This window comes from Enterococcus sp. AZ067 (assembly GCF_051715005.1).
GTDB classification, from domain to species: domain Bacteria; phylum Bacillota; class Bacilli; order Lactobacillales; family Enterococcaceae; genus Enterococcus_D; species Enterococcus_D casseliflavus.
In genome coordinates this window covers 57,672-173,014 of record NZ_JBIOSY010000001.1, presented here as the reverse complement: position 1 = coordinate 173,014, position 115,343 = coordinate 57,672, and the positions used below count along the sequence as shown (strand labels likewise).

109 protein-coding genes (2 of these 109 cut by a window edge) are annotated in these 115,343 nt (G+C 45.6%); 16 read left to right on the top strand and 93 right to left on the bottom strand.

Features of this window, described 5'->3' with window-relative positions:
- The 5 genes in view from IGI82_RS00805 to ulaG are tightly spaced (at most 56 nt apart) and all read right to left on the bottom strand, a layout consistent with a single transcriptional unit that may run on beyond the window.
- A protein-coding gene (locus IGI82_RS00805; RefSeq protein ID WP_010748564.1) for a 3-keto-L-gulonate-6-phosphate decarboxylase UlaD crosses the window boundary here: on the bottom strand, positions 1–598 show its 5' portion. Its footprint begins 41 nt before the window's first position; 598 of the gene's 639 nt are visible here — the first part of the coding sequence; its start codon is at positions 596–598; its stop codon lies beyond the left edge, outside the window.
- A 56-nt stretch (positions 599–654) separates the two neighbouring features.
- The gene (locus IGI82_RS00800) at positions 655–948 is read right to left on the bottom strand and encodes a PTS sugar transporter subunit IIB (RefSeq protein ID WP_008376531.1); all 294 of its coding nucleotides are present in this window, start codon (positions 946–948) and stop codon (positions 655–657) included.
- A gap of 23 nt (positions 949–971) precedes the next feature.
- Positions 972–2,438, bottom strand: a complete 1,467-nt coding sequence (locus tag IGI82_RS00795; protein WP_016609056.1) for a PTS ascorbate transporter subunit IIC — start codon at positions 2,436–2,438, stop codon at positions 972–974.
- Positions 2,439–2,912 carry a PTS sugar transporter subunit IIA gene (locus IGI82_RS00790; protein ID WP_438841694.1) on the bottom strand — a complete coding sequence of 158 codons (474 nt, stop codon included), beginning with the start codon at positions 2,910–2,912 and terminating at the stop codon, positions 2,439–2,441. It abuts the gene before it with no gap.
- Between the two features lie 47 nt (positions 2,913–2,959).
- Positions 2,960–4,024 (bottom strand): L-ascorbate 6-phosphate lactonase, encoded by a 1,065-nt coding sequence (ulaG, locus tag IGI82_RS00785; protein WP_016609054.1) that lies wholly within the window; start codon positions 4,022–4,024, stop codon positions 2,960–2,962.
- A 329-nt stretch (positions 4,025–4,353) separates the two neighbouring features.
- On the opposite strand from ulaG, the gene IGI82_RS00780 reads away from it, so the two are divergent.
- Complete coding sequence (locus IGI82_RS00780; protein ID WP_010748560.1) at positions 4,354–5,121, top strand: DeoR/GlpR family DNA-binding transcription regulator; 768 nt, start codon at positions 4,354–4,356, stop codon at positions 5,119–5,121.
- Positions 5,122–5,286: 165 nt separating this feature from the next.
- Here the strand turns inward: IGI82_RS00780 and IGI82_RS00775 are convergent, their stop codons facing one another.
- Positions 5,287–6,309, bottom strand: coding sequence for a YeiH family protein (locus IGI82_RS00775; protein WP_060791641.1), 1,023 nt, complete (start codon positions 6,307–6,309; stop codon positions 5,287–5,289).
- A 65-nt stretch (positions 6,310–6,374) separates the two neighbouring features.
- Between IGI82_RS00775 and IGI82_RS00770 the strand changes: the two genes are divergently transcribed.
- Both IGI82_RS00770 and uvrC read left to right on the top strand, forming a co-directional pair.
- Positions 6,375–7,226: a LysR family transcriptional regulator gene (locus IGI82_RS00770; protein ID WP_034870186.1), complete on the top strand. Its 852-nt coding sequence runs from the start codon at positions 6,375–6,377 to the stop codon at positions 7,224–7,226.
- A gap of 232 nt (positions 7,227–7,458) precedes the next feature.
- The gene (gene uvrC / locus IGI82_RS00765) at positions 7,459–9,249 is read left to right on the top strand and encodes an excinuclease ABC subunit UvrC (RefSeq protein WP_015508751.1); all 1,791 of its coding nucleotides are present in this window, start codon (positions 7,459–7,461) and stop codon (positions 9,247–9,249) included.
- 74 nt (positions 9,250–9,323) lie between these two features.
- On the opposite strand, the gene IGI82_RS00760 is transcribed toward uvrC, so the two are convergent.
- The 3 genes from IGI82_RS00760 to IGI82_RS00750 all read right to left on the bottom strand — a co-directional run bounded on the left by IGI82_RS00760 (position 9,324) and on the right by IGI82_RS00750 (position 13,172).
- Positions 9,324–10,064, bottom strand: coding sequence for a GntR family transcriptional regulator (locus IGI82_RS00760; RefSeq protein WP_008376546.1), 741 nt, complete (start codon positions 10,062–10,064; stop codon positions 9,324–9,326).
- A 191-nt stretch (positions 10,065–10,255) separates the two neighbouring features.
- On the bottom strand, positions 10,256–11,536 hold the full coding sequence (locus IGI82_RS00755) for a PTS sugar transporter subunit IIC (RefSeq protein ID WP_005232725.1): 1,281 nt from the start codon (positions 11,534–11,536) through the stop codon (positions 10,256–10,258).
- Positions 11,537–11,783: 247 nt separating this feature from the next.
- A complete protein-coding gene (locus IGI82_RS00750) occupies positions 11,784–13,172 on the bottom strand; it encodes a glycoside hydrolase family 1 protein (RefSeq protein WP_010748556.1) in 1,389 nt (462 codons plus the stop codon).
- A gap of 159 nt (positions 13,173–13,331) precedes the next feature.
- Here IGI82_RS00750 and celB point away from each other — a divergent pair, with 159 nt between their 5' ends.
- Together celB and IGI82_RS00740 are read left to right on the top strand one after the other, a co-directional pair.
- The gene (celB, locus tag IGI82_RS00745; RefSeq protein ID WP_005226670.1) at positions 13,332–14,603 is read left to right on the top strand and encodes a PTS cellobiose transporter subunit IIC; all 1,272 of its coding nucleotides are present in this window, start codon (positions 13,332–13,334) and stop codon (positions 14,601–14,603) included.
- A gap of 108 nt (positions 14,604–14,711) precedes the next feature.
- Positions 14,712–15,428 (top strand): GntR family transcriptional regulator, encoded by a 717-nt coding sequence (locus IGI82_RS00740; protein ID WP_005226669.1) that lies wholly within the window; start codon positions 14,712–14,714, stop codon positions 15,426–15,428.
- Positions 15,429–15,501: 73 nt separating this feature from the next.
- Here IGI82_RS00740 and IGI82_RS00735 read toward each other — a convergent pair whose 3' ends face one another.
- The 50 genes from IGI82_RS00735 to flgB all read right to left on the bottom strand — a co-directional run bounded on the left by IGI82_RS00735 (position 15,502) and on the right by flgB (position 61,372).
- Positions 15,502–17,964: a heavy metal translocating P-type ATPase gene (locus tag IGI82_RS00735; RefSeq protein WP_438841693.1), complete on the bottom strand. Its 2,463-nt coding sequence runs from the start codon at positions 17,962–17,964 to the stop codon at positions 15,502–15,504.
- A 262-nt stretch (positions 17,965–18,226) separates the two neighbouring features.
- Positions 18,227–19,663: a glycoside hydrolase family 1 protein gene (locus tag IGI82_RS00730; protein ID WP_005226667.1), complete on the bottom strand. Its 1,437-nt coding sequence runs from the start codon at positions 19,661–19,663 to the stop codon at positions 18,227–18,229.
- A 167-nt stretch (positions 19,664–19,830) separates the two neighbouring features.
- On the bottom strand, positions 19,831–21,597 hold the full coding sequence (locus IGI82_RS00725; protein WP_074934300.1) for an ABC transporter ATP-binding protein: 1,767 nt from the start codon (positions 21,595–21,597) through the stop codon (positions 19,831–19,833).
- Positions 21,563–23,305 (bottom strand): ABC transporter ATP-binding protein, encoded by a 1,743-nt coding sequence (locus tag IGI82_RS00720; protein ID WP_005226665.1) that lies wholly within the window; start codon positions 23,303–23,305, stop codon positions 21,563–21,565. The genes IGI82_RS00725 and IGI82_RS00720 overlap by 35 nt, the downstream gene beginning before the upstream one ends.
- Positions 23,302–23,742 carry a MarR family winged helix-turn-helix transcriptional regulator gene (locus tag IGI82_RS00715; RefSeq protein ID WP_087626720.1) on the bottom strand — a complete coding sequence of 147 codons (441 nt, stop codon included), beginning with the start codon at positions 23,740–23,742 and terminating at the stop codon, positions 23,302–23,304. Before IGI82_RS00715 ends, IGI82_RS00720 begins: the two co-directional genes overlap by 4 nt.
- Positions 23,743–23,908: 166 nt before the next feature.
- Complete coding sequence (locus IGI82_RS00710) at positions 23,909–25,660, bottom strand: hypothetical protein (RefSeq protein ID WP_208770076.1); 1,752 nt, start codon at positions 25,658–25,660, stop codon at positions 23,909–23,911.
- 165 nt (positions 25,661–25,825) lie between these two features.
- A complete protein-coding gene (gene fliS / locus IGI82_RS00705; protein WP_008376567.1) occupies positions 25,826–26,194 on the bottom strand; it encodes a flagellar export chaperone FliS in 369 nt (122 codons plus the stop codon).
- A 13-nt stretch (positions 26,195–26,207) separates the two neighbouring features.
- Positions 26,208–26,537, bottom strand: coding sequence for a hypothetical protein (locus tag IGI82_RS00700; protein ID WP_413132146.1), 330 nt, complete (start codon positions 26,535–26,537; stop codon positions 26,208–26,210).
- A gap of 74 nt (positions 26,538–26,611) precedes the next feature.
- Complete coding sequence (gene fliD / locus IGI82_RS00695; protein ID WP_438842592.1) at positions 26,612–28,033, bottom strand: flagellar filament capping protein FliD; 1,422 nt, start codon at positions 28,031–28,033, stop codon at positions 26,612–26,614.
- A gap of 4 nt (positions 28,034–28,037) precedes the next feature.
- Complete coding sequence (locus IGI82_RS00690) at positions 28,038–28,451, bottom strand: flagellar protein FlaG (protein WP_128488771.1); 414 nt, start codon at positions 28,449–28,451, stop codon at positions 28,038–28,040.
- A 102-nt stretch (positions 28,452–28,553) separates the two neighbouring features.
- Entirely contained in the window at positions 28,554–29,636 is a 1,083-nt protein-coding gene (locus IGI82_RS00685; protein ID WP_375819240.1) for a flagellin N-terminal helical domain-containing protein, read from the bottom strand.
- Between the two features lie 136 nt (positions 29,637–29,772).
- Entirely contained in the window at positions 29,773–30,693 is a 921-nt protein-coding gene (flgL, locus tag IGI82_RS00680) for a flagellar hook-associated protein FlgL (RefSeq protein ID WP_005226641.1), read from the bottom strand.
- Between the two features lie 3 nt (positions 30,694–30,696).
- On the bottom strand, positions 30,697–32,220 hold the full coding sequence (gene flgK / locus IGI82_RS00675; protein ID WP_438841692.1) for a flagellar hook-associated protein FlgK: 1,524 nt from the start codon (positions 32,218–32,220) through the stop codon (positions 30,697–30,699).
- An 11-nt stretch (positions 32,221–32,231) separates the two neighbouring features.
- A complete protein-coding gene (locus IGI82_RS00670; RefSeq protein ID WP_074535616.1) occupies positions 32,232–32,588 on the bottom strand; it encodes a hypothetical protein in 357 nt (118 codons plus the stop codon).
- The gene (gene flgM / locus IGI82_RS00665) at positions 32,589–32,864 is read right to left on the bottom strand and encodes a flagellar biosynthesis anti-sigma factor FlgM (RefSeq protein WP_005226638.1); all 276 of its coding nucleotides are present in this window, start codon (positions 32,862–32,864) and stop codon (positions 32,589–32,591) included.
- 95 nt (positions 32,865–32,959) lie between these two features.
- Positions 32,960–34,018, bottom strand: a complete 1,059-nt coding sequence (gene fliY, locus IGI82_RS00660; protein WP_005226637.1) for a flagellar motor switch phosphatase FliY — start codon at positions 34,016–34,018, stop codon at positions 32,960–32,962.
- On the bottom strand, positions 34,015–35,025 hold the full coding sequence (gene fliM, locus IGI82_RS00655; protein ID WP_438841691.1) for a flagellar motor switch protein FliM: 1,011 nt from the start codon (positions 35,023–35,025) through the stop codon (positions 34,015–34,017). Before fliM ends, fliY begins: the two co-directional genes overlap by 4 nt.
- Before the next feature lie 17 nt (positions 35,026–35,042).
- Positions 35,043–35,432: a chemotaxis protein CheW gene (locus tag IGI82_RS00650; RefSeq protein ID WP_005226635.1), complete on the bottom strand. Its 390-nt coding sequence runs from the start codon at positions 35,430–35,432 to the stop codon at positions 35,043–35,045.
- 19 nt (positions 35,433–35,451) lie between these two features.
- Positions 35,452–35,814: a response regulator gene (locus tag IGI82_RS00645; RefSeq protein WP_003129084.1), complete on the bottom strand. Its 363-nt coding sequence runs from the start codon at positions 35,812–35,814 to the stop codon at positions 35,452–35,454.
- Between the two features lie 14 nt (positions 35,815–35,828).
- Complete coding sequence (locus IGI82_RS00640; protein ID WP_005226634.1) at positions 35,829–36,416, bottom strand: chemotaxis protein CheC; 588 nt, start codon at positions 36,414–36,416, stop codon at positions 35,829–35,831.
- Complete coding sequence (locus tag IGI82_RS00635; protein WP_010748546.1) at positions 36,413–38,464, bottom strand: chemotaxis protein CheA; 2,052 nt, start codon at positions 38,462–38,464, stop codon at positions 36,413–36,415. The genes IGI82_RS00640 and IGI82_RS00635 overlap by 4 nt, the downstream gene beginning before the upstream one ends.
- 21 nt (positions 38,465–38,485) lie before the next feature.
- The gene (locus tag IGI82_RS00630; RefSeq protein ID WP_128488763.1) at positions 38,486–39,259 is read right to left on the bottom strand and encodes a CheR family methyltransferase; all 774 of its coding nucleotides are present in this window, start codon (positions 39,257–39,259) and stop codon (positions 38,486–38,488) included.
- 5 nt (positions 39,260–39,264) lie between these two features.
- A complete protein-coding gene (locus IGI82_RS00625; RefSeq protein ID WP_016609024.1) occupies positions 39,265–40,275 on the bottom strand; it encodes a protein-glutamate methylesterase/protein-glutamine glutaminase in 1,011 nt (336 codons plus the stop codon).
- A gap of 15 nt (positions 40,276–40,290) precedes the next feature.
- On the bottom strand, positions 40,291–40,800 hold the full coding sequence (locus tag IGI82_RS00620; protein ID WP_005226629.1) for a chemotaxis protein CheD: 510 nt from the start codon (positions 40,798–40,800) through the stop codon (positions 40,291–40,293).
- The gene (locus IGI82_RS00615; RefSeq protein ID WP_010748543.1) at positions 40,772–41,275 is read right to left on the bottom strand and encodes a chemotaxis protein CheW; all 504 of its coding nucleotides are present in this window, start codon (positions 41,273–41,275) and stop codon (positions 40,772–40,774) included. Before IGI82_RS00615 ends, IGI82_RS00620 begins: the two co-directional genes overlap by 29 nt.
- 18 nt (positions 41,276–41,293) lie before the next feature.
- Positions 41,294–42,589, bottom strand: a complete 1,296-nt coding sequence (locus IGI82_RS00610) for a methyl-accepting chemotaxis protein (protein ID WP_005226627.1) — start codon at positions 42,587–42,589, stop codon at positions 41,294–41,296.
- A 154-nt stretch (positions 42,590–42,743) separates the two neighbouring features.
- A complete protein-coding gene (locus IGI82_RS00605) occupies positions 42,744–43,454 on the bottom strand; it encodes a cell division ATP-binding protein FtsE (RefSeq protein WP_005226626.1) in 711 nt (236 codons plus the stop codon).
- Between the two features lie 12 nt (positions 43,455–43,466).
- Positions 43,467–44,249, bottom strand: a complete 783-nt coding sequence (locus IGI82_RS00600; RefSeq protein ID WP_005226625.1) for a flagellar hook-basal body protein — start codon at positions 44,247–44,249, stop codon at positions 43,467–43,469.
- A gap of 10 nt (positions 44,250–44,259) precedes the next feature.
- Positions 44,260–44,961 carry a flagellar hook-basal body protein gene (locus tag IGI82_RS00595; RefSeq protein WP_115231525.1) on the bottom strand — a complete coding sequence of 234 codons (702 nt, stop codon included), beginning with the start codon at positions 44,959–44,961 and terminating at the stop codon, positions 44,260–44,262.
- Positions 44,958–45,665 carry a sigma-70 family RNA polymerase sigma factor gene (locus IGI82_RS00590; RefSeq protein WP_005226623.1) on the bottom strand — a complete coding sequence of 236 codons (708 nt, stop codon included), beginning with the start codon at positions 45,663–45,665 and terminating at the stop codon, positions 44,958–44,960. The genes IGI82_RS00595 and IGI82_RS00590 overlap by 4 nt, the downstream gene beginning before the upstream one ends.
- Before the next feature lie 30 nt (positions 45,666–45,695).
- The gene (gene flhA / locus IGI82_RS00585; protein ID WP_159161154.1) at positions 45,696–47,771 is read right to left on the bottom strand and encodes a flagellar biosynthesis protein FlhA; all 2,076 of its coding nucleotides are present in this window, start codon (positions 47,769–47,771) and stop codon (positions 45,696–45,698) included.
- A gap of 19 nt (positions 47,772–47,790) precedes the next feature.
- Entirely contained in the window at positions 47,791–48,858 is a 1,068-nt protein-coding gene (locus IGI82_RS00580; protein ID WP_010748538.1) for an EscU/YscU/HrcU family type III secretion system export apparatus switch protein, read from the bottom strand.
- A gap of 30 nt (positions 48,859–48,888) precedes the next feature.
- Positions 48,889–49,638, bottom strand: coding sequence for a flagellar biosynthetic protein FliR (gene fliR / locus IGI82_RS00575; protein WP_005232781.1), 750 nt, complete (start codon positions 49,636–49,638; stop codon positions 48,889–48,891).
- 12 nt (positions 49,639–49,650) lie between these two features.
- Positions 49,651–49,914 carry a flagellar biosynthesis protein FliQ gene (gene fliQ / locus IGI82_RS00570; protein ID WP_005226613.1) on the bottom strand — a complete coding sequence of 88 codons (264 nt, stop codon included), beginning with the start codon at positions 49,912–49,914 and terminating at the stop codon, positions 49,651–49,653.
- 25 nt (positions 49,915–49,939) lie between these two features.
- A complete protein-coding gene (fliP, locus tag IGI82_RS00565) occupies positions 49,940–50,704 on the bottom strand; it encodes a flagellar type III secretion system pore protein FliP (protein ID WP_005232783.1) in 765 nt (254 codons plus the stop codon).
- Positions 50,701–51,066 (bottom strand): flagellar biosynthetic protein FliO, encoded by a 366-nt coding sequence (locus IGI82_RS00560; protein WP_015508734.1) that lies wholly within the window; start codon positions 51,064–51,066, stop codon positions 50,701–50,703. Before IGI82_RS00560 ends, fliP begins: the two co-directional genes overlap by 4 nt.
- 14 nt (positions 51,067–51,080) lie before the next feature.
- A complete protein-coding gene (locus IGI82_RS00555) occupies positions 51,081–51,584 on the bottom strand; it encodes a flagellar basal body-associated FliL family protein (RefSeq protein ID WP_438841690.1) in 504 nt (167 codons plus the stop codon).
- A gap of 11 nt (positions 51,585–51,595) precedes the next feature.
- Entirely contained in the window at positions 51,596–51,793 is a 198-nt protein-coding gene (locus IGI82_RS00550; RefSeq protein ID WP_005226609.1) for a flagellar FlbD family protein, read from the bottom strand.
- 35 nt (positions 51,794–51,828) lie between these two features.
- Positions 51,829–52,725 (bottom strand): flagellar hook-basal body complex protein, encoded by an 897-nt coding sequence (locus tag IGI82_RS00545; protein ID WP_010748537.1) that lies wholly within the window; start codon positions 52,723–52,725, stop codon positions 51,829–51,831.
- A 78-nt stretch (positions 52,726–52,803) separates the two neighbouring features.
- Complete coding sequence (locus IGI82_RS00540) at positions 52,804–53,166, bottom strand: flagellar protein (protein WP_438841689.1); 363 nt, start codon at positions 53,164–53,166, stop codon at positions 52,804–52,806.
- Positions 53,163–53,594, bottom strand: a complete 432-nt coding sequence (locus IGI82_RS00535; RefSeq protein WP_003129052.1) for a flagellar hook capping FlgD N-terminal domain-containing protein — start codon at positions 53,592–53,594, stop codon at positions 53,163–53,165. Before IGI82_RS00535 ends, IGI82_RS00540 begins: the two co-directional genes overlap by 4 nt.
- A 12-nt stretch (positions 53,595–53,606) precedes the next feature.
- Positions 53,607–54,980, bottom strand: a complete 1,374-nt coding sequence (locus IGI82_RS00530) for a flagellar hook-length control protein FliK (RefSeq protein ID WP_438841688.1) — start codon at positions 54,978–54,980, stop codon at positions 53,607–53,609.
- Positions 54,981–55,045: 65 nt separating this feature from the next.
- Positions 55,046–55,465 (bottom strand): flagellar export protein FliJ, encoded by a 420-nt coding sequence (gene fliJ, locus IGI82_RS00525; RefSeq protein ID WP_005226592.1) that lies wholly within the window; start codon positions 55,463–55,465, stop codon positions 55,046–55,048.
- A 22-nt stretch (positions 55,466–55,487) separates the two neighbouring features.
- Complete coding sequence (fliI, locus tag IGI82_RS00520) at positions 55,488–56,840, bottom strand: flagellar protein export ATPase FliI (protein WP_005226590.1); 1,353 nt, start codon at positions 56,838–56,840, stop codon at positions 55,488–55,490.
- The gene (locus IGI82_RS00515; RefSeq protein ID WP_438841687.1) at positions 56,837–57,595 is read right to left on the bottom strand and encodes a hypothetical protein; all 759 of its coding nucleotides are present in this window, start codon (positions 57,593–57,595) and stop codon (positions 56,837–56,839) included. The genes fliI and IGI82_RS00515 overlap by 4 nt, the downstream gene beginning before the upstream one ends.
- Complete coding sequence (gene fliG, locus IGI82_RS00510; RefSeq protein WP_005226586.1) at positions 57,579–58,583, bottom strand: flagellar motor switch protein FliG; 1,005 nt, start codon at positions 58,581–58,583, stop codon at positions 57,579–57,581. The genes IGI82_RS00515 and fliG overlap by 17 nt, the downstream gene beginning before the upstream one ends.
- Positions 58,584–58,593: 10 nt before the next feature.
- Positions 58,594–60,216 carry a flagellar basal-body MS-ring/collar protein FliF gene (gene fliF, locus IGI82_RS00505; protein ID WP_438841686.1) on the bottom strand — a complete coding sequence of 541 codons (1,623 nt, stop codon included), beginning with the start codon at positions 60,214–60,216 and terminating at the stop codon, positions 58,594–58,596.
- Positions 60,217–60,243: 27 nt separating this feature from the next.
- Positions 60,244–60,567 carry a flagellar hook-basal body complex protein FliE gene (gene fliE / locus IGI82_RS00500; RefSeq protein ID WP_271771576.1) on the bottom strand — a complete coding sequence of 108 codons (324 nt, stop codon included), beginning with the start codon at positions 60,565–60,567 and terminating at the stop codon, positions 60,244–60,246.
- Positions 60,568–60,574: 7 nt separating this feature from the next.
- The gene (gene flgC / locus IGI82_RS00495; RefSeq protein WP_003129038.1) at positions 60,575–60,991 is read right to left on the bottom strand and encodes a flagellar basal body rod protein FlgC; all 417 of its coding nucleotides are present in this window, start codon (positions 60,989–60,991) and stop codon (positions 60,575–60,577) included.
- Between the two features lie 21 nt (positions 60,992–61,012).
- Positions 61,013–61,372: a flagellar basal body rod protein FlgB gene (flgB, locus tag IGI82_RS00490; protein ID WP_017144455.1), complete on the bottom strand. Its 360-nt coding sequence runs from the start codon at positions 61,370–61,372 to the stop codon at positions 61,013–61,015.
- Positions 61,373–61,992: 620 nt separating this feature from the next.
- Between flgB and motA the strand changes: the two genes are divergently transcribed.
- A complete protein-coding gene (gene motA / locus IGI82_RS00485; protein ID WP_005232810.1) occupies positions 61,993–62,757 on the top strand; it encodes a flagellar motor stator protein MotA in 765 nt (254 codons plus the stop codon).
- A gap of 13 nt (positions 62,758–62,770) precedes the next feature.
- A complete protein-coding gene (locus IGI82_RS00480; protein ID WP_115231520.1) occupies positions 62,771–63,541 on the top strand; it encodes an OmpA/MotB family protein in 771 nt (256 codons plus the stop codon).
- Positions 63,542–63,574: 33 nt separating this feature from the next.
- Here the strand turns inward: IGI82_RS00480 and IGI82_RS00475 are convergent, their stop codons facing one another.
- The 3 genes from IGI82_RS00475 to IGI82_RS00465 all read right to left on the bottom strand — a co-directional run bounded on the left by IGI82_RS00475 (position 63,575) and on the right by IGI82_RS00465 (position 67,197).
- Positions 63,575–63,784 carry a hypothetical protein gene (locus IGI82_RS00475; RefSeq protein WP_005226572.1) on the bottom strand — a complete coding sequence of 70 codons (210 nt, stop codon included), beginning with the start codon at positions 63,782–63,784 and terminating at the stop codon, positions 63,575–63,577.
- A 272-nt stretch (positions 63,785–64,056) separates the two neighbouring features.
- Complete coding sequence (locus tag IGI82_RS00470) at positions 64,057–66,102, bottom strand: methyl-accepting chemotaxis protein (protein WP_115231519.1); 2,046 nt, start codon at positions 66,100–66,102, stop codon at positions 64,057–64,059.
- 285 nt (positions 66,103–66,387) lie between these two features.
- Positions 66,388–67,197 carry an aldo/keto reductase family protein gene (locus IGI82_RS00465; RefSeq protein WP_438841685.1) on the bottom strand — a complete coding sequence of 270 codons (810 nt, stop codon included), beginning with the start codon at positions 67,195–67,197 and terminating at the stop codon, positions 66,388–66,390.
- A gap of 172 nt (positions 67,198–67,369) precedes the next feature.
- Here IGI82_RS00465 and IGI82_RS00460 point away from each other — a divergent pair, with 172 nt between their 5' ends.
- Positions 67,370–67,762 (top strand): YbaN family protein, encoded by a 393-nt coding sequence (locus tag IGI82_RS00460; protein ID WP_438841684.1) that lies wholly within the window; start codon positions 67,370–67,372, stop codon positions 67,760–67,762.
- An 81-nt stretch (positions 67,763–67,843) separates the two neighbouring features.
- On the opposite strand, the gene ppdK is transcribed toward IGI82_RS00460, so the two are convergent.
- Positions 67,844–70,477: a pyruvate, phosphate dikinase gene (gene ppdK, locus IGI82_RS00455; protein ID WP_115231518.1), complete on the bottom strand. Its 2,634-nt coding sequence runs from the start codon at positions 70,475–70,477 to the stop codon at positions 67,844–67,846.
- A 190-nt stretch (positions 70,478–70,667) separates the two neighbouring features.
- On the opposite strand from ppdK, the gene IGI82_RS00450 reads away from it, so the two are divergent.
- The 3 genes from IGI82_RS00450 to IGI82_RS00440 are packed head-to-tail and all read left to right on the top strand — an operon-like array spanning position 70,668 to position 73,995.
- A complete protein-coding gene (locus IGI82_RS00450) occupies positions 70,668–71,303 on the top strand; it encodes a helix-turn-helix transcriptional regulator (RefSeq protein ID WP_005232817.1) in 636 nt (211 codons plus the stop codon).
- Positions 71,304–71,315: 12 nt separating this feature from the next.
- Entirely contained in the window at positions 71,316–72,134 is an 819-nt protein-coding gene (locus tag IGI82_RS00445; protein WP_005226564.1) for a pyruvate, water dikinase regulatory protein, read from the top strand.
- On the top strand, positions 72,124–73,995 hold the full coding sequence (locus IGI82_RS00440; protein WP_438841683.1) for a fructose-1,6-bisphosphatase: 1,872 nt from the start codon (positions 72,124–72,126) through the stop codon (positions 73,993–73,995). The genes IGI82_RS00445 and IGI82_RS00440 overlap by 11 nt, the downstream gene beginning before the upstream one ends.
- A gap of 33 nt (positions 73,996–74,028) precedes the next feature.
- Here IGI82_RS00440 and IGI82_RS00435 read toward each other — a convergent pair whose 3' ends face one another.
- From IGI82_RS00435 to IGI82_RS00405, 7 genes are all read right to left on the bottom strand, one after another.
- Entirely contained in the window at positions 74,029–74,442 is a 414-nt protein-coding gene (locus tag IGI82_RS00435; RefSeq protein ID WP_010748527.1) for a phosphate-starvation-inducible PsiE family protein, read from the bottom strand.
- Positions 74,443–74,732: 290 nt separating this feature from the next.
- The gene (locus IGI82_RS00430) at positions 74,733–75,299 is read right to left on the bottom strand and encodes a hypothetical protein (protein WP_438841682.1); all 567 of its coding nucleotides are present in this window, start codon (positions 75,297–75,299) and stop codon (positions 74,733–74,735) included.
- 268 nt (positions 75,300–75,567) lie between these two features.
- On the bottom strand, positions 75,568–76,071 hold the full coding sequence (locus tag IGI82_RS00425; protein WP_010748525.1) for a general stress protein: 504 nt from the start codon (positions 76,069–76,071) through the stop codon (positions 75,568–75,570).
- Positions 76,072–76,312: 241 nt separating this feature from the next.
- Entirely contained in the window at positions 76,313–78,415 is a 2,103-nt protein-coding gene (locus tag IGI82_RS00420) for an SH3 domain-containing protein (protein ID WP_271771587.1), read from the bottom strand.
- 221 nt (positions 78,416–78,636) lie between these two features.
- A complete protein-coding gene (locus IGI82_RS00415; RefSeq protein WP_005226552.1) occupies positions 78,637–79,866 on the bottom strand; it encodes an L-lactate MFS transporter in 1,230 nt (409 codons plus the stop codon).
- A gap of 90 nt (positions 79,867–79,956) precedes the next feature.
- The gene (locus IGI82_RS00410) at positions 79,957–82,383 is read right to left on the bottom strand and encodes a flavocytochrome c (protein ID WP_438841681.1); all 2,427 of its coding nucleotides are present in this window, start codon (positions 82,381–82,383) and stop codon (positions 79,957–79,959) included.
- Positions 82,384–82,401: 18 nt separating this feature from the next.
- Positions 82,402–83,007, bottom strand: coding sequence for an NADPH-dependent FMN reductase (locus tag IGI82_RS00405; RefSeq protein WP_438841680.1), 606 nt, complete (start codon positions 83,005–83,007; stop codon positions 82,402–82,404).
- 263 nt (positions 83,008–83,270) lie between these two features.
- Between IGI82_RS00405 and IGI82_RS00400 the strand changes: the two genes are divergently transcribed.
- Positions 83,271–84,185: a LysR family transcriptional regulator gene (locus tag IGI82_RS00400; RefSeq protein WP_010748521.1), complete on the top strand. Its 915-nt coding sequence runs from the start codon at positions 83,271–83,273 to the stop codon at positions 84,183–84,185.
- A 62-nt stretch (positions 84,186–84,247) separates the two neighbouring features.
- On the opposite strand, the gene IGI82_RS00395 is transcribed toward IGI82_RS00400, so the two are convergent.
- From IGI82_RS00395 to IGI82_RS00385, 3 genes are all read right to left on the bottom strand, one after another.
- On the bottom strand, positions 84,248–85,189 hold the full coding sequence (locus IGI82_RS00395; protein ID WP_438841679.1) for an FAD:protein FMN transferase: 942 nt from the start codon (positions 85,187–85,189) through the stop codon (positions 84,248–84,250).
- A 135-nt stretch (positions 85,190–85,324) separates the two neighbouring features.
- Positions 85,325–86,533 carry an NAD(P)/FAD-dependent oxidoreductase gene (locus IGI82_RS00390; RefSeq protein ID WP_438841678.1) on the bottom strand — a complete coding sequence of 403 codons (1,209 nt, stop codon included), beginning with the start codon at positions 86,531–86,533 and terminating at the stop codon, positions 85,325–85,327.
- 31 nt (positions 86,534–86,564) lie between these two features.
- Positions 86,565–87,467, bottom strand: coding sequence for a prenyltransferase (locus tag IGI82_RS00385; protein WP_005226546.1), 903 nt, complete (start codon positions 87,465–87,467; stop codon positions 86,565–86,567).
- A 93-nt stretch (positions 87,468–87,560) separates the two neighbouring features.
- Between IGI82_RS00385 and IGI82_RS00380 the strand changes: the two genes are divergently transcribed.
- The gene (locus tag IGI82_RS00380; protein WP_005226544.1) at positions 87,561–88,541 is read left to right on the top strand and encodes a polyprenyl synthetase family protein; all 981 of its coding nucleotides are present in this window, start codon (positions 87,561–87,563) and stop codon (positions 88,539–88,541) included.
- A gap of 54 nt (positions 88,542–88,595) precedes the next feature.
- Here the strand turns inward: IGI82_RS00380 and cydC are convergent, their stop codons facing one another.
- The 5 genes from cydC to IGI82_RS00355 form a co-directional block, all read right to left on the bottom strand.
- Complete coding sequence (cydC, locus tag IGI82_RS00375) at positions 88,596–90,353, bottom strand: thiol reductant ABC exporter subunit CydC (protein WP_438841677.1); 1,758 nt, start codon at positions 90,351–90,353, stop codon at positions 88,596–88,598.
- Positions 90,346–92,067 (bottom strand): thiol reductant ABC exporter subunit CydD, encoded by a 1,722-nt coding sequence (gene cydD, locus IGI82_RS00370; protein ID WP_005226535.1) that lies wholly within the window; start codon positions 92,065–92,067, stop codon positions 90,346–90,348. The genes cydC and cydD overlap by 8 nt, the downstream gene beginning before the upstream one ends.
- Positions 92,064–93,083, bottom strand: coding sequence for a cytochrome d ubiquinol oxidase subunit II (gene cydB, locus IGI82_RS00365; RefSeq protein WP_271771603.1), 1,020 nt, complete (start codon positions 93,081–93,083; stop codon positions 92,064–92,066). The genes cydD and cydB overlap by 4 nt, the downstream gene beginning before the upstream one ends.
- The gene (locus tag IGI82_RS00360; RefSeq protein WP_005226527.1) at positions 93,080–94,510 is read right to left on the bottom strand and encodes a cytochrome ubiquinol oxidase subunit I; all 1,431 of its coding nucleotides are present in this window, start codon (positions 94,508–94,510) and stop codon (positions 93,080–93,082) included. Before IGI82_RS00360 ends, cydB begins: the two co-directional genes overlap by 4 nt.
- Positions 94,511–94,698: 188 nt before the next feature.
- Entirely contained in the window at positions 94,699–95,658 is a 960-nt protein-coding gene (locus IGI82_RS00355) for a helix-turn-helix domain-containing protein (protein WP_438841676.1), read from the bottom strand.
- Positions 95,659–95,753: 95 nt separating this feature from the next.
- Between IGI82_RS00355 and IGI82_RS00350 the strand changes: the two genes are divergently transcribed.
- Genes IGI82_RS00350 through IGI82_RS00340 form a run of 3 tightly spaced genes read left to right on the top strand, consistent with a single transcriptional unit; the run spans position 95,754 to position 97,861 of the window.
- Positions 95,754–96,695, top strand: coding sequence for an ABC transporter ATP-binding protein (locus IGI82_RS00350; protein WP_015508713.1), 942 nt, complete (start codon positions 95,754–95,756; stop codon positions 96,693–96,695).
- Entirely contained in the window at positions 96,692–97,444 is a 753-nt protein-coding gene (locus IGI82_RS00345; RefSeq protein ID WP_115231506.1) for an ABC transporter permease, read from the top strand. Before IGI82_RS00350 ends, IGI82_RS00345 begins: the two co-directional genes overlap by 4 nt.
- Positions 97,445–97,504: 60 nt before the next feature.
- Complete coding sequence (locus IGI82_RS00340) at positions 97,505–97,861, top strand: MmcQ/YjbR family DNA-binding protein (RefSeq protein WP_115231505.1); 357 nt, start codon at positions 97,505–97,507, stop codon at positions 97,859–97,861.
- A gap of 108 nt (positions 97,862–97,969) precedes the next feature.
- Here the strand turns inward: IGI82_RS00340 and IGI82_RS00335 are convergent, their stop codons facing one another.
- From IGI82_RS00335 to IGI82_RS00265, 15 genes are all read right to left on the bottom strand, one after another.
- The gene (locus tag IGI82_RS00335; protein ID WP_005226517.1) at positions 97,970–99,412 is read right to left on the bottom strand and encodes a glycoside hydrolase family 1 protein; all 1,443 of its coding nucleotides are present in this window, start codon (positions 99,410–99,412) and stop codon (positions 97,970–97,972) included.
- A gap of 427 nt (positions 99,413–99,839) precedes the next feature.
- Positions 99,840–100,745 carry an ROK family protein gene (locus IGI82_RS00330; protein ID WP_438841675.1) on the bottom strand — a complete coding sequence of 302 codons (906 nt, stop codon included), beginning with the start codon at positions 100,743–100,745 and terminating at the stop codon, positions 99,840–99,842.
- 36 nt (positions 100,746–100,781) lie between these two features.
- A complete protein-coding gene (locus IGI82_RS00325; protein ID WP_081116689.1) occupies positions 100,782–101,972 on the bottom strand; it encodes an MFS transporter in 1,191 nt (396 codons plus the stop codon).
- Positions 101,973–101,990: 18 nt separating this feature from the next.
- Entirely contained in the window at positions 101,991–103,451 is a 1,461-nt protein-coding gene (locus tag IGI82_RS00320) for a DUF1593 domain-containing protein (protein ID WP_325844859.1), read from the bottom strand.
- A gap of 110 nt (positions 103,452–103,561) precedes the next feature.
- Complete coding sequence (locus tag IGI82_RS00315) at positions 103,562–105,010, bottom strand: FGGY-family carbohydrate kinase (RefSeq protein WP_375819284.1); 1,449 nt, start codon at positions 105,008–105,010, stop codon at positions 103,562–103,564.
- Position 105,011: 1 nt separating this feature from the next.
- Positions 105,012–105,953, bottom strand: a complete 942-nt coding sequence (locus tag IGI82_RS00310) for a transketolase family protein (protein ID WP_061053530.1) — start codon at positions 105,951–105,953, stop codon at positions 105,012–105,014.
- Positions 105,940–106,776 carry a transketolase gene (locus tag IGI82_RS00305; protein ID WP_159161171.1) on the bottom strand — a complete coding sequence of 279 codons (837 nt, stop codon included), beginning with the start codon at positions 106,774–106,776 and terminating at the stop codon, positions 105,940–105,942. The genes IGI82_RS00310 and IGI82_RS00305 overlap by 14 nt, the downstream gene beginning before the upstream one ends.
- A complete protein-coding gene (locus IGI82_RS00300) occupies positions 106,767–108,185 on the bottom strand; it encodes an L-fucose/L-arabinose isomerase family protein (RefSeq protein ID WP_060791682.1) in 1,419 nt (472 codons plus the stop codon). Before IGI82_RS00300 ends, IGI82_RS00305 begins: the two co-directional genes overlap by 10 nt.
- A gap of 31 nt (positions 108,186–108,216) precedes the next feature.
- Positions 108,217–108,504: a PTS Lactose/Cellobiose specific IIB subunit gene (locus IGI82_RS00295; protein WP_016608966.1), complete on the bottom strand. Its 288-nt coding sequence runs from the start codon at positions 108,502–108,504 to the stop codon at positions 108,217–108,219.
- A gap of 169 nt (positions 108,505–108,673) precedes the next feature.
- A complete protein-coding gene (locus IGI82_RS00290) occupies positions 108,674–109,681 on the bottom strand; it encodes a LacI family DNA-binding transcriptional regulator (protein ID WP_010748501.1) in 1,008 nt (335 codons plus the stop codon).
- A 117-nt stretch (positions 109,682–109,798) separates the two neighbouring features.
- On the bottom strand, positions 109,799–111,820 hold the full coding sequence (gene pulA, locus IGI82_RS00285; protein WP_438841674.1) for a type I pullulanase: 2,022 nt from the start codon (positions 111,818–111,820) through the stop codon (positions 109,799–109,801).
- A gap of 40 nt (positions 111,821–111,860) precedes the next feature.
- The gene (locus IGI82_RS00280) at positions 111,861–112,499 is read right to left on the bottom strand and encodes a DUF624 domain-containing protein (protein ID WP_271771640.1); all 639 of its coding nucleotides are present in this window, start codon (positions 112,497–112,499) and stop codon (positions 111,861–111,863) included.
- A 6-nt stretch (positions 112,500–112,505) separates the two neighbouring features.
- Positions 112,506–113,393 (bottom strand): carbohydrate ABC transporter permease, encoded by an 888-nt coding sequence (locus tag IGI82_RS00275; RefSeq protein ID WP_005232877.1) that lies wholly within the window; start codon positions 113,391–113,393, stop codon positions 112,506–112,508.
- A gap of 16 nt (positions 113,394–113,409) precedes the next feature.
- On the bottom strand, positions 113,410–114,342 hold the full coding sequence (locus tag IGI82_RS00270) for an ABC transporter permease (RefSeq protein ID WP_008376715.1): 933 nt from the start codon (positions 114,340–114,342) through the stop codon (positions 113,410–113,412).
- A gap of 148 nt (positions 114,343–114,490) precedes the next feature.
- Positions 114,491–115,343: the 3' portion of an extracellular solute-binding protein gene (locus IGI82_RS00265; protein ID WP_271771642.1), read on the bottom strand. Its footprint extends 818 nt past the window's final position; 853 of the gene's 1,671 nt are visible here — the last part of the coding sequence; the start codon falls outside the window, past its right edge — the gene reads right to left on this strand; its stop codon occupies positions 114,491–114,493.

The following is a 115,343-nucleotide window of genomic DNA, read 5'->3' as shown; positions in this document are numbered from 1 at the left end:
CTGCTTGTTGCGGATCGTCAGCTGCAGTGATGCCTCGTCCTGTGATAAAGGTATACACATCAATGCCAGCAAACAGAGCCAACGTCTCGACGCTCAATCCTCCCGTGACTGACACTCGAAACCCCATATCGATCAATTTACGGACTTTCGTTAAATCTTTTTCTCCCCATGTTTCACCAGCTAACAGTGCGTCACGACTTTGATGATAGATAGCTTGTGAGATGCCGGCATCTAGCCACTGCTGTGCTTGCTGGTAGGTCCAGTCACCATATAATTCTACTTGGATCTCAGCAATTTCTTTTGCCGCTGCCTTCATTGTTGGGATCGTTGCTGCACAAATCACGGTCATATAATCCGCGCCAGCTTGCTGGCAGTTTTTGGCGACCGTCCCACCGGCATCGGCACATTTTGTGTCTGCTACGATCAACTTTTCCGGATACATCGCTCGGAAGCAGCGTAGGACCTGTGCTCCTTCTTGCAACAGTAAAATAGTTCCTGCTTCAATGATATCCACCACATCGCCAACTTTTTTGATATCAGCCAGTGCACCAGCTAAATCGGAGTGATCGCAAGCGATCTGCAGTTTTGGTATACTCATGAAATTCCCCTCTCTTTTGTTCGATCATCTTTTTGTTCTTGTCACGTCCTGATGCACTACTCCTTCGAAAGACCCGCTTCTCTGACCCGCTCAATAATTTCTTTGGGGGACATCACATTTCTGACCCCGATCACTGTTACGCCCTTTTCTTTGGCTTTATCGAACATATTGACAAAGTTCATTGGCGTAAAGACCACATCGTAATTCTTGGCGGTGCTTTTGCCTTCAGAAATCGCGCAATGATGAATAGAGGTGATCGTGATCCCTTCTGACTTCAAAGCTTTTTCGACACTCCGCATCATCATCAAACTTGTTCCTGATCCATTTGCACAAGATACCAATACTCTCATCTTCTTTTCCTCCTAAGAATTCATTATTTTTGTTTTTCTACATACGCATCATAATCATCTACGATCAAGAAATACCCTTCTGGATCTCTGCGGTACTGCAACTGTGGAATCACTAATAAGATCACCACTACAAGAACCACACCAATGATGCCTAAGAATTTCATCAATACTGTAAAGAATGGCCAGACGGTCGCCCAGTCGAACATTCCAAGATAGCCGCCATATTGAGACAATCCTACCCAAGTAGCGATCAATGCCGAACCACCGATCTGAATAATGCCGGATAAGAATGGGAAGAGACAAGCCGCTTTGATGCCTCCGCGGTTGTTGGCAAAAACGGCGATCGCTGCGTTATCAAAGAACAGTGGGATAAACCCAGCAATGACGATCGTTGGTGAACGGAACAAAATCAGTAAAGCAATCATTAAGAATTGTCCTAATGCACCGAATAAAAAGCCCACCGTCACGGCATTTGGCGACCCAAAGGCAAAGGTTGCGGCGATATCGATCCCTGGAACAGCACCTGGTAAAATCGTATTCGAGATTCCTTGGAATGACTCGGTCAATTCAGAAACGAAGGTGCGGACACCTAATTGAAGGATTGCTAAATAGACGGCAAACATTAGTGAAGTTTGTAAAATATAAAATAAGAAACTTTGTCCTTCTGCCATAAATCCTGCTGTTATTAAATAATCTTGTCCAAGCGTTACTAAAATGATACCGAAGAAAAAGAGCATCAAAATCGAAGTCGATACCATATTTTCATTGAAGACTGATAAAAAACCCGGCAGTTCGACATCTTCTAATTTGCGGTTGGATTTGTTCTTTTTGAAGCGTTCCGCAAGTCGTGCAAAGAAGTAAACACCAAACATCTGTTGATGGGCAATCGCAAAACCAGCACCTTCCGTCAAATCTTGACAGATGCCAACGGTCAAATTGGACCCCACCGCCCAATAGCAGCCTAAGATCAAGCCCATGACAAGTAAGACTTCGATTCGACCCAGGTCTGGGAAACAGAATAGCAGCAGCCAAAAGGCCGTTGCGGCTTGCTGTACTTGCACATTTCCAGTAGTGAAGACGGCCCGCAGCTTCGTATATTTTTTGAAGCGAACGAGTAAGATATTAAAAACAAAGGCAATCAATAATAAGAGCATCGTGTCACCAAAGGTGCGTCCAAATCGTTCTTCAATGCCGGCGGTGATCGCATTTTGACCAAAATACGGGTCAGTGACCATCGCATCTAATTCAAAACGCTCCTTAAGCCCCACCAGGATCGGACGGAAATTATTGACCAATCCACCAGAGCCAATCGTCAAAATCAAGTAACCAACGGTGGCCTTTAAGAAACCTGCAACACATTCAACAAACGGCCGTTTCAATAGTAAGTAACCAATCAGTACAATAAAACCGATCAAAAAAGCTGGCTGCATCAAAATATTCTGAGCAAAGTAATCCCAGCATCTCAATAAGAAATCTCCTACCATTTCCATCTAATCCCTGCTTTCTTTTTGGTCATATTTCTCCATCACCGCTTCAAAATCTGCCATTGTTTTTACACCTAGTAAATCTTCCACCAGCCCTTCTTCCATCAGCATTTCGGATAAACTAGCGATATTGTTCATATGTGCTTCAGCGTTTTTGGCAGCGAGCATAAAGAACAACTGCGCCTCTTTGTCGGGGTCATCATCTTGAAATGAAACGGGGGCTGGAAAAATCGTCAATCCGATCCCCGTTCCTAAGACACCTTTGCTTTCTGCTGAAGAATGGGGCATGGCTACTTTGGGAATGATCACAATATAAGGACCGTATTGATGAACATCCCGAATGACATCTTCAATATACTGATCCGTGATCAACGCCTTTTGCTTTAATCCTTCGCCACTCGCCCAGATAGCGGCTTCCCAATCTTTGGGCTGTTCATGATTGATCGCAACCAACTCATTTTCATAAAAATAACGCAGCATTACCTTTGCTCCTTTCAAATTTGGCTTTTGCAGCATCCCCCCTTCTTTTATAAAAAAGAAGGGAATGGCGTATCATTATCGACCGAAAACACATCTTTGAAGCCGCGATAGAAATTAAATTCAAGATCATCTTTATTCGTTGGGTAGGTAAATTTGCCGCCAACTTGCCAAATATACGGTTTAAACTCATAGTTCAAACGATCTTTTTTAAACTTCCAAATCTCAGTGATCTCCTTTGGATCAGCCATAAAATTGGACCAGATATCATAGTGTACAGGTATCACTACTTTGGCATTGAGGGATTCTGCCATCCGCAACATATCGACTGAAGTAACCTTGTCGGTGATGCCCCGCGGGTTTTCGCCATATGCACCTAAGCAAACATCGATCTTGTACTGATTCCCATGTTTAGCAAATACATTCGAATAATGAGAATCTCCAGCGTGATAAATCGCCCCACCGGAAGTCTCAAACAAGTAATTGACTGCGATACGATCCATGTCCTGTGGTATTTTTCCTTTCAAGCTGGTATCCGGATCTTCACAAGTAATTAGAGCGGTTCGATCGAATGCTTCTAAAGCGACGATTTTCACCTGCCCAATGGTCACTTCATCCCCTGGTTTGACCACGATGGTTTTTTCTTCTGGTATTCCCCATTTCAACCAAGTTGCAACGACTTCATGGGGACCGACGAATTTTGCTTCTGGACAATTTTGATGGACTGCAGCTGCGGTATTGATGTCTAAATGATCGGAATGAATATGGGTCACCACTAACGCATCCACTCCTTTGATTTCAAATGGATCGATCACAAAGGGCTGCGTCCGTAAGTTAGGCTGCATTTCCTGTACACCACTCATCCGCATCATTTGATGGCCTTTTTTCATTTGGCCATTCCCATGACTGCGTTTGCCAGTGCCGCACCAAAGGTCGCATAAAATGTTGGTTCCTTCCGCACTCTTTAACCAAATACCCGTACAGCCTAGCCACCACATGGAAACTGTGCCTTCTTTCACAAGTTCACTTTCGATCTCCTCGTTTAAATAGGTTCCCCATTCTGGAAACGTATTTAACAGCCAACTCTCTTTCGAAACATCATTTACGTGTACCATCTTTGTTCCTCCCTTGCTTATTTACACCTTGATTCTAACATATAGAAAAACGCTTTCAATCAAGTTTTATGTTAATTTATCTTATTTTATGTTAATTTACCGAGAAATAAATGTGATTATTTAATATATATGGTAATGTTTCTGTGATATGTTAAAATGAGTTCGAAAGAAGAAACGATAAAAAAATGGCAGTTTCTAAACGACGGCTGTGCGATTATCCCGCGAATTCGTGAGAAAGAGACACGTGATTTTGCTGCACAGGATAATTGCAAGCTGGACAAATGATAGAAGACAATAATAGAAAAAAGTGCATGTGAGGAGGAAGTATCGTGAAACGTTCCAATGAAGAAGTGAGGCAAAGAAGAAAACAATTGATCGATTTGATAAAAGCATCTGGTCTTTCTGATGTGAGGACCCTCAGTCATCAGTTGGGAGTATCAGAGATGACGATCCGCAGAGACTGTACTGTCCTCAGTGAGATGGGTCAGATCAAACAAACCCACGGAAAAATCGAATACTGTGAAGCTTATGAAGATGAAGCACATCCCACCGACTCGATCGAGTACATCAAAGATCGACTGGCCAAAGAAGCGGCTCGCCAAGTAAAAGATGGCGATACCCTTTTCGTCAATACGAGTACCAGTGCAGCTCAAACGTTGCGCCATCTCACAGACAAACGAATCAGTTTGCTGACAAACAACACGAGTGTGATCCAAATGGAACACCATCCAAAATCAACGATTGTTTTAAGTGGTGGCGAAATACGTTACCCTAAAGCGGCATTGTCAGGAGACATCGCCGTGGAGTCATTTTCTCACGTTCGTTCTGATGTTACGATCATTGGCTGTAGTGGGTTAGATTTACAGACCGGCATTTCCACTTCAGTAATCCACGAAGCCAAAGTCAATGCGAAAATCATCGAAAATTCTGGCAAGTTGATCGTTATCGCGGATTATCGCAAAATCGGTAAGCAATCCAATTTTACGATTGGCGCAATTGCGGATATCGATCTGCTGATCACCGATCATTACTCTGATCCCAAAGTCATCGATTTGATTGAGCAACAAGGTGTTCAAGTCATCCAAGTACCCGTCTAACCTTCTTTACCGCTAAAAAAAGCCCGACAGTTGATCTGAAATGCCACGCCTTGCTGCCTCTTCCAACAGAAACAGCAAAGCGTGCCCTTCGATCAACCGTCGTGGCTTTTTTCGTTAAACAATCGTGCGCTTCAAACGTGCTTTATGGGTCGTGCCTCTTGTGAATTAGAGCCGCAGCAACCAAATCAATGCAACAGCACCCACGGTTTGGACAGCACCAACGGAAAGACCATAGAATAAAAAGCGCGGGCCTTCTTTTAAAAACTTGCGGAAATCCAAGCGCAAACCAATGGCTGCCAACGCCGTCGTTTCAAACCACGTACTGATAAAATGAGCGCCCTCATTCAACCAGCTAGGCAGCGGCAAGAAGCTGTTCAAGATACAGATGGTCAAGAAGCCCAACACATACCAAGGGATCGGCAGCCGCAGCTTGCCTTTGGCTTTGGTTTTGGTGGGGGTCTTTGTCGTCATTCGTTCAAAAACAATGACGACGACTGCCAACATGATGATGCGCGCGATTTTAAAGAGCATCGCGTATTTGACGGTGTCGGCATCAATCAAACTAGCCCCCGCCACGACTTGTCCGACGGATTGCAGCGTGCCACCAAGTAAGGCGCTTTTTTGCAACAGATCATCGCCGTATAAGGCCAAGCCTAAAAACGGCAGCGTCAGCATCATCACTGTTCCTAAAAGATTGACCAAGGTGATGATCTGCCCTTTTTCTTCATCATCGGCATCAATGGCTGGTGCGATCGCCGCAATCGCAGAGGACCCGCAGACAGCGTTGCCGCCTGCCATCATCAGGCTCATCTTTTGATTAAAGCCCATTTTTTTCCCTATCAAATAAGCAGCGGTAATGACCAAACTCATCATCAGCAATATAAAGAGAAAGCCCCGAAGGCCCATTTCACTGATGGTCTGGAAAGTGACGGTAAAGCCCAGCAAAACCACCGAATATTCCAAGAGCCGACTTTCCGCAACCTTCGTTCCGACTTGATAGCGTTCTTGCTTGAACAGTGTATTTCCTAAAATGATTCCTAATAAAATAGCAAGGGTTGCTCCCCCTAATTTTGGTACAGCCAAAGCCATGATTCGGGCGATGACGGCTACCGAAAAGGATAGGAACAAACCGGGAAGTATCAAAGCTGTTTGTCGTTGCTTCATTGCTTTCATCCTTTCATATAACATCCATTATACACAGATTGACCGATCAGTAGGATTTATTGGTATAATAGTTATGATTGAATTTTCTAATGGAAGGGATTGCAATGTTAAAATTACTGGAGACCTTCAAGATGGTCTATGAAACGAAAAATTTTTCGAAAGCTGCCGAATTGCTGTTTATTTCGCAGCCCACGGTTTCTGCTCAGATCAAGCAGTTGGAACAAGACCTGGATACACCGCTTTTTTTACGCAATGGTCGCAAAAACGTGATCGCCACGCCCCAAGCAGAGTACCTTTACGAAAAGGCACTGAATTTATTGGATGAGTGGTCGACGATCGCCAGCGAGATCCATACCAACACGCAGCATCAAAGCCACTGTGCCCTAGGCATCTCTCATACCTATGCGATGGCCTTGATGCCTGACTTGATGATTGCTTTATACAACGCCTTTCCCACGGTGCGTTTTCGGGTATCGATGATGAACTCCGCTGAAGTCTTAACAGCGCTTGAGCAACATCAACTAGATTTAGGGATCATTGAAAAACCCTTATCTGCACCAAGTATTTTGCGTTTCCCGATTTTGAAAGATCAGCTCGTCTTAGCTGGTGATCCCCAAGTTGGTCCTTGGCTTGTTCGAGAAGCGAGTTCTGGTGTCTACTATTACACTAAGCGCTATCTAGAGGAACAAAATATTCAAGGACCGATCATTGAGATCGCCAGCAATGAATTGATCGTCGCTTTACTGAAACAAGGCTTCGGCTGTTCGATCCTTTCCAAGCGAGCCGCCCACGGCATTGGCTATCAACTGCTGGATAAAAATTTTGAGCGGCAATTTTACCTCATCCAGCGCAAAGCCGTCACAGAACCAGCCATCGAGGGATTGCGGACCTTCATTCAGGAGTGGTCGCAAGAGGATTCCTCACAAGCAGAAAGCAAATAAATTCACTTGTTTTTAAGGGAGGAAACCACCGCCTCGTGGGATTTCTTAACCTTTTCTTACGATTACGCTTCCTCGCTGCCGATCTGGCCCGTTTGATTGTTTCTTAAGAAATTTGTGCTAAAATGAAGAGTACTGGCTATGGGCTCTAATGTTCCCCTTTTTGAGGAGAGCTTAGACCGCCTTTTGACTACTTTTGCAGTTCGTGAGCAAACCAGTAAGAAAGGATCTTGAAATGAACGAACAAATCAAGAACAAATTAGCACTGCTTCCTGACCAACCTGGTTGTTATTTAATGAAAGATAAAAATAACAAAATCATCTATGTTGGGAAAGCCAAAATTTTAAAAAATCGTGTCCGTTCGTACTTTACCGGCAGTCACGATACGAAAACCGAACGGCTCGTTCAAGAAATCAATGATTTTGAGTACGTCGTTACCGAATCAAATACGGAAGCCTTATTGCTGGAAATCAATTTGATTCAAAAAAATAAACCGAAATACAATATCATGCTAAAGGACGACAAGTCGTATCCTTTTATTAAAGTGACCAAAGAGCGCTATCCGCGTCTGATCATCACTCGTAAAGTTTTAAAAGACGGGGCTTTATATTTTGGCCCTTATCCTGATGCACGAGCAGCCAATGAAACCAAACGGGTGCTGGATCGCCTCTTTCCTTTGCGAAAATGCGGTCCTTCTCAAAAGCGGCCTTGTCTTTATTATCATTTGGGTCAATGTGTCTGTCCTTATGTCAACAATGTAGACCCCAAGGATTATCAGAAGATCGTGGATCAAGTCAAACACTTTTTCCACGGCGGTCACGTCGATATTTTGAAAGACCTGAAAGAGAAGATGGGCGAAGCCATTGAAACGTTAGAGTTTGAACGAGCGGCTGAGCTGCGGGACCAGATCCAAGCAATCGATACCGTCATGACGCGACAAAAAATGACTCTGACAGATCTGATGGACCGTGATGTCTTTGGCTACAGTGTCGACAAAGGCTGGATGTGTGTCCAAGTCTTCTTTATCCGTCAAGGAAAGCTGATCGAACGAGAAGTCTCTTTGTTTCCTTTCTACAATGAAGCGGATGAGGATTTCTTGACCTTCGTCGGCCAGTTTTACCAAAAGAATGAACACTTCATTCCCAAAGAAGTCTTTGTTCCGCAAAATGTCGATGCCGCACCGTTAGAAGCGCTGCTGGAAACCAAAGTCCTGCAGCCCCAACGAGGCGACAAAAAGAAATTGGTCGATTTGGCCAATAAAAATGCCCGCATTGCCTTGGCGCAAAAATTTGCGTTGATCGAGCGTACTGAAGAACGGACGATCGGTGCTGTGGATCGTCTAGGCGAAGCCATGGGGATCGCGACACCTTATCGGATCGAAGCCTTCGATAACTCCCACATCATGGGGACCGATCCGGTTTCTGCAATGGTGGTTTTTGTCGACGGGAAGCCGTTTAAAGATGATTATCGGAAATATAAGATTCGTACCGCACAAGGCGGCGACGATTATGGCTCTATGCAAGAAGTCATCTATCGCCGATACTCTCGTGTCCTAAAAGAAAACCTGCCTTTTCCTGATCTGATCATCATCGATGGTGGGAAAGCCCAAGTCGGTGCCGCCCAAGAAGTGCTGCATAACCAGCTAGGTTTAGATATTCCCGTTGCCGGTTTAGTGAAGAATAACAAACACAAAACCAGCGAGTTGATTTTCGGGGAATTTTTAGATCCGATCCAGCTGGAACGCAATTCTGTGGAATTCTTTTTGCTGCAACGGATCCAAGATGAGGTCCATCGGTTTGCGATCACCTTCCATCGCCAACTGCGCAGTAAAAACAGCTTTTCTTCCAAACTGGATGAAATTCCTGGCTTAGGACCAAAACGCAAGCAACAGCTGATGAAAACCTTCAAGTCGTTAAAAAACATCCAAGCAGCTTCCGTGGAAGAGATCCAGCAAGCTGGCATCCCCAAAGCCGTTGCGGAAACTATCTTAGCCAAACTAGGCGATCAAAATCAACCCACTTCTTAAGTCAAAACAAAAACGCTCCATGGCCAACAGTAGCTATGAAGCGTTTTTTCATTGAAGAAGCATTTTGTAAGCCGTTACTTTTTGCGGTGCTGTAACAGATCAGGCTTCATGTCTAACATGGAATAGCCACGAACATCATACCGATTGCGGCTGCAGGAATAGTCCACTGGACGTCCCGATTCTAAATAGATGATCTGTTCTAATTCCAATACTGGGTCATCTGCTTGGCACGCTAAATAGGTTTGATCGTATTCATCGCTTTTGGCAGCCTGAAAGGTCCGATAAGCACCAGCAAATTTGTAGCCTAAATCTTGCAGTAGATAGTCATAGACGGATTCTTCCAAAATCTCTTTCGTCAAACCGCTGACCAGATCCAACGGCATATAGGAATGCTCGAGTATGTATGGATTGCCTTCTAAGATCCGCAAACGGATCACATGATAGATTGGTTGTTCGGCAGTGATCTGAAGCATCTCTTGAATTCTTGTTGTAGGAAAACAGACTTCAAAGGTGATGACTTGGCTAGTCAATGTCCGTTTTTCTTGTTTCATCTGATAGCTCAGGCCTTTGTATTCTGTCACCGATGAGGTATCTTTGCCCCAAAAGGAATGATTCAAAACTTTGGTCCCTAAGCCGCGCTTTGTCAGCAGCAAGCCTTCCATAATCAGGATATTCACCGCATTTTTAATCGTCATTCGGCTGACGCCAAACTCTTCCACTAACTCTGTTTGATAAGGTAAAAGACTGTCTTTCGGATAAGTTCCGTCCTTGATTCTTTTACGCAGAACATCTGCGATCTCCATATATTTGGGCATTTTGCCACCTCCAAAACGTGGGTTGTATTGTATTGATTGAAAAACGATAAAAGAACCGGCCAAACGAAAAGAGTGTCATCACACCACTGCACCTTCCAATGAAGCAGTGTGATAAGGGGTATTGCACTCTGATCGCGGCCGGATAAGGTCTATTACGTTTGGCGCTTGTTTCTAATCGACTCGATCAGACATTACGCATTTTTTAAACGGCGTGTTTCTTGAATTTGCGCCATTTTCACGAACGGCAAGTAGATAACGATCGACAAGATCAAGTTAACAGCTGCCAAGATTCCGCCAGCAATACTTTGTGTCGACAAAATACCGCCGATGATTGGTGGCGTCGTCCATGGTGCGATGACGGTACTTGCAGGAACTAAGCCAGTTGCGGTTGCAAAATAAGCAGTCGTTACTAAAACAAGTGGGGTCAACACATATGGGATGAACAAGATTGGGTTCAAGACAACTGGTAACCCAAACATCACTGGTTCATTGATCATGAACACACCTGGTGCAACGGATAGTTTTGCGACAGTCATATACGCTTTATGATGACGAGCAACTAAAAAGATCGCAATCAAAAGACCTAGTGTCGCACCTGTTCCGCCGATGTTCACGAAAGAATCAAAGAATGGTTTGTTCACGATATAAGGCAAATCTGTTCCTGCTTCTAATGCTCGTGCGTTTGCTTCGATCGCTGGCACATTGATCGTTTGCATGAACGGGTCGATGATGTTGGCACCATGTAAACCAAAGAACCATAAGAATGCAGAGATAAAACCTAATAGCAAAGCAGCTGGGTAAGAGTTTGCCAAGCCCATGAATGGTTGTTGCACCAATTCATAGAAGGACAATACGATACTTGTCACACCAAATGCTTGGAAAATTGCTGTAAACAAAGCAAAGATCGATACGGTGATCATTGCTGGGAATAATGCAGCAAATGAACGTGAAACTGCTGGTGGTACTCCATCAGGCATGTTGATGACTAAGCGTGGGTTGCCAGCTAGACGACGGAAGATCTCAGTAGAAATGATCGATACGATTAATGCTAAAAATAATCCTTGAGAACCAAGTCCGGCAGCTGTTAACAAACCATCTGGGCCTGTCGCCATTGCACCTAATGCGAAGAAACTTGCAACTGAGATCGCCCCAGCACCTAATGCGTCTTGATTGTAGCTTTTAGCTAAATTATACGCTACTGTGAAAGCGATTAACAGACCAAGTATTGAAAAAGTACCTGCTGACAAGTTGTTCCCAAAGGCTTGCCATGTTCCTTCACCAAAAATGCCATTCATAAAATCAATATAGGCAGGGATTGGTAAGTTGTTGATCAATACCCCAAAAGAGCCTAAGATCATCAACGGCATCGTTACGATAAATCCGTCACGAATGGCCACTAGATGTCTTTGAGAGCCTATTTTAGAAGCGATCGGAATAAAGTGCTTCTCCATAAATCCAATAAATTTATCCATTGTTTTTTCTCCTTTCAAACCCTAAACAAAATAATGAAACCGATTTCTACTAAAGAATACCACGAGAACGTTTCCATGTCTAGTCTTTTCTTTATCAAAACTGTGCTTTTATTTAACCCAGCTTATCATTTGCAAAAACAGGTGGTTTTTTAATAGAATCCCCCCTTTGAAATCAGCCAGAAAAAATCCGCGATTTTACATAAAAAAAGCAATGCTGATTCCTACAGCATTGCTTTTTTCATTGTTATTAAAAGCCGTTATTATCTGAAACTTCTTTAAACCAACGACCTGATTTTTTCACCGTTCGTTTAGCATCATTTGCTAAGTCAACGGAGATAAATCCGTAACGGTTCTTGTAAGCATTGGTCCATGACCAGTTGTCCATGCAGGTCCACATATGGTAGCCAACACAATTGGTTCCTTCTTGGATCGCTTGGTGGACGTACTTCAAGTGGTCAGAGACAAATTCGATGCGGTAATCATCTTCGATCACGCCATCAGCATTGACGAAACGTTCTTCTCCTTCGACACCCATGCCATTTTCAGAAATGTAGCACTTGATATTGCCATAGTTTTCTCGCGTGTTCGTCAAAATATCATAGATCCCTTTTTCATAGATTTCCCATCCACGATACGGGTTCATTTTCTTGTTCGGCATATCATAGTTATCAAAGTAATCATCAGGCATTGGACTTTTCGCTTCATCGATCGGTGATTCTTTCTTCATGATACGACGAGGTTGATAATAATTGATCCCCAACAAGTCGATCGTATTTTCGCGAATCGTTTGTAGATCATCGGCTTCCATCGCTGGTACCATATCCAATTCCTTGACGATAGTCACTAATTCTTCTGGGAACGTGCCTTTGACCGCAGGGTCTAAGAAAGAACGATTAAAGAAGGCATCCGCGATTTGCGCTGCTTTGACATCCTCTGGATCGTTCTCATCTCTTGGATAGCTTGGCGTCAAGTTCAAGATGATGCCGATCTCCCCATCAAGGTTCATCTCATGATAGACTTTGATGGCTTTAGCACTCGCCAACGTTTCGTGGAACCCAACTTGGACTGCATGTTTCATGTTGATCTCATTCGGATAATGGAATTGGTAAAGATAGCCGCCTTCAACAGGGACGATCGGTTCATTATGAGTGAACCATTTCTTGACACGATCACCAAATAATGTAAAGCAGGTTTGCGCAAATGCGACATAGGCATCCACGGTCTCTCGGTTCAACCAGCCGCCTTTTTCTTGCAGCGCCATCGGCATATCGAAGTGGTAAAGGTTCATGAAAGGTTCGATCCCATTGGCGATCAGCTCATCAATGTAGGCGTTGTAAAAATCAACGGCTTTTTGATTGACTTCTCCTTTGCCTTGCGGGAAGAGACGACTCCATTGGATCGACGTCCGAAACGTCGTATGGCCGGTTTCTTTCATTAATTGAATATCTTCTTGATAGCGTGTATAGACTTGCGAGGTTTTTTCAGGACCTACCCCATTGAAAAATTTCTCTGGTTCTTGCTGATACCAGTAATCCCAGATGCTTGCCCCTTTGCCATCGCCTTCAAATACACCTTCTGTTTGCGGGCCACTAGCGGCTGACCCCCACCAAAAGCCTGCTGGAAATTGATAATCCATCTTCATTCACTCCTCATTTTTTCTTTGCTGCCCTAATCATAAAGGAAGCAGTTACAAAAATCAATCTTTTTTAAAATAAATGTATAGACATTTAAAATAAAACATGATACATTATCAATGTAATCGATTGCAAAAAGAAATTTAAGGAGTGAAATAATAATGAATGGTTTTATGGACAAGTTATCTGAAAAGATTTTGCCCTTGGCGAATGCCTTAGGACAAAATCGCTACCTGACCGTCTTGCGGGACGCGTTTATGCTTTCGTTCCCAATCACTATGTTTGGATCGATCGTGGTCGTTTTAAACAACCTGCCCTTCTTCAGTGATGCCACTAAAGGAACATTAGGAACACTGTTTGGCAATGGGCAAAATGCAACAATGAGTATCATGACTGTTTTCGTTACTTTCGGTATTGGCTATTATTTATCAAAATCATATGATGTGGAAGGGATTTTTGGTGGTGCCGTTTCGTTTGCCAGCTTTTTGATCTTGACTCCTTTCTTTATGACTACTGAATCTGGCGAAACGATCTCCGGTGTGCTGTCTCTTGATCGTCTTGGCGCAAAAGGGATGTTTATCGGGATGATCGCAGCATTTTTGGCAGCTGAAATCTATTGCCGCATCACAAAACGCGGCTGGCAGATCAAAATGCCTGATGGGGTACCACCAGCAGTTTCTAAATCTTTTGCCGCTTTGATTCCAGCAATTATCACCTTAACGGTATTCTTAGTGATCAATGCCATCATGACGGGTGTCTTCAATGCCAACTTGCATGACCTGGTTTATGAATTGATCCAAAAACCATTGACTGGACTAGGCAGCAGCTTGCCAGCAACTCTATTGGCTTTGTTCTTTGTTCAATTCCTTTGGTTCTTCGGTCTACATGGTCAAATCATCGTCAACTCTGTGATGGACCCGATTTGGAATACATTGATGTTAGACAACTTAGAAGCGTATCAAAATGGGGATGCACTGCCGCATATCGTCACAAAACCATTTATGGAAACCTTTACTGTTGGATTAGGCGGTTCTGGTATGACGTTAGCCGTTGTTATCTTGATGGCTTTCGTATTGAAGAAAAAACAATACCGCGATGTGGGTCGTTTGGCTTTAGCACCAGGGATCTTTAACGTTAACGAACCAGCCATCTTCGGTATGCCGATCGTCTTGAATGCGACGATCCTGATTCCTTGGGTCGTGGCACCTCTTGTGGTAACGACCTTCAACTACTTAGTGATGGCGGCTGGACTTGTTCCTGCACCAACTGGTGTTTCTGTTCCTTGGACCGTTCCAGTGGTCTTCAGTGGTGTCTTAGCAACCAACTCTTGGTTAGGTGGTTTGCTGCAAGTCATTGACGTGGTGATCGTCGGCTTGATCTGGTATCCATTCTTACGTGTTTTAGATCGTCAAGCAGAACCATCGATCGATTAAGCGCAACGGCTGGCTGAATTTTTTCAGTCAGCCGTTCTTTTTATAAAAAAACCAAGGTTTGATTGTCGAAACCGCTTTTTTCAGCTATACTTCTTGCGAGGTGATCAGATGCCAAAATACCAAGAAATTGCCAATATTTTACGCACACGTATCAAAAACAAAACGTATCCGCCTGACAGCTTACTGCCGAACCAAACTGATTTAGTCGAGGAATTCGGAGTCAGCCGGATGACCGTCAAAAAAGCCATCGGTATTTTAGCCATGGAAGGACTGGTTTATTCTCAGCGGGGCGCTGGAACAAAAATATTGAACCATCCATTCTTAAAAAAAGACACCACTGCTTTAACGGTCTATGAAGGCTTGTCAACGGAAATGGGCAAAGCTGGCCGCAAGCTAGTCAGTCAGGTCATCGATTTTCAAGTCGAATTTCCTGACCAAACGATCCAAGAAAAGTTGATGTTAACGGAAGAACAACCGATCTATAGTATTGTCCGCTTGCGGATTCTTGAAGACCAACCGTTTATTTTAGAATATACCTATATGCCCGTCCATTTGGTGCCCAATTTAACTCGTGGCCATTTAGAAAGTTCTATCTACCGTTATGTCAAAGAGGAACTAGGGGTCCAGTTTGCTGGCGCCTACCGCACCATCGCCGCTGATAAAAGTACCGCGTACGATCAACAGTATTTGGACTGTAAAGCCGATGATCCGGTCTTAGAGATCGAACAGATCGTCTATCAGAAAAATGGCTCACCCATCGAATTTTCCCGTAGTCGCAACCGTTATGACGTGCGGGCCTACTCTTATTTAGATGTCCAGCACTAAAAAGACCTGCCCACGGTTTCTTATGGAAGAAAACCGTAGGCAGGTCTTTTTGTTGGTGCATTCGTTGCTTCGTTTATTTTTTCGCTGAGGGTTGGAATCGTTTCAGCCGCAAGGCATTTAATAAAACGGATACCGAACTGAAGCTCATGGCCGCCCCAGCGATCATTGGATTGAGCAAGGGGCCACCGAAAAGATGCAGCACACCCATTGCGACAGGGATGCCTAAGACGTTATAAGCAAAAGCCCAGAAAAGATTTTCTTTGATGTTTTTGATGGTTGCCCGACTTAACTCGATCGCTGATGGGACGTCCATCAGATCGCTGCGCATCAGTACGATGTCTGCCGATTCGATGGCGACATCGGTACCAGAGCCGATCGCGATCCCTACATCGGCTTGGGCTAACGCGGGCGCATCATTGATCCCGTCACCTACCATCGCAACCTTTTGGCCTTTGGCTTGCAGGCCGGCTACTTTGGCGGCTTTATCTTCTGGCAAGACGTCACTGATTACTTCATCGATACCGACTTGTTTGGCGATGGCTTGGGCTGTCCGAGCATTGTCGCCAGTGATCATTGCTACGTACAAGCCCATTTGATGCAACCGTTCAATGGCTTTTCGACTGCTTTCTTTGATAGTATCTGCCACAGCGATGATCCCGATCGCTTCGCCGTCTTTGGCAACATACATCGGTGTTTTCCCTTCGTGAGCCAATTGTTGGGCTTGCTCGATCAGGCCATCGATGGCAACGTTTTGTTTTTCCAACCATTTCTGGTTGCCTAATAGGACTGGACTGCCAGCGATCGTTCCTTGAATCCCATGCCCTGGGATCGCTTCAAACCCGTCAACTTCTTGTAGGGCGAGAGCTTGCGTGCGGGCTTCGATCACAATCGCTTCGCCTAATGGATGTTCTGAGCCTTTTTCAACAGAAGCCGCCAGCTGCAGCAATTCCGTCGGCGTGTGATTGCCTGCAGGTAGGAGATCGGTTACGACTGGTTTGCCTTCTGTGATCGTGCCGGTTTTATCAAAGACGATCGTCGTCACGTTTCTAGCTGTTTCTAACGCATCGCCGCTTTTGATCAAGACGCCATTTTCTGCCCCTTTGCCCGCACCCACCATGATGGCGGTCGGTGTCGCTAATCCTAAGGCACACGGACAGGCAATCACTAATACAGAGATCGTAATGGTCAATGAGAAGATCCAGGTTTCTTGTCCTAAGAAAAACCAGGCAAGTCCTGCAAAAACCGCCAAGACCATGACGATCGGGACAAACACACCCGAAACTTTGTCAGCCATGCGGGCAATCGGCGCTTTGGATCCTTGGGCATTTTCTACTAACTGAATGATTTGCGCTAACGTTGAATCTTCTCCCACATTGGTGGCTTCATATTGAAAGGAGCCGTTTTTGTTGATACTGGCGCCGATCACCCGATCACCGACTTGTTTTTCGATAGGTAAGCTTTCTCCAGTGATCATTGATTCATCGATGGCAGAGCGCCCTTGGGTAACGATCCCATCCACAGGAATCTTCTCACCAGGTCGTACGACTAAGATATCGCCAGCTGCGACTTCTTCAATACCCACTTCGACTTCTTCGGCTTGATTCCCGCTGCCGCGAAGCACGCGGGCTTTTTTCGGTGCGAGATCCAACAACTTCTTGATGGCTTCGGAGGTTTTGCCCTTTGAGACCGACTCAAGGTATTTTCCTAAGGTCACTAATGCCAAAATAACGGCGGCCGTTTCATAGTACAAGTGCATCGCATAGTGGGTCGTGCCCAGGTAGACCATCACGGTCCCATAAATACTATAAAAGAAGGCAGCACTGGTTCCCAATGCGACGAGGGAATCCATGTTAGGATGGCCTTTCCAAAGCGCTTTGAAACCAGCAATGTAAAAGGCGCGACCGAGGACCATCACCGGTAAGACTAAAATCAATTGAGTGGTAACGAAATTGACTGGATAGGCCATTGGATCTAAAAAGCCAGGGATCGGCAAACCGATCATTTCCCCCATCGTCAAATAGAACAAGGGGATCGTAAAGAGCGCTGAAAGCCAAAACCGTTGCCATAGAGCAAGAATCTCTGCCTGTTTTGAATCCGCCTTGTCGGCAGAAGCGGTCGGCAGCTGTGCATCATAGCCCGCCTCTTTCACGGCAGCTGCGATCTTCGCAGCGGTCACTTGATCTTGTTGATAGCTGACCGTCAGTTTTTCTGTTGCCAGATTGACGGAGGCTTGCTCCACACCCGCTAATTTTTGGACAGCTTTTTCTACTGTTTGGGCACAAGACGCACAGGTCATGCCCGAGATGGCAAAGGTCTCTTGTCTTTGGGAGCCGATCAGTTGATAGCCCGCTGCTTTTATGGCCGCAGCGAGTGTTTCTTCGGTGAGCTGCTGCTCATCATAACGAATATGTAATTTTTCAGTAGCCAAATTGACAGCTGCTTGGTCGACCCCCGCCAGCTTGCTGACTGTTTTTTCGACGGTCTGGGAACAAGACGCACAGGTCATCCCTTTTACCCCATAATTCTTTTCGATCATTATTTCCTTCCTCCTTGCTTGCTATGCAAACCCATTAACCTTTTATGTTTACAGTTGTAATCTTCTTCTACTTTACAATTATCGTTTACACTTGTCAACGATAATACTCAAAAAAAGGACGTTCTCCTTTGAAGCGGCCCAAAACGCGAGACTTTTGGTCTACCTTTGGGCGATCGCTACAGGTGGAACGTACTTTTTTCTAAGAAACGATCACTGCCGTTGCAGGGGTCGTTTCGCTTATTCAGGTATTGGTTTTAGGAGGCTAGCACTCTTGCCCGTTGGTTTTGATCAGCTCTTGGTACCAGTAGAAGCTGTCTTTCTTGTAGCGTGCCAAAGATCCTTCTTGCGTTTCATCTTGGTCGACATAGACAAAGCCATAGCGTTTTTGGTAGCCGTTCAACCAGCTTAGCAAATCAGTGAAGGACCAGGTGCAATAGCCAAGAACTTCCGCGCCGTCGCTGATCGCTTCTTTGATGGCATGGACATGCCCTGCTAAATAATCGATGCGGTATTGGTCATGGATTTGATGATCGTCGGTTAGTTTGTCGTATTCACCAAGTCCGTTTTCCGTAATGATCACAGGCACCCGATAACGGCTAGTGATTCGTCGTAAAGCGATCCGCAGCCCTTGAGGATCGATCTCCCAATCCCAATTCGTCCGTTCCACAAATGGATTTTCGGCTTTTTTGAACATTCCTGGTGTACCGGTTTCTTCGGAGCTGCCTTTTTTCCCAGTGGTGTTCATTTTCCCCGCACCGACACCATCTAATGGATTGTAGGCATTTGTTGCTGTTTGGTAATAGTTGATCCCTAAGAAATCTGGTTTTGCTGAACGCAGCAAGTCCATATCTCCTGGTTCAATCGTTGGTGCGATCCCTTGCTCTTTCAAGTAATTCATTGCCGCAATCGGGTATTCGCCCCATAGATAGACGTCTAACCAATAATGCGCCATCAAGTCTTCCGCGTTTTCAGCTGCCAAAATATTTTTCGGGTCGCTGTTGATTGGGTAGTTTGGTGAGTAGGCGAAACTTGGTCCGATTTTCCCTGGGATTTTCATCTCATGGAACTTGTTGATCACCGAGGCATTCGCCAAGTTAGCGATATGATTGACTTCATACATCCGTTTAGGATCGGTCACTCCTGGTGGATGGGCAGCTAAAAGATAGCCTAACGAAGTAAAGATATTTTGTTCATTCAAGCTGACCCAATAGTGGACTTTGCCGCGAAAGGCTTCAAACAATACAGCTGCATAGTTGGTGAAATCTTCAATGATTTTGCGAGATTCCCAGCCACCGTATTCTTCTTGCAAAGCTCGTGGCAGATCCCAATGGTACAAGGTCACCATCGGTTCGATCCCTGCTTTTATCAGTTCATCGATCAATGCTAAATAAAAGTCTAACCCTGCTTGATTGACTTCTCCTCGTCCTTCTGGAAAAATCCGTGTCCAAGCAATGGAAAAACGATAGGTTTTCAATCCTTGTTCTTTCATCAAGGCAACATCTTCTTTGAAGCGGTGGTAATGGTCGACCGCGACATCTCCGTTAGTTGCTTTAAAGGTTTTTCCGGGAATGCGGACAAAATCGTCCCAAACCGAAGCGCCTTTGCCGTCTTCTTGCCATGCGCCTTCTACTTGATAGGCTGCTGATGCTGAACCCCATAAAAAATCATTGGGGAATTCTTTTAGTTGTTTATGATCCAATTGTTTCCCTTCTTTCTGTTTGATGATACCCCTTTCTTAAGTATACCGATAATTGCCTGATTTGTCATAAGAAGATTTTGTACCTATGCCAAGAAAGTCGATGGCACGCAAAAAACATCCTTGCAAGCAGTGGCGTTCTCCTTGCAAGGATGTGGACTAGCTATGGATCATGCATCAAATTGTGCCTGATAGAGTGCGGCGTAACGCCCCTCTTTGGCTAATAACTCTTCGTGGGTCCCTTGCTCTACGATATTCCCCTGTTCCACCACGAGGATCGTATCAGCATGTCGAATCGTGGACAAGCGATGGGCGATCACAAAGGAGGTTTTGCCTTTCATCAATTTGGTCATCGCTGCTTGGATCAGCAGCTCTGTTTGCGTGTCGACATTCGATGTGGCTTCATCAAGAATCAACAGATCGGCATCCAACAGCATTGCTCGTGCAATCGTCAACAGCTGTTTTTGCCCTTGTGAGATACCGGTTCCGTCTTCAGAGATCAAAGTATCATAGCCTTTTGGCAGGCTCATAATAAAGTCATGGATATGGGCGGCTTGTGCAGCAGCTTGGACTTCTGCCAACGTCGCATTCGCCTTGCCGTAGGCCAAATTGTCGAAAACCGTTCCCGTGAACAACCAGGTATCTTGCAGCACCATCGCATAGCTTTGCCGTAAGCTGCGGCGTGTCGCTTGGCGGATATTTTTACCGTCTAACCGAATCGCTCCTTGGTCAGGGTCATAAAACCGCATCAAGAGGTTCACGATGGTGGTTTTCCCGGCTCCGGTCGGTCCGACGATCGCGACCAAGCTGCCAGCTGGTACTTGTAGCGAAAGGTCTTTGATGATGGGCTGCTGTGCTTGATAGCCGAAGGTCACATGGTCAAAGGCGACATCACCAGACACCTCGTGGTATTCGTAGGCTCCAGGAACATCAGAAACTTCAGGTTCTTCATCCAGCAAACGGAAGATCCGTTCTGCCGCCGCCAATGCTGATTGCAAATCGCTGAAGATGTTGGCTAACTCATTGATTGGTCCTGAGAATTTTCTGGAGTAAAGAACAAAGGAAGAAACATTCCCTAATGTCAGATGACCGAACAAAAACAGCAAGGCGCCAAACATACTGATCAAGGACAACGACAGATTGTTGATAAAGTTGATGGAAGGACCAGTCATACTGCCGTAGTACTCGGCATTGTAATAGGCATCCACCGCTTCTTGGTTTTTTTCGTCAAAACGGCTGATGATCGCTTCTTCTTGGTTATACAGCTTGATCGTTTGCTGGCCAGAAATAATCTCTTCCACAAAGCCGTTCAGTTCGCCTAATTTGCGAGAACGACGGCGAAACAATGGTTGAAATTTGCTCATCAAAAAGCGGGTCAAAAAGATCGAAGCGGGAACCGTTACGACAAAAATCAGCACCAGCAGCGGCGAAATCAAAACCATCATCACAAACGAACCAATGATCGTCACAAGACTGCTGAGGACTTGAATGGCATCGCTGGCCAATGACGTATTGATGGTATCGACATCATAACTGATGCGGCTGATGATATCCCCAGTGGCGACTCGGTCAAAATACCCAACCGGCAGTTCGGTGATTTTATCAAAAATCGCCTTGCGCATCGCTGCCACCACCCGCTGACTCAAGCGGATCATCATGAGCGAAATCAGATAACTAAGAAGGGAAGACGCAAGATAAAACAGCAGCATCAGCCCACAATAAAAGAAGACTCGGTCAAAAATGACCTTGCCGGGACCCGGTTGAATGGCATCAATGGCGTACCCTGAAAGCAACGGGCCCACCAAGGCGAAAATGTTGCTGGCCATCATCAATACAGCGGCTGCCAGCAGGAGACCTTTGTACTCGTAGAGATAGCCCCACAAACGCCGTAGTGTTTTCTTACTATCCTGCGGTTTTTCCGTTTTTTTCTTCGGCATCGTCGGCACCTCCTGTCTGACCTTGATAAATGGCTTGGTAGATCGCATTTTCTGCTAGTAACTCTTGGTGACTGCCAAAGCCGTTCATTTGCCCGTTTTCCAGTACCAAAATTTTGTCGGCATGCTGGATCGAGCTGATCCGCTGCGCGATCAAGACCGTCGTCGTCTGTTGAAACTGCTGTCTCAGGACCTTGCGCAACTGAGCGTCGGTCCGATAATCCAGCGCACTGGCAGAATCATCCAAAATCAAAATCTCTGGATCCCCCGCCAAGGCCCGCGATAACAAGACCCGCTGCTTTTGACCCCCGCTTAAATTGCTGCCTTTAGCATGCAGTGGATGAGCTAAGCGCTTGGGTAGTTGATTGATAAACTCCTTGGCTTGGGCGCGAGCCGCCGCTTCTTCGATCTGCTCTTTGGAAAACCGCCGGCCAAAGGCGATATTTTCTTCGATCGTTTCCGCAAAAAGCACGTCTTTTTGTAAGACGACACCGAATAACTGATGCAGCTCCGTCGGATCGATGGAGCGAATGTCGCGACCAGCGATGCGAATCATGCCCTTCGTTGGGTCATAGAGCCGCAGCAGTAGTTTGACGATCGTTGATTTTCCACTACCAGTCGCACCGATGATCCCTAAGGTTTCTCCCGGCTGCAAGGAAAAATCGATGTCTTTCAGCACCTGGGTACCGTTAGGATAGGTGAAGGAAACTTTTTCAAAAACGATATGCGCCGACTCTTCTTTGACAGGCGCCTCAATGACTTGCATATTTTGCGGCAGGCGCAAGACGGATTGGATCCGATCGGCAGAAGCCAGCCCCTTCGACACGATCACAAAGATGCGCGTGATACTGAGCATGGCATTCAAAATGATCGTAAAATAAGTCAAAAAGGCGATGATGACGCCTGGTTGGGTCAATCCTTGATTGACGCGAAAGGCACTGACGACGATCACTAGCGTCAGTCCGATATTCAAAAATAGGTCCATCAGGGGCGGTGTTGCAGCCATCGTTCGATTAGCGGTGGTTTCCGCAGCTACTACGTCTTGATTGACGTGGTCAAAGCGCTTTTTCTCGTAATCTGCTTTGGACAAGGCCTTGATCACCCGAGCCCCAGTCACATTTTCACGGACAGTTCGCACCAACACATCCACTTGCTTTTGTAATGAAGCAAACAAGGGGATTCCCCGTTTCGAGATCGTGACTGCCGCCACTAAAGTGAAGGGCAAGACGCCTACTAAGACCAGCGTCAACACGGGATCTAATGTGGCAGTGATCATGATCCCCCCTAATAACAGAATCGGGGCACGAATCCCCATCCGCTGGATCATCCCTACCGTTTGATGGATGTTGTAAGTGTCTGTCGTCAAGCGAGACACCAAGGAAGGGATCCCGACTTCTTCGACTTGCGGAATCGATAGATAGGAAACTTTTTCAAATAAATCATGGCGTATACTGCCGGTGGTATCGCGAGCAACACTGGAGGCCATCCGATTGGCGATGATATTGGTGACGACTGCGATGATGGAGCAGACCACCATCGCCCCACCCCAAGCAAAAATCGCAGATACCTGCTTCGTGGGAATCACAGAATCGATGATGTACGCCAAAATCCAAGGCAATAGCAAGTCCATCAGGGAGCCGAAGAATTTGATACTGACGCCAAGGGAGATGCGGCCGATATAGGGTTTTAAATATTGAGTCAAAAGATTCATTCCATCGCCTCATCTTTCGCTAAAAGCCGCTGGGAATTTTCTTTGACGATTTCCAGATCGGCGATCAACTGCTGCTGTTGGGCAGCAGAAAAACCTGCTACGACTTGTTCATTCCAGCTTTGAAGCAGCTGCTGGATCGCTGGTTGGACGCCGAGTGCTTTTTCGGTTGGATAAACCAGTAATTGTCGTTTGTCGGTGGGACTGCTGGTTCTAGTGACAAATCCTCGTTCTTCTAGGATTGCTAGTTGACGGGCAACATTGCTTTTATTCACAAAAATCTTCTTGGCTAAGGCTTCTTGACTGATCCCCGGTTGGCGGCAAATGTTTAAGATATAGGTATGATGCATCCCACCTAAACCAAATTTTTTCAATTCTTTTTCCCGATAAAGGGTGGCGAGACGGGCAATATGATTGATTGAGCGGATAATGGCTTCCATGAGCACTCCTGCCTTTCTTAGTTCTTCAAAGTGTCTAATCTATTATAAGGAATAATCGTTGCGTGCGCAACGATTATTGTTTCTGACGAAAAGCAACAGGTCCACTGTTGTTGATCAGCAAAAAAAGAACTTCAGCCCTCTCGCTGAAGTTCTTTTCTGATTCATTTTATTCAGATTCTTTCAATAAAGCTTGTACGACCTTACGACGACGGTACAGCTGTCTTGTTTTCCAGCTGATAAAGCCGATGAGTAAAGCGAGCCAAGAAATGATCGTCAGCCATAAAGCTCCGTCGAAAAACCAAGGCGCGTCGTAATCAACGACTAAGACATTCTCCCCTGCTTGCTGTTGGACAGAAACGGCACCAATGGCACTCAAAGAGACATCTTTTTCAGTTAGTGGCTGCTGATTGAGGGTCAATTCAGTATATCGGTAATTGATGATCGGTAACGCCTTCCACGTCTCTTGATCACCTTGCCAACGTAAAGTAAGCTTCCCGTTTTCTACGGTTTTTGCCACGGTATCATTCTTTTCAATGATTTCTTCCCCGTACAAATTGTACTTGTTCTTCTTGGTTTCTTGATAGAGGGGCAGATAATCTGGCGTAGAACGTTGATACAGCGCTAATGCTAAGGACTTGTCGTTACTAAAATAGGCTTCCTTCAATTGCGCTTCAGATTCCGCCGACAGATAGGTGTGGTTTCGCAGTGAAACCGCAGCTTCATCGGAGTGCCAGTCCTGCATTTTGACCGTGTTTTGGATCAGGATTTGACCAACACTCAAGACTAAAACGAGGACAAACCAACGCGGATTTGCCAATGGCTTGCCCCGATAATAAGGAACTAGCAGGCACAAACCGACTAAGATCAAAATCGTGGCAGGAACAAAGAACCGAAAAGGAAATTGCAGTAAATTGATTACACCATTGTCCAGACTGCCTAGCCATTGCCAAGGAACAGCGTTCGATGATAAAACGAAAAAGACTGCTGCAGCTGCCGTCATTAATTTGAAGCCGCCAGATAGACGTGGCCACACACGGATCGCACCACAAAAGAACAAAGCACATAAGATGGGCAGCAGGTACGGAGTCGTCCACCAATAGCTGCTGGTTCCAGTAATGGTATTGTTCTGCATGTTGCGATTCACAAAAGGCGCGATCAAGGTGTTACTCGTATAAAGATCCAACATCCCTAACCAAATATTGGCGGTCAGTAGCAAGAAGATCCCGATCGCTCCTGCTAAGCGCAGCACCAATTGTCGTTTTTCTTCGCCAGAAGTCCCAACAAAAAAGGCGCGTAAGAAAAAGGGCACGTATAAGAACACTAACAAGATGCTTGAAAACACATGGATTTGAAATAAGACCGCCACGGAAACCCCTACCGCAAAAGGCCGTAACCGTTTATGTTCCCCTAGTGCGATCAGTGGAATCAGGCACAGCGGCAGCACAGCCGCCCCCCAAGCAGAAAAGCCCTGTCGCTCAATCCAATACTGGACAGAATAGGTCGCCATAAACAGGACGCTCATCCCCACTGACAGCCAACCATTGACTCGTAATTTCTTTAATAAGCCAAACATCGAAAACCCTGCTAACAAATAGAGCAGCCCGTTGGCGAGCAGCTGGTAGGAAAACCACGAAGGACTCAGCAAGACCAGCAGTCCTTGGAAATAGGCAAAAAAGGGCCCGTATAATGCATTGACGATACGAGCAGATTGCTGAAACCCGTAGATAGAAAGAAAATATTGAAAATTGCCCTCTTTGATCTGCTGGCTGGTCTCATAAAAGCGATTGAAGTGAAAGACCACATCAGAGCCCAAAATCATGCCTTGGCCTAAAATCTGCGGCAATAAAAAAACACCACTCATTGCAATCAGAATCACCACTTGCCAGAAAAGCGGCTTTTGTACTATTTTTTGTTTCAAAAAAAAACCTCCTTGCACCTTTTCGGTACGCTCATAAAAAGAGTACCAGATAGGGACGAGGAGGGGAAAAAGAAAGCTTAGTGAAAAGGGATACATGGTAAAAATTTAACCAATTACTAAACTTTTCTAGGTTTTAGGTGGTCATTTCTTTGCTTTTTCTCAAATTTATTGGGTGATCGTTTGCCAACTTTCCAGTAGTTCGCTTAAAAGTGGGACGACCGTTTCTGCAGGGGCTGCCTCTTTTTGGACATTGGCACTGACTAGCTGATCGTACATATAGCCATACAGCTGATCGAGATCTTCAGCAATAGCGCCGCCTTGCTCACGGTCTAAAGAGACCCGTAATTCCAATAAAATATTCTGCGCCTTGACAAATTGCTGATGAGCTTGGCTCAACTCTTCTTTTTCCAATGCGATCACTGCTAATTTGATATTTTTGATCGCTGCTTGCAACAGCATTTCAATCAGTTTGTTGGGGGAGGCACTCATTACTTGGTTCTGCAAATAGTTGTTTTGCATTTTTTGATAATTCATCTTTTTTTCCTCACTATAAATCAAATTCGACGAAGGCGGCACTGTCTTCTTGCTGCAAATACGTTTTGACAAGATTGTTTTTGCGGTTCAAACGCCCCAATTCTTGTTTAATCTCTTGCTGCTGGGCTTTGACTTGGTCTAAGAACGCTTGATACGCTTGGATCACTTGTTGCGCCAATACACTGGTTTGTGGACTATGGCTCTGTGCTTCTGCTTGCATGGCTGCTATGACCGCTGCATTGGCTGCCATCAAACGACCGGCTTCTTCGCTGTCGCCGCGCCATTGGGCAAAACCAGTTAAGATCTGATTCAAACGTTCATCTAATGATACGTGTGGCTCCATAGGTTGTTTCCTTTCATGTTGACGAGGGTTTCTTATGCGAATGAAAAAATGACTGCTTTAATCGGCTATCTAGCCTAGTTTGACGTATTGGCAAACTGATTACTTAGGTAGCTCAGCTGATTTTCAGCCTCCATCATCACGGAGTCTAACTTGGTAAACATTGTGATGTAACGCTCTTTTTTCATTGCCAAAATATCATCAAACCGTGTGATCTGCTTGTTTAAATCCTTGATGGTACTGTCATAGGTCGCAGATTTGGTGGCAATGATCCCTTTATTGGCTGAAGTATTGACGACATAGCTGTTGGCTAATTCTTTTAGGGCTAGTGTATAGCCAGTCTCTTTCGTGCTCGCAGTGCCATCGGCTTCTTTAGTTTTCGTACTTGCATAAAAGAAGGACTTCACAGCAGCGGGATCTTCCGCTAAGGCTTCTTTTAACTTTGTCGTATCCAGTCCCAATGTACCATCATTATCAACGGTGGAGATGCCTAGCTTATTGGCGGTCAGCTTTGAGCCGCTGACGGCTGGAATGGTGATCAAATTTCGCAATTGGGTCTGTAGACGAGTCAACGCACTGTCTCCCACCAAGGTCCCCGTCTTGTTGTTTTCACTACTAGGATCTCCCACGGTCAAATTGTCGCCGATAAAACTCATCAAGCTATTGTATTGATCCACTAATCCTTGCACTGCATCAACGACTTTCGAGGTATCATTGGCTAAAGAAAGCGTCACATGCTCCTCGCTTTTTTTCGCTAACGTCAGCGTGACACCATCGATAACATCCGTCACACTGTTGCTGTCGCGAATGATCTTCATGCCATCTAGCTCAAAAATAGCCGGTTGGCCTTGCGTCGTTGTCGCAGTTGAACCGATCCCTAACCCTTCGGCGGCATTGCCGTCGATCAAGAAATTTTTGTCGCCCATTTTGGTATTCGTTAAAATCAAACGGTTATCCACGATGCTCGCCGCGACGAAGGTCGTCTTGCTTTGGCTATTGATCTTGGCTGCCACATCTTTTAAGCTATCTTCGGCCGTGATCTCGATCGAAGCGGTGATCGGTTTGCCATCTTCATCGACTTCCGAACTGGTCAATGACAGCTGACCACTGACATTTAGGGCCGTTTTGCTGCTTTGAGCTAATTGACTCCCCGTCACCTTCGTGGCTGTTGCTAGTTGGTTGACTTTTAGATCATAGGTGCCTTCTGGAGCTTCCGTTGTTCCTGCAATTGAAGCGATGCTGCTATTGGTGGTCGTCGCTTTTTTCGTTTGATAAGCATCATCTTTTTGTAATGCATCGACTTTTGACAAAAAGTTAGTCAAGCGAGTGCTGATATCACTCCACGCCGTTTTTTGTGCTTTAAGCGACGTGATTTTATTCTCAGCGCGGGTCTTGTTGATCGCATCTGCCGCCAATAATTTTTCAATATCTTCTGAAGTCACGCCAGAATAACTCCCTAGCGTTGTACTGATTCCTGAACTGCTGGTTACACTTGCCATGTTTTCATCCCTTTCGATCGACCGCGATGCCCATGTCATCCCATATTTTCCCAATCACGTCTAGCATGTTGGCGGGCGGGATCTCTTTGATCACTTCGTTGGTCTGCATATCCACTAAACGCACCATCGTACGCCCTGTGCGCTCATGTACTTCATAAGCCAATTTCATATCTTTGCCAAGTAGTCGCTGATTCACTTCCTCCACGGAGGATGCGATCTTGTGCTGATCGGCTACTGAAAAATAGTGGATCGGCGGTTCAGTGGCCACTGTCTGTTCCTTTTTCTCCGCCAGTTTCCCCTCTTGGTGTTGCGGCTGAAGGTTGGCGTTCTCTTGATCTAGGGATTCGATCGGACGTGCTTTAGCGACCGACGCAACGGCTTCGATCGGGTGTATTCCTGACATTGGCTGAATATCCATCAGAGCTTCCTCATTTCTAAGCGTTTTTGTGCTGCTATGTAAAACACAAGAACTGCGCTTCCCCTAGGCAGTCCTTGTGTCAGTGGTTCACTTGATCAAAAATTATCCTTGTAACAAGCTCAATACGCTGTTAGGCATTGAGTTTGCTTGTGCCAACATTGAAGTTGCTGCTTGAGAAAGGATGTTGCTCTTCGTAAAGCTCATCATTTCTTGCGCCATATCAACGTCACGGATACGTGAGTTTGCTTCAGATAGGTTTTCTTGCGTTGTACCTAAGTTGTTGATTGTGTGTTCTAGACGGTTTTGCGCCGCACCAAGATCCGCACGTTGTGCAGAAACTGCTTTGATCGCTTCATCGATTTTTGTGATTGGGTTGTTTTCAACGCTGACAGTTGCCGCTGCTGCTTTGCCTTCATCAGAAGCGGTAAATGTTGCTAAAGCATCATCGTATGTTTTTTGAGCTGTTGCTTTTGCTGTATCATCAGCTGCAGATTCGATGGCTGTTTTTAATTCAGCAACTGTTTTACCAGCAGCCGCATCAACTGTGCCGTCCGCTGCATATTTTGTTGTAGCATCTGCTTTGAAGGCAGTCGCTACTGCTTTATCTTTTGCTGCAGCAACAGCTTTAGCATCGCTTGTATCAATGGCTTGTGTTAAATCTAAGCCTTTTACTTTCAATGCAGATGAGCTCATGTTGTTGATTGAAACGCTCATTGTTTGGTTTGCGTTGGCACCGATTTGGAAAGTGAATGATTTCGCATCATCGCCTTCACCAGTTAACAAGCTTTTTGTATTGAATTCAGTGGTATTGCTGATACGGTCGATTTCATCAGACAATGCGGTGTATTCTTTGTTGATCGCACTGCGGTCGTCATCACTTAACGTACCGTTTGAACTTTGAACCGCAAGATCACGCATACGGCCTAAGATGCTGTGGGTTTCATTTAATGCACCTTCTGCTGTTTGGATCAATGAAATACCATCTTGTGCGTTGCTTTTTGCTTGTGACAAACCGCCGATTTGGCCTTTCATTTTTTCAGAAATTGCTAAGCCAGCTGCGTCGTCCCCAGCTTTGTTGATGCGTAAGCCTGAAGATAATTTAGACAAAGAATTGCTTTTAGAAGCATTTGCTGCCGTTAGGCGTGAGTAAGTATTCAATGCTGAAACGTTTGTATTGATTCTCATGTGTAGTTCCTCCTAATTTTTATTCGCTAAGGTTTCCCTCTGCTACTATTTATCGGAAGAAACCGTTCAGGGTTAAGCCTTTTTTCTAAAAAAAATAAAAAACTTTTGCTCTCAGCAAAGAACAAAAGTTTTTGGGTTAATTTAAATAATCTAGAATGGACATCTGCATGATCTTTGTTCCCATCGCTAATGTTGAACGGTAGGCAGTCATTTGATTTTGATATTCCATATACTTTTCCGCAATATCGACGTCTTGTTTGTTGGACAGTGTTTCGGTCAAGTTCAGCTTTTCCGTCTCATTTCGATCAGCTGCCGCCTCCAAGCGATTGTAGAGGGTGCCGATCTGCGCCCGTACATTCACCACATTAGTGGCATGCTGGTCATGAGCGGTTAAAAGCTCGCCCCCTAAGGCATCTTTATCATCACTGCGCAATGCAGACAACAAATCATTGAAATAGGTGCTTAAATTTTGGGGATCCGCAGCGGTGCCCGTCTCGTTCATCAGACGATCACCGCTGGCTAACAGATCCACTGAGACCCCATTTGCGATTTCTCGCGGCAAGTCTTCGCTGGTGCCATTGTATTTGATACCGACGATGGCGTCATTTTCTTTGACGATCTCAAAAGGCGCCGTCGTCGTATTCGTTCCGCTAAATAGATAGCGGCCATCAAAGTTGGTGTTTAATGATTCAACGATGCCTTCGATCTCTTGCTCGATCTCTGAACGATTTGCCCCTAATTCCTCACTGCCAGCTGTCGCATTGGCAGAAGATTGAACCAACGAGCGAATCCGCAGCATCGAAGTACTGACGCTTTCTAAAGCAGAATCTTGGGCTTTTGTCCAAGAAATACTGTCTTTGATCGTATTGTTGTAAGTTTTGTTTTGATTTAACGACACATTGAGATCCATGATTTTTGAAACCAGCAGCGGATTATCCGAGGACTTGCTGACTTCTTTCAAGCTCGATAGCTGATTCAACGTGGATTGGACTTTGGAGGCGTTGGTTCCTAGATTTCGTAAAAAATCATTGTAGGTGATTGAATTGGAAATACGCATGGTCTACACTCCTGTTCGATTGATCAATGTGTCTAACATTTCAGAAACGACCGATAATATGCGGGCATTGGCCTGAAATCCTTGTTGGAAACGAATCACATCTGACATTTCTTCATTTAATGAAACCCCAGACACCGATTGATTTTTGTATTCTAGTTGATTCAGCAGCGACAATTGGGCACTGACCGTACTGTCGGCTTGCTGTTTTGAGATCCCGTTTTTGGTGACGATGCTGTTAAAATAACTGCTGACACTCATGCCCGATGCTGCATTAGCAAACGTCAATGTCTCAGAATCAAAAGAAGCGATCGTCTTTTCTGACAACGGGAAATCCAATTTGGCACTGCTGAGTTTCGCCATTGCAGCAGCTCTTGAACCATCTCCTGCTGCATTGCTCGTTCCGCCGGTCACCAGACTTGGGTTATCTAACAGTGCTTGGCTGACCCGAATCGTCGTCGCTGTACCAGTATCATCTTGGCCGATCTCAAATAGACCGCTAGTAGGAGAAGCGCCGCCGGTAAAGACCATGTTCATGGCTTGCGCGATTGTCGTCGTAAAGTTGTTCAATTCCGTCAGGCGACTGCCGATCTCCCCAGATGATGCTTGCAGGCCTCCGATCGCGCCTTCTTTGATTGGCAATTCTGTATAGGCGGTTTCGCCATTGTCGGTGGTTTTCGTCAACAAGACGGTTCCAGCTGGATAAGACCCTGTAATGGTTTCGGCAGGATTCAAGGCGTTGCCGTCTTTGGAAACCAAGGCGCCTGTGTCGCTTTGTCCCACCACCACACTAAGGGTATTGCGTTCCTCCGCACTTAAAATCGTCTGTCCGCTCATGGATACAAACCCACGGCCATACTGATCGGTCTTGGTTTCGATCCCTGCTAGACCCGAGAGATCTTTCAACAGACTGTCTCGACGATCTAAAAGATCATTGGGTGTCTCACCACTCGTCGTCAACCCATAGATCTGTTCATTCAAGGATTGCAGCTGTTTGACCTTCTCATTGAAGTCCAGCGCGGATTTTTCGATGGTATCCAGCGTGTCGCTTTGCAGCTGCGTCATTTGTTTGCCCATTTGGTTGATGGTATCGGCAAACGTACTGCTGTTTTCCAGCACAAGGGTCTTAGACGTATCCAGTTCAGGATTGTTGGCTAATGCGGTCCAAGAATCAAACATCGTTGCCAGCTGTTTGGACAGTCCATTGTCAGAAGGCTCATTCATTAAACTTTCCAGCTGTCCTAATATGTCTGCTTTTTGTTCATAATATGTATAGGTAGAATTGGCATTGCGTACTTGTCCAATGACAAAATCATCGACGATCCGTTCGACACTGCCGACTTTCACACCCATACCGATGCTGCCGACACCCGCTAAATGATAAGACGCTTCGGCTTGCAAGTTGACTCGTTGTCTTGAGTAGCCGTCTGTATTGGTATTTGCAATGTTATGGCTGCTGGTTTGCAACGCTGCTTGATTGGCGGTCATGCCCCGGGTTGCGGTGCCTAATGAACCAAATAGTCCTGTCATAGAAGTACTCCTTACATTTTTTGATCGATGATCGCTGTTGAAACAGCTTGTTTTTCTTGGTATTTCGAATACGTATTTGCCGGTGTCTTGATATTTTCTTTGACTGCATCCATCAAAACAGTTTGGAAACTAATGGCTTGCTCCGTCAGCAGGAGATTCTCGGCTTGCTGCACTTGGATCTGGCGGATGAGTTCTTTGATCGCCACTGAAAGAGTTCCTTCATACGTGGAAAAAATGGGTACGAAGGCGGTTTTTTTCTCGACGAGTTCTGGTAATTTTTCTGCTTGATTTTTGATCAAGCAGGTCTTTTCTTTTTGCAGCAACCGCAAGAACTGCTGAAGCTGACGCTCAAATTCCCGTTCTGTCATCTAGTCGACCTGCTTTTCATCTTGTTGCAGCATTTTATCTGCGATCGTTTCGGCAGATACTTGGTAGGTGCCTTCTTTGATCGCTCGTTTCAATTCTGCCACTCGCTCACTGCGACTGGCTGTTTGATTGGCACTCTTTTGAATGGCTTGAGCTGTTTCGGACAATTGAACATCGACGGTTTTTTCTGTCTGAGCAGCAGATGGCTTTTCTTGTTTGACCGCTTCACGTTTGATGGCCTTGTCGCTGTATTCTGCGTAACCTCTTTCGATTTTCATAGGTTCTCCTCCGTTCTCATTCTTCTACCCTCTACTATCGGTCAAATCACAAAAAAGTTAAACCCATATGTTTAACTTTTTGCGATTTCTTCAAATTAATGCAAATTGTGGATGCGTTGTTTTTGCGAAAGAATGTTGGTGATCCGCACACCGAAGTTTTCATTGATGACTACGACTTCCCCAGTGGCGATCAGCTTGCCGTTCAACAAAATCTCTAGCGGTTCATCCGTCAGTTTTTCCAGCTCGATGACGGACCCCGTATTGAAAGATAAAATGTCCTTAATAGTTTTTTTGCTGCGGCCTAACACGACACTTAGATCCAATGGCACATCAAGAATCAAGTCCAAATTATCCCCATCGCTCACACCGCTGGAGGCCAATGTTTGAAACGCAGGTTTGCTGACTTCCACGGGCTTTGATGCAGCCGCTGGTTCTGGCGTAGGCGCAGCAACGGGTGCCGTTGGCTGCGGTGTTGGTGTTTCCCGAGTAACGACAGTCGCTTCGTCTGAGAGCATCGCACTGGCGATATCGTTGACCACAGGATCCGTAAAGATCTGCATGATTTTGCTTTCGATCAGACCTTCGACGCGCAAAGAAAATGAGATACAATAAATCTCTTCCTCTGCCTCGATCCCGCTATACTCAATGTTTTCTGGTGTCTCCCATAGTTTGACGATCGGCGGCAAGATATCCACTTTGCGGCTGATCATCGTTGCCATCGAAGTCGAGGCAGTCCCAATCATTTGGTTCATAGCTTCTGCCACAGCACTTAGCTCTAATTCCGTAAATTGAGTGTTGCTGGTTTCACCAGTTCCACCCATCATCAAATCGGCGATCACGATGGCATCTTTGACTTCTAATAGCATCAAATTACTGCCTAAAAGGCCTTCTTTAAATTCAACTGTCGTCGCTACTTTTGGTGCAACGAGGTCGTTTAAGATCTCACCAAATTTGATTTTAGACACCCGGGGAGTCGTGATGCTGACCCGACGATCAAGAATGGAAGACAACGTCGTCGCTGCTTGCGACATGGAGATATTGCCAACTTCGCCGATAATGTCGACTTTGACTTGCTCTTCTAATCCTTGTGGCTGGGCTGGGGCACTTTGATTCAACAATGCATCGATTTCTGCTTGGGATAAACGTTCACTCATAGTTCTTGCTCCTCTTCTAACTTGTCTAATAATTCAATGGCTAAACGGTCCTCTTGCTTCCCAGGTTTTGCTCGGAAGTAAGGTTTTCCATCGATGAAAGTCTCCAATGGTTCAGTAATTTTTTTGTCTAGTTTGATGACATCGCCTTCTTCTAAGTGGAGAAACTCAGAAAGACTCATTTGAGCATGGCCCAGCAGAACTTCTAAATTCAAACCGACGCTATTCAAACTTTTTTGCAACTCGCGGCTATCGTCTTGGTTGACTGGCTGATTGCTATCAAACCAATTGCGGAAACTTAATTTATCAATGATCCCTTCAAAGAAGACATAAGGGATACATAGATTGATAAAATGTTTCACTTCAAAAATTTTGATAGTAAAGGTCACTAACACGACGGGTTCGTTGGGCGACATGTTTTGCATCAATTGCGGATTCGTATCGATTCCATCCAAAACCGAATCCAAGGCAACGATGTCCTTCCAAACATTTTGGTAGACCCGGACAAATTGTGCCACCACTTCTTCCAAGATTGCTGTTTCAATATCAGTAAAACTTTTTTTCTCGCTAAAATCCATCTCGATCGGCTTGTTTTGATAGACATCCAAGCCGCCGCACAACAATTCCACCAACATCATACACAGTTGTGGATTCATCTCGATCATTTGGATCCCGCTCAAAGGCTGCGAATGAAAGAGCCCCAACAAAGTAAATTTTGGTATCGAATGGATAAATTCGTCATAACTGACTTGTTCGATAGCTGCCAACTGCAAAGAAACATTGGTCCGCAGTTGGGTAGAAAGCATGCTGCTGCTCATCTTCGAGAAATCCTCGAAGATCATGTGCAGGGTATTGACGTATTCTTTCGACAGCTTTGTTGGTCGGCGAAAATCGTAGGCTTTCACTTTGGCTTGTTTGTCTTCTATCTCAATAATTTCTTGATCGATCTCTCCGCTGCTCATCGCATTCAACAATAAATCAATCTCTTGCTGCGTCAATACCTGATCCACACTAATCCCCCATTTTTTTAAAAAATCATGTGATCGATTTGAATCACACTGGCTACTTTTTCACCGATCGTCACGACCCCAACGGCATGTTCTGTCTCTTGATTGCTTAGTTGGATATCGTCTTCGGTGATATCAAGAACTTCAATTACTTCTTCTACGAGGACCCCTTTGGTCTCCTCTTGCTTCTTCATGATCAATATGTTTTTTTCGTAGGCTGGTTCCATGATGGGAATCAATTTTGCCAAACGAATCACCGTTACGACAGACCCCCGCAGATTGATCAACCCTTCCACCCACTCTGGTGCTAAGGGCACCTTCGTAAAAGAAGGGGCATCAATGACCTCGTCCACCGAGTCCGCCGAGATCAAATAGTACTGCTGAGCCATTTTGAAAAGAATCATCTGCATGTCGCTATCCTCCTAGGCATTAGGCAAAGGCTTTGTCGATGGCAGTGATTACGCGGTCCGTGTCAAAGGGCTTCACGATAAAGTCCACCGCACCGGCGCGAATCGCATCCATCACCATTCCTTGTTGTCCCATGGCACTGCACATTACGACTTTGGCCTGCGCATCAAACGTGCGGATCATTTTTAATGCCTCTAAGCCATCCACTTCTGGCATCGTGATATCCATAGTCACTAAGTCTGGTGTCGTTGCTTGGTATTTTTCAAAAGCCTCTTGGCCATTTTGGGCTTCCCCCACGACTTCATAGCCGTTTTTTTCTAAAATATCCTTTAATTTCATGCGCATAAATACCGCATCATCCACGATCAATACTTTTTTTGACATTGTATTTGCCCCTTTCAAATTCCTAATGAATCAAATATGTTTTCTAGTACACCGATTTCTGGAATCAAAAATAACGATGCCTCTAATGTTTCTTTGGCGTAGACGAACTCATTACGGATCACCATCACCTGCTCATCATACTGGGCCATCGCCAAATAGATGGAGCTGATCGCTGCGCCAAAGAAATCATAGCTGGCGCTTGGTAAAGACGCACTCAGCTGGGTTTCCAACAGTTGCCCGATCGCGATCAAAAAAGAATTGGTAAGGATGTTGGTCAACTCGTTGATGACCGATTGCTTCAATTCTTCAGACGGATCGCTTTCTTGGATCATCAACTGACGCAATTTTGCGGCGGATTCATCCGTTAAGACAAACAAGAAGATCCCTCGAAATGCCCCTTCGATCTGGCTCATCACCACATGAACTTCTTTGTCTTCCGCCATGATCTGCTGATACAGGTCCTCATACGCTAGAATCTCGACTTCCGGTACCCGCATATCGATCGGTTGTTGGACGAGCTTTGATAAACTAGTCGCAGCGTGACCACCGCCGATATTGATCAGTTCTTTTAGGCCATCGATCTGCAGCGCTGTATAGCTCATAAGCGGTCATCCTTTTTTTCCTGACAGATGGCATGAATGTCTAGGATCAGTGCGATCGAGCCGTTGCCCATAATCGTTGCTCCTTGATAGCGATTCAGCTTTTGCAGCAATGGATCGATTTTCTTGATGACGATTTCTTGCTGGCCGATCAGCTCATCTGCCAAAATGCCGTGAAATTGCTGGTCATTGTTGACGATGATGGCGAATTTTTTCTCAGATGGATCGCCTTCGATCGCTAAGAGTTGATCGGTCCGAACCAAGGGAATCAACTCCTCTTGAAAACGATAGACCTCATCTGAGACCGTCTGGATGATCTCTTCTTCTTTGACCATCACCACGCGTTCGACGAGATTTAATGGGATCGCAAAGGTTTCTGCTCCGACGCGAACCATCAACGCTTGAATGATCGATAGAGTCAATGGCAATTTGATCACAAACTGCGTGCCTTTATTCGGCTGGCTCTTCATTTCGATCGTGCCCCCTAGTTGGGTGATCTTCGATTGCACGGCATCCATCCCGACACCGCGCCCAGAAATGTTAGTCACTTCTTGCGCCGTTGAAAAACCAGGATGGAAAATCAGCTGCTGCAACGCTTCATCGGAAAGACCTTCCGTTGCTAACCCTTTCTTTTCAGCACTTGCTTTGATTACTTGCGGATCAAGGCCTTTGCCATCATCCTCTAAAGTAATGATTACGCGATTGCCTTCTTGGTAGGCCGCCAAACGAATCGTGCCCTTGCGCGGTTTGCCCAGTTTTTCCCGAACATCGGGTGCTTCGATGCCGTGATCGACAGAATTACGCAACAGATGGACCAGAGGTTCGCTCAACTCAGAAACCACTGTTTTATCCAATTCCGTTTCTTCCCCAAAAATGACAAGTTCCATTTCCTTTTGCAGTTCATTGGATAAGTCCCGAACCATTCGCGGAAAGCGACTGAAGACGACATTGACTTGCTGCATGCGGATCCGCAAGACCAAATCTTGCAGCTCAGAGGTCAATCGTGAAACTTGCTCTAAGGGGTCTTTGACTGCTTCGATGTTTTCCCGCTCACTGACATCTTCTAATTGATTGCGATAGACCACCAATTCGGACACGAGATCCAAGAATGAATCTAAGCGATTCAAGTCGACTCGAATCGATTGATTTTGGGCGGACGCATGATGCGCGGGCGCCGGCGATTTTTCTTTCGTTTCTGTTGTTGCTTGTTGAAGAGCAGAAGTCTCTGACTCTGGGGTCGGCACTGGTTGAAGCAGCTCTTCTGCCTCCTCCAACACAGCAGCTGAAGGATCAAACGGTGCCACCACGAAGGCTTCGATCTCACTGTTGCTGGCGATGTTTTGCTCGACATCAGCCAGTGTTTGCTGCGTCAAATACAGCAGTGAAAAATCTGATTCAAAGGTGCCTTCTTCAAGTGTTTGGGCATCTGGTTCTGTATAGAGAACATCCCCTGCTTGGCCAAGCTTTTCCATGATCAAGAAGGCACGAGCACCTTTTAACATGGATTGGGCATCTAAGCGAACAGCAATTTGGACCGCTTGATAGCCATCTCCAGCCGCTTGCTCGATCACATACAGATCAGAAGGATCGATCTGTTGAAGCTGTGGGGTTAACGCGCCCACTGCGGTGGGGTTTTGGCTTGCTTCTGTCTCGGTTGATATACCGCCAGAATGTTCCGTTTGGTCAAGTTCGGCCAATAAATCGGCAATTTGAGCTGGCTGCAGGTCGCGTTCTTCCCGCAAGTCCTCCACAAGTTCTGACAGGCGATCCAGACATTTGAAAATCAATGAGATCGATTGCTGGGTCACTTGCAAGGTCCCAGTTTTAAATAACTCAAAAATATTTTCCATTTTATGGGTCAGCTGCGTCATGACGTCATAGCCCATCGTTGCCGCCATCCCTTTAAGGGTATGGGCAGAACGGAAAATATCATTCAGCAAGGCGCTATCTTTTGGATCGTTTTCCAATTGCAAGACATGATCATTCAACTGCGCTAAATGATCGTCTGTTTCTTCAAAGAAAAGGGTACGATAGACACTATTGTCATCCAAATGGGTCCCTCCTTTACAAAATTATACTTTTTGATAGATAAACGAATCGATTTTCTTGAGACCGAATTGTTCCGCAAAATTGATCGTTTCTGTCGCTCCCGTAAACAAAATGCCCCCTGGGACCAATGCATCGCTGAATTTTTGATAGACGGCATCCCGAGCATCGCTTTTGAAATAAATCGTCACATTGCGGCAAACGATCACATCAAAAGGCCCATTGTACGGGTCTTTCAAAAGATCGTGTTGCTTAAAATGAACCCGCCGTTTGATTTCCGCTTTGATCTGATACTGGTTCTTTTCTTTTGCATCAAAAAAACGGGTACGTTCTGCCGCTGAGACATTCCGCAATTCATGGTCTCGATAGAGTCCTTGCTTGGCTTTTGCCAAAATTTGCGTATCGATATCGGTAGCCAAGACATTGGCTGCGGCAATTTGGTTTTTTTCTAGCAGCATCGCGATCGTATAGGGTTCTGCCCCAATCGAACATGCGGCACTCCAAATTTTGGGCAGCGTGGTTTTCGGGAGAACAATGGTTTTCAAGACGCGTTCAAAGGCGTCAAACAGTTCTTTGTTGCGATAAAATTCCGTTACGTTAATGGTGATATGGGCTAAAAAAGCCGCCCGCACCCCGTCATCGCCTTCGATCAATTGCTGGTATTCCCTCAACGTTTTTGCCCCGCTGTTTTCCATGATCGTAAGGATGCGGCGCTGCATTTGATTTTCTTTGTATGCGGCTAAGGGAATCCCTAATCGGCGATCCACCCACGCATTAAATAAGGCAAATTCTTCTTCCATCTTCTTCACCTGACCATCTGTGCAATTTTTGCTTCAATGCCCTGCAATGGCAGGACTTCATCCACGACTCCTTGTTCAATGGCATACCGTGGCATCCCAAAGACTGTACACGTTTCTTTGTCTTGAACGATCGTATAGCCCCCAGCCGCTTGGATCTGTCGTAAGCCAGCGGTGCCGTCTTTTCCCATCCCCGTCAAAACCACTGCCGCTAGTTGCGGGCCATAGTAGTCAGCTGCTGAGGAAAAAAGATAATCGACGGTTGGCCGCGTCCCATGCCGTTTTTCTCGCTGGTCCAGCTGCAGGTGCCCTTGTTGGACGGTCATGTGGTAATCCCCTGGACAAAGATACACTTGATTTTCGATCCGCATGCCGTCGACTGCTTCTTGTACTCGAACGGTTGTCTCTGTGTCTAAGCGTTTTGCAAAGGAAGCCGTGAAGCCCGCTGGCATATGCTGAACGATCAAAATCGGGCAACGCAAACGCGCAGGCAGACGGCGAATAATTCCCAGCAAAGCACGGGGTCCGCCTGTTGAAGCACCAATGACTAGCGCATCAAGTGATACCGGCAAGCTGTTTTGTGTCAGCTTAGTGGGCTGGGCAATCGTTGGTACTGGCGGGTGAACCGTACCGACTTCATGATCCATCGCCAAAATCTTTTGATGAAATTCAGCGATCCATTCTTTTTCGATCATCGATAGACTGACGGGTTTTTCTACAAAATCTCGGGCGCCAAGCGCCAATGCCTCAATCGTGGTTTCTTGATTGGTTAATGAACTAAGCATGATGACGGGAATGGCTGATTGCTGTTTCATCCTCCGCAAGGTCTCTAATCCGTTCATCACTGGCATCTCCACATCCATTACTACCAAATCGATCGCTTCTTTGGTCAGATAGTCCAATGCTTGTTTGCCATTGCGGGCAGCGACGGTCACCTCGATATCAGGCAGCTGATTCAATAAATCTGTCACTACTTTCCGCATGAATGCCGAATCATCGACGATCATTACTTTTTTCATGTCCCTGTACTCCTTTTACAAATAAACGATTTCTTGTTTGACTTGCCGAACCATGGTCTTGAAATCCTGAAGATCTACGATCATCGTTCGACCAGCGCTGCCGCCAACATGTTTGGCTACGATCGGAATGTTTAGCCGAGCCAAGACTTCCTCGACGGCTTCAATATTGCGCTGACCAATATTGCTGGCAGCGTTAAGCGTCTGGAACTGAAACATATTGGCGCCGCCAACGATTTTCGCTTGAAAGCGAGGCCGACGGATCTTTTGTTCCAGCTCAGCCACCATCGCTGGCAATGCCAAATCCGCAAACTTCTCGGGCTTGATTTCCCGCTTGTGCAAAAAAGGCTGACTATCTGGCAGCATAATATGACTCAAGCCGCCGATATGACTGGCTTCATCGTAAATGATCGTGCCGATGCAAGAACCTAAACCCACCGTGATCAAACGCGTTGGCGCTTGGGCGATCTTATACTCCGAGATCCCCACATGCAGTTCCTCATTCACGGTCATCATTGTCATGGTCATTGGCGGCTGCCAATTCCTCTGTCTGATAGGCGTCTAACTCCGCCGTCATCTCAGCGGCTTGTTCATAGCTGAAGAGAAACGGCAGCTCCAATGCCAGCACAAGTTCATCGTCTTTTTTCAGAAAGGCTTCGATATAGTTTTGCTTGAGTCCTGATGTATTTAGTTCCGCATTGCTAGGACTTTCAACTAGCGGTAAAATGCCGACGATCTCTTCCACGTATAGGCCGATCGCCTGCTCTTGCCAGTGACACAACAAGACCACATTTTGCCCAGTTTCCGGTGTAAATTCATCAAACAGCTTTTTGCGGATGTCAATGATCGGCACCATCGCCTCTTCAAAAGGCTGGATCCCCAGCACGAAATCCGCCACTTCTGGCAGCTGTGTAAAAGAAGCAGCCTCAATGACCCGTACCACATAGTCGATACGCAAGGCAAAGAGTTGTTGATGACTTTTAAATACAACGTATTGTTCCATTGGCGTCACTGCTCCTTTTTAGAATTTGAAACTATCCACTTGGAATTTAAGGATAGTGGCGATCGTTTCGATCTCTTGCACATTCCGTTCAAAGTCTTCGATGACTAAGTAGAAGTCTTCTAAGTTTGCCGTTACTTCTTGGGTGCCGGCGGAGGTTTCCGAAACAGCAGCCGAAATGTTGCTGACGGAAACTTGAACCATGTCTTTTTTCTCAACGATCCCCGTAATATGGGCTTCCACGGCTTGAATACTTGAAACCAATTTTTCGACAATATCAGAGATCTCATTGGCTGATTCGATTGCTTTGTTGATATTGTTGGTTTGTTTTTCGCCGCTTTCAAAGGAATCCGTCACTGCAGAGACCACTTTTTCCGATTTTTTGCGGATCGTTTCAATGATCGAACGAATGCTTTTCGTTGATTGACTGCTTTGTTCCGCCAAGCTGCGGACTTCTTCCGCAACGATGGCAAACCCTCGGCCCGCTTCTCCAGCTCGAGCTGCTTCGATGGATGCATTCAATGCCAGTAAGTTGGTCTGATCAGAAATGTCATTGATCAGCTGAACGATCTTACCGATGCTTTGGACATCTTCGTTCATGTCGTTCATGCTTTCTACTAATTCTGCTTGGTTTTGCCGTTCGATCTCCCAGCTTTCAAATACATGGAACATCATTTCCGAATTGTGGACATTGCTGCTTTGGGATTGACCGACATAGCCGTTCATCAATTCGATCTCTTTGTGGATCTCTTCGATACTTAAGGCTAGCTCGTCCATATCAAAGGAGGTTTGTTCCGCTTCGGAGGCTTGTGAACTAGTGGCATCTGCGATGGCATTCATCGTCTGACGCACATTTTCAATTGAATTTTTGGCATTTTTTGAGGTTGTCGTTAGGCCGCCTACCATTTTTTCCATTCGGCTGCTTTCTTCGTGCATGCCAACGATCACCGCTTTGAAGGTGTTTAAAACCCCTTGAAAACGATTTTGAACTTGCCCAAAAAGAGAAGTCTGGTCGCTGCTGCCGATCTCATCGATATGCGACAGATCGCCAGAACCGACTGCTTCTAGTTCTGTCAATAACGTATCCATGCCCGAGTGGGTCTCTTTTTTTACCAAATAGGTCATTCCTACTAACACTGCGATTTCTAGCAGCAGTACGATTACTGAAAAAATAAAAAAACTTTTTGCTGCTTGTCCGTCTCCGTGGGTGCGGATCACGAAGAAATAGCATCCTAATAATACGATCAGGGTAAATCCTAGCGGAATCAACGCCGCCAAGCGGATTTTTTTGATGATAGCTTGTACCTTCTTCTTCATAACAGTATCCTTTCCTATGCAAAATGATCAGTCGTGCTGTTTATCAAGATTCGCTCTTCACTTGATAATCGTTGGGTCACTCCTTCTTTATCCGATTATGAAAACAATCTTCTAGTTCTTTAATCGGATCTTTTGCTAGAAAAGTTAAGCATCTTCACCAGACATATGTATCTTTTGGATCAGCAAAGCGCGTATAGCCGCCTTGATATTCATCACGAACCAAGCGACCGTTTTGCAGCTCGACCACCCGATTACGGACCGTATTGACCATCGTGCTGTCGTGAGTCGCCAAGAGGATCGTGGCACCGACTTGATTGATCCGCAAGAGCAGTTTCATGACTTCAACGGCTGATTTGGCATCCAGATTGGCGGTGGGCTCATCGGCGATCAAGACTGCTGGCTCTGTGACGATCGCCCGCGCGATCGCTACTTTTTTGCGCTGTCCCACGGAAAGCTCCTCAGGATAGTGATCCTTTTGAGGAAACATACCCACCAGTTGCAGTGCTTTGGCGGTTTTTTCCTGACGCAGCTTGCGGGGAGTGCCTAGTACTTGCAGCGCATAATCGACGTTTTTGGCAACCGTCAGATAAGGAAGCAAAAGGTCTTCTTGTCCGACGATACCGACTTGTCGTCGAACCATATAGAGATGACGGTCTTTGAGTTGTTCCAACAAGACATTGCCGACTTGGATAGAACCAGCCGAAAGCTCTTCTTCTTTCAAGAGCAATTTGAATAAGGTCGATTTGCCCGCACCGCTGGGACCCACCACATAGATAAATTCTCCTTGAGGGATCGCAACAGAAATATCGGCCAATGCCAACGTGCCATTGCTGAATTTTTTACTGACCTTGGTTAAGCGAATCATGTTCTTTCTCCTCTAATCTGTAAAACGATTGATCACGGACCACATCTCATCGGCTGTCTGCATAGCTTTCGTATTCAATCCATACGCACGCTGGGTCGTTAACAAGTCTGTCATGGACGTCGCTAGATCCACCGTCGACTGTTCTAACTGTCCTTGCAAGACGCTGCCAAAGGCTGCTGGATTGGTTTGCGAAGTAAGCAACGCTTGATCACCGGCACGGTACAGTTGGTTGCCCACTGGCGTGATGTTTTCTGTATTCGTCGGCTGATAAAGGGTCAGCTGCCCCAACACGCGAGTCTGACCATTTTCTTCCGTCGTCAGCTGACCGCTGGCATCTATTGCGATTTGCTGCGCATCTGGCCACTGAGGGGTCGGTACGTTTGTGGTCATTGCCACAGGGTACCCTTCACTATTGACTAATTGCTTGTTCTCACTTAAATGAAAATTGCCTGCTCGACTCAGCAGCAATTGACCAGTTTGGTCCCGGACCCCGAAAAAGCCGTTGCCTTGGATCGCGAGATCTAATGGCTGAGCGGTGCCCGCCAGATTGCCTTGGGCAAAACTGGTAGTCGTAGTCGCTTTTGCCCCCATTGACGCACCATATTGGGCGGCGTTGCCATTAAATAGCGTTTCTTCTGCACCGATGGCATTTTCCATCAATGCTTGAAAATGGGTCGTTTGTGCTTGATAGCCATTGGTATTGACGTTGGCGATGTTGTTGGCTGTCGTGTCTAAGTTTGTCTGCAAATGATTCAACCCAGAACGGCTGATTCCTAATAATCCACTGATATTCATTGACTCATCCTCAAATCTTTCCTAATTCGTTGACCGCTTTTTGCAATGTCTGATTCGTTGAACTCAAGGCTTTCTGATTGGCTTCAAATTCGCGAGAAGTCTGGATCATCGCCACCATTTCATCGGCAACCGCTACATTGGCTTGTTCTAAGGCACCTTGCTGGATCACGGGTGCATTCACCGCGGTGCCTGCTGCGTTGCTAGTCACATAGTTTTGACCAGCTGTAGTCAATGCTTCTGGAGGAAATGTTTGGATCTGAAAGTTCGCTGGTCCCAAGGCGCTGACTGCTTGTCCATTGGCACCCAAGACAAGATAGCCTTCTTGTGTCACGTATTGATTCTGCTGATTGACGGTAAAGTCGCCATTTCTCGTATACAACCGCTGCCCCGCATTGTTTTGAACGACAAAGTAGCCTTCGGAAAGCAGTGCAAAATCGCTGGCTTGTCCCGTCTGTTTGACAGCACCTTGGTCTTGACTGATGGTACTGCCTGCCAATTGGGTCCCTAAAGACAATCCACCGATATCACGGCGGGTATCCGCATTGGGCCCGCTTTGGTAATTATGCAATGCGACTTCATCTAGCGCCGACTGGAACAAAGTTTTTGCTTGATACCCTGTTGTATTGACATTGGCAATATTGCCGCTCGTCGTCTCTTGTCGCTTTTGTAATAATGAAATGTTCCGTGATAAGACATCCAATCCTCGAATCATGCCAGTTCCTCCTCAATCAATGTGCGCAATTTAGCAATCGTTTTGCCATGAATTTGTGAAACTCGCGGAATCGAGACTTCTAAGATTTCAGCGATTTCTTTTAACGTCAGTTCTTCGGTATAGTACAAACTTAAAATCAATTGTTCCCGTTCCCCTAATTTTTTGATGCACGCCACCAAGGCGGTGCGTTTTTCTTCAGCGACCAAGGTCTCTTCGACATTTTCGGCTGGATCCCGAACCATATCTTTTAAGGTCATGCCTTCTTCTTGGTAAGCAAACAAGGTATCTTCCAAAGAGACGCTGGCTAAGTAGTGCAGACTCTCATAAATATCCGCTAGTTGACTTTGGTTGATTCCCAGCTGTTTGCAGATCTCGGTGTCGGTCGCTTCTCTTTTGAGGCTTTGCTCCAACTCTTGCCGTGCTTGATAAAACTGATTGACTGCCGCCATTTTGTATCGGGAGATTTTGGCGTGCTTGCGTACTTCATCAATAATTGCCCCTTTGATGCGAATCGCTGCATAGCTTTCAAAAGGAACTTTTTTTGAGGGATCGAATTTCCGCAAGGCATCCATCAGCCCAATCACCCCAATATTATAGAGATCGCCTGATTCATAATCGGCGGTTTTGATAGACAGGCGCTGAACCACCCGTTCCACTAGCGGCAGATACTTGATGATCTCCGCTTCTCGATCGACTTCATACATCGGCGATGCCCCTTCCTAAGAAAATTCTGCTTAAATGTCAATACTGCCCACCGTTTCGATCGCAATTTCATTGGGAATCTCATTTAGAGAAAGAACGGCGATATCTGGAAAATTAAAAACGATCATTTTTTTGAATGCTAACCGGATCTTAGGCGATGCCAGAATCACGAAATTGATATTTTGAGCGATCGCCGCATGTTGGATCCCACTGATGGAATCCAACAGCTTGGTCACGGTATCTGGTTTTAAGACCGGGTACGAGCCAGTTGCGGTTTTTTGGATACTTTGAGCGATGATTTCTTCTAGTTTCGGCTGGATCACCGCCACTTGCAGCTCGTGGTTCTCATTGGCATACTTGGCAGCGATCGTCCGTTTCAATGCTTGGCGGACATATTCTGTCAAAACTTCTACGTCTTTCGTGACAACGCCGTAATCGGCTAAAGTTTCTAAGATCGTTGCTAAGTCATTGATGGGAATTTGCTCATCCAATAAATTTTGTAAAACTTTTTGGACCTCGCCGAGCCGTAAAATATCGGGGATCAATTCATCGATCACGACATTGTACTGCTCTTTGATGCCCTCCAATAATTTCTTGACTTCTTGGCGACCTAACAGCTCTGGTGCATGGGCATAGATGATTTCTTTTAAGTGTGTTGCGATCACGGTCAACGGCTCGATAATCGTAAACCCTTGCAGATCCGCCATCTCCTTATCGGATTCATCAATCCACATAGCATCCAGATGAAAGGCTGGTTCTTTTGTTGCGATTCCTTGAAAAGGAAACGGCTCTTCATTCGGACTGATCACCATGACTTTATTCGGGTAAATATCGCCGCGGCCGACTTCGTTGCCGCGGATCTTGATCACGTAATCGTTGGCATCCAAATAGAGATTGTCGCGAATACGAACGGGACTGACTAAGATCCCTAATTCTCTAGCACTCTGTTTACGGATCGCCACGATGCGGTTCATCAAGCTGTTGTCGATCGAACTATCCACGATAGGGATCAGACCATACCCGATTTCCACTGAGATTGGTTCCACTTGGAAGGAAGCCACGGAATCGTCTTCTTCCTGTGCTTCTTTTTTGCGTTCCAGTGCCAATTTTTGTTCCCATTGTTTTTGTTCCACTCGCTGCTTTTCTTCTTTTTGCGTCACCAGAAAGCTGGCTGCGAAAAGGCCTAAGCCAATCAACACAAAAGGCACAAACGGAAACCCAGGAACTAAGGCTAAGACGAAGAGAATCGCCCCCACGATCCGAAACAGTTGGGGATTACGCATCACATCTGACGCAATATCTAAACCAAACGAACTATCGTTATCAGAACGAGTCACGATCACCCCAGAAGCAATGGAAATCAATAAAGAGGGAATCGAGCTGACCAAGCCATCCCCGATTGCCAGTTTCCCGAATTGGGCGAAGGCTTCCATGACGGTCATTTGTCCCCCCATGGAGAAAATGATCGCCCCGCCGACTAAATTGATGACAGTGATCAAGATCCCTGCGATCGCATCCCCTTTGACAAACTTGCTGGCACCATCCATCGAACCAAAGAAATCAGCTTCTCGCTGCAGATCTTTTCGTCGTTTGCGGGCATCCGCTTCCGTGATCAAACCGGCATTTAGGTCGGAATCGATCGCCATTTGCTTGCCGGGCATCGCATCCAATGTGAAGCGAGCAGTCACTTCTGAGACACGCCCTGCACCATTGGTCACGACGACTAGCTGAACCACCATGATGATCACGAACAAAATGATCCCCACGATGTAATTGCTGCCGGCAACGACATTGGCGAAGGCATCGATCACGTGTCCGCCATTTCCTTGGGTCAAGATCAACCGTGTGGAAGATAGGTTCAAACCTAAACGAAACATCGTTGTGATCAGCAGCAAGGTTGGAAACGTAGTGAATTCCAACACTGATTTGGTAAACAGGGTGATCAGTAAAATGTTGATCGCGATCGTCAAATTGATAATGATCAGAATATCTAATAGTGCACTCGGTAATGGAATAATAATCAAACCAATAATAGCTAGGACGATCACCGAGATTAAGATATCCGCCAGACCAATGCCTTTTTTCGGTTTTGAGGCAGCCTCATTCATTTTTGTTCCTCCTGTTTCCTTAAATCTTGCCGCGTTGGCTTTCTTCTAACTGATAGACCAAAGCGATGATTTCGGCAATGGCTTCATACATCTCAACCGGGATCAGATCCCCGGGTTCTACTTGGCGATAAAGGGCTCGTGCCACTTCACGGTTTTCGATCTGTGGAATATTTTCTTTCAGTGCTTCTGCTTTCATCCGCTGCGCCAGCTGATCTGCCCCTTTGGCCAGGACCCGCGGCACCCCTTCACTACTGGCATCGTAACGAATCGCAATGGCGAAATGGGTCGGATTGGTGATCAAAACCGTCGCTTCTTTGACGTTGGCGATGGCATTTTGAGTCATCGCACGGTACTTCGCTTTGCGCTGTGCTTTGACTTGCGGATCACCTTCCATTTGCTTGAACTCTTCTTTGACTTCCTGCTTGCTCATCATCAAGTTCTTACGATGGTTATAGCGTTGGTAGCCGTAGTCGACTACGGCCAAAATGATCAAGAAAATCGAGATCTGTAAAAACAATTCTTTGGCCCGCAGCAGCATGAACAGGATCGTTTTTTCCAACCCGACTTCACTCAAACCAAGTAAAACAGGGACGGCGGCTAAAAATTGTTGGTAGCACAAGTAGACGATCACGCCGAATTTCGCCAATGTTTTGCCTAAATTCATCAACGAGCGCAAACTGAATTGCTGCTTGATCCCGCTGATGGGGTTCAGCTTTTTAAAGTCTGGTTTGACGGCCTTGCCAGAAAACAACAGACCAACTTGGGCATAATTCGTGATAAGCCCGACTCCGAGCGCGACCAGAAAGACGGGCGCACACAACAAAAGCAGCAGCAAGATACTCTGCACCCCCAGTTTCGGCAGATCCGCCAAACTGGTTTGATAATCAGCCAGCTGCGCCAAACTTCGGGAAAAATAAGGCAAAAAAGAAGCTGCGAAAAACTGCCATAAAGACAGGATCAAAAACGAGAAGACCAATAGCGAAACAGCTGCTGCTAATTCCTGGGTCTTAGGGACCTCCCCGCGTTTGCGGGCATCCCGCAGCCGCTTGGCACTAGGTAGTTCGGTTTTGCCATCTTTTTCTGCCATCTTCTCACCTCCTGCTGGCTACCTGTTACTTTATTGAAAGGACTCGATAAACTCCTGCAAATAGCGGACCGTATCTGGCAAGTGTTTGCCTAAGTACGAAAGGACATTGGGTAGTAGCAAGAGAAACACCACAAAACTGATGGCGGTTTTCATCGAAAGACTCATCATCAAAATATTGATCTGGGGAATCGACCGAGAAATCACACCTAGCACCAGGTCCACCAACAGCAGCGCAATGATCATTGGTGCCGCAAGATTGACTGCCATCACCATCATTTGGCTGAAAAGTTTGACGATGCCTTCAACCGTCGTTCCTTGGATCACCACAGAGCCTAAGGGCACGATCCGAAAAGACAACAGCAATGCTGTGATCAGTCGATGATGCAGATCAAGTCCAAAAAACACAGCGATCGTCAGCCAATAGTACGTTTTGCCATACTGGGAAGAGGCGATTTGCAACGTCGGATCATAGGCTTGCGCCATCGAAAAGCCTACTTGAAAGTCGATCAGTTGACCCGCAATTTCCACACCAGTAAAGACCAGCTGACTCAAATAGCCCATCGCCATCCCAAACAGTACTTCCTTGATGACGAAAACCGTCAGCATAAAGAGGGAAAGCTCGGGAATCGCAGGTGCCGTCGGCAGACATAGGACCGTCAACGCCATGCCGATCACGATTTTTGCCAGTGACGGAAAATTTTGCTGTGAGAAGATCGGACAAAGGACGACAAACGCCAATATTCGACAAAAAATCAACACCGTCGCTTGAATCGGCGCCATCAGGTTTCCTCCTTACATTGCCGCAATCATCTTGAAGATCATTTTGGTAAAATTCAACAAGAGATTCAGCATAAAATTCCCCGCCAAGATCAAGGTCAAAAAAATCGCTAATAGTTTCGGCACAAAGCTCAATGTTTGTTCTTGGATTTGGGTAGTGGCTTGAAAAATACTGATCACCAATCCAACGAGCATGCCGACCAATAAGGCAGGGCCAGATATCGCTAAAATTCGAAGAAAGGCTTCCCTTAGCACATCAAGTACCATTTCTACTGTCATTTCCTCTTGGCTCCTTTCTTAGCGGCTATTGAAAGCTCTTGATCAGCGACTCCACGATCAGATACCAGCCATCCACTAAAACAAATAGTAAGATCTTGAAGGGCAGTGAGATCATGATCGGCGACAGCATCATCATCCCCATCGACATCAAGATACTGGAGACGACCAGATCAATGATCAAAAAGGGGATAAAAATCAAAAAGCCGATACTGAAAGCCGTTCGTAACTCACTGATAATAAACGCCGGTACCATAACGGTCAGAGGAACATCGTCAGAAGAATGATACTTTTCGGTCTCCCCATCAGCTTCCGCAAACAAGGCAATGTCTTTTTCCCGTGTCTGTACCATCATAAAGGCCTTGATCCGTTTTTCTGAGCGGTCAAAGGCTTCGGCTTGGCTGATCTCTTGTCGATCAAACGGTTCAATCGCTTGCTGGTAGACGTCGGTATACACAGGTTTCATAATAAAAAATGTCAAGAATAAGGCCAACCCGATCAACACTTGATTGGGCGGGTTTTGCTGTGTGCCTAACGAACTGCGCACAAAGGACAAAACCATGATGATACGAGTAAAAGAAGTCATCATGATCAGCAAGACTGGTAAAAGGGAAAGCAGCGTCAGCAACAAGAAAGTATTGATCGTATCACTTGAGCCATTCCCATTCGACAATAAATTGTTGATGGTGGAACTGACGTCTTCCGTGTCTAGCGCAAATGCCGTCTGCGGAAGCATCAGACTGCTGAAAAGGACCGCAGCCATGATCTTGATATCTCTGCCTTTGATCTTCATTTTTGCTTGCCTCGTTTTCCAGCAATTTCCGCCTTGGCTTTGTTGAGCCATTCAGAAAAGTCTTTGCCAGCTTGCACTTGGGTGCTTTCTAGGCTTTGCTGTAAAAAAGTGGCCGTTTCTTCTGGCGTCAACTCTTTGATGATTTGGTTTTGCTGTTCAGAAAAGCTCATGACATAACATTTGTCCATGATTTGGACGATCCCGATCGAAGACGACTTGCTGACGGCGATTTTTTGCAAAATACGCAGCTGGTGATTGTGCTGGTTCGTGTAACGATTCAAGTATTTCAAACTGATGTTGATCAAATAAAGAATAAGCAGCAAAAACCCAATCATTTTGACCAGCGATAAAAATGTTTCCATCAACATGCCTCTTTCTATTGGATCACTAAATCCGTCACATAAACATCCTTGGCGATTTCTGATCCGTATTCCTGATTAATTGTTTCTTTCAATGCTTTTTTTAAATTCGGTACACTTTCGACGGAGCTCAAAATACCGCTGGCCTTTTGTTGGCGCAATAAATTCACGACGCTGTCACGAATGACGGCCACATTTTTCGTGGCTTCCGCGCTTTTTTCCTCATCCGCCACTAAAATCGATAAATTGACCTTCATGTATTGCTGCTCTTGGTTGTCTTCTTTGGCCAGATTGACTAAAAATTCATCCAATGCCACGATCGCTTCGTCTGAGGAGATTTTGCTGCTGTCTTTTGCTGTTTCAGCAGCTGCTGTTTTTTCCCCCGTCAAAAAGTGATTCGTCACTAAGGTCCCGCCGATACTGCCGCCGACTACCACGATCAAGAGGATCGGCAGTAAAACAACCATACTCAAGCCTTTTTTCTCTTTTTCTGCTTTTGGTGCTTTTTCTTCTTTTGCCATCTTTCCCACCCTTACGTTTTCACTTGGTTCGAATGGATCACCGTATGATACTCGATCACCCGCTGCGCAACTTCTTGCGCAGCTTCCGTCACCACTAATGTTTTGCCGTCTGTCAGTGTGATCAATGTATCCGGCATTTCTTCGATCCGATAAATCAATGTTGGATTTAAATAGAATGGCTTGCCATTCAATGCTGTCACTAGAATCATGGTCAAACTCCTCTCAATGGTGAAGCGTCACGTTCTTAACGTTTTAGATTCAATAATTCTTGCAGCATTTCATCAGAAGTCGTAATACTTCTTGAATTTGCTTGATAGGCACGGCTCGCAATGATCATTTCGGTAAATTCTGTCGAAAGATCGACATTGGACATTTCCAAGGCACCTGCTTGCAGCGTTCCTGCACCATTGTTGCCAGGTCCTGCAACGATCGGATTCCCTGAGTTGCTGGTTTGGATATAGTTGTTGCCGCCGACTTTTTCTAAGCCTTCTGGGTTATTGAAGGTTGCGACACCGACTTTTCCCATCACAAAGGTTTGATTGCCGTATTTTGCCAACACTAAGCCATTGGCATCGATCGCCATGGAGTTATAGGTCAAGGTTTCCCCATTGACGGTCAGTGTGCTTGGGATCGACAAGGGAGATACCGCATCTTGTCCGCTCAATGCCGTGTTTTCATCAAAGTTGTCATCATAGACAACTGGTTGACCGCCATTGACTGAACGACCTAAGACTTGCATCCCATCACTATTGGTCAAGGTTCCGTTGCTGTCGCGCACGAATGCGCCATCTCGTGTGTAATAGGTTTCGCCATTTGCTCCTGGTCCTTGTACCATAAAGTAGCCCTGTCCGCTGATATAAAAATCCATGCTGCGACCTGTCGATTGCGGGGCACCGACTGTATTGATAGTATCGATGGAGCCCGTCTGAACCCCTAAACCGATCTGCGTTGCGTTGATCCCGCCTAAGCCGTTGCCTGGCGCAGTTGCATTAGACATCGTTTGGCTCATCATGTCTTGGAAAAGAACTCGACTTGATTTGAATCCAACCGTATTGACGTTGGCGATATTATTGGAAACCACGTCCATTTTCGTTTGAAGATTTTTCATTCCACTGACACCTGAATATAATGATCGTAACATGCTTGTTTTCCTCCTTATGGTTGGCGTATTTTCCTCTGTCATTCAGAAAATACTTGCAGCCCCTTTTCAGTCCAGCTGCTATTTGATAAATGTGGCGCTGTCAATATTGGTGACGGTGTGAAGCTCATTCATCCCCATCGCCGTAATGATGGTTCGTGAATGGACATCGGCGATCAAGCCCATATCTTTGTACACGAGCAGTGATTCTTTGCTGCCTTTTTCCGCGAGCTCACTAAGCGCCGTTGAAAGGGATTGATAATCATCGTCTTGTAAGGTCAATTCTCTTTCGGTCAAACGCTTTTGCGCATGATGGGAGACTTTGATGTCGCTTTGTTTTTGTTCAAGCATTGCAGAAAAGGCTTGTTTGTCCACGCCTTTGCAGGGATGTTGATAAGGCTCCCCGGCAACTTTTTGCAGCCCCTGTTGAATCGTCAAACTCATTTTGCTTCGCCACCAATCTCTTGGATCGCACTCATACTGTATTCTTTGCCATTTACGACGATCGTGGCGTAGCCATTGGCAAAGCGGACCTTTTCGATGGTTCCTGACAATGTTTCTGTGCCGTCCATCAGAGTGACTTGTTTATTGATCAAGCTAAAGGCTTGCTGCTGTTGCTGTAAAATCACCGAGGTCGTCAACGTTTCGCTCAATTCATTCAAGCTCTCTAAGGTCGTAAATTGAACCAGTTGCGAGATATAGTCGGTGCTACCACCACCAGAAGAATCGCTGCCTCCCATCGATGGGTTGCTCATAGATGCGGCTAAGATCTTCAAAAAATCATCCATGGAGATATCTGAAGATTTTTTTGTTTGCGTTAATGCCGATGTATTGGCAATACCGGCCGCAGCTGCTGTAATTTCATCTGCCATAGGTCTCCTCCTTTACACTAAAATACTGATCGCATGATCGATCGGTGCTAATTGCGGCTCTTCCTCAGCCGTATTGCTTTGATGAAATGGCTTTTTGCTTTGTCCTTTTTGAGCCTGTAAAAACCGCTGTTGGCTTAACTGACTGTCACTTGCCATCATACTGCCGGCAAAGGATTGATTTGCCAGCGGACTAGCCTGCTGGACAGAAGCTAACGTAGGTTCTTTGATCGCTAGGATCGGCTGCTCTTGCTTTTGCAAAACTTGCTCTAGCTCATGCTTGATGGACAGCAATAATTCTTTGGCTTGTGGCTGCTGAACGGTCAGTTCTAAGCGGCTGCCTTGGGCATTCGTTTCTAGGGAAAGCTGGATCGTGCCTAATTTTTCGGGAACGAATTGCAGCGTGATTTTTTTCTCGCTTGCCGTGCTGCTCGTTTGGACAAGTTGGGCAGTCGATTTTGCTAAGGGCAGGACCGCTTGTTCCATATTCGCTTTTGTTGGCGTTGGTCCTTGCTTGGTCAAAAGGGGAGAAACATCAAGCAGCTGCAGTGCTGGTGCCGCTATTTCATTGTCGGTTGCTGCTGAAGAAGCAATGGCTTGTGCAGAAACAGCTTCCGCTTTTTTGGCGACTGTTTCATTCGTGCGTTGCAAGGTGCTAGTCGTATCCGTCGCTTGGTTGGTCACTGGCGACACTTGATTTAATGGTCCCGTTTGGCCCAATTGCGCGGTCCCTTCGGTGGACTGTTTCAGCTGTGCTTCTGTCGTTTGCGCAATCGCGGCTTGTGTTACTGAATCGACTTCCTTGATTTCCTTGAAAGGAGCGATTTCTTTTGCCGTGGTCTGCTCCTCGCCTACTAAGTCTTCTGGCAAAGGTGTTTCAAGCGTTGTTGCTGCGGCTTCACTTCTGTCATTTGTCATCAAAGCTAGACCTTCAAGCGCAGGCTCGGAGGGGTTGACGACTGTGGTGGCTACGTCTATTGGTGCTGGAAAAGCTGCTGAAACACTGTCGAGAGAAGCTGCTGTGGCGCTCGTTTGGTTCTGCTCCGTCGTTGCCATTGATGCCTGTGGCGCTTCTTGAACCAAGCCTGCAAAAGGTGCCTGGCTGATTTGGCTCATTCCTGGCGCGTGTGTCGTTGCAGGTTGTTCGACTGCTGGAGTGATTTCTGGCTCTTGTGGCAGATGTTCCATACTGCTGGCAACCCCCATTTCTGGTGCGGCGGCGGTTTGCTCCGACATACCTGATGGTTCGAAGGATGCTGGCAGATTGCTTGCGCTCTGTTCCGTCAGCTGTTGCATCAGCAAACTGAAGACTTCTGGTGACGCCTCCGTCTTTTTTGATTTGCTACCGACAGGTACAGCGGTTGCGGCACTTGTTGTGATCTCTTTCATTGTTCACCTCCTCTCAGCTGATGCTTTGAAACCAAGGTCGTCTCATCACTAAAACCATTAGTGCTTTAAGAAAATAAGGCGCGATTGCCGAACTCATCCAATTGTTTTTGCTCTTCCAATTGCTGTTCATAGGTGTATTCAGCAAATTGTTTTTCTCGCAGCTTTTCCACGATCTTGCGTTCCTGCTGCGCTTCTACCACCACCGATAAAGACTCTGCCAATTCTTGCTTCACGTGAAACATTTTGTTCTGAACCTCATCGATGGTGGCATTCAACGCAAGCAAATAGCGTTGCTGCACTTGCATCCGCCCAATGGTCATCTCATTGACATCAAAAAGTTGGGCTTTTTCCTGTGTCAGCGTATTCAGGTGCTGTTCTTGCTGAATCAACAATTGTTGTTTTTGGGCGTAAGCGCGTTTGGCTTCTTGCTCAATGGTTTTTCGGTGATCCAATACTTTTTCTAAGGAAAAGTGAAATGCTTGCATAGCTGCTCCTTTATGATCTGTTTTACATGGTCGAACGCTGGCGCTCGATCAGCGCTTCTTCACTGAACAAATGCGCCAGTTCAAAAATCGTTTGTTCAAATGGGATCCGCTCATCCACTTTTTGCTGTAAAAACCGCAGGATGGGGTGATGCAGCGCGATCGCTTGGTCGGTCAACGCATTGCTGCCGCTTTTGTAGGCACCGATATCGATCAAATCCTTGGCCTCTGCATAAACGGCCATGTTTTCTTTTAGTTCCCCCGCATGTTTATGCTGTTCCTCAGAAACAAGGGTCTTCATCAAGCGGCTGAGGCTGTTTTGAATATCGATGGCAGGATAATGATTTTGAGCGGCGATTTTTCGGGACAACAGAATATGTCCATCAAGAATTCCCCGCACCGCATCAGCGATCGGTTCATTCATGTCATCCCCTTCTACCAAGACAGTATAAAAGGCCGTGATCGAGCCTTTGTCCGACATCCCACTGCGTTCTAACAACTTCGGTAAAGCTGTAAACACAGAAGGGGTATAACCTTTGGTCGTCGGCGGCTCGCCTGTCGATAGACCGATCTCCCGCTGCGCCATCGCAAAACGGGTCACCGAATCCATCATCAATACGACTTTCTTCCCTTGATCGCGGTAATACTCAGCGATCGCTGTTGCCACATGAGCCCCTTTTAATCGTACGAGGGGCGGCATATCGGAGGTAGCACAGACAACGACCGACTTGCGGTAACCTTCTGGGCCTAGATCATTTTCAATAAATTCTTTGACTTCTCGTCCCCGCTCGCCGATCAAGCCGATCACGATGACATCGGCTTCGCAATAACGAGCCAACATCCCCAATAAAGTACTCTTACCGACCCCGCTGCCGGCAAAAATGCCGATCCGTTGGCCAAGGCCGACGGTCAAAAGACCATCGATCGCCCGGACACCTGTCGGCATGATCTCAGCGATTTTTTGACGGCGAAAGGGGTCAGGAGAATCTTGACTAACTGGATATTCTGGCGCACTTTCCAGCTCCAGCGCCATATCTAACGGTCGCCCTAGTCCATCTAAGGTGTGCCCTAGCAGCGTATCATCGATTTTTACCGTCAATGATTTGCCAGTTGGCCGCACCAAACAGCCCGGTCCGATGCCTTCTAGCTGATCAAGGGGCATCAGGAGCACGGTTTTTTTCACAAAGCCTACGACTTCAGCTAAGGCTGTATGTGTCTTGTTTTGCAATGCGACTTCACAGATTTCCCCTATGAAAACCGCCAGCCCTTCGACTTTGATCAGCAGACCTACGACTTCGCTGACTTTGCCGTAGGTGGTAAAAAACGGCTGTGCTTGCGCCGTTTTGCGCAGCGCTGTGATCGGTAATTCAAACGTCATTCCTTCACACTGCTTTCTAGAAATTGGCTCAAAAAGCGAGCGATTTCTTTCCTCAGTTCAAAAACCACCAAGGCATTTTCAGATTCGATACAAAAATCGTGTTCCGCCAAGCTGTCATCTGCCATGAGTAAATAGCGAAACCCGCTGATCGTCTGCTTTTTGGTTTCCAACAATTCTCGCAATCCTGCAAGATGCTGCTCTTGGCTGCGAACAGTCACAAATTGATCGGGTTGTTCAAATTGCCATAGCACAGACTCCACAAAAGGCAGGAAGCCTGCTTGCTCATCTGTAAAACGTTGATTAATCAAGGCTTCAGCGATTGCCGTGCCGTAAGCGATCATTTCTTGCTTTTTCTCTGAGCGAAAGGTGTTGATCTCAGAAACGACTTCAGCGACATTGGCTTGGGCTTGGGCCATCAATGCTTGCGCGGCTTCTTTGCTGGCATTGAGTCCTTCTTGATAGCCTTGTTGAAAGCCGTCTGCTTGTCCTGCTTGAAAGCCTTCCGTTCTCGCTTCTGCTAGAATTTGCGCCGCTTGTTCTTGTGCATCGGTCAAAATCTGCTGCTTCAAGGCTTCCATTTGCTGCAGATGCCGTTCCTGCTCCAACTGGCGTGCACGTCTAGCCGCTTGCAGTTCTGGATCTAAGCTTGGTTTCTCAATCGGCGCTTTGATGGTCGTATCCGTCAAAATACTGCGCGCAGCTTCGGTCGTTTTGACCGCCTGCTGCTTCAATAAACTGCTATTTGACCACTGCATCTTGGTCGCCCCTTCCGATGTAGATCTCACCGGTTTCATCTAGCCGTCGAATCACAGCCACCACACTTTGTTGGGCTTCTTCTACAGCAGATAAGCGGGTAGGACCCATAAATTGAATTTCTTCTTGCAGATTTTCCACCGCCCGTGATGAGAGGTTGGAGAAAATAAAGTTCTTGATGTCATCGGTCGTGCCTTTAAGCGCTAAGACTAAGACATCGTTTTGAACATCTCGTAAGACTTTTTGAACATCCAAGCGATCGAGGGTCACGATATCCTCGAAAGTAAACAAGCTGGATTTCACTTCGTTGGAGAGTTCTGGTTGCCGCTTTTCTAAGTCGTTCAAAATGTTCTTTTCGGTGCTGCGGCTGACTGAGTTCAAGATCTCAACCAGAGTATGCACACCACCGACATTTTCCGTATCGTTCTCAATGTAATTCGAGAATTTGTTCTCGATCACTTTTTCGATCCGTTCGATCACCAAAGGCGACGTACTGGAGATCGTCCCGATCCGTTCAGCGATCTCCACTTGCAAATGATCGGGAAACTGCGACAAGACGCTGGCCGCTTTGTCCGGCTGCATGTAGCACAAAATCAACGCTACCGTTTGCGGATGTTCACCGATCAACAGATTGGTCAACTGTTGAACATCGGCTTTGCGAGCGATATTAAAGGGCCGTTCCCGCAGCTGAATCTGAGTCAATACGTCAATGACTTCTTTGGCTTTTTGAGGGCCTAATGCTTGGTTCAGCAAATTTTTGGCATAATCGATCCCGCCGTCTAAGACATATTTGCGAGCCGTTGCGGTATGAGAAAATTCCTCCAACACTTGATCCCGCTCTTCGGGACTGACAAAGTCGATATTGGCGATCTCATAGCTCACCTTTTGTATAAATGATTCTGGCAGCAGCTTCATGATCTTTGCAGAGGTATCTGATCCTAGAGAGATCAGAAGAATCGCTGCTTTTTTTACCCCGTCTATTGTATCCATGGCTGCCCCCTTATTTTTCTTTCATCCAAGCTTTGATCAATTCCGCCGCTACTTCAGGATTGCTTTCGGCATAATTTCTAGCCGTTTGATCCAATGTTGGTTCTCCTGAATGTTCTGCTGCGGCTTCTTGTGTGGATGCTTCTGGCACCGCTGGTTTCGTTTCAGCAGACCGATTGCCGACACCGCCAAAAACGACTTCTTGTGCAACTGACGGACTTGTACCAGTGCTAACTGCGGACGGTTGTGCAAAAGTGACCATTTCCTCCGTCACATCGACTTCCAGCTCGTCTTCTTTACGACGACGTCGGATCACGCCAACGATCATTAAAATCACTAAGAACAAGGTCAACACGATGCCGCCGATGATGGCATACTTGAGATAACCTTTGGCAGCTGCAATCGGTTCATTCCCTTGCGGATCAACGGCTGGATCAACCTCTGCTTGGGCAAAGTCAAATCCTTGGATCGCGATTTGATCCCCACGGTCATTGTCATAGCCGACAGCACTAGCAATCAACTGCTGCAATTCTTCTTGATCCGCTTGCGAAAGGTTCGCATTGATCACGATCGAGCTGGTCATTCGTTCGATCATGCCAGGGGCCGTAATGGTCGTGGTGGTCTCGGTATCCAATTCGTTTTCCACCGAACGGCTGTAGGAATTGTTTCCCTCTCCATCCGTGCCCGTCACATTGGAGACATTGTCATCCACCGTCCCTGTTTGGGCTTCTTGGACGGTGCCTTGCGAACCAGCAGCCTGCACTGTCTCACTCTTGATCTCTGGGTCATCATAAGTAACTTTCTTCCGCTCGATCGAGTCAAAATTCAAGTCTAAATTGATCGACACTTGGAATTTGTCTGCGCCATAGATCGGTGTCAGCAGCTTCGCTACTTTTTCTTCTAGTGTTTTTTCATAGGAATCTTTGATGGCAATGTATTTATTGTTCAGGCCACTTAATTGACTGGCTTCATCTTCGGTTCTCGTCAAGGTATTGCCCGCGCTATCAACGACTTTTACATTTTCTGGCTTCAGCTTTTCCACTGCCCCTGAAGTCAAGGTAACGATCCCTTGCACGGACTCGTCTGCAATCTGCTGATTTTTCAAGGTCAACACGATAGAAGCAGTTGGCGCACTTTCCTCAGAAGAAAAGACACTTTCTTCTGGCATTACGAGTAAAACTTTGGCGGATTTGACCGCATCGATCGACTCGATCGCTCGTTGCAGTTCGCCCGTTACTGCCCGCTGATACATGATCTTGCGGTCTTCGTCTGTTGTCATCATGTTGGCATCATCAAATAATTCAAAGCCCGTACTGGTATTTGGTAATTTATTGTCCACGGCAAGATTGATGCGGTATTCATCGACTTGGTCTTTATCGATCAAAATAGTCGTCCCATTGTCGGCTAATTTGTAGGCGATCTGCTGTTCCTCCAAATCCTTGCTGATCGTTCCCGCATCGGCATCGCTTAGATCCGTAAACAAGATACCGTATTCAATTCGCGTATTTAAATAATAAACAGCTGCTGTGATTCCGAGAACGCTGATAACGGAAAGAACAACGATCATTTTCTTTAAAGAGCTTTGCATTTGCCAACGGTCTTTGAGTTGTTCTGTCCATTCTTTCACTTTATCCATCATTTATCCTTATTCCCTCACCCACTGCTAAAACTGCATATTTTTCACGTCATTGTAAGCTTCTAAACACTTGTTTCGTACTTGAACGGCTGTTTGTAGCGCCAATTGCGCCTCCGTCATGCGAATCATCACATTCCCTAGATCGCTTTCATCGCCGGTGATCAAATTTACAGTATCTTGATCCATGACCGCCGTTTTTTGATTCAACTGATCGACCGCATGGGTCAAGTAAGAAGAAAACTGATTTTCCTCGGCGCCTGCAACACTGGTCTCGTTTGAAGAAGCCCCCGTGCCTAGTGTCCGCAAAACGTTTTGGTAGTCCGTTAATCCTGTCGTTAAAAGTCCATCCATTTTCTCGTTACCCCTTTGATATTTCTAATGCTTTTTTCAAGATCGTTTTATTCATTTCTGAAGCAGAAACATTGGCTTCGTACGTTCGAACCGCTTGCAACATTGCCACCATTTCATCGGCAATATCCACATTTGATTGACCGACATATCCCTCATCGTTGGCAGCGGGATTCGTAGGATCATAGGTCAGTTTTTCCGTCTCATCGGCAGCGATCCCCGTCACTTTGACACCATATGTCGCCGGTGTTCCTTCGCGACTATTTTTTAAATTTTCTGAAAAAAGAATACTCTTTTTTTGATAAGCAGCGGTTGTTTGTGTTTGATTCGTATTTACATTTGCGATATTGCTAGAGATCGTATCTAGTTTTAACCGTTCCAATGCTAGACCGCTCGCGTTGATCGTTAGTCCATTAAACATACCCATTTGTTTTTCCTGCGCTTTCTATCAATTACTCAATACAAGGTTCATCATTTGCAAGCGACCGTTGACTTGTGCGGTCAATGCACTGTAATATAACCCATTGGCTGCTTGATCCAACATCTCCACTTCAAGATCTACGTTATTGCCGTTGTCTTTGATGCTGGTAGTTGCATTTTCAGTGATTTTCGGTTTTACTTGAGAAACTGACGCTTCGGTTGCAGCGTCCGTCCCTGATGAAGCGAGTGCCTGCTTTAATTCGCTTTCAAACACGATGCGTTTTGCTTTGTACCCATCTGTATTGACATTGGCGATATTAGACGAAATCAATTCTGCGCGTTGGGCAGAAACGTTCATGGCTGTTTTTAATAAATCATAGGTATCCAACAATAATTGCTCCTTCCACCTTCTGTACCAAACGTTTTTTTCAGCGATGGAACAGAAACAAATATATTTATTTATTTTTTTGTTATAGATTAAAAAAACAAGAAGACGTGATGTCATTATAGTAGAATTATTTTTATTTTACAATTTGATTTTTGCAACTTTACGGATATGACATTTAAGTTACAACCATGTTATGTTATTTGTTAAACACTGTTTCATCGCAATTTCGTCCCCAGTTATAAAAAGTAAACGATCGATATAAAGCGTTTTACAAGCATATCTATGCTTTTTGATCAAAAGATGATTTTTGATAAAAAAACAAGCATTATTCGAAAAATCGATTAAAATATTTTCATTTGTGCTGAATGACATGACAAACCCTGAGAAACGCTTCACGAAAAAAAACGGTACCATCTATAAATATTCACAAAAATTGCAAGCTGTACCATTTCAAAAATTTGCCGCAACTTGCCCAAAAAACAACAAAAAAAGAAGAAGCTGAAAATTTATTTTAGTTATTTTTAGGATTATTTTTTTTTGCTATTAAGAATGATTTTAATTCACCGATAAAATAAATGAGGGTTTAAAACCTGGAAATAGAATTTAGGAGGACGCAACAAATGGATTTTTTCTTGCTGATCGGTATTATTTTAGGATTGATATCTGTGGTGGTTGGGATGATTGTAAAAGGTGCCAATGTGGCCGTTTTGATCAATCCGGCAGCCGCGATCATCATTTTCGTTGGTGTGATCGCAGCCGTTATCAATTCATTTCCCAGCAGTGATATCAAAAAAATCCCGAAGATCTTCGGCGTTCTGCTGAAAAATAAAGAATACGACTTAAAAACAACCATCAATACCATCGTTGAATTAGCCAACCAAGCCCGGCGCGACGGTTTGTTATCTCTTGAAGGTGCCATCCAAAACTTAGAAGATCCTTTTTTAAAAAAGGGCTTGGAAATGGTGGTTGATGGCATCGCTGCCGAACAGATTCAAGAAATCATGGAGAATGAGATCTATGGGATCGAAGAACGGCATCGCATCGGCTCGGCTATTTTTAAAACCGCCGGCACGAGTTCCCCGACCTTAGGGGTGTTAGGAGCCGTGATCGGGCTGATTGGGGCGCTAGGTAATTTAGAGGATGTAGAGGCACTGGGGCACATGATCTCGGCGGCCTTCGTGGCGACCCTTTATGGTATTTTCTTCGGCTATGTCCTGTTCATTCCCTTTAGCTCACGCCTGACCTTGAAATCGGAGCAAGAGGTCCAAATGATGTCGATCATCGTGGAAGGGGTCTTAGCGATCCAAGCCGGACAATCGCCGAAAAGCATTGAGAAAAAATTATACAGCTTGATCGATCCGAAAAAACGGCAAGAACAATTATAAAGGGTGAAGCGACATGAAGCGAAAAAAGAAACATGAAGAACATGTAGACGAAGCGTGGCTTTTGCCTTACTCGGATATGTTGACCTTACTGCTGGCTTTGTTCATCGTCATGTTTGCCATGGCGAAAGTCGATGATGAGAAGTTCCAAGAAATCAAAAGCGAATTTGGCACCATCCTTTCCAGCCACCACAGCAATTCATCTGTGATTGGGTCGGTGATCGATATGGGCGAGACCACGCCGCGAAAAAAAGCCGCCACTTCTGCCGAAGCACAAGCGCAAGAAGCAGCGGTTCGGACCCAACTGGAAAATCAGCAACTAGAAAAAATCAGCGACCAGCTGGCACAAGAGCTGGCAGCTTCTGGCTTAAAAGAGCAGACAGAAGTCCGCTTGGAGTCCGATGGCTTGCATATCACGCTTGCCAGCAGCATCTTGTTTGCCTCTGGCAGCGCCGAGATCACGGACACCACTCGTCAGTCACTGGATCTGCTATCGGACTCACTGAAAAAACTAAAAGCCAACAAAATCGTGATCGCTGGGCATACCGATAACGTACCTGAAAAAGGCAATGGCCGCTACCAATCTAACTGGGATCTTAGTTCCGCTCGGGCCATTACCGTTATGGAGTACTTCATCAGCAAAGGCGCCGTTTTAGAAAAAAATGCTGCCATCCAAGCCTTTGCCGATACCGAACCGAAAGCCGATAACAACACCCCCCAAGGCCGCTCGGAAAACCGCCGCGTGGAGATGATCATTCAGCGGACTGAAACGGCAGCTGCTCAATAAATAACCTTTTCCAATAAAAAAAACGATCCCCTTTCAAAGGCGATCGTTTTTTTTATCTATAAATAAATTGTAGTAGCCGTAACAAATGATGACAATGCCCACCAATGTGGAACGGTCAATAAAAGGAATCTCAAAAACCATAAAAAGCAACCCTTTTAAGCCTAAAATGATGATACCCATAACTAGCATCAGCCAAGAGGCGAGACGAATCAATTGGTATTCTTTTCCAAAAATCTTCAGCAACCGTACCCCTCCTTTTCTCAACTTAAAGTGTACGCTTTCTTAATGAGCAATCACAGTTCACCTGTCTGATGTTGCTGCTTGGCAAAAGTCGACAGCCATTGGTTGCTTCTTCTCATTATAACAGATGCTTCATGCCTCACCCTACGGTTTCCTAACTGACCTTCTTTTTTTGCAGTTGGACAATTCTGATTTAACCATACACATCAAAAAAACCCCATTACCAACGAATTTATTGGGAATGGGGGGATGATCAGCTTTCGCTAGTCAATCATTTATTTTTCCACTTCAAACCGATTGGTCAATCGCTTCAACTCTTCTGCAATGTCTCTGAGATCGGCCACATGGTTGGTAAATTCATCCATGGTTGCCAAGACTTCTTCTGCATTTGCGGAAACTTCTTGTGTACCAGCGGCATTTTCTTCCGTTGATGCGGAAATGTTTTCTAAGTTTTCCAGTACACTGTTTTGAATGTTTTCGATACGGGCACTGGCTGCTTCAATATGATGGATGCCTTCGATCATATAGCTGCTGCGTTGGAAAACTTCTTTTGAAGACGAGATCGCTTCTTTGATCAAGTTGGTTTGGCGAACGCCGCCTTTGACAGATGCCGACGTTTGTTTGACCATTTGACTAGACTGCTCACGAATTTCTTCAATGATCGCTTCGATCTCTTTGGTAGAAGCCTTGCTTTGTTCCGCCAATTTACGGATCTCAGCTGCCACGACGGCAAAGCCTTTGCCCGACTCACCTGCACTTGCGGCTTCGATCGATGCATTCAAGGCTAGCAAGTTGGTTTGGTAAGAAATATCGTTGATGACCCCAATGATCGAGTTGATGTTTTGGATACTATCATTCATTCCCGTCATGTTCGACATCAAGCGCTCCATCTGTGCCAACTCTTGTCGCCAGCTGTCATCGACTTGATCCATGATCGTTAAGTTTTCTTGATTGATCTTCGTAGATTCTTGTGACTTGCTGCTCATGCCGCCAACATTTTCTCGTAATTCTTTCACGACTTGCGACAGATTTTGCATTTGGGACACGCTGTATTCTGTTTCTTGGGCTTGCGCACCGGTCACTTCAGCTATCCCTGTAATGGTTTGAGAGACTTCTTCTGTCGCAATATTGGTTTGTTTTGACAATTCTAATAAAGAATCCGACATTCCTGCGACACTGTTGCTTTCTTTTTGTACTTTTTGGATCAATGCACCCGTGCCTTCGATCATCACATTGTAATTGTCCGCCATTTGCTGGATCTCATTGCCTGCTTTGTCTGGATATACAACTCGGCGTGCCAATTGCTCCCATGTCCATTTTTCGCCTTTGGCTCGTTTGGTTTTGCTCATCTTCTCTAGTTTGCCTTCACCGACTTTTCTAAAGTAACGATTGAAGCAATCGATGATCGCTGCGACTACTTTGATCGCGGCATAAGAAACCAGTCCTACAAAGAGCAGCATCAAGATCGTAACGATAATGGTGGTGCGGACTAACGCTCCTAACTCTTTGTCTAGATCACTAGCTTTGACTTCGGAGTACGCCCAAACATTGGAATCAGCAGACTTGTCATACAACACATCGTTGACTTTATTCGAGTCGCCTAAGCCAACCATGCCTGTCGGGTTTTTAGCTTCTTTGATTTTTTGGAACACTTCTTCTTCTTTGATATTCTTACCGATTTGTTTGGTGTTTTTTGAGGTCACGATGACCCCAGATTCTGAAACTAAGGTGACATTCCCAGTCCGCCCTACGGTAAAGGAAGACAAGATGTTTTGAATGCTTTCATAGGAAACATCGACGCTTAAAACCCCCACTTGATTATGGGAATTTTTGACCCTGATCGAAGCCGACGTCACAAATTGATTCGACACTGTATCTAAATAAGGTGCTGTCCAATACACTTCTCCTTCGGCTTTTACGGCCCCTTTGTACCATGGCCGAATCGTAGGCTTATAATCATCTGGTAAGGGATTGAAGGTCACATATTCATCATCTTCTGTTCCAAAAGTCACCGCTAAGAAGCTGTTGCTTCCAGCAATCGCTAAAGAAAGATCTGAACGGATGCGTCCCATGCTGAATTCTGTTTTCATCGCTGGCAGTTCAGCCATTGATTTCAATTTGCTTTCCGTCGATCGGCGCAAACTCTTTTCTTCCGCCAAGATCAAATTGACGGCACTTTCTTTGTTCAAATCATTTCGTTCAATCAATAAGTTCTTGGTGGTTAAATAGGAACTTGTCAGCATGACAATGATCGGGATCCCCGCAACCAGCATCAAGGTGATCATCACATAAATTCCTATCGTCTTTTTTCTTTTTTTCACAACTGTGCCACTCCTTCATTTCCAATTTCACACGATCCAATGAAGACTCGTCCGTAGACGACCCTTAGTAAGGATAATCGGTTATTTCTTTGAATGATTAAGAGGGTTCATTGGCAGAAACGGCTGCAAGCGCATTTTCTTTTTTGCTAAGGCTTACGGTTGCTGTTGTAACGAATAGAAAAGCTCCTCAGTCATGAAGGAGCGTTGCGACTGCATAAAAGTAGCCAGCACGGAAGTTTCCGCACTGGCTGTAGGGGCCCCTTTAATGGGACTGCTTTTTATTGCCTATAATTCTTTGATGACGGCTTTTTCTTCCGCAGTCAAAGCGAAATCAAAGAGCGCTAAATTTTCGGCTTGATGTTTTTCTGAATGGGATTTCGGAATCACGATCACCCCACGCTCGATTTGGTAACACAAGACCACTTGGCTCCAGGTTTTTTGATGCGCTTCACCGATTTGGGTCAAGGTTTCCCGAGCCGCTTCTGAAATTCGTGAAAGTGGCCCCCAGGCTTCTGGAACTACCTGATTGGCTAAGGAATAGGCGATGATCGCGTCGTTCCACTTGCCTGGATGCGATTCGATTTGATTGACCGCTGGTTTGATCCGACTGTTTGCCAATAAATAGCTAAGTTCTTCTTCTTGGAAATTGGACACCCCGATCGCTTTTAAGACTCCTTTATCGACATAAGCCTCAAGAACCGCCCAGACAGCGGCGATCTCTGCCAAGTTGTCCCACGGATGATGGATCAAATAAAGATCGATCGATTCCGTCTGCAAGGCTGCTAAACTCGCTTCGACAGACGCTTTCACGGCAGCTGCATCTTGCGTATGCTCTGGTTTGCCAGGAATCTTAGAAGTCAGGAAAAATTCGCTGCGGTCGATCCCGCTTTCCTTGATGGCTTTGCCTACCACGGCTTCGTTGCGGTAAGAAATCGCCGTATCAAAATGCCGATATCCAAGCTTGATGGCAGTCAACAGCTCTGTCGTATCATCATTGATCGCACCTTGATATTCTCGGTTTTCTTTCCCAAATGTATTCGTCCCACTGCCGATCACTGGAATCTGAATGCCGGTATTCAATTCAATCGTTTCCATGCTGCTTCCCCCTTTGTGTTGTTTCTAGTCTACCAAAAAAGCAGGAGTATGGGGAAGAAAAACTCTTATTGTCGCTAAAAAACGGGGAAAAACACAAAACGCATGTTCAAGCTGCCCCTCCTCCGTTATACTGAGGGTAAGACACGAAACACCCAAATAAGGAGGGTTACTTTTGAAAAAAACACTATTTTTTCTTTGTGGATCACTGACATTCGGTCTAGGTACTTTAGGAATCTTTTTACCTTTCTTACCCACAACGGTCTTTTACTTGCTGACGGCTTATTTCTGGCTGCGGAGTTCCGATACCTATTATCAACGCTTGGTTCAATCAGAAAATTATCAAAAATACATTGAAAAACCACTCGTACAAAAACAGCTGAGTACCAAGGGAATGGTTCGGATGTTTGCCATGATGCTGGTAGTCTTTGCAATTCCTGCACTATTGATCCCTAATCTGCTGGTACGTTTCGTCCTCTCTGCCATCTACCTCGCCCATGTTATTGGGATCACTTGGTATTTAAAAGGACGCAAACCCGCGATTCAAAAAACGGATCAGCCCCTGTAAGGTGAAGCTGCACGAACACACCGTAATCCACCAAGCAGGCGAGCCTTGCTAGTGGACTGCGGTGTATTTTTTTCTTCTATTTTAGCGGGAGCCCACTGACGCCTCTTCGATGATGGGGGCGGATTGGGCGATCGCTAACCAAGCAGCAGGGATTCGGTATGGGGAGCAAGAAACATAGTCGATGCCAATCTCTCGCAAAAATGCAATGGAATAGGGATCGCTGCCGACTTCGCCACAAACACCGATCGAGTGCTCTGGCTGACGATCTCTTACGCCAGTGATCGCTTGGCGCATCAAGGTGCCAACACCCGCCTGATCTAAGTGCTGGTAAGGATCTTCTTGTAAGATCCCCGACTGCAAATAGGCTTGAATAAAGCTGCCTGCATCATCCCGCGAAAAGCCAAACGTCATTTGGGTCAAGTCATTGGTACCAAAACTAAAGAACGCAGCATCTTCAGCACACTCCCCAGCGATCAAGCACGCTCTAGGTGTCTCGATCATCATGCCGATCTCGATGTGCAATGGTTGCTGCAGGGTTGCTTCTGCTTGAGCGATCACCTGTGTCAACGTCGCTTTCAACACCTGCAGCTCTGCGGGCAAACTGATCAGGGGCAATAAGATCGCCGCCTCTACCTCGACTCCTTGCTGCCGCAATTCCACAGCCGCTTCACAAATCGCCGCTGTTTGCATTTCATAAATTTCTGGATAGCTCAGTCCTAAACGGCTGCCGCGATGCCCCATCATGGGATTGACCTCTTGCAGCTCGTCAATTCGCCGCTCGATCACTGCCAATGATTTTTGACTACGGCGAGCCATTTCAAGGCGTTCATGCTCATGGGGCAAAAATTCATGAAGTGGTGGATCTAATAAACGAATCGTGCACTTCTTTCCTTGCGCGGCCTGCAGCATTTCTTGGAAATCGGCTTTTTGATAAGCCTTGATCTCAGCCAATGCCTTCAATCGTTCCGCCTTCGTTTCCGCCAAGATGACTTCCCGCATTTTCCACAAACGCTCTTCCCCAAAAAACATATGCTCCGTCCGTGCCAGACCGATGCCCGCTGCCCCAAAGGCCAGCGCAGCCTCAATGTCATTTTTCGTTTCCGCATTTGCGTAAACCTTTAGATCTGCCTGGGCTTGTGCCCACGTCAAAAGCTGATCCAGCAAGACCCGCTCCTGGACACTGGTCATAGGCAGCTGCCCTTGATACAGTTTGCCAGTGCTGCCGTCTACCGAAAGCACGTCACCTTCTTCAATCAGCAGCTCGCCGCAGCGAGCCTGCTTCAAAAATACATCGACACTTAATGCCTCGCACCCTACCACACAGCAGACCCCCAGACCACGGGCGACCACCGCTGCATGCGAAGTCATCCCCCCACGAGCGGTAATGATCGCTTCACTCACCACCATGCCTTCAATATCTTCAGGTGAGGTTTCTTGTCGCAGCAGCAGGACTTTTTCTCCTGCGCGGCTGGCTTTTTCCGCCGCCTCTGCAGTGAAATAGACATGTCCTGAAGCTGCTCCTGGACTAGCCGGCAAGCCCTGCGCAAAGGCTTTGGCTTGCTGTAAGGCTTCGGGGGCAAATAACGGGTGCAGCAATTGATCGATCATTTCTGGTGTGATGCGATCTAGTGCTTGCCTAATAGTGATCCGACCTTCTGCGACCATATTCGTTGCGATTTGCGCTGCGGCAGCGGCGGTTCGTTTGCCGTTTCTTGTTTGCAAGACAAACAGCTGGCCGTCATCGATGGTAAACTCAATGTCTTGCATGTCTTGATAGTGATCCTCCAAACGCTCAGCCAGTTGCTTTAATTCCTGATAGATCATGGGATGCTGCTGTGCCAACGCTTGGATCGGTTGCGGTGTACGAATCCCTGCAACCACATCTTCCCCTTGGGCACACACTAAAAATTCGCCGAAAAGTCCCGGTTCCCCGGTTGCTGGATTGCGGGTGAAGGCGACACCCGTCCCACTATTTATCCCGCTGTTACCAAAAACCATTTCTTGAATCGTTACGGCAGTCCCTAGATCGTCAGGGATGCGATGGAGAGATCGGTAGGTCTTTGCCCGTGGGTTGTTCCATGAGCGAAAAACCGCCGTGATGGCTGCCAACAATTGCTGAAACGGGTCTTGCGGAAATGCTTCTTGAGTATGTTCCATATAAATACTTTGAAACACGCGGCAGATCATTTGCCAATCATTGCCAGTCATCATTTGGTCTGACGCATAATTCTGCTGTTTCTTATAGTCTGTCAAGTAGGCTTCAAAGTGCTCTTTTGCTACACCTTTCACCACATCCCCATACATTTGGATCAAACGGCGGTAACAATCATAAGCAAAAACGGGGTCCCCCGTCTGCTGAGCCAACCCTTGGACGGTTTCATCATTCAACCCAAGGTTTAAGATCGTATCCATCATCCCTGGCATGGAAAACTTAGCCCCACTGCGGACAGAAACCAACAACGGCGACTGCAGTCCGCCAAATGTTTTGTTCCTGCGGACTGCCAATTCTTCGATGGCAGCTTTGACTTGTTTGATGATCGCCTCAGGAAGAACCTGTTCTTCTAAATAGGTCAGGCAAATAGTCGCAGGGACGATAAATCCCTGGGGAACAGGCAAACCCAAATTGGTCATCTCCGCAAGATTTGCCCCTTTCCCGCCTAATAGTGCTTTTTGCTCTTTTGTGCCTTCTGAAAACCATACGACTGCTTTTTCCATCATGTTCCTCCTTTTAAATGTTATATACTATTTCGATTAATTAGCAGTATATAGTATGACACATTTAATCGTCAAGCTGAAAAAAGAAAACTTTTAAGGGATTTATCCTTTTTAAAAGAGAAGGATTGCCTTTTTATTCGGAAAATCATATAATCAATAGCATAGCACATAAAAGAAAGAAGGTGACACATTGGAATTAAGCCAAAGACAAATGAAAATCATTGAGATCGTCAAAGAGCATCAGCCGATCAGTGGGGAGACCATTGCGAAGCAGTTGGGCTTGAGCCGCGCAACCTTGCGGAATGACTTATCGATTTTGACCATGACCGGTTTATTAGACGCCCGACCGAAAGTCGGCTATTTCTATACAGGACAAACCGTTGAGCCTTTGCTTTTCGAAAAACTCTATCATACCAAAGTTGCAGAAGTCATGATCCCGCCGTTGCTGATCTCACAAACGGTCTCCGTTTATGAAGCGGTCACGACTTTGTTTATGTACGATGTCGGTTCCCTCTATGTCAAAAATGACCAAGACGAGCTGATTGGGGTCCTCTCCCGCAAAGACCTACTGCGCTTTGCGATCAGCAATGCCGCACCAGAAAAAACACCTGTAGCGATGATCATGACTCGCATGCCAAACATCGTGACCATCACACCCGAAGAAACGATTTTGACGGCTGGTACGTTGTTAGGGCGACATGAAGTCGATACCTTGCCTGTGGTCGATCCGCAGGAACCAAAAAAAGTCATCGGCAAAATCACGAAGACACGGCTGATGAATTACTTTATTCAAGCAGGCAATGACAGTGACAACACACACTTTTAGGGGGCAAAAACAATGAAGAACGTTCGAATATATTTGATTTCAGATTCCGTAGGCGAAACGGCACAAAAGCTGATCGCAGCCGTTTCCGCGCAGTTTCCCACGATCGACCTTTCAGACATCCAGCTCTTTCCCTTTACTAATGATGAAGAGAGCTTAGGCGAGATCCTCAAAGATGCCTTGCTAGACAAATCGATCGTCGTTACCACCTTAGTCAATAAAGAGTTAGTCGCCTTTGTTGATGCCTTTGCCAAGCGGACTGGTTTGCAGTATGTCGACTTTATGTCGCCCTTGACCACGATGCTGGAAAAAACATTCGGTGTAGAAGCCGTCCAAGAGCCTGGTGCCTTGCATCGCTTGAACCAAGCATATTTCAGCCGGGTGGCAGCGATGGAATTTGCGGTGAAATACGACGACGGCAAAGACCCACGGGGATTTCTCGATGCTGACTTTGTCCTCTTAGGGGTTTCGCGAACCTCGAAGACACCATTGAGTTTATACATGGCAAACCGCGGCTACAAAGTGGCAAATCTGCCTTTGATTCCTGAAGTTGCTTTGCCAGCCGAAGTGCACCAAGTCGACCCGCGGAAAATGGTCGGTTTGACTACGAATCCAGAATCCCTTACCGAGATTCGGCGATCCCGAATGCATTCATTGGGCTTAAAAGAAGAGACCCATTACACCAATTGTGAACGAATCGAAGCAGAATTAGCTTACGCGAATGAATGGTTCAAAAAGCTGAACATTCCGGTGATCGATGTCAGCAAACGTTCCATTGAAGAAAGCGCGATGCTGATTGAAGAACAAGCCAAAGAACAGGCCCATGTTCAATAAAGACGCCTTGGCAAACCTGACCGAGATCATCAACTTGGAAGCCATCCAGCAGCTGCCGAAAGCCACCGAGCACTTTGTCAGCGATCTGCATGGTGAATACGATGCCTTTGACCATATTTTGCGGAATGGTTCTGGCAGTATCCGAGAAAAAGTCGAGATTTTGTTTACTGGCGTCTTGACGAAAGAAGAACAGACCGAACTTTGTTTTGTCATTTATTATCCAGAGGAGCTATTACAAGAACAGGCATGGACCCCTGCCGATTGGCGCTTAAAGATGGCACAGCTAGTGAAAGTTGCCCGCTTTACTTCCAGTAAATACACACGCTCCAAGGTACGCAAAGCACTGCCGTCTTCTTTTGCTTATATCTTAGAAGAACTGTTGTACCAATATGATGCTGACTTCAATAAAGAAGCTTACTATCGGGCGATTTTTGATAAGATCATTGAATTAGAGGCAGCCCCGCTTTTTTGCCAAGAACTGGCGTACTTGATTCAGCGCTTCGTAGTGGATCATCTCCACGTCTTAGGCGATATTTATGATCGCGGACCAGCGCCAGACAAAATCGTCGATCGCTTGATGACTTTGCCCTCACTGGATATTCAGCTAGGCAACCATGATATTTTGTGGATCGGCAGCTTTTGCGGCTCGCTGCCCTGTTTGGCCAATACGATCCGCATCGCTGCTCGCTACGGCAATCTGGCATTATTACAAGATGGTTATGGCATCGATCTATCAAAAGCACTGGCTTTTAGCCAAAAATATTACACAGAAAATGAAGGCTTTTATCCGCAAAAAACAGTGGACCCTTTATCAAGCCAGCAAAAAAAAGCAGCCATGCTTTTGCAACAGGCGTTTGCCATCATCCAATTCAAAGTCGAAGCAGCCGTGATCCAGCGGCGACCAGCATTTGCGATGGCAGAGCGCTGCTTGTTGCATCGCTTGTCTCAAGATCGGCAACAAATCCAGCTAGACCAGACCTATCCTTTGATCAACGGCTGTTTTCAACTAGTAGATCCCGATGATTCTTACCGTTTGACAGCAGAAGAACATGAGGTACTGCAAGATTTGCTGAGCCAATTTCAACGCTCGCCCCGTTTAGCTGCGCATATGCGCTTTTTAGTTGAGCATGGCACCTTGTACCAGCGCTTCAACGACAACCTGCTGTATCACGGCTGCCTGCCTTGTCAGGAAAACGGCGATTTCCTGGCCTTTACTTTCCAGCAGCAGCCCTTAGCAGGCAAAGCGTTGATGGACTTTTTTCAGCAATGTTTGCAGGAAAGCTTTGCCCAACCAGAAAAGCAAACAGACCTTGCCACCGATATGATCTGGTATCTTTGGTGCGGCGAAGGCTCTTCCCTCTTCGGCAAAAAAGCCATGAAAACCTTTGAGCGCTACTTTATAGCAGATCGCAACACCCATACGGAACAAAAAAATGCCTATTATTCTTTAAGGGAAAACGAAGACTTCTGCTGCCGTGTCCTCGCTGCCTTCGGTCTGCCGCCGACAGGCCACATCATCAATGGCCACACCCCTGTCAAAGTGCGTAAAGGTGAGACGCCCGTCAAGGCAAATGGTCGCTTATTGGTGATCGATGGCGGACTCTCTCGCTCCTATCAATCCGTCACAGGCATTGCTGGTTACACGCTGTTGTCAAATTCCTTCGGCATGACCTTAGCAGCCCATCAACCCTTTACAGATCGCCAGCAAGCCATCCAGCAGCGACGTGACATCGTCACTCAGAAAAAAATCGTCGTGCGGCAAACGGAAAGAACAACGGTAGGGCAAACAGATATCGGCAAGCGGCTACAGCAAGAAAGCCGAGTGCTTTTTGAAGAATTAAAAAATCATCCGATCCCTTGACGAGTCATTCGTCAACCAATCGGATGATTTTTTTTACAGTCCTTTAGAACTATGAAAGGCTTTGAGTTTTTCCAACGCCTGCAGCACAATGATCAAGACCAAGATCGCTAAGGCCAAAAAGAGCGTTTCTAACCCTTTTCCTTGTGCCAAAAGTAGCTCTCTTAAAATTGCTGTAATACTGATCAAAATCAAGTAACGCACCGGAATATGGTGACCTTCTTTTACGTAACGCAATAACATCAAAATAATTTCCAGTAAAATAAACAATGTCGCGATCTCTTCGATCAATAAGGAAAGATCGCTAACTTCATGCAGTGGGATCACATGGACAACGATTTTGTAGATCGCTTCCGCCATCACCACCAAAACCAAAAGAACCAACAGTCCTAACATAATATCAACAATCACACTAATCATTTTTTCGAAGTGCTTAAAATACTTTCCCATAACACCCCTCCTCGCACTTATTATAGCGAAACTGTTCAAAATCACTTTACGATATGCTTGCAAGTGCAGCTTTTTTTAGGAAGGAAGGAAATAAACACGCAGGACTGAGGGTAGTCGCTTTGATCATTAGTCAAAAGGGATAGCTGCTTTATGGGGACGCAGCCACGAAAAAGCCTGTTTATGGCAATGGTGGGGCGTGACTCCTTCACGCAAGCAAATAAAAAAGCTAGGCATAAAGCCTAGCTGAAATGGTGCCTTTGGATTGGACTGGTTTTCCTTATAAACTGGGATCAGTTGACCCCTTCGACTGTTAGATCAACGTTTTCACTCGTATCTTCCGCAGCTTCGTCATCGCTATTGGAGGTTTCCGAAGACGGTTCAGTCGTTTCACTACTGGAGCTGCTTGTTGTAGTACTGGTCGAACTCGTAGACGAAGAGCTTGAAGAACTGCTGCTAGCGCTACTGCTGGAGGTATCGCTGGTGGTCGTTGAGCCGCCACTCGGCGCGGTACTCGAACTGCTTTCGCTACTTGCAGAAGTACTGACGCTAGGCTCTGTCTCTACTTCGCTTATAGAAACAGACGTGCCTTCATTTGTCGACGCTTCGATCGAGCGACTAGTCGTTGAAGACGGTGTATACGAACTAACACTGGCTTCATAAAAAATCTGACTGGAATCAGAGGTTTCTTCGATACTGCTGCTTGCGGTCTGGTAAGGTGGCTCGGAGGAACTACTGGAAGAATCTCGAACAAAGGGCGCGGCAACAAAGGCATTGGCATCTTGATTGATCGCCACACTCAAAAAAACCGCAACAAAACAACTGACTAATGCCGACTGCATATTGAACTTGAATTTCATCGCACTCCCCATCCTTTCCCAAAAATATGGTTGGACCTTCCGTCAATGATCTATCTCATTCTTATATTATACAAAAAAAAGCAATCGTCAACAACTTAAGTTTTATTTTCAAAGATGACAAAGACATGAATGCCCGTTGCGCAACAAAAAAAGCCCGAGGGCGACGGTCGATCACCTGCGGGCCCATCCCTTTACTAAGGGTTGGCAGGTGCGACGGATGCTCGTTCCTCTGGCTTTAATAGTTCCTTTACTTAAGAAATTCTTTTACTTATAAGTTTCGCAGATGATTCGGGTCATGGATCGGTGCTTCAATATCACTGTCTCCCATGCGCGGTGTTGGATGAACGGACTCATCGGGCATCGCCGTTTCACCTGGTAACGGTTGATCGATGATTGGCTCAGTATCTGCAGCACGATCCGTTATTTTGTCCATCGGCTGATAATCGTAGACGCCGACAACGAGTTTGTCTCGTTCGATGTCATCTCGGTAGCCGTATAATGGATCATGTTCATCGTCTCTGTGATCTGAATCGCCAAAAGAAAACGCATCTTTGATTTTTTCCCAAAGCGAACGATCTTCGTCTTCACTAGCAGCATGCTCCACTTCCACATCATCGATGGATTCTAACCCAAATTGATCGATGACTGTTTGATTCGCATACAGCACGATATCGTCTTTGCCATAGCCTTCGTTTGTCAATTGCTCAATAACCGGTAATACTTCTGTTCGAGTGTCGTAACTGCCAATAATCGTTAGGTTTCTGTTGTGCATGTGAAATCCTCCTTATTTTGTGTACGCTTCGATTGTTCTGGTTCTGAAGCAATTCTTTTAAAACTAGCAATTTCTATTGCTTCTTTCATTCTAACGCAGGGTTCTATGATTGACCAAATAGTTTGATTGCGCTTACGAAAAACAAGTAGTTTCTTGATAAACCGCTAGCAGCTTAGTGAACGCTTGATCCAGCATAAAAAACCGCGTGAGCCAATGGCATACACGCGGTTGCTTTTGCTTATTATTTGGAAACGATCAGCTTTTGCCCGACATAGATCGTATAGCTGCTGTTGATCTTGTTCCATGATGCGATTTGGCTGATGCTGGTGTTGTATTTTTGTGCCAGTGACCATAGGCTGTCACCTGATTTCACCGTGTGCGTCTTCGTTGAACTACTGCTGGTATTCGTATTAGAAGACCCACTGCTAGCAGCTGTCAAGTAGGCACCGCTGACCCAGCCTTTGCCAGAAACATAATACCATTTGTTCGTGCCATTGACGGTCGTCCCGGTTTTTGTTGCGGTAACCGTGACGGTTGCCCCTTTACTTAAAGAACCAGTAATACTGCTGCTGGTAGAAGCATCGGAACGAACATTTAAAATCTCGGTGGTTTTCATTTTCTGATTTGTCGTCGTTGAACCGCTGTTATTGGAAGAACTGCTGGTTGTTGTCAAGTAGGCACCACTGACCCAACCTTTGCCAGAAACGTAGTACCACGTTTTATTGCCTTCCACTGAAGTGCCGTTCTTTTTCGCTGTCACGGTAACGGTCACCCCTTGACCAAGCGTCGTCACGACACGGCTGCTGGTAGAAGCATCCGAGCGGACATTCAATGCGGCCGTCGTCTTCATTTTTTGATTGATGCTTGAACTGTTGTCTTCTTTTTCTGCTTCAGAAGCATTATTGTTGGTCACTTCAGTAAGGTAGGCACCGCTGACCCAACCTTTGCCAGAGACATAGTACCAATTTTTGTTGCCGTTGACTGATGTGCCGGTTTTCATAGAAGTGGCTGTAAAGGTCGTGCCTTTGCTAAGTGATCCTACCACTGATCCGCTAGTAGAAGCGCTGGAACGAATATTCATCGCTTCCGTCGTCTTCATTTTTTTGTTGATCGTCGTGCCAGAATTGCTATTGTCAGAACCGGTGTTGCCTGATCCGCTATTGTTATTTGAAGCATCGGTCGAAACCTTCGTCAAATATGCACCGCTGACCCAGCCTTTGCCAGAAATTTTATACCACGTGGTGTTGCCGTTGACGCTGGTGCCCGTTTTGGTCGCCGTTGCCGTGAACGTCGTATTGGCTGCTAACGAACCAGTAATAGAGGCACTGGTGGAGGCATCCGAACGAATATTCATGGATGACGTGGTTTTCATTTGCTGATTGATCGCTGTTTCATCACTGACGATCGTTTCATTGCTATTGCCGCCGCCTGCATTTGAGCTGCCAGTGTCATATTGCGTTAAATTATACGTACTGATCAAATTGTTTAATTTGCTGGCATAAGAAGTATCGGTTGCATACCGCCCTTGCAGCCAAGCGGTCGCTTGCGTGTAAGAGGTCGTATTGCTTTTCCACGCACCGCTGTAATAGTAGTTGCCGCTAGAAAAACTCGTGTTGCGCAACACATACGCATTGTCTTCAAAAGACTCTTTTAATGATGGGTATTTCCGAAACTTGGCGCTGATCAAATAATAATTGCCTGAACCATCATCTTCATACGTATCCATTGTCACGTATTGGCCATTATAGCTACCTTTGATCCCAAACATATTGTTGGCCGTGGTCGTCAAAGTTGATGCGCCCCAGCCAGATTCCAAAATCGCTTGTGCCATCATAACAGAGGCATACAGATCGTTTGCTGCCGCTACTTCCGTTGCATAGCCGCAAATCTGACTGATAAAGGCAGCCGGATCGATCGTTGCCCGTGAAAATAATGCCCGACTGGTCAAATCCGAAAGGGCTGATGGTACTTCATCTGCTTCTAAGACTTCATCACTAGCGACTGTTGTGCTTTCTGTCGTCGCTGTTTCTGATCCCTCAGTGACTACTTCCGTCCCTGACTCCTCCGTCGTTTCCGAAGTTTCTTCGGTCACAACAGGTGCTGTCGTCGATTCTGTCGTTTCCTCAACCGGTGTGCTGTCGGTTTCTGGTGTAGTGTTTGTTGTTTGTTCAACGACCTTGAGGTCATTGCTAGTTTCTGTCGTTGCCGTTTCAGCCGCATGCCCTAAGGTCGGGATAAACGTTGATCCCGCTACTAAAGTAGTAGCCATCGTAATACTTTTTTGGGTATATTGTGTGCGCTTCAAGCGCTTTTCTAAGCGGCGTCGTTCTTTACGAATTGTCATTTAATCCCTCCGTCGTATTAGCCTTTTTTTATTGTAACACGATTTATTAAAAAATGGGGGGTTAAGATGAAAAAACAGTGAAATCAACGAGATAATTTCTTGCTATGAAACAGTTTTCTCTTTTGCTTCATCAGTCAATTCTCTGTTTTAAAAAAAGAAAAAAGAGTGGTTTTGGCACCAAAAAAGCAGCCTTTATCAAAAAGACTGCTTTGGGTGAATTGTTATTTAATAACAGGTGCGGGCTTTTTGGCTTTTTTCAGCATCGCATAGCCAATGTTGAGAACGAGCCCAAAAACCGCCAAGAAAATTGCTGTATAAAAGGCTTTTGTATAATCTCCTTGGTTACTTTCAGCGATTGCTGCTGCCACTCTAGGCCCAAAGAATGCCGCCGTAGAATAACCAATAAAGACGATTCCATAGTTGACTCCTTGATTGATCGGTCCGTAATTTTCCATAACGATCGATGGGAAAACCCCCATCACGCCCCCGAAGCACAGTCCTAAACCGATGATCCCGACAGTGAAGATCACGGTTGTTTGACCAAGCGTTAATAAGAATAAGGACAATGCCACCACGCCATAGATGATCATCAACGTATTCGTCCGACCAATTTTATCAGAAACGGTGCCCCAAAGGACACGACCAAAACAGTTGCTCAATGAGTACAAGCTGACATAAAAAGCAGCGGCGGCTGCCGTCAAACCGAACATACTTTGCCCGATCACTGATGCGTTAGAAGCAATCATCAAACCTGAGAAAGCCCCTGCCCCTAACATAACGATAATCAAGTAGAAGGTTGGTGTCTTTAGCATGTCCAACCAATTCAGATTGATTTGTGGGCCATTTTTTCCTTGCGCCGCTGGTTGCCAACCTGCTGGGCGATAATCTTCTGGTGCCTTGCGAATAAACAGACTAGCCACTAAGACGATCACGATATAGGCGATCCCTAAAATCCGAAACGCTGCTAGTACATCTTGTGATTCGATCAAACGATTCGCAATCGGTGCGGCAATAATCGCTGCCCCACCCATACCTGCTGTGATCAAGCCCGACGCCAGTCCCCGTTTATCCGGGAATAGCCGAATCGTATTGCTTAAACAAGCCGAATAGGCAAAGCCTTGCCCTAAACCAGCAAAGACTCCATAAGTCAGGTACAACATGGCGGGTGAGTTGACCAATCCCGTCAGGAAGAAGCCCGCTCCGAACAACACGCCTCCACCAGCGATGACCCATCTAGCGGCTCCTCGGTCTGTCAGCAAACCACCCAAAATCATGGTAATCGGGCCAACTGCGGCATTGATGGTAAAGGCTAACATGATCTCTTCCATGGACCAGCCTTTTAATTGACTAAGAGGTCCTGCAAAAACACTAAAGGCGTAAACAGCGCCCGTACACAGCAATACCGCGGTCGAAGCGATCAGAATCAGCCAGCGATTGATTTTTGTTTCCATTTTTTCTCTCCTTTGCTTTAAGCATGTTACTTTATTCACATGTTTTTTCAAAAGCTAGCGCGCGTGACGAGACACAACGCGCAAGGCTTTTTATTCGAGATGTTCTGCGACTGCTGTTTTTCCAGCAATTCGGCCAAAAGTAAAGATATCTGTCAACGAGTTGCCGCCTAAGCGATTGCCAGCATGGATCCCCCCAGCAACTTCCCCTGCTGCATACAGCCCTTCAATGATTTGATCTTCCTTCGTCAACACATGGGTTTGCGGATCGATCTTCAATCCCCCCATCGTGTGGTGAACCGCTGGTTTTCTTGGTGTGGCATAGAAAGGTGCTTTTTCCACTTTCAAGTCGAAGACATCTTTGCCAAACTCTGGGTCCTTCCCAGCATCCACATAGCTGTTGTATTTCGCAACGGTCGCCTCTAAGACGGCTGGATCAACATTGATCTGCTCTGCCAGGCCAGCCAAGGTCTCACTGCGGAACAGCGTACCAGCAGCTACTTGCTTATCGATTTTTTCTTGGCTCGTGTTATAAGCGGTTTTCTTGATCTCTTCATCCGCGATCAAATAGAACAATCCGCCATTATCGATCGCCGCTTGGGTCAATACATCGCGACTTTCGTATTCATTGACAAAGCGTTCACCCTTTTGATTGACCATCACAAAGTTAGCAGGTGGCACTTGCAGGCCACTGAACAAAGCCCCTGTGTTTGGATCAGATACGGGCATCATTTGCGAAAAGCCCATGCCAACAAGGTCCGCGCCAGCACTTTCCCCTAGTTTGATCCCGTCACCAGTGATCGCTGGTGAATTTGACGTTTTGATATCGTCTTCGATCTCTGTCCAATAGGTATTGTATTGTTTCAACATTTTCGTATTCGCTCCGAACCCACCAGAAGCTAAAATCACTGCTTTGGCATGGATCGTGACTTTTTGACCGTTACGGCCTTCCCCGATGATTCCAGTAACCTTGCCATCTTCGATCAATAATTCTTTGACAGGCGTATCGGTTAAGATCGTTCCCCCATGTTCTTTCACGAATTGATGCAAAGCAGAGACAAAGGCATACCCTTCGTTTTTGACTGGTTTATGCCCTCGGCGCCATTTCGCTCCTACTGGCATATCGACATTGTTCATATCAAATTCTACGCCGATTTCTTCTAGCCATTTCACTGAGTCCAATGCTTGATCCGTCAAGATCTTCACTAGCTCGTATTTCCCATAGATCGGTTGACCATTCAAATCTTTGCGTTTTCCGCCTAAATAGGTTTGAATTCGATGCCACAAAGCAGAATCAAACAAGTATTCTTTTTCTGGCGTCGTTTCTGAAAGATACGCAGTGATTTGTGCCTTCAAAGCTTTGAAGTCTGGTAAGTATTCTGCATCGATCTCTTGCTCATCGATCGTCAGCACTTCTTCTAAAGCACTGCGTTCGCCAGGCAATGCGGAAAAGCCGTTTTGCCATTTTGGATCTGCGGCATTCATCGGTCCGCCAGTACGTACGGTATTGCCACCGATCGCTGGGAATTTTTCTACTAAGATCACATCTTTATTGGCTTGCAGCACACTGGCAGCCGCACTCAGACCCGCGCCGCCGCCACCTACGACAACGACATCGGTGGTATACGTTTCATCTTCTGTTTGCAAAGCACTGGCGGCTTTTGGACGTTTGCGCAAGACATCTGGGTTCGCACCAGCCATTTTCACGGCTTTTGCTACGCCATCAACGACACCGTTACTAGTAACCGAAGCACCAGAGATCGTATCGACATTTAAGGTTTGCCCTTCAATGATCTCTTGAGGAATCCGTACGAAAACGACATCAGCGATCCCTTCGGATTCACCAGAAGTATCGATATCGATGGCTTCGATCCGTTCTTCGCTCAATTTGACGACCATTGGTAGATCCCCGTTATGTCCTGGTGCTGTGACGGTGTATTCGCCAGGCTCATAAACGACTTCTTCTGGTACGTTCAACAAATTAGCGACTTCCGTAAACCGAACGAACTTGCGGAAACAGCTTTCCAAAAAATCGACCGTTCGTTGATCTTTTAAATTGCCTTGTTCATCAAAAGCTTGATGTGCACGTCCCAACAAGAACTCATTTCCTGGCATGACTGTCGCATTGACACCCGGTGCATCAAGGATTTGGCGCAAATGAAGCTGTGCTCGCGAAGAGCCTTGTACATCGTAGGATGCACCGACGATCATCACTGGTTTGCCATCAAAGGGATGGAGATTGAAGGAGAGCCATTCCAAGACGCTTTTCAATGCGGAAGGAATCGAATGGTTATGCTCTGGTGTCGCAATGATCACCCCATCGGCTGCTAAAATCTTGCTATTTAACCGTTGAATCACTTCACTATTGGTTTGATCTTGTGTTTCATTGAACATTGGGACATCCTTGATTTCCAGTAGTTCAATTTCTGCTAGGGCAGCAAATTCTCGCTGCATAAACGCCACTAATTGGCGATTGGTGGATTTTTTGGCGTTCGTTCCGATTAGGCCGACAAATTTCATGACTGGTTCCTCTCTTTCTTATGCTTGTTCCCAAGAAAATTGCTTTGCTCGTTCTTTAGCCGTTGAATATTCACTGACCAGACGGTTCGTGATTTCGACAAACAAGACAAATTCATTGAAACAATCTTCTAGTTCGGCAACTTTTTCGCTATCGATCAAGTTTCCTTGTTCATCGAAGGCTTGCATGGAGTGCCCTAATAAAAATTCCGCACTCGGCATGATTCGAGCTTTTACTTCTGGTGCATCTAAGATCTGACGCAAGTGGGCTTGGGCTCTCGATGAACCTAATGCACCAAGAGAAGCACCCGTGATCATCACTGGTTTATCGATCAAAGGCCGCGTCGTATAAGAAAGCCATTCAATCATGCTTTTTAGCACCGCTGGGATCGAGTGATCGTATTCTGGTGTACTGATGATCACCCCATCTGCTGCTTCGATCTTCTCTGACAAGGCTTGAACTGCCGCTGGTGCCGTCCGATCTTCTGGTTCATTAAATGCTGGCAGATCACTGATTTCGCAAAGTTCGATCTCCGCTTGGTCACTAAAATGGCTTTGAATAAATTGCAGTAAGCGACGGTTGGTCGAACGCGTCGAGTTGGTTCCTACGATTCCAATCAATTTCATTATCATCTCTCCTAATTGTGAATAATTTAACATTTAACAATAAATAAAAAGTTTTTGACCATTGGCTTTGATTTCTTTTTTCAATCGTTTCTCAAGTTGGTTTTTAAGACCTACTGAGATGAAAGGCTTCTTCCTAAACAAAAAAATCTTCCCCAAGTACCCATTTAGTGTACGACTGAATTCTTTATTTGTGAAATATTTATTTAATTATCCATCGATAACAAATTTGTTATAATAAGAAAAATGACTAGGAGGACAACGCAATGGCACTTAAAGATTCCCATCTGATGCTGCAATACCTCGATACCTTGTTAAAGCATAGCAACTATACCAAAGCCGCCAAAGACCTCTACATCTCACAGCCTTACTTGACACAAACCGTGAAACGTGCCGAACAAGAGCTAGGGACCCCCATCATCAATCGGCAGCCGGGTCATTTTCAACTGACGGAAGCTGGTAAAATCTATTATCAATATCTGGAAACCTTGGAAACAGAGTCTGCCAAATTGAAAAGTCGGCTGTCTTGGTATACCGCGACCGAGAAGCGTTCTTTGCGCTTAGGCATCTTGCCCAGCCTTGGTTCCTATCTGCTGCCACTCTTTTTGCCTGCATATTATGAACACTATCCCAACGTGCACTTTTTCTTACGGGAAGACCTGCCGAAGCACAATGAAAAACGACTGTTGAATGGGCAGCTGGACTTTTTTATCGGACAAAATCCTGAGACGATCGCACCGAATCTAACAGTCCACAGTACCAATCAAGAACGGTATCTAGCGATCATTCCGCCTTGTTCTCCCCTGTATCAACCAGAGAAGCGGTATTTAGCACCTGATTCATTGGCAGTCAAAGACTTGCTGCAAAGTCCGTTGATTTTGACTGCCAGTGGCTCGGCGATTCGGCGCCAAATCGATCAATTGCTGCAAAAATACAAAGTAGAGGCGACCGTTCTCATAGAAAGCAGCAATATTTATACAGCAGCAGCATTAGCAGAAAACAATCTTGGGATTGCGATCGTACCCGAAAGCGTGCTGCAAGCAGCGACTGCGACCCCTTTTAATCTTTATCCGATGCCAGAGGAACTCTTGTCCCTCACCTATTTTATTGCCCATCAAGCCGAACGGGCATTGTCAAACAGCGAAGCCGACTTGATCGAGACCTTTTTGCAACACGTCTAGCTTTCTTTTTACAAAACAACAAGCAGCCACCACCTATATTCCTAGGTGATCGCTGCTTGTTTTCATTCTGCTGTTGGCGTTTCGATCAAACGGGCTAATTCTTGCGGATAGATCAACTCTCCATGTTTGGTAATGATTAACCCAGTGATTCCTTCTAACGGCGCCAGCTCCTGCAAGATGGCTTGTGGCTCTTTGCCGAACAAGCGGGTCGTCCAAATCTCTCCATCAACCGATTGGTCGGAGAGAATCGTGACACTGGCAATTGCTGACTCTAACGGATAGCCCGTATCTCGATCAAAAATATGATGATAGGTCTTGCCCGCTACCTGATAGGTTCGTTCATAGATCCCTGATGTAACGACTGATTGATTACGAACCTTCAACGCTGCGACAAAATTCCCTCTTGGCAAGAAAGGGTTTTGGATCCCGATCCGCCAATAGCCATCTTGATGGCTCGGGGCATCGCCGTAAGTCACCACATTGCCTCCAAGATCGATCAAAGCGGCTGTGACACCAACCTGTTTGAAATAGGTCATCAACAAATCAGCAAAATATCCTTTTGCCACAGCCCCTAGATCAAGCTTCATGCCAGCAGCTAACCCGACGGTCTGCAGCGTTTCATCCAAAACGATTTTGGCAGGATCAGTCTTTGGCAGCAGCTCCGCGATTTTCTCAGGCGTTGGTAGATGGGCATCTTGGAACCCGATCCGCCATTCCTGCACCAAAGGACCGATGGCAATATTTAAGTAGCTATCTTTGGGTACGCTATGGGCTTTCCCTAGTGCGATCAATTCAAACAATTCCTGTGTGGCAGCGATCGCTCCTTGTCCTGCCTGCTGATTGATCTGCATCAACTCCGACGTCGGGTCATTGGCACTAAAACGCTGTTCAAAGGCCGCAGCTCTTTTGGCTGCTTCCTCTAAAATCACTTCTGGGGTTTCATGCTGCACCCAAATCGTGATCACTGTTCCCATTCCCTGTAACACTCGTTGGCCTTCTGGCATTGTCCTTGCTCCTTTGTTCTGTTCTTTTGGCTATCATAGCAGTTTCTGGGAGAAAAAAGTAGTCTGCGGGATACCCCTGCTGCTTTTTTTGAAAAAAAACTGCGAGGTCACCTCGCAGTCTGCTGTTTCTATTGCTCAATGATAAAAGTCGAAGCGGCCTTTCGCCAATACTTCTTTGACCCCACCGGTTTGGTACAAGGAACGGTCCATAATGGCTTTTTTCACCACGGAAGCGGGATAGCCTTTGATGCCCATTTTCCCTACTAAGCCAAAGGCATGGGTATTGCCGATCGACGCCACTGAACCTAATGATTCAAAGTGGAAATCTGCTGGTTTTTCCCCGTTCATTTGACGTAAGATATTTTTACCCGCATGCTGCCCCATCTTCAAAGCGATTTGAGCCGTTGTTGGATACGGGCGATTGGTCGCTGGGTCCATGACTGCTGAAACATCACCGACAACATAGACGTTACTATGATCAGGGTCTGTTAGGTCTTGATTGACCATCACGCGACCACGACGAGCAGAAAAGTCTGATTCAGCCATCACATGGCTGCCGCTGACGCCTGTGGTCCAAACGATGGTTTTGGCTGATAATTCTGCTGTTGCTCCTGTATCGGCATCATTTTGATAGACAACGACACCTGGTTTGATTGCTTTGATGGGTTTACCAGTCAGGAAGTTTACGCCCCATTTAACGAGATTTTTGATCCCGTAATCCGATAGTTTTTCATCAAACATCGGTAATAAACGAGTCACTGCTTCGACACAGTACAGTTTGATCTCTTCTGGTTTGACACCTGCTGTTTTCGCGAAGGTTTTACGGTTTTCCACCAATGAACCTAGCAATTCGATTCCAGTGAAACCAGCACCGCAGACAACGATTTTTAGGTAGTCAGGATTTTGTGTTTCTTTGTATGCCTTCATTTGTTTCAACAAATGATGATAGATGTTTTCTGCGGAGTCGACATCCACCATTTCCAACGCATGCTCCTCGACACCAGGGATCCCAAATGATTCTGATTCAAAGCCTAACGCCACGATCAAATAATCATAGGTGCACGTGGATTGATCTTTAAAAACGATCACTTGCTGGTTACGATCGATCGACGCCACTTCCTTTTGAACAAAGGTAGTCTTTTGGGGACGAACGACATCATTGATGGGATAGCAAATGCGGTCTCTTGGTTGCGTACCGGCCGCAACTTCATGAAGATCGGTTGCCTCATAATGATAATCGTTTTTGTCGATCAATGTGATGTGAAACGCTTCTTTTGCTCCTTGCAGTACGTGCAATGCTCGCAATCCAGCATACCCTGCTCCTAAAATGACAACTTCCTTCATGTTTCCTTACTTCCTTTCTTTGCTGTAAAAATTATAAAATCAAACCAATCGCAAAACTCAGCACTTGTACGCATGCTCCGACCGCAAGGATCCGAACGGCACAAATGAAAGTCTCTCTTTTGATTTGTTTTTGCATAAATCGTTTTGTCTGTTGCCAGACAAAGGGCGCCGCGAAAAAGGTCAGAACCAGTGACCAAGGCGCAATGTTGAGGGCAACTGAGGCAATGATCGCAACAAACGCCAAGACGTTCATTGTGATAAATAATTTCAACGCACGGGCTTTACCAAGGTAATGCACCAGCGTATAGCGCTCATTTTTTTCATCCTCTTCCAGATCACAAATGTTGTTTGCCAGCATCAAGTTGGCGATCCATAATGTGTTGGGTAATGAGATCAAGAAAATACTGCCAATCGTGGCAATATTCCATTCAAAGGTTTGATAGGCATTAAGGTAGACACAGATCAATGAGATCATAAAGCCCATCGTAAAGCCAGAAAAGAATTCGCCTAAAGGCAAACTAGAAAGCGGCCGTGGACCAGAGGAATAAAAGATCCCGACTAGGTAACAATACAGTCCCATCCAAAAGAGCGGCCAACCAACCACCATTGCCAAGGCGATTCCCATGGCGGCGGAAACGATGATCATGGAGACCATCAACCAAAAAACCAATTTGACAGACAACTGTTCCCGACCAATGATATTGGTCTTTTCTTTGTAATCATGCCCTTCTGTGGCATGATGGTAATCGTTGTAGTTATCTAAAATATCCACCGCCATATTGAAGATCAGCATGGCAATGAAATACAATAGGACATAGCCAAGATGAATCGTTTGATAATTGTACCAGCTGTAGCAGACACCAATGAAAAATGGCAAAATACTGGCGGTTTTTGCTTTAAATTCGACAAGTTCTAAAAATACAGGTAGCGTCACAACTTCACCTCCTTTAGTGAGTGCATTAAACTAGTCAATCACGCCCCTTTACGCTAGAATAAGGGCTGAATGACTGTTAGAAAGGGTTATACTATGTTTGACTTTTGGATCGATTATCCGACGATCGAACAACGATTGAAAACCGTATGTTCCATCATTGAAGAACACGTTACTGTTCGTAACAAAGAGATACAAGATGTTTTGATCGACTTTACTTATTCAGGTGGAAAAATGCTGCGGCCAGCGCTCTTTTTTTTGTTTGCTGACTTAGGCGATCCCCATTATAAAAAAACCGACCAATTAACAAAAATTGCTGCTTCTCTAGAAATTTTACACATGGCCACTTTGATCCACGACGACATCATTGACGATTCGCCGCTGCGGCGCAGTCAAGTCACTGTTCAAGCCAAATACGGCAAGGATATCGCGGTCTACACGGGTGATCTTTTGTTCACACAATTTTTTGAGCTTTTGATCGAAAGTATGAATGGCTCCCCGTTTTTAAAAACCAACGCACAAGCCATGAAACGACTCCTTTTAGGTGAACTTGATCAAATGCACACTCGCTACAACATCCATGAATCGATTGACGACTATCTGCAAAGCATCAACGGCAAAACCGCTGAACTGTTTTGGCTCGCTTGTCTCGAAGGCGCTCATTTTGGCGGCCTCGACACAGAAAACCAAGAGCGGGCGGGTGAGATCGGTCGCAACATCGGGATCGCCTTTCAAGTATTCGACGATATTCTCGACTACACCTCTGATAGTGGCACCTTGAAAAAACCGATTCTAGAAGATTTGGCACAAGGAGTCTATACCTTACCGCTGCTATTTGCCAAAGAACAGGCACCTGCAGCATTCGCTCCTTATTTGAATAAAAAAGCAGCACTCTCCTTGGCAGAAGCCCAAGAAGTTGCGGATCTTGTCGTCCGTTACGGCGGTGTCGAAAAAGCGCGCGCTTTCGCGGTCACCTACACGCAAAAAGCCTTAGACGACATCGATCTGCTGCCCGAAGCACCTAGCAAAGCCAAAATTCGTTCATTAACTGAACTGCTCTTGCAGCGCAATTACTGAGCCATAGAGCAATGAGAAGAAAAGCGTCCATCACTGATTGATGGACGCTCTTTTTTATCGTCGTCCTTGGTCAATGGCCAATAAGTGTTGAAAATGTTTGTTTTCTGCTGCCAATTCGGCAGGTGTTCCGCTCATGGTCAACTGACCATCTTCAATAAAGAGCACACGGTCCATCATCGAAATTCCTTGCAAGTGGTGGGTGATCCAAATGATCGTTTTGTTCTCCAGCACTTGGAAAAAGGTTTCGAGCACGCCTTGCTCCGTGATTGGGTCTAAGCCGACGGTTGGCTCATCCAATAAGATGATCGGGGTGTCTTTTAGCAAGATCCGCGCCAAGGCCAAACGATGCCGTTCTCCACCAGAAAAACGCAAGCCGGCTTCATCCACCATCGTCGCCAAGCCGTTAGGCAAAGCTGCCACCATTTCTTTCAACTCGACTTGCTCCAGTACGCGCCAGACTTCTTCTTCCGAAGCCGACTCATTGCCTAGCCGAATATTATTCAAGACGGTCGTATGGAAAAGATAGGGACTTTGATTGATGACACCGATCAAGTCACTGATCGACTCACTCAATGCCGTCACAGGCACGTCGTTTAAGGTGATCGACCCTTGCGTCGGTTGCAGATCGCCTCGCAACAAGGAGGCAAATGTACTTTTCCCAGAACCGCTGCGACCAAGGATCGCTAGTTTTTGATGCGCAGGAATCGTTAGATCCAACCCATGAAGCACTTCTTTGCCTTCAGGATACTGAAAATGCAAGTCCTTGACTGTGATCGACACGAGGCCCGTCACTTCAGGTACTGACGGTTGCTCCATGGAGACTTGGCGATTTTCTTCTGGTAATGCATTGAAGCGATCGATGGAGTCTTTGTAGCGATTGGTTTCTTGAGCAGCAGACGGTAATGGCGCAAATGCATCAACTAAAGGAAAGACACACAGGACAAAGGCAGCGATCCAGTTGGCTGCTCCTCCGTGGTTACCTGGAAAGCGAATGCTGGTCCAAAGCAGCAATGCGACAGCGATCACTCCAAAGATGCTTTGTAAAAGAAAATCACGCCGGCGATCAAAGGACAGCATCTGTTCATCCACCGCCCGCAACTGTGTTTCCAGTTCCTTATGGGCAGCCACGTACTCGCTGCCTCTTTGAGAGAAGACCCAATCAGAAACCCCTAATACATTATCCGTCAGTGTCGTATACAAGTTGTTTTTCATGTGTTTTTGCTTTTCTTGCCGCGCGCCGTTGATGATCACCGACCAAAGCGGCAAGACAAAGACGATGATCCCTAATAGCAGCAGCATCACCAAAGCAAACCACCAAGAAAAATAGCCGAGTCCAATGATCAAGAACGCATACAAGATCCAAGCGATCACGGTAGGAAAGATCGTCCGCAAATACAGGTTTTGAATATGGTTGATATCTTCTGCCAATAAGCCCAAGATATCCCCCGTGCGATGCGCTTGCTTAAAGAATATCGCATCTTTTTCTACTACGTTGTACAATTTCAATCGTAAATTAGAGGTCATGCGCAAGACCCAGCTATGACTGGTCAACCGTTCCAAATAGCGAAAGACTGGACGGCCGATCCCAAACGCTCGGGTCAGTACGATGGGGATGTAAACCAATAGAATGTTTTCTGGGATCGATGCCGAGCGGCTGATCAGGTACCCAGAATTAAACATCAGTGCCCCACCACAGAAAAAGGTCAAGAAGCCTAGGAATAAGGCCAGCGCCAAAACGTTTTTGTATTTTGACAAGAAAGGCTTGACCCACGTATCAGTTTTCAATGAGCGCAATAAGCCGATTTTATTCAAGCTGTTCCCTCCTCATTCCATTGACTAGTTCTGTAAAAGCACCTTGCTTTTGCTGCAGTTGTGCCAAGGTTCCTTGTTCCACGATTCTTCCTTGATCCATCACGATGATTTCATCCATTTCTTCCATCCAGTGCAAGCGATGGGTTGCAAAAAAGACTAAACGGTTTTCCATCAGCGGCAGCATCCGTTCCTTTAAGGCAACTTCGGTTTCAATATCCAAATGAGCCGTTGGTTCATCAAACAAAAGAATCTTTCGTTGCTGGTCTAAAAAGGCACGGGCTAGAGCGATCCGTTGGGCTTGTCCGCCACTTAGATGCCGTTCCCCTTCTCCTAACATCGTGTCCAACCCTTGCGGCAGCTCCGCCAAAAGCTCAGTCAAGCCTGCCACTTCAATGGCCTTCAGTACGGCTTCTTTGGTAGCTGTCGGCTGATAAAACGCGACATTTTCCTGCAAGGTCAACCGATAGATATAAGGATTTTGCGGAATATAGATCAGCTGTTCTTGCCAGCTTGCTTGGCGAAAGGCCGTGGTCTTCGCCCCTCCGAGAGTGATCTCGCCACTGTCTGGCACGAGAAAGCCACTCAAGGTATTGATCAAGGTAGACTTGCCAGAACCGCTCAAACCGATGATCCCGATCTTTTTGAAGCCAGTCACGTTCAAGTTGATATCCGTCAAAGCCGCTTTTTCCTCGTAGGAAAACGCCAGCTGATCGATCGTTAACTGGGCGTCTTCCTGCCAACGAGGCACCGTTACTGCCGGTACTTGGGCTTCGGGCTGATGCAAGATCTCCGTCACCGCAGTCATCGCATTTTTTCCGTCTAAGGTTGCATGGTAATCACTGGAAAAGTCGCGGATCGGCAAGAAGTATTCTGGTGCTAAAATCAAGATGGTTAACGCTGGAAACAGCAAGATTCCTTCATTGATCAGCCGCAAGCCTAGCAAGACTGCCACGACGGCAATCGATAAGGTCGTGAAAAAGTCTAAGGCGAAGGTCGATAAAATACCGACTTTTAATGAAGCCATCGTCGCTTTGCGAAACCGTTCGCTGGAAGCAAAGATACTCTTGCCATATTTTTTACTGACCCCAAACAATTTCAGCGTGTCGATCCCTCGCAGGGAGTCGATGAAATGATTGGACAGTAATTGAAACGTTCGGTATTGTTTTTCCGCTTTGCTTTGCGCGGCATAGCCCAAGATGATCATAAAAATGATGATCAAGGGGAACACCAACAGCAAGACCAAGCCGGATTCCCAATCCAGATAAAAAACGAGTGCCAAAATGACCCAAGGAATGATCGACATATTCATGATTTTGGCAAGAATCAATTTCAAGTAGTTTTCGACTTGGTTGATCCCTTCCAAGACCATCGTTGTTACATTCCCCGTCCCTTGCTGTTGTGCGATCTGAGGACCGACCCGAAACAATTTCTCCAACAATTGATCCCGCAGATCGGCGGCTTGCTGGTAACTGTAATCATCAAGTCTTTTGGAACGGAAATAGATAACGGCTTGTCGGGCGATAAACGAACAAAAGAACAGCAGAATCCAGCCCCACTGTTCCTCTAATGGTCGTCCTTCCCATAAGCCAGTGATGGCACGTGCCAATCCATACGCCTGCCCAATAATGAAGAGCGCCTGCAGGAACGAAAGTCCCGCAAGCAGCCCTAAAAGTTGTTTCATTCCTGGGAGCTTCATGATTTGTTTATCAATCATTTATACCCCTCCAACGCCTCCGTATGACTGATCCGTTTACGGAAGATATAGTAACTCCAAGCCGTATAGGCCAAGACGAAAGGCAAGATCGTCAGTGAAAGATAACTCATGATCTTCAATGTGTAGCGGCTTGAAGACGCATCAGCGATCAACAGGTCATAGCTTGAATCGATCGAACTGATCAAGACTCTTGGGAATAACCCTGTGAAGATCAATGCCACCAAAGCGATCAACGTCAAGCCGCTTGCAATGAAAGCCATCATTTCTTTGCCTTTAAAGACGCCGATATTTGCAATCAGTGTCAGGACAACGATCACAAGCAACAAACTAAGCGTTGTCGCAAAATGATTCTCAAAGAAATCCGTTTGGAAGTAAAGCATCACAGCAAAGACGATTAAGCCTGCATATAGGATGCCATAAAAAATACTTGCATAGTTGCGTGCCCGTGCCCGAATCGGACCTTCCGTTTTCAAAGCGATATAGTTTAATCCGTGCAAGTAGCACAACAAGGTCAACGCGATCCCGCCAACGATTGAAAAGGGATTGACGTAATCCGTAAAGGTTGCGGTCATGTTGCCATCTTCACCCAAAGGCATTCCTTGGATCATGCTGACAAACATCAGACCGAAGAAAAACGGTACGATCGTACTGCCGATCGTCAACGTCCAGTTCCAAATGTTTTTGTGCTCTTTCGGGAAGTTCGCTCGAAACTCAAAGGAGACACCACGAATGATCAACCCAACTAAGATCAACAGCAAAATCAAATAAAACCCGCTGAACAAAGAAGCATACCAGTATGGAAATGAGGCGAACATCGCTCCGCCGGCGGTCAATAGCCACACTTCATTGCCATCCCAGACAGGCCCGATCGTTTTAACGATCTGGTCTTTTTCCTCTTCATTGTGAGCCAATGTCTGCACAGACATCCCCACACCAAAGTCAAACCCTTCTAAGAAGAAGAATCCGGAAAATAAAAGCCCAATCAACGTGAACCATAGTAATTGCAGACCGGTCATCCTTCAAACGCCTCCTTATCAAATGGGTCTTCGTACCCTTCTTGGTTGTCTCCTTGGCTGATTTCGCCGAAGGCTTCTTTTTCAGGTCCATGATCCATTTCCCGTTTCACCAGATAGACCATCGTTCCGCCTAAGCCAGAGAATAAGAGGAAGTAAACGATATTTGAGATCAAGAGAGAGGTCACGGAAACGTTTGGTGACACACTATCTTCGATCGTAAACAAACCGTAAACCGTCCATGGGTAACGCCCTAACTCCGTGATCAGCCAACCAGCTGTATTGGCAATAAATGGGGTGAACAAAGTGATTGCCACTACCCAAAGTAACCAGCGTTTTTCAAAGAGCCATGGTTTCTTCTTACGCGTAAAATACAACCCCAGACCAGAAACCAACAGCATCAAGGCACCAAAACCAGCCATGATCCGAAAGCTCCAAAAGAGTGTGTTGACCGGCGGGTAGTAATTACGGTCGCCGTAGGTTTCAATCAATTGCTGATTGACCGTATCCATCCCATCGATTGAGCCGAAGGGTTCATTGAAGGCTAAGATACTCAACATATATGGAATCGAAATACCGAAGACTTGGTGATGTTCCGCTTCATTCGCCCAAGCAACGACGGTCCAAGCCGCAGGACTCCCGGTATCTTCATAAGTTCCTTCCATTGCGGCAAATTTCATTGGTTGTTCTTCAACCAAGTATTTCATTTGTTCATCCCCGGCTAGCAAGACGGTGAATGAACCGAACAATGCCACCGCAAAACCGATCCGCATTGATTTTTTGAAGAAATCGCGGTCAATGTCTTTGTCTTTCTTCAATAGACGAAAGGCTGATAAACCAGCAACAATGATCCCACCCATCGTGATGGCAGCGGTGATCACGTGTAAAAACTCATACCACACCTGTGGATTTGCCAATAATGCACCGAAGTCAGTCATTTCTGCCCGGCCATTGTTCAAGGTATACCCCACTGGATGCTGCATAAAACTATTGGCAGCTAAGATCCAAAACGCCGATAGCATCGAACCCAGCGTCACCAACCAGAAAAAAGTGGCGTGCAGCTTGGGACTGACCCGATCCCACGTAAAGATCCACAGTCCTAAGAACGTCGATTCTAAGAAGAACGCCAACAAAGCTTCTAAAGCCAAGGGCGCACCAAAAATATCCCCGACAAAACGAGAATAGTCTGACCAGTTCATCCCAAATTGAAATTCTTGAATGATCCCTGTCACGACCCCGACAGCAAAACTCAATAGAAAAATATTCCCCCAAAACTTCGTCATCCGGCGATATTTTTCATCTTTTTTGATCACATAAAGTGTCTCCATAATTGCAACGACGACACCAGTTCCGATCGAAAACGGTACAAAGAAAAAGTGAAAAATCGTCGTCATCGCAAACTGGATTCGCGCTAGTGTCACAATATCCATCCTACATCCTCCTATTTCATAAAAAAGTACATTAAAATAATTCTAAAGAAAGAAAAATTCCAACTTCGAATATACTCCTCTAATCAGTAAAAAAGAAGCAAATTGCTTGCATTTACTGATTTTTAATCACTTCCTCTCCGATTCTTAAACATAAGGCGCTTTCATCAGCGGAATACAGCTTATTCTAGCTACTCCCAGCCAAAACGGGTTCCTTCAGAAAGCAATGGATCACTCAATAAAATCCCTGGAAACTCTTCTTTCAATACAGATGTGCTTAATAATTGATACATAGCAAACGTGTTCTTCATCCCTAATCTTTCCAGCTGATTTAACGTTTGCTGCATCAAGTCCGCCGCTTGTGCCTTATTTTGTTTTAATAGATGCGTCCAGCCTTCAAAAAACGGCATAAAGACCGCTTGTTCAATGTGCTCTTTTTCATAAACATGATCTCGCCATAAATGAAAGGTCTTTTCCGCATAATTCGCCTCGTCGAAAACAGCAAAGACAGAAAATACCGTCTCAAACGTGTTGTACAAAATATCTTCATTGCCAGGAATTTTTGCAAAGCGCTGACTCTTTTTGATGGCGATCGTCAAGCAGCGCCAAAGCAAAGCTGGCTCCATCGAAATTGCTACGCGGGCAAACAGCCGCAGCTCATAAACACCCCATGTATCGGTATTCAGCAAGTAATGTTTCGCAGAGTCCAAACAATAATTGTGTTTCGGGTACGCCTCCTGGATGGGCACCCCTTTAAAAAGCTCCTCTTTCATCAAGTAGTCAAAACGGATCAGTTGTAAGAAGTGGTCCAGCTCCAAGGAGTAATGTCGTTGAAAGTAGGCGGTCAGCTTTTGATATTTCTTTTTTAGTTTAGGTACTTCATCAATGGATTCGATCCCCATCGAACGGACATAGTCGACCATTAGCTTTTGAGCCTCCGAATGATGCTCCCCAGTATGCAGCAGTTGAAATTCGGCAAAACTCACTTCTAGTTTATCTAGCAAACGATGAAATCGTTCGCAGGAAATCGTCGTTTTGCCATTTTCAAATTGCGATAACAAAGACATCGACAATTGTTCATCCACTAATTCCTTCAATAGTAAGCCTTTGCTTTTTCGAAGCTCTTTCACTGTCGCACCATAATTGTTCATTTTTTCACCTTCTTTTTCAATATATTGAAATAAGCAGTTGCTTTTCCCGAAGAGCCATTATAGTTGAATTATCTTATAGAAACGAGGGAAAAGCTATGGATACCCATATAAAAAAGAAAATGCTTCACGTGAAACATTTACAAAAAAGCTTCAAAGACAAAACTGTTTTGAAAGAGGTCACTTTTGACGTCACTCCTGGCGAAGTATTTGTCTTACTAGGATCAAACGGCGCTGGAAAAACCACTTTAGTCAAAATTTTGTCCACTATCCTACCTTTTGACCAAGGAACCGCGCTGATCGACGGGATCGACTTGACCAAAGATCCAGCAGCGATTCGCGAGAAAATCAGTCTGACGGGGCAATTTTCCGCCGTCGATCAAGAACTGACCGGTCGAGAAAACTTGCTGATGATTGCTGCCTTGCGCCATGTCAAAAACAAACAGTTTATCGTCCAACATTTGTTAGAGCGTTTTGATTTGGTGGATGCTAGCAACCGACTAGTCAAAAATTATTCTGGTGGCATGCGACGACGCTTAGACATCGCCATGAGTTTTATCGGCGAACCTGACCTGCTCTTTTTGGATGAACCGACGACCGGGTTAGACCCGCAAAACCGCTTAGCCACATGGCACATGATCAAAGAGATCGCCGCTCAAGGACGAACGATTTTCCTGACGACCCAATACCTCGAAGAAGCTGAATTTTTAGCAGACCAAGTCGCCATCTTGCATGAAGGGAAAATCATCTTGCAAGGAACACCAACGGAAGTCAAAGCACTGCACCCTTCGCAAACAATGGAAATCAGCGTATTGACGAAAGAACACTTGCAGACCGTGCGACAGCATCTGTCTGATTTTCCGCTGCAAGTCAATGAGTCCAGTCTCTCTCTGGCATTTCCCGTCAGTCAAGACTTCCAGCATTCCTTCACGCTGTTGCAGGAACTCAATCAACTACCGATCACCATCACCAGTTTTAATCAAAAGAATGCTTCGTTAGAAGATATTTTTCTAACACTTGTCCAAGGAGGAAACCAATGAAAGCAATTATAGAAACCAACACCTTATTCAAACGCAACCTCTTGCTATCGATTCGCAGTATGGAGACTTTGCTAAGTGGGATTTTGACCCCAGCGATTTTAATGATCCTCTTCGTCTATGTATTCGGGGGAGCCATGAACGTCGGCGATACCTCTTATGTCGATTTTGTCGTTCCTGGTGTTCTCGTCCAATGTATCGCCCAAAGCGCCTCCTCCGTTGGGGTAACGGTGACGGAAGATTTGAAATCCGGCATGGTGGAACGGCTGATGACCTTGAACATCTCTAACTCAGCCTTTTTAAACGGGCATGTCTTCGCCGCGACCCTTCGGAGCTTGATCAGCACCTTGGTCGTGTTGATCGTTGCCATGGTCATCGGTTTTCGCCCTCAAGCCGCAGTTGCTGGCTGGGGACTCGCTTTCCTATTGATCTTTTGCTTCACCTTCGCCTTTACTTGGGTCTCCGTTCTGGTTGGTCTCATCGCCAAAAGCCCCGAGACAGCTACCTTGTTTACTGTCTTGATCACCCTTTTGCCCTACTTAAGCTCTGGTTTCGTCCCTACGGAAACCATGCCGCGCCCATTAGCCATTTTTGCTGAATACCAACCAATGTCGCCGATCATCCATTCTTTGCGCGGGCTTTTGTTAAACTTGAAAGATACCACCTTGATCAGTGCCTTTAGCTGGTGCGGCGGTATCGTAGTGGTGAGCTGGTTCTTGGCACGGATGCTTTATCAGAAACGGTTACGCTAGGTAAAAGGAATCAGTGGTATAATATAAGTAGTTTTCTATTATAAAAAGGCAGGGATACCCATGGATCTTAAAAACCGTCTGATCGCCTTCGCTCAGACCTTCAATGATGTTCAGGTCGACCATCCATTTGCAAAGTTTCCCGAGTACCAAGTCTTGCGGCACCGTAAAAGCGGCAAATGGTTTGGCTTGCTGATGACTGTAGAAAAGCAAAAATTAGGCTTGGAAGGAACGGAAATGATCGGAATTTTAGATGTCAAAGCAGCGCCCGAAATGGTTTCGATCATCAATCAAAGCCGCGGCTATTTACCCGCTTATCACATGAATAAAAACCATTGGCTCACCGCATTACTAGATGGCTCTGTATCAGAAAAACAACTCCAATCTTTGTTACGAGACAGCTATGAACGTACCCGTTAAACCCAAATATCACCAAAAAACCGATCAACGATGCGCCTATATAGGAGCACCGTTGATCGGTTTTCTTTTATAACGGATCCTGTGTCATCCGTGAGTCTAACGAAACACTTAGGCCAACTCTTCTCCGTTTGTTGCAATGACTTGTTTGTACCAATCAAAGGATTTTTTCTTAGAACGATCCATCGTGCCGTTGCCTTCGTCATCAAAGTCAACATAGATAAAGCCATAGCGTTTGCTCATTTCGCCTGTTGAAGCACTGACAAGGTCGATACAGCCCCATGGGGTGTAACCGATCAAGTCTACGCCATCAGCGATCGCTTCGCCCATTGCTTCAATGTGGCGGCGCAAGTAATCGATACGATAATCATCTTCGATCTTTCCTTCTTCGTTAAAGGTATCAATGGCTCCTAAGCCGTTTTCCACGATAAACAACGGTTTTTGGTAACGATCATACAGTTCATTCAACGCGATGCGCAGCCCTTCTGGGTCGATTTGCCAGCCCCATTCACTTGCTTCTAAGAATGGATTGCGGACGCCGCCCAACAAGTTTCCTTGCACTTCATCGGCTTCTTCTGTGGTGATATCCACGGCAGAAGACATGTAATAGCTGAAGCCAACATAGTCAACAGTATGTTCAGCGATCAAGGCTAAGTCTTCTTCGGTAATCTCAAGATCCTCTTTATTGACGCCGTGTTCTTTGTACAAACGATCCGTAAAGGATGGGTATTTTCCACGTACTTGCACGTCGGCACAGTAGTAGTTGAAGGCTTGATTATGGATCATCGTCGCCACTTGGTTGACTGGGTTCGCATCAATGCTGTAAGTCGTTGCATAAATGATCATACAACCGATCTGTAACTCTGGGTTTAATTCATGGCCGATTTTGACTGCCTTACTGCTGGCAACAAATTGATTGTGCCACGCTTGGATCACGTTTGTAAAGTCGCTGGCACCCGTGCTGTTGACCATTCCTTGACTCAATGCGGAGAAATGGAAAGCAGAGTTGATCTCATTGAAGGTCATCCAGTATTTGACTTTGCTGTGGAAACGTTCCAAGACGACTTTTGCAAAACGTTCATAGAAATCGATCAATGCTCGATTTTTCCAGCCACCGTATTCTTTGGCTAAATGCAAAGGCATTTCATAGTGGGAGATCGTAACCACTGGCTCGATCCCGTATTTCAAACATTCATCGATCAGCGCATCGTAAAATGCCAGTCCAGCTTCGTTTGGTGTCGTTTCATCGCCTTTTGGAAAAATACGTGTCCATGCGATAGAAAAACGATAGCTCTTGAAGCCCATTTCTGCAAACAACGCAATGTCTTCTTTGAAACGGTCATAATGGTCGATCCCGCGATGATTTGGGTAGGTGTATTTGTCCTCATCGATCGTCCAATCAAACGTATCACTGCCTAAAATCGCTAAACGCTGTTTGCCGCCAGGCATTGCATCCGCCACTGACAAGCCTTTGCCATCGCGATCGAACGCCCCTTCTAATTGATTCGCTGCGGTCGCGCCGCCCCATAAGAAATTTTCTGGAAATTTTGCCATTTGCTCGTTCTCCTTTTGTTTTCTTTTGATAAACCTACCTAGCTGGTTACTGAAAAATCTCCGATAAAAAACAAAAAACCTAAATAAGAGCCGCTGCTAAAACGAGAAGAGCGCTTTCTTATTTAGGTCTTGCCTGATCGAGTCAGTAACAATCCACGTGGGTTTTCTTTCTTTAACTATAGCACTAACTCATTGGCTTGTCACCATAAAATCGGTTTCTTTTAAACCGTTTCCCCCGTTGAAGGTCCTTGTATTCATTTAACACTTGAACCAACGGTGTAAAAATAAACATAATCACCCTAATCGAATTCATACTCTTCTCAATTGTTGTTTCTATATTTTGTAAGGCTCTTCTATCTAGATGTAAGGACATAAGTCGGTTGTCCTTCTGGTATGGCAAATACAATTGCTTTGTCTGCTCTTTTTTTTAAAGAGCCTCCTTCCCCCTCCTGAGAAATGGCGTGATTGCACCTAGAAGATTCGCTTCACTTTGAAACTTACAACCTTTGATCTTCAGTGGGGCTAACATCAAATCGATCAAATCCACTCGGTCACGCAACTCCTGATACTTCGATTGAACTTGATCGATCAAAATACATTGTCGACTGATCCCTCCCCCAATCACGACGGTTTCTATATCGATGACCGCTTGCAGATTGATGATCAGCGTTGCAATACGTTCACAATAGTTTTCAAAAAGCAGTGTTAATTCGCGATTAGTTTCTTGTTGGATTGCTTCAAAAACAGCTGGTCCGTCATTTTCATCTTCAAGCCCTAACAATGCGGTACCTTGCTTCACAAATTCAACCGCCGAATGCGTAAAACCAGTCACATCTGAGACATTCATCAATGAAGGAGCCTGAATCATGAAGCTTAATTCACCGGCTTGAAAATGACTGCCTTCGAATAATGTATGATTTAAAATCAAACCACCACCAACACCAGTCCCTAAAATGATCGCTGCACCGTTTTTTACACCTTGCAAATTTCCCAGCCACTGCTCAGCAAGCGCAGCTGCTTTCCCATCATTTGTCAGCTCACACTGTATGCCACAAGCTTTTTCGATCAATACTTTTATCGGGACCTCATGGAGATAACCCAAGGAACCCCCAAAATAGACGATTCCTCCTTCTGTATCTACTTTTCCTGGTAGACTAAGACCTACACCTGCAATTTCGGTTTTGAATCGCTGAACAATCGTTCGGACTACTTCAAGAAAATCCTGCAAGCTTTGAGGCGTTTTTTGTTTGTCACAGGCAGACAAGCGTCCAGAATCATCTACAACACCATATTTAATAAACGTGCCCCCAACATCTATACTTAAATATTTCATTACGTTCCTCTAATTTCTATTTTTATTTGCGACTCATTAATCTAATGTCAACCGTTTGCCAATCAGCAAATAAATCACCGCAAAAACCAGCATGACAGTTCCAGCAAAGATAAAAGCAAAAGCAGCACGCTCATTGCCAAACATGATCGTCGGTAACGAACCGAAATATGGGGCTAGAAAAGAACCCAGATTTGTGCCGACCATTGCTATTGAAATCGCCAAATTGATCGATCCTTTTGGTGCTTTACTCATGATCAATCCCCATGAATAAGGCAGTAGCAAGGATCCGCCAAAGCCTAAGAAAACAACGATCAGAGTAAATGTAACAAAATTCGTAGTCTGACTCAGAAAGATAAACCCAAGTCCCAGAAATAGATAGCTAATTGGTAAAGAAAAATGTTTTGTATGTTTGACGAGTTTACTGTAAAACAGATTGGCAATGATCGAAACAAACGTGTAGATCGACATGACGATACCAATGAACGAGGGATTGGCAAAGTTTTCTTCTGCGACGAAGATACTTGATTTTAGGAAAAAGACCATCAAAAATGCAAAACTGATCAGTAATGCGATTGCTTGTAAAATAACTGGTAAATTGACGGATTGCTTTGTTTTGTTCCCAATTTCTTCCTCTGACGCGACGATATCAGTAAGTTTTGGTTCATCATCTCGAGGTCCCCAGATAAAATAAAGCACTAAAGGAATGATTCCGACAAAGTTGGCAGCAAAAGCAATTTGCCAACCGCTAAACATCAGGATACCGATCAAAAAGGTAACTGCTGTTTGTCCAGCACTCTGAACGGCACTTTGTAAGCCGATCAGGCGCGCTTTTTCTTCACCTTCATAATATTCACCAATCAAGCTAACGGCTAGGGAATTGAACAAACCAAAGCCCGCACCTAGGACCAAACGGGAGATATAGATCAATGAATAGCTGCTGGAAAAGACAGGAAATATTCCTGCAAGAAAAGATAAAATCAATCCCAATAACACTGTTTTTCGTGTCCCAATCATTCGAACAAAAAAGGAACTAAGCAACACGAAAATCATTACTGTGAAGTTGGAGGCAGTTACTAATGCTTCTACCGCCGTTGCACTTTGATCGACAAACGATTCTTGCATCAAGCTAACAGTTGCTGCAATTGCGCCACTCGTTGTCAACATCAATGATAAGGAAAGAAGGGCTACTTTGAACATGAAGTGTTCAGATTTTCTATTTGTTTGCATAATTATCACTCCATCATTTTATTTTGCGATTAAAATAACTCGCTGATACGTTGTCAAAGTGCCATTCGTTACCTCTAAAATCAAATGAATTGTTTGACCAGATTGGATATTTTCTGGAATTTTCACTTCGACGGTTTCTGTGTTTTCTCGAACAAGCTTAATTGGATCAACGGGTGGTTTAGCAAGCTTTTCAGATACTTTGCCAAACAATAAGCCCATTGATTCAAATTCAGCGCCTGTGGGAACAGGTGCCGTTTGATAGGTTGATGCCTCAAAGTAATGCCACCATTTAAACGCTAAATCTCGCTGATTTGGATCAAATGCTTTTGCTTGAATCTGGACGGTTTCTCCGGGAGTAACTTGTTGATCGTTCCCCTTTTTAATAGATACAATCGGATAGTGGGCCGCTTCATCATACGTTTCGGCAACACACCAGGCTGCCCGACCTTTAAAATCATCTTGAATGTCATCGAACCATCTCGTTAAGGTATATTGTGCTTCATATCTTTGGTTATAAGGATTATAGTCCATTGCACTATTGATGTACTTGCGGGCACCAGCCACTTTTTCAAAGCGGCCGCCCCAACCGCCATAGCTGGGATCATCACTATTTCGCAGCCCATTGTTTAAGAAATAGAAGTAAGAAGGGGAATCTCCTTCTGAGATAAAATCAAAGCGCGCATAGTCTGGATTTTTTTCTAAATAGCGATCGATCCCACGCTGTTCTTCTTCAAGCTCGCCTTCTAAAACATTGCCATCTCCGATCAATGCATATTTTTTTAATAGCGGACCGTGATTGTCTCTTAGATTCAATTGCCATTTAGGCTGTAACCGTGTAGCTAACTGAGACTCAACCATTTTCCAAGCATAGGCAAAATACCAGAAATTGAAACGATCATTAATGACTTCAATCGACCAATTTTTCTCAATGTATTCGCTATAGGTGACATCCTGGTCTAAAATGATATAAATAATCACCTTTTTTTCAATTCGCTCTTTGATTGCCTGCCAATCTGGCTGATGGGCATATTTTTCCTCAATTGACTTCAATGCCCTAGCCGTTGTATTCGTTCCTCCCCACGTTTGAATGTATAGTTTCCGTGGATCCTCATCATTCATCAAATAATCCTCAATGAATTTGGAGCCCTCGGTTTCTTTGGTCATTTCTCCCGGTGAATCAATGTTCCCGATATAGTAAATACTTTTCAAGTATTCGGGAGAAGGATAATCCTCAGCGTGTATTTTCAAGTTCGGATATACCTTAGCATAAAGATCAATAAATTCATTGATCCACTCAGTTCCTGTCCACCGATACGGTTCAATGTCTTTAGCTGGATCGCCCGCATAATGATAAACTGAACTTGTCAGGACAATCCCCTCGGTATCAAAACAGTCGCTATAAAGTAAATAGCGCAAAAATGAATTCATATCATCGACTTCACCGTCGGTTGTTATAATTGTTCTGGCTTTGTTATTCATTGTTATCATCTCCTTTTCTTACAAAAATAGTGCCTTGCTTTATTAAAAATTCAGCCATCCTGTTCATTTCGAAAAAGCAAAACGAGGCATCCTGTTCCTATAATTTTCCTTTATCCTTCACTAAAAGCAGCTGATTTCTCAATGAACCGTTTCCATTTTTCATATTTCAAACGGATCACGGCCTGTTCGGCTTGCGGAACGATCGTGGTTTGATGAATAGCTGGTTCATTCATGGTTGGATTGGCAACAAGCATCGTGCCGATGGCTGAAAATTCTTCGACTTCGCTGACGATGACGGGTTTATTGATCAAAGTTGCCAATAAGCTCATCAAGGCGCGGTTTTTCGAAACACCACCATCGATCATTACCTGATTGATCAGTCGTTCAGCGACTTCTTCCATCACATCGATCACTGCTTTGATTTGAAAAATGATGCTTTCTAAAACGGCTTTCAACAGCTCATGAGTCGTCGTTGTGCGTTTCATGCCGACAAAGCTGGCAGTCATCGTATTATCCCAAAAAGGGGCACCCATTCCTTGCAATGCTGGGATAAAATAGATGTCTTCTTGACTGTCATTGGTCAGCACTTCTTGACAGATTTCAGCTACATCTGGCAGCGGAGCCACTTGCTCACTGAACCAGTTGATGGCGTCACCACAGGAACGGATGATGCCTTCTAGCGCAACCGCTGTTTCCTGGCTAGTTTGCCAGCCTACCGTCGTCAAAATGCGGCGATCCCGCAACGTCTGCTCCTGCTGCACTTGCATCATGATCGAACAACCGGTACCCATCGTGATTTTTACATCCCCAAGGCTTTGACAACCTTCCCCGAATAATGCCGCTTGTGAATCGGCTAAGATTCCTTTGATAGGGATTCCGTGATAGTTACCGAAAACCGTATCAGCAGGTTTGATCGCTGGCAAGTCTGCTAAATGGATGCCAAAAAGTTTGACGAGCTCTGCATCCCAACAGCCCTCTTCAATATTGTAAAACAATGTCCGGCACGCGTTGCTGGCTTCTGTCGCAAATACCTTCCCTTGCGTTAAATTCCACAACAGCCAGCTGTCCATCGTACCGATCGCCAACTCGCCAGTTCCCGACTTTTCCTTGATGGCCGATAATTCTTGTGCCAGCCATTTCACTTTGGTGCCAGAAAAATACGGGTCTAAGCGTAAACCGGTCTTTTGATTGATCGTCCTTTCCCAGCCTTGTGCCGTCAATTCTTCACAAATCGCGGCGCTGCGGTTGCATTGCCACACGATCGCATTGTACAGGGGATTACCAGTCAATCGGTCCCATGCAACGATCGTTTCTCGCTGATTGGTCAATGACAAGGAAACGATTTGATCTGCAGTGATCGCTTGTTCTTGAAACACTTGTGCCAGCAATTCTTGGACATTTTGCCAAATCTCGAGGGGATCATGTTCGACCCACCCGACTTTTGGATAAATTTGGCGGTGTTTTTTATCGTAACGTTGCAGGATTTTCCCTTCTTGAAACAGTAAGAGCTTGGTACCGGATGTACTCTGATCTAAAACCAGCTGATAGGTCTTGTCCATCTTAAGCTCCTAGAAACGCAACCGCTGTTTTCGCTATGGAGGCACCGTCTAAGCCATAATGGGCAAACAGTTCTGACGAAGAACCAGTAATCAAGGCTTCATCCGGAAAAGCAATGATTTTTTGTCGAATGTCCGTTTCTTCTGCCAGCGTTTCCGCCACGGCAGCTCCTAAGCCGTTGTATCGGCTGTGTTCTTCCACAGTGATCACGGTGCCTGTTTCTTTCGCCACTCGTTTGACCGTTTCTGAATCAAAGGGCTTCAAGGAATGAACATTTAAAACGGTAGCAGTGATGCCTTGTTTTTCCAATAGCTCAGCAGCATCCAACGCTTGGCGCACGGTTTCGCCAGTGGCGAGCAATGCGACATCTTGACCGCTTCTCAGCTCAATGGCTTTGCCGATCTCAAAAGGATAATCTGCAGAATCATAACAATCTTCAACAGGATTGCGACCGAGACGGATATAGGCTGGTTCATTTGATGCCGCTAAGGCTTTAAACATTTGGATCGTTTCAAAGCGATCTGCTGGCAACAGCACTTGCAAATTAGGGATCGCTCGTGCCACTGCGATGTCTTGCAAGGAATGATGACTCATGCCTAATGCCCCATAGCTGACACCGCCGCTGATGCCTACGAGTTTGACATTCTTATTCGAATACGCGACATCGACTTTGATCTGCTCGATACTGCGCATGCTGAGAAAACAAGCTGGAGATGCAACGAAAGGGCGTTTGCCCATATGGGCTAAGCCAGCCGCAATACTGACGATGTTTTGCTCTGCGATCCCTACTTCCACCAATTGTGTCGGTAATTCCTTGGCAAAAGGTGCTAACGAAGCGGAACCACGAGAATCACTGGTCAACACCGTGATCGCAGGATTCTTTTTTCCTTCTTCAATCAATACGTCGCACATCGCTTGGCGATTGGCAATATTATTTTTTCCCATGAGTCAAAACCTCCATTTGCTGATCAAGTTCGGCAATGGCTTGTGCAAGCTCTTCTGCCGTTGGCACTTTATGATGCCATTGCGCTTGATTTTCGGCTGCAGAATAGCCTTTGCCTTTGATGGTTTTAGCAATGATCAGCTTCGGTTGATTGGACTGATGCGGTTTTTCTAATGCAGCCACCAAGGCAGCCATATCATTGCCATCAACGATATGCACATCCCAACCAAAGGCACGCCATTTTTCATCTAGCGGCTCCACTGCCATCACATCTTCCGAGGCTCCAGTGATCTGCAAGCCGTTGCGATCAATGATGGCGGTCAAATTGTCCAGCTGGTAGTTGGCAGCCGCCATGGCTCCTTCCCATACCGAGCCTTCTGCTAATTCGCCATCTCCCAACAACGTATAGGTTTGATACGTGCGGTGATCCAGTTTGCCTGCCAAAGCGATCCCTACTGCGACGGGTAAGCCGTGACCTAGCGAACCAGTATTCATCTCAACACCAGCTACTTTATTGTTTGGATGACCGATCAGTCTTGAACCAAATTGCGAAAAGGTGGCTAATTCTTCTTTCGGCAAAAAACCTTTGTCCGCTAAAACGGCCCATAATACTTCTGCCGCATGTCCTTTACTTTGGATATACTGGTCACGATCTTGCTTTTGAGGATCTTTCGCATCGACATTCATTATCCGATAATACAAGGCCACTAAAATATCGGTACAAGAAAGATCCGAACCAGTATGACCCGTTTTTGCTTGATAGATCAGCTCTAACACGGATTTTCGAATCGTTAAAGCCTTCATCTCCAGCTCGTTTATTTCCATGATTGATCCCCTCTCAAGTATGCTTTGACGTCTTCTTCGATTGGATCATAAAAATCTGGCTGCACACCGATGTATTTGCACGCTTCGTACAAGATCGGCACCACATTTTTTCTGACCGCCGCAACGTGATGAATATAAGGGCCCTCAACGAGTTTGAATTCCAAGCGATTCAAATTCGCAAATTCCAGATAGAGATAGGTTCCTTGATTGTATGGTCCATCGATCCCTTTACCAGTACCCATCAGTAGGGAGTATTCGCCGTTGTCCCCATCAAAGCGACACAGCGTATACTCGTCTTTGATTGCCCGAAAAGCGACTGATCCTGGATAGTCAAAAACAAAATGTCGTTGCGGCAAGATCGGTTTGGTCTCTGCAGTGGAATAAGCAAAAACTCCTAAGTGTTGCAGCAATTCGCCATTCTCGTTCTCTGGATGGCGGCAGTTGACATCCGCAAAGATCGCTCGATGTTCCCCCAACGAAGCGGCTTCGACCAACAGTTCCGAGATCGCCCCATGGACATCCGTCTCACAGACAAAAGGCAAGCCTTCTTCTTGTAACAGCGACAGGGAGGCATACGGTAAAATACCGATTTCGTCTTGTAAGGCCGTCCAACACTGGATGACTCCTGCATTGCAGCCGTAGCTTTCACATAAGTTTTGCAAAGCCACTTTAAGGGCTGCCACCATCTCCAAATCTCTCGCCGAAATTTGGACTTCCGTATTGGTTTCGAAATAATCAATGACTGCTTGCAATTTATCTGGCTGCTGTTCTTTGACTTTCTTGATTTCTTGCACCACTTCTTGGATCGGTACTGGTGATAGCGAAATATTGAAACGCTCCAATAGTTCGCCTTCGTTGCAGATCACAGTCCAAAAATCAAAGGGGCGTGGGCCAACTTGCAAGATTCGTGTTTGTTTGAAGGTCTTGACGACATTGCAGACTTTGATAAAGTCTTGCAAGCCGCGGGCAAATTCTGGTGAATCAATATCAGAATTTTTGACATAGGTGAAAGGTACCTTGAAACGGCGCAAGACTTTCCCAATAGCGAAAAGACCGCATTGCGTATCCCGCAAACGTGAACCGTCGGCGGCTGGCGTCTCATCTTTAGGTCCCCACAGTAAGACGGGGACATCTAGTTTTTTGGCTAAACGAGCACAGGCATATTCCGTACCAAAGTTTTCATTGGCTAGAAAAAGACCGTCGATTTTTGCTGCTTTGAATTTTTCGGCGATTTTTTCAACCCCTTCATCATCGTATAGTAAGCCGTCTTCGTTGATATCTAAAATATCTACATAATCAATGGCAAGTTCGTCCATTTTTTGTCGTGTCAGATTGGCGTACTCAATGGCTGCTTCTGCACTAAACAAATTTCTTCTAGTCGGGGCGAACCCGATGGTTACTTTATCCATAAAACCACCCTTTGCGTTTTAGTATATTTAGCTAAATTTTTATTTCTTCGACGATTCGTGCTACATTTTTGCTCAGAAATTCCTCATCCGTCAGTAAAACGATTTTTTTATCAGGAAAGGCTGCTGCGACTTTCGCTTGATTGAAGCGGGTTTGAGGAGCTAAAATCAAAAAATCATAGTCATTCCCCACCATAAATATTTCTGAAAAAGGCGCGGAATTGACTTGGTAATGCTGATCATCCGCTAGTTGTTCTTTGAGCGCTTTGACGAGCAGTGCACTGGAGAGCCCAGTGGCACAAAAAAGACCGATCTGTGTCATCTATTCACTTCCTCAAAATGTAATCCCTTACTTTTTACACCTTAAATATAGCACAAGCTAAATATTTTGCAATAGTTTTAGATAAATATTTTTGTTAAATAACTAAAAAAGGGCAAAACGCTTGCTAAACGTTTTGTCCTTCTTCTTATTTTTCATATTATTTTTATTCTTAATTGATGCTTTCGCGTTCGACGATCGTCGTGGCGACCAGCATTTTCAGATGGTTTTCATCTTCACTCGTGATTTTCTCGATCAAGCGTCGCACGGCTTGGCGACCAAGGTACACTTTATCTACTTTGACGGTGGTCAGTGGTGGGTTGCAAAATTCCGCCAAAGGAATATCATCGAACCCAACAATGGTCAACGGATGATCGGGAAACACTTCGCGAATGGCTTTCATGGCACCGATGGCGATATTGTCATTGACCGCAAAAAAAGCGCTTGGCAACGGTCGCTGATCGGCACGCAAGGATTCCAAATAGACCTTCATGTCTTGATAGGAGCCTTCCAAGGTGGGTTCTACTAAGGCTTCCGTCTCTTCATAATGGATCAGATCATGCTCTTGGATCGCTTGGATGAACCCTTGCTTGCGTTCCCGAAAGTTGTTGATTTGAAAGGTTGAATTGATGATGCCGATGTCACGGTGGCCTTTTTCGATCATCTTTTCAACGATCTCATAGGCACTGTCACGATTATTGATGGCGACAAAATCAAAGTCCTGCGAATTAAACACCGTATCTAAAATCACTAACGGTACTTCCAAATGGCGAAAGACTGCTAAATCTTGTTTTTCCAATTCCGTTCCTAACAATAGCAAACCATCTGCTAATTCTGGACGGATCTTTTCAATCGGGTCTTCTTCTGGTGCCAGTGTGATATGGGAAATGACCAGTTCATAGCCTAACGCACTGCACTCCATTTCGATTCCTCGGATCAATTCAGAAAAGAAAGGCGTATCCCCTACGACATTTCCTTGTTTGTTCATTACGACAAATTTGATTTTTTGGCTTTCCGTTTTTTTAATTTCTCGCTGATCAAAATACCCCATATCACGAGCGATCTTCAAGATCGCTTGCCGTTTTTGTTCACTGATCCCCTTACGATTGTTGATCGCATTAGAGACTGTTCCGCTGGAAACGCCAGCTTTTCGGGCAATATCAGAGATCACAACTTTCATTTGCTCACCGCTTTCTGCTTCTCATTCTGTTAAAAGTATAGCAAAAGAATTGTTTTTTTACTACCAAAAAAGCTAAAACAAACTAAAATTTTTAGTTTGTTTTAGCTTCTACTTTGATTAGTTACTTTGTTCCGCCAAAATGCAGAAGGACAATGGGTCGATGGTTATCCTTGGCGCTGCTACGCCGCGAGAAGCGATCCCAGCTCCTTTGGGGTCAGCAACGAGGTGCCAAGAAGTATTTTCTGTTGCCGTCGGTAAGTCAAAGGACCAGCTTTCTTCCGTGCTGTTGAGTAAAACGAACAAGGAACGCCATGGATGCTGTTCGTCACGATTGGGTACTTGATACGCCAAGCGATTTTCATCCTTTGTCTCATAAAAGACCATGCTTTCAGCCGTTTGGGTCGTGGTATCTCTCAATGGTGCATAGGACTGCCGCAATGCCCACAAGCCCCGATACAGCTCGCGCAATTCTTTGAAGGTTTTGGCACGTGCCCAATCCAGCTGATTGACTGTCAGTGGCGAACGGAAGGAATTTTCATCGCCTTCTTTGGTACGGCCAAATTCTTCCCCAGCTTGGGTCAGCACGGCTCCTTGGCTAGTAAACAAAATGGCTGCTGCTAGTTTGTTACGGGCTAAAAGCTCAGGATCAAACTCATAATTTCTTTCCTTCACTGAAGCCTGCATGGTTGCCACCAGTTTGTCCCATAAGGTCAAATTATCATGGACTGACGCATAGGCAATCACTTGACGGGGCGATTTTGCCCAGCGCTCGGCGCCTTCTTGCCCAGCAACTTTCGTATTTCCTTGAATCGCCGTTGCCAAATTTGCTGCATAAAAGGTTTGCTTGACTTGCGGTTGACCATTCATTCCTTGAATAAACGCGCCGTCTGTTTCTTCAAAGACATCGCCCTTGATACTGTCTCTTAAATCATTGCTAAAAACCGCAACGCCTTCTGACAGTACCCAAACATTGCTTTTGTTCGCTGGGATATTCGGTTGAATAATTTGATTGCTGCCGGCATCCCATGGCTCGCCGTATAAAATCACATGGCTGAAGCCGGCATCATCTAGGCGTTGCCGCAATTGGTTCATGGTTTCCACATCGATCAAGCCCATCAAATCAAAACGAAAGCCGTCGATTTTGTATTCTTGCGCCCAATATAAAACTGAATCAATGATAAATTTGCGCATCATTTTCCGTTCAGAAGCCACTTCATTGCCGCAAGCAGAACCGTCCGCAAAATTCCCCGCATCATCTTGGCGGTAGTAATAATCAGGCACCGTCAAATTAAACCATGATTCTTCTGTGATCGCAGTGTGATTGAAGACCACATCCATTACAACGCCGATGGCTTCTTCATGCAGCGATTGGATCATTTGCTTGCATTCACGAATCCGCGCCTTGGGATCACTAGGATCAGAAGCGTATCGTCCTTCAGGTACATTGTAATTCTTCGGATCATAGCCCCAGTTATAGGCAGAAGAAGTTTCATCATTGTCAAAATCGAAGATCGGCAGCAGATGAACATAATTGATCCCCAGCTCTTTTAAATAAGCCATGCCAGTTGGTTGACTTTCATCCCCCAACAGATGGGTCTTTTTTTCAGTGAAGGCTAAATATTTTCCGCGATTTTCTGGTGAAATCCCGCTGTTTTCGGCGCCGCTGAAATCTTCGACATGTAATTCCCAAATATAGGCATCGGTGATCGATTGCTGACCGACGCCGTGAGTCTCCTGCCAGCCTTCAGGATCTGTTTCCTTTAAATCAATGATGGCCCCACGGTTCCCGTTGATCCCTACTGCCTTGGCATAAAGATCCACCGCTTCGACTTTTTGACCGTCTCGTTGAAATTCAAACGTATAAAACAGCTCTTTGACGGTTTCTTCCGTCGTGACTTGCCAACAGTTGTCTTCTTGGACCATTGGCAGTGTCAGCAGGCGATCGTCAGTCCCAGCGACACCGCTTTGATAAATCAATACTGAAACAGCCTCTGCCTCTGGTGACCAGCATTTGAACGTGGTTTGCTGTCCTTGAAAAGTCACACCAAGATCATTCCCGTGATACGTATGTTCTTCTAAAAAACCGATCCTGCGATCGATCGCAATCTTTTTTTCTCCATACTGCGTGTTTTGTCCCATCAAAATTCCTCCATTCAACGTTGCTAACTATAAAACCCAGTTACTTTTCTGCTATTTCTACCTTCTCATATTTCTTGAAAATTGCCAACAATAACTGACAGCGTACATACAAAAAACAGCTAAGACCAAAAAAGCAGGCAATATACATGCTGAAAACCAGCGCATAGGGTGAAAGAAGCATGATGACAATAGGGGCTGCAGTCAGAAGATGAAGACTAAGTATTTTAAAAGGGTGCTTTGCGGCGACTTTGATGCTGTTCAAAAGGATCGTTTTGATTTCGCTATCGTAACGTGCGAGTAAGAAAAACGAAACTTGGAAAAACTGAAGCCACATGAACGTACAAATTACTAAGCCTACGGTAAAAAGATCAGGAGTCCCTTTTAGTTGGAAATAATACAACCAATCAGCAGTCAAAAGCCACAAAGAAATAAGCAGACCGAGCCAGATAAGAGTGCTTTTTCGAAAGCTTTGACAAAAGGTCGACCAAAACTGCTGAACAACAGCCGGTGCTTTTCCTTCTATCAGGTCAGTCGCCACTTTTGAGCCCGCAGTGATGGCTGCGCCGATCGTGAAGAGCGGCAAACTAAAAAACAAGAGTAGTACATTCAATAAGAGCAACTGGCTGAATTTCCAAGCGATTCGTGCGAAGAAGTTTTCTGAATGAAAAAAGTGTATCATGTGGGTTTACTCCTTTACTGATCCGACAACGATTCCTTGAACGAAATATTTTTGTAGAAGCGGATAAATAATCAATAACGGCACCACCGCCACCACGATCTTCGCTGCATTCAAGTTTCGATCAGAGACCGCTAGTAGACTTTGTAGCTGCTCGGAAGTCAAATTCCCAGCTTGTTGCATTGTTTCAGCAATGTTGACTGATAGTGTTTGGATATAGGTCATTAAAGGATAGTTTTCAGTCTTGGTCATATAGATCAGTCCACTGAAAAAATCATTCCAACTACCGACAATACTGAATAGAGAAACGGTTGCCAAACACGGCAAAGACATTGGAATATAGATTCGTCCCAAAATCTGCAGTGGGTTGGCCCCATCGATCCGAGCAGATTCTTCCAATGATTTGGGAATTCCCCGAAAGAAATTCATCACCAAGATCACACTGCCGATAGGGACTGCACTAGGTAAAATCAGGGACCAAATCGTATTCAATAATCCTAGATTGCGAACGACCAAATACGTTGGGATCATGCCGCCACTGAAGAGCATAGCGAAAACCATCACACTCATGAATAATTTTCTCGTTCGAAATACTTTTTTTGATTTAGATAGCGGGTAAGCCATCGTTACGATCATCACCAAATTCAGCAATAAAGAGATCACCACACGAATGACTGAAATACCAAAAGAACGCCAAAATTGCTGATCGCTCATGATGCGCTCATAAGCCGCTAAGGTCAGATCTACTGGCCATAGCCCCACAGCATTTGCCGCGACGGCACTGCTGCTGCTTAAAGAAAGTGCCACGACATTCAACATCGGTACTAAACAAGAAAGAGCCAAAACAATGACGATCAAATAAATTACTGCATGCCGTATACTAAATTTTTCTTTCATCTCTTTTTTCCTTTCCTTAAAACATCACTCTGTCAGTCTTCTTCTCCGCAATTTTGTTGGAAGACCAAATCAAGAATAGACCGATCACCGATTTGACCAGACCAACGGCGGTTCCTAAGCTATAGTCTCTACCGATCAGACCGATTCGGTAGACATAGGTATCGATAATATCGCCGCTTTGATACACAACCGGAGAATACAGGTTATAAATTTGGTCGAAGCCGGCATTCAAGATATTAGGCAGCGACAAAATCGTCATCAGCAAAATAAAAGGCATCATCCCCGGCAGGGTTACGTGCCAGACTTTTTTTGACCAAGAAGCACCATCCATCGTTGCTGCTTCATATAATCCCGGATCAATCGAGGTAATGGCAGCAAGGTACACGATTGAACTGTAACCAAAACTTTTCCAAACATCGGTCCCGATCAGCAAACGAGGAAACAGCTGATTACTACCCAAAAAGTTTAATGGTTCTACACCAAAGTTTTGTAAAATCTGATTCACCGTTCCATCAAGACTGAATAAATTGACCACTACTGAAGCCAATATGACCCATGAAAGAAAATGGGGCAAATATACGATGGTCTGAATGGAGCGTTTCATCCACTTTACACGTACTTCATTTAATAGAATCGCAAAAAGAATCGGTACGATCGTATTAAAGACAATTTTCCAGAAAGCGATGAAAATCGTGTTTTTAGTTACTAAGAAAATATCCGGTAAACTGAACAAATAGCGAAAGTGCTCGAATCCCACAAATTCAGAACCAAATACACCTTTCGCTGGCACATAATCTTGAAATGCCATCAACAACCCAAACATAGGACCATAAGAAAAAATCAAAATAAAAATTATGCCTGGTAAAATCATCCCTAGAAAGAAAAGCTGATCTCGAGAAAACCACTTTTTCTTTTCTTTTTTGCTTTCTTTTTCAACAGAAAGTTCCATTTAGTTACTCCTCCATAAATTTTTTGCCTCACCAGCCGCTTGATGAAAAAATTCGAACAAAGAAAAGGCACCTGCAGTCGGTTTTCCTGCATACAACCTTGCTTTTCTTTGTTCGAAAGACGAGTGTCAGAACCGCTGGAGTGGCCGCTTAATTATCTGCTCGCTGATCTACTACTTCTTGCATTTCTTCAAGTATGGCTATCCCACCTTGGCTATTCCATGTTTCAACATAGTTGTCGAAGTTTTCCAGGGGTTCTTCTCCAGTGATAAACTTAATGAAGGTCTCTTCCTCCAGTTTCCCTACTTGTGCGCCGTTTCGTTCATTGGCTTTGATCGAATCAAAACGCGGTGGTTTCACTTCATTCAAGCGTCCCTGCTCTCTGATACCGCCCATCACATTATTGACGGCTAAATAGCGGGAGGCATAGCGGGTCCAGTCCACCGGATCAGTTTCTTCAGGGCTATCCAGATATTGCTTGATTTTTTCGGCGTTTTCTTTGATGAAGAAGTTGGAGATATCATCGATAGATGTTTCGCCAACCGCCGCCTTAGAAGCTTCTACTGCATCATCAATCTCACTATAGGCTTTTAAGAAAACAACATTCCATGGACGAACCGTCCCATCGACATCCACTTTCGCATAGTCATAAATTTCCGGAAACTCGGTTTCAATATCTTCCGAGTTGGCAACTTCACCATAAATCAGATTGATCATCTCCATGATTTTTTCCGGCTCAGAAAAACCTTTGCGCACCACGATGTATTGCCCAGTGCCGCGGTTAGCCACGGCATTGACCCCTCCATCGCCGTTAGCATTTTCAAGGGCATAAGGAACAAATTCAGCATTTGGACCATTTTGTTTGGCTTGTACTAACCCCCAGTCAGGCATGTGCCAAGGACCAAAAGCAATGCCCGTTTCTCCATTAACCATCATGGCATGGATATCGTCATACGTACGGGTACCAAATTGCGGATCCATGAACCCTTCATCTTGCCATTCC

Bases quoted from the DNA above. Each gene is read 5' to 3' on its own strand.
- IGI82_RS00580 (WP_010748538.1), bottom strand. From the start codon at position 48,858: ATGGCAGAAAAAGATGGCAAAACCGAACTACCTAGTGCCAAGCGGCTG.
- flgL (WP_005226641.1), bottom strand. From the start codon at position 30,693: ATGCGTATTTCCAATTCAATCACCTACAATGATTTTTTACGAAATCTA.
- IGI82_RS00630 (WP_128488763.1), bottom strand. From the start codon at position 39,259: ATGGAAGAAGAATTTGCCTTATTTAATGCGTGGGTGGATCGCCGATTA.
- fliQ (WP_005226613.1), bottom strand. From the start codon at position 49,914: ATGACAGTAGAAATGGTACTTGATGTGCTAAGGGAAGCCTTTCTTCGA.
- cydB (WP_271771603.1), bottom strand. From the start codon at position 93,083: ATGACCGGTCTGCAATTACTATGGTTCACGTTGATTGGGCTTTTATTT.
- IGI82_RS00550 (WP_005226609.1), bottom strand. From the start codon at position 51,793: ATGATTCTAGTGACAGCATTGAATGGCAAGCCATTCTATTTAAATCCA.
- IGI82_RS00360 (WP_005226527.1), bottom strand. From the start codon at position 94,510: ATGGATATTGTGACACTAGCGCGAATCCAGTTTGCGATGACGACGATT.
- IGI82_RS00535 (WP_003129052.1), bottom strand. From the start codon at position 53,594: ATGGCAGATGAAATTACAGCAGCTGCGGCCGGTATTGCCAATACATCG.
- IGI82_RS00280 (WP_271771640.1), bottom strand. From the start codon at position 112,499: ATGATACACTTTTTTCATTCAGAAAACTTCTTCGCACGAATCGCTTGG.
- fliR (WP_005232781.1), bottom strand. From the start codon at position 49,638: ATGGCGCCGATTCAAGCGACGGTGTTGATTTTTTGTCGAATATTGGCG.
- IGI82_RS00380 (WP_005226544.1), top strand. From the start codon at position 87,561: ATGTTTGACTTTTGGATCGATTATCCGACGATCGAACAACGATTGAAA.
- IGI82_RS00465 (WP_438841685.1), bottom strand. From the start codon at position 67,197: ATGGAAACGATTGAATTGAATACCGGCATTCAGATTCCAGTGATCGGC.
- fliJ (WP_005226592.1), bottom strand. From the start codon at position 55,465: ATGCAAGCATTTCACTTTTCCTTAGAAAAAGTATTGGATCACCGAAAA.
- IGI82_RS00640 (WP_005226634.1), bottom strand. From the start codon at position 36,416: ATGAGCTATACAGCGCTGCAGATCGATGGCCTAAAAGAACTGATCAAT.
- cydD (WP_005226535.1), bottom strand. From the start codon at position 92,067: ATGATTGATAAACAAATCATGAAGCTCCCAGGAATGAAACAACTTTTA.
- fliF (WP_438841686.1), bottom strand. From the start codon at position 60,216: ATGGATAAAGTGAAAGAATGGACAGAACAACTCAAAGACCGTTGGCAA.
- fliG (WP_005226586.1), bottom strand. From the start codon at position 58,583: ATGGATACAATAGACGGGGTAAAAAAAGCAGCGATTCTTCTGATCTCT.
- IGI82_RS00345 (WP_115231506.1), top strand. From the start codon at position 96,692: ATGAAAGCAATTATAGAAACCAACACCTTATTCAAACGCAACCTCTTG.
- IGI82_RS00290 (WP_010748501.1), bottom strand. From the start codon at position 109,681: ATGAAAGTTGTGATCTCTGATATTGCCCGAAAAGCTGGCGTTTCCAGC.
- ppdK (WP_115231518.1), bottom strand. From the start codon at position 70,477: ATGGAAAAAGCAGTCGTATGGTTTTCAGAAGGCACAAAAGAGCAAAAA.
- ulaG (WP_016609054.1), bottom strand. From the start codon at position 4,024: ATGGTACACGTAAATGATGTTTCGAAAGAGAGTTGGCTGTTAAATACG.
- IGI82_RS00610 (WP_005226627.1), bottom strand. From the start codon at position 42,589: ATGAAGAAGAAGGTACAAGCTATCATCAAAAAAATCCGCTTGGCGGCG.
- fliP (WP_005232783.1), bottom strand. From the start codon at position 50,704: ATGAAGATCAAAGGCAGAGATATCAAGATCATGGCTGCGGTCCTTTTC.
- IGI82_RS00435 (WP_010748527.1), bottom strand. From the start codon at position 74,442: ATGGGAAAGTATTTTAAGCACTTCGAAAAAATGATTAGTGTGATTGTT.
- IGI82_RS00670 (WP_074535616.1), bottom strand. From the start codon at position 32,588: ATGACAGAACGGGAATTTGAGCGTCAGCTTCAGCAGTTCTTGCGGTTG.
- IGI82_RS00275 (WP_005232877.1), bottom strand. From the start codon at position 113,393: ATGAAAGAAAAATTTAGTATACGGCATGCAGTAATTTATTTGATCGTC.
- IGI82_RS00305 (WP_159161171.1), bottom strand. From the start codon at position 106,776: ATGGAAATAAACGAGCTGGAGATGAAGGCTTTAACGATTCGAAAATCC.
- IGI82_RS00405 (WP_438841680.1), bottom strand. From the start codon at position 83,007: ATGAAATTGATTGGAATCGTAGGAACCAACTCGACGCGTTCGACCAAC.
- IGI82_RS00295 (WP_016608966.1), bottom strand. From the start codon at position 108,504: ATGACACAGATCGGTCTTTTTTGTGCCACTGGGCTCTCCAGTGCACTG.
- IGI82_RS00350 (WP_015508713.1), top strand. From the start codon at position 95,754: ATGGATACCCATATAAAAAAGAAAATGCTTCACGTGAAACATTTACAA.
- IGI82_RS00430 (WP_438841682.1), bottom strand. From the start codon at position 75,299: ATGAAATTCAAGTTCAATATGCAGTCGGCATTAGTCAGTTGTTTTGTT.
- IGI82_RS00410 (WP_438841681.1), bottom strand. From the start codon at position 82,383: ATGAAATTTGTCGGCCTAATCGGAACGAACGCCAAAAAATCCACCAAT.
- IGI82_RS00420 (WP_271771587.1), bottom strand. From the start codon at position 78,415: ATGACAATTCGTAAAGAACGACGCCGCTTAGAAAAGCGCTTGAAGCGC.
- IGI82_RS00715 (WP_087626720.1), bottom strand. From the start codon at position 23,742: ATGGAAGCCATTATCCGCTCAATCAATCATATTGCCCGTCTCGCCACC.
- fliE (WP_271771576.1), bottom strand. From the start codon at position 60,567: ATGGATGGACTTTTAACGACAGGATTAACGGACTACCAAAACGTTTTG.
- fliS (WP_008376567.1), bottom strand. From the start codon at position 26,194: ATGAATTATCAAAAAATGCAAAACAACTATTTGCAGAACCAAGTAATG.
- IGI82_RS00480 (WP_115231520.1), top strand. From the start codon at position 62,771: ATGAAGCGAAAAAAGAAACATGAAGAACATGTAGACGAAGCGTGGCTT.
- IGI82_RS00760 (WP_008376546.1), bottom strand. From the start codon at position 10,064: ATGCCCAAATATATGGAGATCGCAGATGTTCTGCGTAAAAGAATCAAG.
- fliD (WP_438842592.1), bottom strand. From the start codon at position 28,033: ATGGCAAGTGTAACCAGCAGTTCAGGAATCAGTACAACGCTAGGGAGT.
- IGI82_RS00560 (WP_015508734.1), bottom strand. From the start codon at position 51,066: ATGGAAACATTTTTATCGCTGGTCAAAATGATTGGGTTTTTGCTGCTT.
- IGI82_RS00310 (WP_061053530.1), bottom strand. From the start codon at position 105,953: ATGGGAAAAAATAATATTGCCAATCGCCAAGCGATGTGCGACGTATTG.
- IGI82_RS00445 (WP_005226564.1), top strand. From the start codon at position 71,316: ATGAAGAACGTTCGAATATATTTGATTTCAGATTCCGTAGGCGAAACG.
- IGI82_RS00790 (WP_438841694.1), bottom strand. From the start codon at position 2,912: ATGCTGCGTTATTTTTATGAAAATGAGTTGGTTGCGATCAATCATGAA.
- fliY (WP_005226637.1), bottom strand. From the start codon at position 34,018: ATGAGTGAACGTTTATCCCAAGCAGAAATCGATGCATTGTTGAATCAA.
- IGI82_RS00545 (WP_010748537.1), bottom strand. From the start codon at position 52,725: ATGTTACGATCATTATATTCAGGTGTCAGTGGAATGAAAAATCTTCAA.
- celB (WP_005226670.1), top strand. From the start codon at position 13,332: ATGAATGGTTTTATGGACAAGTTATCTGAAAAGATTTTGCCCTTGGCG.
- IGI82_RS00540 (WP_438841689.1), bottom strand. From the start codon at position 53,166: ATGAGTTTGACGATTCAACAGGGGCTGCAAAAAGTTGCCGGGGAGCCT.
- flgC (WP_003129038.1), bottom strand. From the start codon at position 60,991: ATGGGTATGTTTAATGGACTAACGATCAACGCGAGCGGTCTAGCATTG.
- IGI82_RS00625 (WP_016609024.1), bottom strand. From the start codon at position 40,275: ATGAAAAAAGTAATGATCGTCGATGATTCGGCATTCATGCGGAAAGTA.
- pulA (WP_438841674.1), bottom strand. From the start codon at position 111,820: ATGGGACAAAACACGCAGTATGGAGAAAAAAAGATTGCGATCGATCGC.
- IGI82_RS00600 (WP_005226625.1), bottom strand. From the start codon at position 44,249: ATGAATATCAGTGGATTATTAGGAATCAGCCGTTCTGGGTTGAATCAT.
- IGI82_RS00335 (WP_005226517.1), bottom strand. From the start codon at position 99,412: ATGGCAAAATTTCCAGAAAATTTCTTATGGGGCGGCGCGACCGCAGCG.
- IGI82_RS00390 (WP_438841678.1), bottom strand. From the start codon at position 86,533: ATGAAGGAAGTTGTCATTTTAGGAGCAGGGTATGCTGGATTGCGAGCA.
- IGI82_RS00355 (WP_438841676.1), bottom strand. From the start codon at position 95,658: ATGAACAATTATGGTGCGACAGTGAAAGAGCTTCGAAAAAGCAAAGGC.
- IGI82_RS00650 (WP_005226635.1), bottom strand. From the start codon at position 35,432: ATGCAGATGATTCTTTTCAAAATGGCTCAGCAGTACTATTTGATCTCG.
- IGI82_RS00330 (WP_438841675.1), bottom strand. From the start codon at position 100,745: ATGAAATATTTAAGTATAGATGTTGGGGGCACGTTTATTAAATATGGT.
- fliI (WP_005226590.1), bottom strand. From the start codon at position 56,840: ATGACGTTTGAATTACCGATCACAGCGCTGCGCAAAACGGCGCAAGCA.
- IGI82_RS00315 (WP_375819284.1), bottom strand. From the start codon at position 105,010: ATGGACAAGACCTATCAGCTGGTTTTAGATCAGAGTACATCCGGTACC.
- IGI82_RS00620 (WP_005226629.1), bottom strand. From the start codon at position 40,800: ATGACCATGACAATGATGACCGTGAATGAGGAACTGCATGTGGGGATC.
- IGI82_RS00740 (WP_005226669.1), top strand. From the start codon at position 14,712: ATGCCAAAATACCAAGAAATTGCCAATATTTTACGCACACGTATCAAA.
- IGI82_RS00320 (WP_325844859.1), bottom strand. From the start codon at position 103,451: ATGAATAACAAAGCCAGAACAATTATAACAACCGACGGTGAAGTCGAT.
- IGI82_RS00750 (WP_010748556.1), bottom strand. From the start codon at position 13,172: ATGGATTATCAATTTCCAGCAGGCTTTTGGTGGGGGTCAGCCGCTAGT.
- IGI82_RS00270 (WP_008376715.1), bottom strand. From the start codon at position 114,342: ATGGAACTTTCTGTTGAAAAAGAAAGCAAAAAAGAAAAGAAAAAGTGG.
- IGI82_RS00735 (WP_438841693.1), bottom strand. From the start codon at position 17,964: ATGATCGAAAAGAATTATGGGGTAAAAGGGATGACCTGTGCGTCTTGT.
- uvrC (WP_015508751.1), top strand. From the start codon at position 7,459: ATGAACGAACAAATCAAGAACAAATTAGCACTGCTTCCTGACCAACCT.
- IGI82_RS00415 (WP_005226552.1), bottom strand. From the start codon at position 79,866: ATGGAAACAAAAATCAATCGCTGGCTGATTCTGATCGCTTCGACCGCG.
- IGI82_RS00440 (WP_438841683.1), top strand. From the start codon at position 72,124: ATGTTCAATAAAGACGCCTTGGCAAACCTGACCGAGATCATCAACTTG.
- IGI82_RS00700 (WP_413132146.1), bottom strand. From the start codon at position 26,537: ATGGAGCCACACGTATCATTAGATGAACGTTTGAATCAGATCTTAACT.
- IGI82_RS00555 (WP_438841690.1), bottom strand. From the start codon at position 51,584: ATGGCAAAAGAAGAAAAAGCACCAAAAGCAGAAAAAGAGAAAAAAGGC.
- IGI82_RS00690 (WP_128488771.1), bottom strand. From the start codon at position 28,451: ATGGATATTCAGCCAATGTCAGGAATACACCCGATCGAAGCCGTTGCG.
- IGI82_RS00720 (WP_005226665.1), bottom strand. From the start codon at position 23,305: ATGAATCTTTTGACTCAATATTTAAAACCCTATATCGGCCGCATCTCC.
- flgM (WP_005226638.1), bottom strand. From the start codon at position 32,864: ATGAAAATCGAAAGAGGTTACGCAGAATACAGCGACAAGGCCATCAAA.
- IGI82_RS00725 (WP_074934300.1), bottom strand. From the start codon at position 21,597: ATGCCGAAGAAAAAAACGGAAAAACCGCAGGATAGTAAGAAAACACTA.
- motA (WP_005232810.1), top strand. From the start codon at position 61,993: ATGGATTTTTTCTTGCTGATCGGTATTATTTTAGGATTGATATCTGTG.
- IGI82_RS00645 (WP_003129084.1), bottom strand. From the start codon at position 35,814: ATGTCAAAAAAAGTATTGATCGTGGATGATGCGGTATTTATGCGCATG.
- IGI82_RS00425 (WP_010748525.1), bottom strand. From the start codon at position 76,071: ATGCACAACAGAAACCTAACGATTATTGGCAGTTACGACACTCGAACA.
- IGI82_RS00615 (WP_010748543.1), bottom strand. From the start codon at position 41,275: ATGGAACAATACGTTGTATTTAAAAGTCATCAACAACTCTTTGCCTTG.
- IGI82_RS00530 (WP_438841688.1), bottom strand. From the start codon at position 54,980: ATGAAAGAGATCACAACAAGTGCCGCAACCGCTGTACCTGTCGGTAGC.
- IGI82_RS00340 (WP_115231505.1), top strand. From the start codon at position 97,505: ATGGATCTTAAAAACCGTCTGATCGCCTTCGCTCAGACCTTCAATGAT.
- IGI82_RS00795 (WP_016609056.1), bottom strand. From the start codon at position 2,438: ATGGAAATGGTAGGAGATTTCTTATTGAGATGCTGGGATTACTTTGCT.
- IGI82_RS00775 (WP_060791641.1), bottom strand. From the start codon at position 6,309: ATGTTATATGAAAGGATGAAAGCAATGAAGCAACGACAAACAGCTTTG.
- IGI82_RS00800 (WP_008376531.1), bottom strand. From the start codon at position 948: ATGAGAGTATTGGTATCTTGTGCAAATGGATCAGGAACAAGTTTGATG.
- IGI82_RS00325 (WP_081116689.1), bottom strand. From the start codon at position 101,972: ATGCAAACAAATAGAAAATCTGAACACTTCATGTTCAAAGTAGCCCTT.
- IGI82_RS00685 (WP_375819240.1), bottom strand. From the start codon at position 29,636: ATGAGAATCAATACAAACGTTTCAGCATTGAATACTTACTCACGCCTA.
- IGI82_RS00300 (WP_060791682.1), bottom strand. From the start codon at position 108,185: ATGGATAAAGTAACCATCGGGTTCGCCCCGACTAGAAGAAATTTGTTT.
- flgK (WP_438841692.1), bottom strand. From the start codon at position 32,220: ATGACAGGACTATTTGGTTCATTAGGCACCGCAACCCGGGGCATGACC.
- flhA (WP_159161154.1), bottom strand. From the start codon at position 47,771: ATGAATGAGGCTGCCTCAAAACCGAAAAAAGGCATTGGTCTGGCGGAT.
- IGI82_RS00590 (WP_005226623.1), bottom strand. From the start codon at position 45,665: ATGTATGAAGTCGATCGAGAAGCGGAGATCATCAAGTATCTGCCGCTA.
- IGI82_RS00605 (WP_005226626.1), bottom strand. From the start codon at position 43,454: ATGATTCGCTTAACCAAGGTCAGTAAAAAATTCAGCAATGGCACGTTG.
- IGI82_RS00755 (WP_005232725.1), bottom strand. From the start codon at position 11,536: ATGGATAAATTTATTGGATTTATGGAGAAGCACTTTATTCCGATCGCT.
- IGI82_RS00595 (WP_115231525.1), bottom strand. From the start codon at position 44,961: ATGATTCGAGGATTGGATGTCTTATCACGGAACATTTCATTATTACAA.
- IGI82_RS00400 (WP_010748521.1), top strand. From the start codon at position 83,271: ATGGCACTTAAAGATTCCCATCTGATGCTGCAATACCTCGATACCTTG.
- IGI82_RS00395 (WP_438841679.1), bottom strand. From the start codon at position 85,189: ATGCCAGAAGGCCAACGAGTGTTACAGGGAATGGGAACAGTGATCACG.
- IGI82_RS00515 (WP_438841687.1), bottom strand. From the start codon at position 57,595: ATGCAGTGGTCAAATAGCAGTTTATTGAAGCAGCAGGCGGTCAAAACG.
- IGI82_RS00770 (WP_034870186.1), top strand. From the start codon at position 6,375: ATGGAAGGGATTGCAATGTTAAAATTACTGGAGACCTTCAAGATGGTC.